Below are 115,343 nucleotides of genomic sequence, written 5' to 3'. Positions count from 1 at the left end.
TGAGTTCCGCTTCAATTTCGGCAATCTCCGATTCAAGCGCTTTTTGAATTTCTTCTTTTTCAAGACGTTTTTCAATGACGTCGTTCATCTCCCTTTTGAAAGACTCGCGCTCTTTTGAAAAACCATCATAAGAGGCTTTTTTGGAAGCCAACACATCGGACAGGCGGTCTTCGCGGCCTTTGATTTCCTCGATTTGCATTTCCTTTTTGGAAATTTCGTTTGAAATGGAATTCACCCGTTTATTGGCGGTGGAAATTTTACCGTCCAAATCGTCCAATTTGGAAATGATTTCTCCCCGCTTCTTGTGAAGATCGCGGATTTCAACGCTGAGCGTTTCCAATTTTTCCCGTTCAGTGGCCGCGAATGAAACCCGGGATTTTTGAGCGACGGAGCCGCCGACCATCGCACCGCTTTTTTCAAGCGTTTCACCCTCAAGCGTCACCATCCTATACCGGCCGATTGACTTTCGGGCGTTTTGAAGCGTATCCACGATGACAGTGTCTCTGAAAACGTACCAAAACGCGTCGTCATACTGCGGGTCAAAATCAATCAAATCAATGGCGTAACCGACGAATCCGTCAACCGACAAATCCGGAAGGTTTCGCCGCGGCTCAATTTTGTTGAGCGGCAAAAACGTGGCGCGGCCGGAGTTTCGCCGTTTCAAATAGTTAATCGCGTGTTCCGCGTCGGCGTCTGTTTCAACAACAATGGCCTGCATTTTAGGACCGGCGGCAATTTCAAGGGCGGTCGCGTAATCCTTCCCGACGCTTCCGAGATTGGCGACAACGCCGCAAACGCCGTATAATTCTTCCTTTTTGGACGCCTTGAGGATTTCTTCCACCGCGTGAGAATAAGTGCTTCCGACTTCGGTTGCCCGGACGCGCGCCTCAATGACGCCGTATTCTTTTTCAAGTGCGGACGACTTGTCTTCAAGGCGGCGCTTGTCGTCCGACAATCGCTTGTGCGCGGATTCCAAATCATCGACGTCGCGCTTCTGTTTATCGGATTCTTCCGTTAACTTGGCAATGTCGTACAGCGCTACTTTTGTGTCGCTTTCCGCGTTTTTCGCGTTGTTTTTCGCCTCTTCAATTTCGTTTTCAATATCCTTAATTTCGGAAGATTTACGCCGAAGCGCATCCGTCAAACGGTCTTCGTCCAGAATCAGTTTGTTTTTCTCATCTTTAACGGCATTTAATTCAGAGCGTTTTTGATTGGATACGGCTGCTTTTTCGGAAAATTTCTGCTCAATTCCGGCAATTTTTCCGGTCAGAATAATTTTTTCGGAACTTCGGTCCGATTTTTCCTTTTGGACGGCCGCTTCTTTTCTACGCTCGTCTTCAAGAGATTTTTCATAGGCGTCAACTTCTTTTTTGCGCGCGTCAATCTTAACGAACAAGTCCCGGCGCTTGGATTCAAAATCGCCTTCTTCCCGTTCCAAAACACCGATGCTTTCTCTGGCGCGCGAAATAAGTCCTTTGATTTCCTCAATTTCTTTTTTGATCCGGATTTGTTCGTCTTCGCCTTTCGCCCGGATTTCCTGATTGAGCGACGACAACTCGCCGTCCATTTCCGCAAGCTTTTCTTCCTGATCCTTAACTTTTTGAATGGTTTGCGATTCCAATGATTCGTATTTTTGAAGTTCTTTCTCAACATTCGCCAATTCGGTCTTAGCGTCCTTTAACTTGGACAGGATGAGATAACCTTCATACTTTTGCTTTTCTTCCCGAAGAGAGCGGTATTTGAGCGCTACTTCACGCTCCTCAGATAATTGATCCAGTCGGAGTTTGACTTCTTCGATGATAATATCAATTTTTTCAATTTGTTCTTTAACAATATCAAGTTCCGCCAAAGACTTTTGTTTTTTCTCATCAAACTCGGAAACGCCCGCGATTTCGTCAATGATTTTACGGCGTTCGTTCGGACTCATTTTAGCGGTAATTTGAGAAACATCACCTTGCATGACGACATTGTAGCCTTCGGGCGTGACGCCGGCTTTTCCGAGAAGTTCATGAACTTCGGTGAGGCTGACGGATTTTCCGTTAAAATAGAAATAGCTGTAATAACCGGTTTTGGTTTGCTTGATCTTTCGGGAAATCTCAAATGAATCCGCTTCAACCGGTGCTTTTCGATCGGTATTGTCAAAAGTAATCGTCACTTGCGCAAATTCGGGCGATTTGGACTTCGCGTCCGTGAAAATAAGATCGGTCAGCTTTTCCGCGCGCATGGTTCGGGAACTGGAAAGGCCAAGCGCAAAGAGGATTCCATCTATGATATTTGATTTTCCGCTGCCGTTGGGACCGGAAATCGTCGTAAATCCTTCAAAAAACGGAATCTTGATCCGTTTCCCGAAAGATTTGAAATTGACAAACTCAATCTCTTTAATGTGCACCGGACCGTTTCTCCTGAGGGTTAGGGGTTTCTTTCATGTCGCATCGATTTGTTTTTAAAATAAAGCTGTCGATTAAAAATCTCCAAACCTATTTATAAATCAGTCGCAGGAAATAATTTCAGAGTCGTCTTCGTCATTTGAAATGACGCGTTCCTTTCGCTCGGACGGGTCTTTTCTCGAAAACTTGGATTTCGGGCGTGGGACACTCTTTTCGGCGATGATGTACTCGCAATCTTTGTTGTAATCCACGTCGTCGTCATTCACTTTCCGCTTTACATTGCTTCCGATGATGTATTCGCCTTTCTCCGGACCACGCTCTTCGACTTGTTTTCGGGATGTCCCGACATAAACATATTGTTCGGGCGGATAACTCTGTTCGGGTGGTTTTTGTTTAATGGTTTCGACCGAAAAAAAACTTTGCGCCGGTGGATTTACCGCTGCCTGACCTGTTTTTGCCGGACTGAACGATTCAAACGGACCGGATTCCGGCGGAGTCTTTTTTAAAGAACCGACATCGACGACATCGTCCGGATTTCCGAAATAAAACGGGTCGTTTTTGGAGGGCGTTGCCCGGGCCGGTACAAACCGTTCCGAGTCAGCAACTGCTTTTTTGGCGGACGCCGGAACATATTCCTGATATTCCCAACCGTCCGGACGCCGGATCGGCGGATAAGTTTCTTCATAGCTTTTTTCGGGATAATGGGATGGCGGAACTTGAGCCGGCGGATAAGGCGGATAGGATGAAAAAGAGGAAGCCGGAACATAAGAAGCCGGATAAGAAGAGGGATAAGAAGAAGCGTTGGAATGAGAGGCAGGCGGAACGTAGCTGGGTGTATTGAAAGGATAAGGCACGGTTGGGTCTTGTGCCCGAGAATATGAATCGGAAACTGCAGCAGGAACGGATGAAACCGGTTGCGGATTTAATGTTTGCGGATTGCTTTTAAGACGCGCCAACTCTTTGGACAGGTTTGCCAGCGTCGTTTTCAAATCAACGATTTCACGCACGATTCCGTCTTGGGTGGTTGAAATTTCATGAAGTCGCTGCTCAATCAAACGGAGGCGGTCGTACGGAACGGTTTCCGGTTGAAGTTCTTCGCGGATTTCCAAGATAATAGACTCACGGGTTTGTTCGGAAAGTTCTTTGATATGTGAATCTAACTTTTCTTCAATATCATCATAAATTTTTTTCTCGATTTTCTCGGTTCCGTGGTACTTAACTTTTCCGTTCAACATATTCCTCATCATCGTTTCTTTGAATTTAGTGGCGTAGGTGTGTGATACTTTTTACTGATATGTTTTATGTTCTATATAAATCTATATATTCAATATGATGTAATATGATGAAGCTTCGCCTGAAATCTCAAATTTAGGTCCCTTTTCCAAAATATTCATATGTGTAAAAGATAACGTTTCAAGTGCACAAATCCGCGAAATAAAACATTGGAATAGACTATTGGAATAGACATCGGTTTTGTATATAAAATCTTCCGATACACATCGATTTTAAGATTAGAACTGACCGATTGACATGAGTTTCGATTAAATATTGAATGAAAAAACAGTCATAAAAATGGTTTTCCGGTTTACCGAAGAGTGTACATGAAAAAAAGCGTCGCTAAAAAGTAACGGACAAGCTTTCCTGAAAATACGAGAAGGGAAAACATTCCGAACCGGAACTTTAAAGCTCCGGAAACAAAAACAAGGGCATCTCCAAGAATCGGAACGGAAGACAAAAGAAGAGACCAAGCTCCGTATTTTTCAAAGAAATCCCCCGCCATTTTATACTTTTGCGGATCAATAATCGCAAAGCGGGTTGTGATTTTATGGATACCCCAATAACCCAGAACGTAAGTTGTGACGGAACCGAGATAACCGCCGATTGTCGCGGACAAAACAATTCCCCAAAAATTGGTCTCACCGCTGGCCACAAGCGCCGCCACCATCGCTTCCGGACCCAGCGGCAAAACTGTCGCCGCCAAAAAAGAAGTGACGAAAAGACTGATAAGTCCGTAATCATTTAAAAACGCCGTTGCCTGAGGAATAAATTCGGTGATGAACGAATATTTCGAAATGAATAAGAAAAGTTCGTCGCGCATTTTATCCCAACATAAATTAAAACAAATTATTGAAAAGGCGAGATGAAATAATATTGACTAATATATAAATAGTCCCGTTCGTTTTATGTAGCAAGAATCAATTTTTGATGCGTCATAAAAAATAAGAATAAACAATCGAAATAAAGGTCAAATTCATTCATCATCAAAAAAGGAACATAAAAATGACAACAAAAAACATTCAAGTGCCGTACGGCAGCACTCGCATCGATTTTGAGATTCCGGAATCCAACTTCATCGGATATGTCCTTCCGACGGATGAGGAAGAATCGACTGTTTCCTCCGACGAAATTGTCAAAAACGCATTGAAAAATCCGATCGGAACAAAACGCCTGTCCGAAATGGCCGAACCGTTTCAAAAAATTGCCGTGATTGTCAACGATGTCACGCGTCCGACGCCATCAAAATATTTGCTGCCGTTTGTCCTTGAAGAACTCAAAGCGGCCAATGTTCCGAATGAGAATATAACCATTTTTTTCGCACTCGGGCTTCACCGCGCGCAAACCAATGATGAAATACGGTACGCCGTCGGCGAAGAAGTTTTTCAAAATTTCAAATGCGTTCAACATGAAACCGGAACTTTTCCGGTCAAAACCCTTGGCAAGACCTCCCGCGGAACACCGATTGAAATATTTACCGACGTCTTAGACAATGATTTGATCGTCGGCATCGGCGAAATCGGATTTCACTATTATGCCGGCTACAGCGGCGGCGCCAAATCGGTTCTGCCGGGCGTCAGCTCCAAGGAATCGGTGATTGCCAACCACAAGTTAATGATTGAAAAAAATGCGGCATCCGGAAGAGTGGACAGCCCGGTGCGGCAGGATTTGGAAGAAGCCGTCAAAATTGTCGGTTTGGATTTTATCTTGAATGTGGTTTTGGACAGCCATAAAAACGTTGTCGCCGCTTTTGCGGGTGATTTTATTCAGGCTCACCGGGAAGGCGTCCAAGTGGTGGATAAAATGTACAAAATTGAAACCGAACCGGCCGACGCGGTCATTGTTTCTTGCGGCGGTTTTCCGAAGGATATTAATTTGTATCAGGCAAACAAGGCACTCGATAACGCGACGCAAGCCGTTATCGAAGGCGGCTCGATTGTTTTGGTGTCAGAATGCCGGGATGGGATCGGAAATGCCGTATATGACCGCTGGAATAAATGTTGCCCGACGCCGGACAACGCGATTTTAAAATTTAAAAACGAGTTTGAGTTTGGCGGCCACAAAGCTGCGACAACGGCTGCCGCGTCCAAAAGATTTAACCTTTATCTGGTGTCGTCCATGGCGCCGGAAAGCGTCAAAGAAGCATTTTTCACGCCCTGTAAAACCATTGGTGACGCCATTGAGATAATTCTTGAAAAAAATCCGGACGCCAAAATTCAAGTGATTCCGTACGGCGGTCAAACGCTACCGATGATGAAAAAGTGATTTTTCATTTTTTCAACCATGCTATTTTACGACTTTATTTTAACCTTCCCTTTTACTTCTTTTTTGACGGCAAGCGGCGCGCGCGTTACGGCAACATATTTTGAGCGTGTTTTTGAAAACCCGCTCTCGAAGTTATTTTTGTTCAAACAAGCCATTCTGAAAAACAGACGCATGTCGCGTCTGTTTATACCGGACACCACAGATGAGGCAACATCGGAAACAGGTAAAATGAAATCAAAATAGAAGACGGAAGATGCAAATGGAAAATAGAAAACAGAAGATGCAAACGGGAAATTAAAAAAACAAAATATAAAAAATAAAGAAGGAAAAATAGAAACCGTTTTTTTTGGAGAATAATACAAGAAACACAAGGTTGCAAATATTAGATTTATGTTCCCGGTTAATTTTGGAGAGTTATAAGGGAGAGAGTCGAAGATGAAATTATCGTTTAAACTTGATATGTTTAGATTAAGAGGTCATATAAATTCCGATTTCGGATTGGGCCGCGCATGAAGAATAAGTGATCTTACTCCTTCTGTCCTCAAACTGCTCATAGTAGCCGGCGCGTTCGACCAAGCCTTTGAAAAATTCATTGTCTTCCGAAAAGCGGATTTTTCCGCCCGTTTGTTCAATTGTTTCACAAAGGGATTTGTTTTCTTTGGTTTGGAAAGGTGTAAACACGAATTCTGTTGTTTCGATTTCTGTGGATGATTCTGTGGCGCTCATTTGAGATTTCCTCCTGTCGTCTTTCTAATCAGACAGTAAACTCAAAAAGACATTTATCCTTATTAAAAGAAAACGAAGCGGAGTGAAAGTATTAAAATAATAAAAACAAACCCGAGAGATAGACCCAAATCCCGAACAAAAACAAAAAAAGAAAGAGCAAAGGCTCTTTTTTAATTAAACCAATTTTTTAAGCATCTTCGCCGGGTTTTTAACAACGGTGATGCATTCCATTTTAGAAACTTTTTCGGCGTTTTTGACATCTATTTTCCGCATGGTCAGCGTGAATTCACGGCCATCCGGAGATTTGGTCTTTACTTTTCCGGCCTTGGCGTCAACCGCAAAAATATAAATCGGAATGTCACATTTAGCTGCCTGCGCCACGGCGTTCGTTAATAACGTGTCGGAGATACCGTGAGCGATTTTTGCCACCGTATTGGCAGTCGCCGGCGCGATGATGAGCGCATCATATTTTCGCATTTGCAAATCGCCGAGAATAAACGGAGAATTGGCCGATTTTTCGACATGCAGAGACGAAAACTCATTTTTAATGAGATCCAAATCTTTGTACCATTTGAGAACGGTTTCCCCTTCCTTGGAAACAAAAACATCCAGCGAATATCCGGCCTCTTTTAAATCCTTCATCACTTTGATGGTTTCATTTAACCGGTCGCCGGCACCTGTAATTCCCCAAGCCAACTTCATCGTTTTTCCGGATTTCATTTTAGCAGAATGATTGTTTTCAGATTTGCCCTTTGTTTGTTTTTCCAGACCGGTTTTCTCTTGACTGACTCGCCCGCTTGACATAATAGCCTCCCAGATTTGTGGATTAAAATTAATATATGAAACAAATATAAAATGAAAGTATATAAAAATAATGCTTCTTTAAGAAAGATGTTTGAACAACCCAAAACGAATCGGAAGAACGGAAGAACATAAAAACAAAAAAAACAAAAGATGGAAATAAAAAACAAATAAGATGCCAAATGCAAAAAATATGTAAAACGACCCCGGATATGTTTTTAAAAATGTAAAAAGGCGGCATGAAACGTAACTGATGAATAAGAAACGGATAACAGCTCCGCTTATTTATTAATTACTTCAAGCCCGTTTTCGACATTCAATTTTGAATTTTGCGTGACACAGTTTGCTGATACATTTTTTATATTATTTTGCGTTTATTGAAAGATAATGCTTTAAGATGCTTCTGACAAAATTTAATAAACTCCTACGAATTCTTCAAAAAATAAGAAACGGAAATTGATAACGAAATGTTTTTAATCCAAATCGTCTAAACCGTTATCCTTATCCTTAACCAGTTCTTTCAATCTTTCAACGCATTCTGTCCGCTCAGTGACCTCTTTTTTTGCATTTTTCTCAATAGTTTCGTAGATTTCCTCCTTAGAGATGAGGAGCCTGTAATACTTAATCGGCCGGCCTGCTTTTTTGGATTTGACTTCCGTAACGTTCACCCAGTTGCTCTCCTCCAAACATTTAATCGCGTTACTGACTTCCGGCTGTTTTAAACCGGTCAGCTGGCAGATCGTTGTGGAGGAAACACCCTCTTCGGTCGACAGGCATAAAAGCGTTTTTGAAACTGATTTTTTAATGTTCAGGTTTTTAAACATTTCAATTCTTTTGTCGTCCGTTTTTATTTTTTTGTATTTTTCCATTTTTTATTCATCCTATATATGATGTTAGTATTCATAAAAAACAGCATTTCAGCAAAATTCATAAAAATTGTTTTTTGAGTCCCTAATCACATTCTAACGTTTATATTATTTCCCATATTTTAAAGAGGTAATAATATAATTATAATATTAGAAAATCTCGAATATACTACTAAATCAGATAATTGTCAGACTGTGGGAAATACATTCAACAAAAATATTTTTTGCCGAATGACACCTTGAACTATTGAATAACAAAATCTGAAAAGCATAGGAGTTTTCCCGGACCGCTTTTGGATCAATTCATATTTTTGACATATTTCAAGTGGCTAAGCCATAAGCGTTTTTTAAAATAAACGCATCAAACATCAACTTTTGACTGTTTGCGGTTAAATATATTTTTCGAAATGCTGTTTAGAATACTTTTTAGTCGTTTTTAGAATACTTGTAGCCGTTTTATTGTTTTTAGTATTTGATGTTATTTAGTTTCGTTTTTGATTTGTATCAGTGCCTATTATTCATTTCTGAGTTTGGAAAGGCAATTCGCAAAATGTAACGTGAAATGTTTCATCCTATAAAAGCTCTGATTCAAAACCAAGACGGATGCCCTAAAATCAGAAAGCATATAAATCCGAAAGCGGCCGTTGAATCACAGTTTTGCATAAAATGAGAAAATTATAATTCAAAATTATAATTATTCAATTTGCGTTATAAATTCCATATTATTTAAAGATTGCTGTAAAGAAGAGATGGAAATCAGATTCCATCTCATCGTTTAAAAAATCAGTTCGAAGTTTTCGTATCTTTGATAATCGGCTTTGCCGTGGATTTGGCATTCACCGGCTTAACAGTTGATGCCGGTTTGGCAGCCGGTTTTGTTGCGGCCGGTTTGGCGGCAACTTTGGTTGCAGTCTTCGCAGCGGGTTTGGCGGCGGGCTTCGCAGCAGGTTTTACGGCGGGCTTTGCGGCCGGTTTTTTGGCGGCAACTTTGGTTGCAGTCTTCGCAGCGGGTTTTGCAGCGGGCTTTGCGGCCGGTTTTTTGGCGGCAGTTGTCTTTGCAGTTGGTTTTGCGGCAACTTTGGTCGTTGTCTTCACAGCGGGCTTTGCGGCAGATTTTGCCACCGGTTTTTTAGCGGCGGTTGTTTTTGCCGCAGTCTTTGCGGCCGGTTTTGCGGCAGTCTTGGCAACCACTTTGGTTGCGGGCTTTGCAGCCGGTTTGACAGCGGCTTTTGTTGTTGTTGTTGTTTTAGCTGTGGATTTTGCCACCGGTTTTTTGACAGCGGTTGTTTTCACGGCTGTGGTTTTAGAAGCGGTTTTGACGGCCGGTTTTTTGGCAGCTGTGGTTTTAGAAGCGGTTTTGGCGGCCGGTTTTGCGGCGGCTTTGGTTGCAGTTGTCTTAACAGCCGGTTTTTTGGCAGTGGTTGTTTTGGGAGCGGTCTTTGCAGCCGGCTTTGCTTTTGATTCATCAATCTTCTTAGAAATCGTTGTTTTGAGTCCGGTAATACCTTTTCCGGCCTTGTCGACAATTTTGCTCATTTTATCTTTGACATCTGCTTTCGCATCTTTCTTAGCTTTGCTTTTTCCATCAGTAACCATTTTAAATTTCTCCAAAAATCAGTTTTTTACAGTTTGTACCAGATTTTTTACAAATTTTATTTAGCTTCTTAACTATCCTAAAAAATGAAAGAACAATCAAATCCATTCCGCACAAAAATCTGTAAAAAAGATTTTGTTTTACAAAACCGATTCGATTGGGAAATATAATTTAATATTTGCAAACTTATTATTTATGTTAAATATATTTAAAATTTGCTTAAATTTTTGCCAATAAACGCATATTTTTCAAAAAATCTGAAAAATTAAAAAAGAAAAAACATGAAAAAAGCAAAAATCCGAAAAAACAAAAAAGAAACCCAACCCGACCGAAAAAATAGACCCGAAAAAAATAAAAAGCGAAAACAAGAGAGCAGGCAGATTCGGAAAATAAAAAAGAAATCAAAAAAGAAAACAAAAAAGGAAAATAAAAAGAAAACAAAAAAATATGACACATCAATCAGCGGATAACCGAACATCAACCAACTCGCCGTTTCTGAATCCGTTGCGGATTTTTGCGGCCAATTCGGAATCGGCCCGAAGTTTAATTTCGCCGGTGCGCCCAACCGTCGCGCTGAAAAGCATTCGCCCACCCATAAAAACATCAACATCTTCACCGGAAAGTTCCGGAACTTTTAAGATGAAATGCTTTTTCGTTTTTTCGAATATCGGAATGACATAATCATTTTCATCAACGTCATCAACATCATCCACGGTTTCATCTGTCCACTCCTCTAAAATATTGTCTTGTTTAAAACCACTCTCCGGCGAAAATCCCGATTCTTCATCAAAGGAAGAAGGACCAAATCGAGAGGAGTCATAAGGATGATAAGAAGAACTTATCGATTCGCCGAACATTGTTTTTTTAACGTTTCGCCGGTCCCGCATCGTTAATTCCCGGACATCGATTCGGATTCCAAGTTTGGATTCGATTTGATTAATCGTGTCCCCGCCCCGACCGATAACTTTTCTTTTATCGGAAAGTTTGACTTTGACCACCGCGCTTCTGTCGGAAATCATTTCCGCGTCAACGGGCCCTGAAACGTAACGGGCAATTTCAGATTTTATTTTGGATTCCATTCCATCCCACGACGGTTTTCGGACAGATTCATGATTTTGAGATGAAAGTGCCGCACCGACCGGCATCACCACAACCTGTTCGCCATAGGTGTAAATTTCATATTCAACCACTTTTGACGCCATATCGGAGACGACAATGACAGGTCTCGCCAAATCGGCCTCAAGCATGCCGCTTGGGACTTTGACGGTAAATTCAAGCGTATACACTTTGGCAATTTCACCCTTGTCAATGAAAATGACCGTGTCAACGACCTGCGGAATGATGCCGAGTTCCACCCGCCCGATCAGGCGCTGAACGGCGTCAATCGCGCGCGTCGCGTGGACAACTCCAATCATACCGACGCCGGCGAGCCTCATATCCGCAAACAACAGGAAATCTTTGGTTTTTCGGACCTCGTCGTAGATGGTGTAATCCGGACGAACCAGCAGCAACAAATCAGCCGTGTTTTCCATTTTGCCGTCTAATGGGGAATATTGAGTCACCTCGGCGGGCACCTGTAAATCGCGCGGCGATTCCATTGTTTTGACGACATTTCCGGCGGACAGCAAAAAGCGTGCGACTCCGGCTGCGAATGTGGATTTTCCCGCGCCCGGCGACCCGGCAATTAAGACGCCGCGTTGCTCCAAAATACGGTTTTTCAGTTCGTCGCTTGCCTTATATTTTTCAAAATCAACCGACGCGATCGGCCGGACAAGCGTGATTTCAGTATCGTCCGAAAACGGCGCGGATGTAATGGCAATCCGCATGTCCCGGATTTGAAGAACAAGAGCGCTCATCGGGTCATCCGACTCCATCTCAATGAAGGAATCCGAATCATGTTTGGCAAACTCAACCAATTCGGCCCGAATCTTGGAAAGTTCAGCGGCATCCGTGACCGCATCACGGATCGGAACGTATTTCATTTCACCAACGGAACCTTTTTTTGCCATCGGCAAACAATTGTTTTTCAAATGAACCGACATGGTGGTTTTATCAAAAAAGGACAAAACAGACAAATTGAAATAAGAATCGTACGAATCGTCGAATTTTTCATCTTCGCCGAGCCGCACGGCGGACGGAACAAAATCGACATAAAGACCGCGCGCAACGCCGACTGCCGCCTGTACTTTATCCGACGTCACGAAAAGGCCGCCGAATTCGATGGCGGTTTCCCGAATAAGCGCGTCCACCGCGCCGGAGGCGGCATCCGCGATACGGTGCCGTTCCGGGCGGCCTCCCGCAAACGTTAAACGAATTATCTCATCCGTATTCATTTCTTGAAGGATGACGATTTCGGAAAGCCCTAAAAAACCAATTTCTTTTCCGGAATTGGCCTGATGTTCAAGCTCCGAAAGCACCGCTTCCGGAATAACAACAGTCCGTTTTTTTTCCGAAGAATAGCGACCGGCAATGATGCCGCGCGATAAAACACCATCAATTACCGCACTGGTGTCAGCGACAATGATTTCACTCGTATATTTCTTGTGGGGGTCAAAACTCATATCAAATCCGGAAATCACATCCGATTTTGAATGAACGAGAGTTTTTGATTTCTGAGGGAATATTTTTTCGGATCTCATACCGGAAAATAAACTGTATTTCTATAATAAACCATTTGAAAGTCCATCACAACCCTTTGGAGAAAGAAAACAAAAGAAAAAGCAAAGAAAGAAAAAAGTGAAAGAAGAATAAAAATAAAGAGATGGAGGAAGTAAATCAAAAAAAATGTTTTAATAAACATCTTCGGCGTCAAAGACTTTTTGGCCGATCACTTTTCCGTCAATTTTCCGATAAAAGCAAGATTGGTAGCCGGTGTGGCAAGCCCCGCCGACTTGCTCAACCAAAAGCAAAACCGCATCTTCATCACAGTCAACCAAAACTTCTTTTACATATTGGTAATGGCCGGATGTTTCTCCCTTTTTCCAAAGAGACTTTCGGCTGCGGCTCCAATAATGAGCGATTTTTGTTTCCAGGGTCAGTTTGAGGGCTTCTTTGTTCATAAACGCAAACATGAGAACGTCGCCCGTCTTTTCATCCTGAACAATCGCCGGGATGAGCCCGTTTTCGAATTTTAAAGAATCAATCAAAGAGAGAGCAGAATCAGACATAGAAAATAAGGCTCTTGAAATAGTATATAAATATTCCGATTTTGAAAAAATCAGCAGCGTTATAAAGAAGAGAGCGTTTTTGGCTTTTGTGAAATATGACGGCAAAAGATTTCACAACCGGCATTCCCGAAATTGACCGCCTGACAGGGAGCAAAATAAAAGGCGGTTCGTTTCTGCTCTTTTACGGAAACGATGACGAAGGAATGGCATCTTTCTTGGCTCTGATTGAAAAATCGGGGAGGCAGGCTGAGAAAGAGGAAGAAAAACAAAAAAACCAAGAAAAACGAAAGAAAAATGAAAAAGGAAGCCGGCTTTTAAGAATTCACCCGTCCTCTTGGAAAGCCGGTAACCTTTTTCAGACCATTTTTGTTATTGAAAGCATCAGCGAATCGTTTTCAGAGTCAAATCCGGATGAAATTGTCCCCCAAATTCTTCGAATTTTAAATGATCTGAAACAAAATCAAAAGACAGATAAACAGGGTCAAGAGGCGGATAAACAAGATCGGAAATTTGGAAAACAAGCGCAAACCATTCAAGATCCGGACTCAATTCTAATCGGCTGCCTTTACGAGGGAGTTCTGCCGGTACCTATTGAAAACCGGCTGAAACATATTGCTGATTCATATTTCCATTTTGATATGAAAGAGAGAAGCGGCGACTTTGAGCGAACGCTTGCCGTTTACAAATACAAAACCGATGTTGAAGACGAGAAGGCGGAAGAGCCTGAGAAACTGAACGGAAAAATTTTCAGATATTTTTTAGACGGCGGCAAATTTCAAATTGAAAGCAAAAAAAGGATTTATTAATAAGATTGTTTATTCTCTCTTTTCTAAATCAAGTTTACATATTTCTCATTAAATTGATTTTTAAATTCGTTTTTAAATTCATTTTAATGTTTCTACGTTTCAATTATTTTATGATTGAGTCTCATTTTTGAATGGTTCTGAGAGCAAGATTGAGAGTAATAATTGAGAGCGAGAGTTATACAGAGAGGGAATTTTATGAGTTCATCAAAAACATTACCGCTTTTTGAGATCCGTGCCGGCGATATCCGGATTCAAAATCCGATTGCGCTGTCCGCCATGGCCGGAATCACCGACGGTGACTTTGCGAACAAAAACGCTAAAGGCGCCGGACTTGCCGTTATCGGCGCTTATAATTTGGATGATGTTTCCAACGCCGCCGCTCTTGAAGTTCAAAAACGCGGGCGTGACGAGTTTATCATTAAAACCGAGGATATTTTCCAAACGATTGAATCTGAAATTGATAAAATTAAAGCGGTTCAACCGGAAACAGCTGTTGCCGTCAGCGTTCGTTCCGCATCAATCGAACCGCTCGTAAAAGCCGCCGAACTGATGAAGAAGAAAAACGTGATCATGGAGCTTGACATTCACTGCCGTCAGCCTGAATTTACATCGCGGGGCCTTGGAGAAGGGCTTTTAAAAGACACACCGGCGCTTTTGGAAATGATTCGAAAAATAAAAGAAACCGGCGCCGTTTTGTCCGTTAAATTCCGGACAAGCTCTGTAAATCCGATATTGGCCGCAGAGTTTTTTGATGCGGCCGGCGCCGACGTCATTCATGCCGACGCCATGATTGAAGGAAAAGGCGGCGACTGCGACGCTGTCACAAAAATCAGAAACGTGACCCGAAAGCTGTTGATTGCCAACAATTCGGTGGACGATTTTGACAGCGCTTTGGATTATTTTTCGTCCGGCGCCGATATTGTGTCGGTTGCCCGCGCGGCGCGCGAAGATTCCGAATTGATCCCGCATCTGGCCAAAAGAATCGGCGAATATCAAGAAGAAGTCGGATGGTACAACACGCCCAAACATATCTGCAAACACGGCGACAATCGCGGTCTCGCCTTTTGCTGCCCGCCCGTGAAATATTGCCGCCTCTCCTCTAAAATTGAAGAAGTCGGATTTTCTCCGAAAGAGTTTACGGCATTAAAACTCGAATTTGCCCGCGGAACGCCGCTTGAGAAAGGCGATGGCACTTGTTTCGGAAGCTTGGTGTGGTGCTGCAAAGTCACAAAACCCTGCTATTTCAGAGACGGCGCCATGGAAAATATCAACCTTTCGGGCGATGAATACATGCGCCTGAAGCGGGAATTATCGGAAAAATTGCTGGACAAAATCGACGAAAAAAATACGTTGAAAGAAATGGAATAAAAACAGAAGAATCGGGGAGAGAAGATGTCTCAAGACATGGAAACTTTTTTTGAAGATATTGCCGTTTCGGCAAGCCTTGCAATGGCTCTTGAAGCGTCTTCGTACCCGAAACCGGGAAACGTTCACCGGCTGAAGGATTTTAAAAATACAAACTACGAACATTTTTTGGCGTCCGCCATCGCGACAGAATTTATTTTTAAAAAAGCGGCACAAGCGGGATCCGACCCAAAGATCGGAGAACTTCTTTGGGAAGCGGTGACCAAAAGCAAACAGCGCCAAACCGGTGGAAACACGCACTTTGGAACATTTCTCCTGATTCTGCCGCTGGCGGCAGCAGCCGGAATGACGGTGAAAAAGAATCCGACAAAAAAAAGAACGTCGGGCGATGTGGAAGAGATTTGTCAAAACGCTTTTGAGATTTGTCAAAAAACGGATGAAACCGACGCGTTCTGCTTCTACAAATCTTTTGAAAAACTAAACATTCCCGCAAAAAAAGAGATTGAAAGCGCCGATTTTGATTTATCCGACCCGACCGCCAAAAACAGAATCAAAACTCAACAAATCGGTCTTTTTGAATTAATGAAAAGCGCGGCCAAGAGGGATATGATTGCCAAAGAATGGGCAACCGGTTTTGAATTGACCAACCGGTTTTCCGACCGGCTTTTTGAAAACAACGCTTATTTTTTGAAAAACCCGGACAAACAATTTAAAAACGCATTGAACAGCGCAATCGTCCTAACCTTTTTGGAATTTATGGCGGAATTTCCGGATACATTTATCGAAACGAAATTTGATGAAAAGACCGCCGAACGCATTCAAAAAAAGGCGAAAGAAATCATTGATTCAAGTTCTAAAAGTGCACCGGAAAAAGAAATCGGAAACAAAACCGGAAACCGGATTGATTTAAACCGCCTGATTCCGAAAATAAATGAACTGGACGACGAATTGCACGCCAAAAAGATAAATCCGGGATCTTTGGCCGATATTGCGGCGGCCGGTATTTTCTTAGCGCTTTTCCGGGGGTTGACATTTTGAAAGAAACAGCAAAAAACCTGGAACTGATGAGTCAATTCGGCATCCATGAAGGAATTTCGGAAATCATTGCCGCCACCCGGAACGTCTCCGAGAAAAAAGAAGACACATGTTTGTTTAACGCGGCACCGATTGGGATTATTTGGAAAAACGACAAAATGTTTTTGCGGCTTTTTCCGGGAACGCAAACCTACGAAAATCTGATGCGGGAAGAATACTTTACGGCCAACGTCACAACGGATTCCGTTTTATATGTCAATTCCACGTTTTATGATTTGGATGACAGTGAATTTTCAACGTTGGACTTTTCCGGAACAATCGTCCCCGCACTGAAAGGCACTGACCGCTATGTGGTTTTCCGTTGCGTCAACCGGCTATTGGCTCAGGGGTCCATGATTATTGATATTGAGCCGGTCGGTTTTAAAATTCAAACAGAAAATGTCGGATTTTTGCCCAACCGCGGTTTTTACTCCGTGATTGAAATTTGCGTTCATTTGACACGCTACGAAAAAACAAAAGATCCGGCGTATATTGAATTGATAAAACACCATTGGAGTTTGGTTCAGCGTTGCGGACGCAAAAGAGACAAGGAAGCTTTGTCGATTTTGAAAAGACGATTGAGCGGATTTGATACGGATTGTTAAATAGAGATCCGGTCAATTTGCTTCTGATTTTAAATTGATTTGTTTGTTTTTGAAATGGTGGATTGCACCTACTGTTTTCAATTCAGATTGTACCTACTGTTTTCAATTCAGATTGCACCTGCCGTTTACAATTCCAATTGCACCGACCGTTTACAGTTCAGATTGCATCTGCTGGTTACTGTTCCAATTGCACCTGCCGTTTACAATTCCAATTGTACCGCCGTCTGCAGTTCAGATTGCATCTGCTACTGCTGTACCCAATTCACTTCATCGAAATCTGAAAAATCAAACGCAAAGCGTTTGATTTTTCGGGGAGGTTTGCCGGATTCAAAAAGAAAATGACCTCCTGTTTTTTCATGATGAAAAATGAAAATGTGCCGCCATAACGCGCGCATATGCCGCCGCCCAAAATGGAAAAAAGGAAAAATTATTTTTTGCAAATGCCGGTAATGCCTTCTTCTTCAAAATCAAAAACGGTGGCCGTATTTTTGCCGGCAAAAATATCAAGCGTCCGCTCTTTTTTGATTTCACCGACGACGGCCGCTTCTATTCCGCCGCTCTTGAGAATCCGAATGCATTCGCTCGCGTTTTTTGGTTGCGCCGTCAAAACAAATCCGGTTCCGGGATGCATCAAAAGCCAGCGTTCAAATGAAACGTCAACATCCGGAAGCGGGATTTTTGTTAAATCCACCGCGGCGCCGACGCGGCTTGTTTCGATAAGCATTCCGAGCGTTCCGATAACACCGGGATTGCTGATGTCTTTTCCGGCGGTCGCCAATCTTTGTTTGGCAATTTGCTGCGGCGCCTCATACATCTTCCGAATGGTTGCCGGGTCCTTAAACGATAACGATTCAAAACTGTACGGCGAATTCGGACCGGTCCGCCCGTCCATGTCCGCCGCAAAAATAACAACATCTCCGGGACTTGCCGTGTCGCTTCGAATCAATTCGTCTTTTTTGGCAATACCGATAATGGCCACCGATAAAGATGCCGTCCCTTCCGGATGTGTGTGCCCGCCGACCACCGGAACGCCGAATTTTTTAACACCTTCCGCCATTCCGCTAAAAATCTCGGCAAAATCTTCACATCTTGACGATGAGACAACATCCACCATCGCCAGCGGTTTTCCGCCCATCGCAACGATGTCGTTGACATTCGCCAGAACCGACGTAAAACCGGCCCACCAGGGGCTTTTCTCAATGAGACGACCCCAAATGCCGTCCGCGGCAAATAAAATAACATCTCCGCCGCCAATGTCAATCGCCGCCGCATCGTCGCCGAAATCAACAACGCAATCGCCGTACATGTCGGAAACGGATTCAAAAATGGCGGCAATATCAGCAATCGGCCTTTTGCGGGAAACCCCTTCAAAAGAACGAATTTTACCGGCCAACGCCTCAACATCCAAATGTCCAAAATCAACTTTATGACCCTGTTTTTCCAAAAAAGACACACTCCCTATTGTTTGGCATTTGACCGGCGAGATGAATTAAATGAATGAACAATAAACAAATATAAAAAATAAACAAATTAAACAAATGAATGAAAGAGAATTGACAACTCATTCTCTTTTATTTCTTTTGCTTCACGGCGTCTTTGGTTTTTTTGCCGCTTTCCACTTTCGGCTCCAAAGTGACATCTCCCGACAAATCAATTAACCGTGGCGAGCGCCCTTCTTTAGAAGCAGTCCGGAATTCGTCGCCGCGCACCTTACTGATTTGTGACAAATCATTTCCGATCAACCCGTAAGCATCGGAGCGGCACTGCCGGCAATGCTTCATCTGTTTGACGTACGGCAAACATTTGTTTTGAATCGCGCTTCGTTCCTCTTCCGTTGGCGGACGACGGTCTTCAAACCTCGCTTGATTGATAAGCGGCATAATATTCATAATGTAAACACCCATTTCACTCAGCCGCTTTGCCATTTTCGGAGTATGTTCATCATTGATACCCGGAATCAGAACCGTATTGATTTTAACGGCAAGGCCGGAATCAACCGCCTTTTGAATGCCTGAGAGTTGTTTTTCAATCAAAAGTTCGGCGGCCTCACGCCCATGATAGTGCTTTTTTTGATAGACGACATGGTCCACAATTTGCATTTGAATATCCGGATCCATCGCATTCATAGTGACCGTCAATGTTTCAACATTTGATTTTTGAAGGTCGTCGAACCGGTCGGCAAGCAGAAGTCCGTTTGTGCTGACGCAAAGTGTCAAATCCGGATATTTATCCCGAATCAAACGAAATGTTTCAAAAGTTTCTTCATTCGCGAGTGGGTCACCCGGCCCCGCAATTCCGATAACATGAATAAACGGATGTTCTTTTAAGATTTGGTCGGTGCGAAAGAGCGCCTCCTTTGGCGTTAAGACTTCGCTGGCCACGCCCGGACGGCTTTCATTCACGCAATCAAATTTCCGGTCGCAATAGTTGCACTGAATATTGCATTTTGGCGCCACCGCCAAATGCAAGCGCCCGAATTTATGCTGCGCTTCGCCCGAATAACACGGATGCTCCGAAATTTTTCGCCGCATCTCATTGCTGAGATCGTTTTTCTTATTTTCCACAAAGTCCACCTCGCTTTTTGAAAATAATAATGCTTAATATACGCCATGAGATTTAACATCATGGATTTGAAGCTGAAATGATCAAATAGTTATTAAAATAAACTTTACTTAATAGTAATTATTACCATTAATATTTACTGATGATAAAAATACAACAATTTGTACATTCCTGTTTGAAACAAAGATATGAATGTTTAAATACCAGTATAAATACTATATTGAACCATCAACGTGACAAATATTAATATATTCGATGACTTATATTAATTCTCTCGAATTAAAATTATCGTTTAAAATTATCAGTTCTATGTTTTCTATTTTATTCAGGTTTATTCAGGTGTTATTATTGTCCATCAGACATATGTCAAATCCGGATTTGCCGATCATTAAAGAAGGATGGAAAGGCAACCCGATGGTTAAAAATTCATTTGTTAATGAAGATAAACCGTCCGACATGAACATGATCGAATTCATGAAGTGGCGGCTTTACAAAAATCCGCAGAAACAGGAAAAAAAGGAAGATACGTTTAAAGTCGGCTTCGTCAAAAATGAATCGTTTCCCGAGTCCGAAAATGATATGATCATTTGGCTTGGACACGCGTCTTTTTTCATCCGGTTAGGCGGCGTCACATTTCTGACCGACCCGTCTTATTTCAGTTTTCCCTTCCGGACTCGGAAAGTTCCGGTTCCGTGCAGCATCGACCGATTTAAGAATGTGGATTATGTCGTTGTGTCCCATATGCATCATGACCACGCGGATATGCGCTCGCTGCGAAAAATATTCAAAGACAATGATAAGACGGAAGCATTGGTACCTTTACGCGGCGGCATGTACATGAAACATTTTACCAAAAGATATCAGGAAGCCGGATGGTATCAGCAATACAATACCAAACCGGAAGTGGAAGTTTTCTTTTTGCCCACGTTTCATTGGTCCCGCCTTCATGTTTTTGACAACAACAAAACCCTTTGGGGCAGCTTTTTAATCCGTGCCAACGGGAAAACAATTTATTTCGGCGGCGACACGGCCTTTGGCAACCATTTTTCGGAAATCGCCAAACTGTTTCCGGAAATCGATTACGCGATTATGCCGGTCGGCGGTTACAAACCCCGGTCCATTATGAAAGTCGCGCACATCGCGCCCGACGAAGCCGCGCAAGCCGCCGCGATCATGAATACGAAACATTTTATCCCGATGCATTACGGGACTTATCCGATCGGTCAAGAACCCAGCGGGGAACCGATTCGTGAAATCAAAAGAATGGAAAGCGAAGGGGAAATGATAGGCTGCGTCAACTGCCTGAGTGTCGGCGAAGAATTTCTCATTGACAGCGAAAACGGTGAGCAGATCACTTTTGCCGCTTGCGGCGAAGCGGCAAGTCCCGCAAACGGATACGATTGCGTTCGAGAATATTTGACAAAAGAAACACCGGAATTTGGAGCCGGTGTTGAAGAAGTATCCGGCGTTAGGAATCCGGAGCTGCCTGTTGACGAAATGGTTGCCAAATGAAAACAAAGAAAATCATAAAAAAATAGAAGTAAAAGAATAGAAAAGTTTAACAACAACAGTTCGTCATATTCATGAATATATTTTGTAAAAATAATTTTTGAGAGATTATTAATGGAGCAAGAAATTAATTGTGTTTTTTCAGACATGGATAATACGTTATTTGATTTTTATCACGCCAAATTGGAGGCCTGCTCAGCTGTTGTAAACAACATCGGAGCCGGTGACCCCGAAGAAATGCTTTCTTACTTTTTGCGCGGCATTTACGGGTTTGAAAATTTGGAAAATATTGAAGATTACCTGCGGGAGAAATACGTGTTTTCCGACGACCTTTTTTCGGATTGCTGTCAAATTTACGAGGAAACGAAAATCGATAACATCTTACTTTATGACGGCGTCGCCGAAACCATTGAGTCTCTCAAAAAAATGGAGTGCGCTTTTGTCGTTGTGACGGACGCAAACACGGAAAATGCAACCAAACGGCTCAGAAAAGCCGGGATTTACGATTTGGTGGACGGCATTTTCGCACACGACATGTCCGGCAAGAAAAAACCGGATTTGGGCGTCTTTGAGTACGCTCTGAATAAAACCAGCCGACAGGCCAACGAATCTATTTTCATCGGCGACAGTTTGCGCCGCGACATCGCGCCGGCCAAAAAAATCGGAATGCTGACGGCGTATGCCGCCTATGGCGACCGGAATACGCACGAGCGGGAATTTCGCTTCAATCCGGACTATCGCTTGAACAACATTTCCGAAATGGTTGACATTGTTCAGTCCAAAAAAAGCCGGAGACCAATTTAAAGCTAAAAAGAAGAAGAAAAAAAATGAAAAACAAAGAAAAGACACATTTCCGAAATTGGAAATCATCTTTTTATTTTAAAATTATTCGACACTTTCCGGTTCCGGAGCCGGTTCGTCTTCCGGCAAATCTTTCTTGTCAAACCATTGGCCGCAGCTTTGGCAGTAGAAACAGTCGGTGATTTCTTCGTTAAGCGCCAATTTCTGGCAGTTCGGGCATCTTTTCGGTAATACTTTGGGCATAATTAATCCTCTCTAGATAATGGTTTTAGTTTACGGAATGATTTGAATTTTTTAAATATATGAAATGATTGACATTTTGATGGGCTAATTTATCCTTGTTCAATCCAAGCCCGGATTTCCCGTCTCATGAACTCTTCGGCTTCCGTGACGCGGTCAAGAGGGCCGCGAAGCGCAATAACGGTTGTTTGGGCGACTTCCGGTTCATGAATGGTGATGACGCGTTCCGTGACCTCCAGCTCAAAGATTTCAACCATGTCCATAATAATCGACATCGGGGCTCCCATCGGAACCACCAAGTCGTAAAGATCTTCGAGTTCTTCGTCAACCCCTTCTTCCAACATCATTTCATGATATTTCCGATTGATTAAATCCTGAAGCGACAACACTTTTGGCATATTATTTCCTCAAATAATTGAATGAGAATGGAGAGTAAATGTATTCATCTTATTAAAAAGAGTTGTCGGATATTTCATAAAAAAGAAAAGGTAAAGTGAAAAACTCCCAACATTTATTCCAAAAAAAACCGTTCAAAAACATTTTTTTCAATACAAGCAAACCGCCCCGCGAATTCTACCGCAAAAATTCCTCGCTACGCTCGGAATTTTTCAAAGGGCGGGGGGAGTCTGTTTCCAAAAAGTTCGCTGCGCGAACGGCTCCCTTCGGTCGCTGAAAATATATGGTCAAATTATTACGAACCAAGCAAACCGCCCCGCAAATTCTACCGCAAAAATTCCTCGCTGCGCTCGGAATTTTTCAAAGGGCGGGGGGAGTCTGTTTCCAAAAAGTTCGCTGCGCGAACGGCTCCCTTCGGTCGCTGAAAATATATGGTCAAATTATTACGAACCAAGCAAACCGTCCCGCAAAATCAAACGCTTTGCGTTTGTATTTTGCGGATTACCATAAACAAATGCATTTCGGTAGGCTATTTGCAGATTCGGATTGCACTTGCTGTTGACAGTTTCAGATTGCATCTGCCGTTTAATGTTCCAATTGCACCCGCTGCTGACAGTTTCAGATTGAACCTACCGTTTACGGTTCCAATTGCACCTGCTGCTGACAGTTTCAGATTGCACCTACTGTTTACAGTTTCAGGTTGCATCTGCCGCCGCTGTACCCAATCTTTCGAATGAAATCCGATTCAATCAGACGCGAAGCGCGTCTGATTGAATCGGGATGGTTTGCTTGAAATTTAAAAAAAGTCAATGGACATTCTTTTTTTCAAAAACCGCCGGTTGTTTTTCACGGCTCAAAAAGAAAATGTGTCGCCATACCGCGCGCGCCGTCGCTCACAAATGAAAAAAAAGAAAAAGAGAAAGATTAAGAAAATAAAATCACGATTTACCGATTTTTTTGGCTAAAATCCGTCTCAAGTAATCAGATGCGCTGGCTGCTTTATCGGCAATCGTGGCCAATGATTTCGCCAAGTGGGACAAATGGTAGACGCCGGCGCCGCCGATTTCATTTTCATATTTGAAAATTTCCCGAAGAATTTTCGTTTCGCAGACATCCGTTTCATGTTCTAACTTCTCAACCGCCGGAATCAAACCGATGACTTTGAGAACTTCCGTTTTGTTGTAAGAAGTCGAATCCAACGTTTTCAAGTCGTGGATAACGCAACCGTATGCGTTAATGCAATCCACCGTCTTTAACATTAATTTTTTAAAATCCTCTTTCACTTGGTCCGGAAGATTGGCTCCCCGGCGCAGCGCCATCCAATTGGCTGCGTCTTGGGCATTGTTGGCAATCGAATCCTGAGACTTTAAAAAGTTAAGAAGCGCCGTCGTATCCAATTGAATAACCACGGAAGACGGAAGCTCTGTCCGGAATTTTTGTTTGATTTTGTCAGCTTCGTGTTCCAATTCATCAATTTGATGACACAGGCGTTCAACTTCCGCGTCATTTCCGTCCAAATAAGCGTCCATCATCTGAGAAAGCGCTTCAACGGACTCAATGCCTTTTGAGGCATGGTCAACCAACGGAACCAACGGGGAATCGACAAAAATATCCAAAACCGAACGCATGAAAGGCATATTTACCACCGATTTGTCAAACAAACTAGAATTCAAATGAAATCAAGAAATTGAATAAACATTTATCAAATTTTAATTATAAGTTAAACTCTATGATTTAAAGGACTTGTTCATATAAAAATCAAATCAATCAAAAAATCATCTTTTGCAAGATGATTTGATGCTGATGTTTGACGTGATTTCCCGCGAAATTCTTACAGGAAAAAGAGCGCCAGAATATAGAAGATGATCCCGGACGTCAAGGCCGAAACCGGAACGGTGACAATCCAAGACAGGCCGATACTTTTGAGCACTTTCAGATTGATTCCGGAAAGACCGCCCGCCAAACCGACACCGATGACAGCGCCAACCAAAATGTGCGTGGTTGAAATCGGAAGCCCGACAAAACTGTGCGCCAAAACAACGGCAGCTGTCGCGAATTGAGCGGAAAAACCACGCGTCGGCGTTAGTTCCGTAATTTTGTTGCCGACCGTATCAATCACCTTGTACCCCCATGTGGCCAACCCGACAACGATTCCAAGACCGCCGAGCAGCAAAAGCGCGTTCATTAAGTTGAAAGAATAAGGACCGTACATGTTGTAAACGGCATAAAGCGGACCAATTGCGTTGGCAACGTCATTGGATCCGTGGGAAAACGCAACGAAACAAGCCGTAACCACTTGAAGAAAAATAAATTTTTTCTCAATACCCGGAACATCCTCCGTTTTGACCAGGAATTTTTTCCGGACAACATAGAAAATAATATAGGCAATCACACCGCCGAGAAGAGGAGACAAGAGCCAGCTGGCTACAATGCCAACCATAACGCCCCAATGAATATCGGAAAATGCGATAATTCCATAAATCGCGCAGACAATTCCAAAACCTAAAACAGAACCGACAATCGAATGCGTGGTTGAAACCGGTAAATTATAAACTGTTGCCAAAGTAATCCAAAAACCGGCCGCCAAAATCGCGCCAAGCATACCCACCGCGACAATATCCGGACTGACAGCGATAATAGAATCCAAAGGCACAATGCCCTTGGCAATTGTATCCGTTACTTCTCCCCCGAATAGCAAAGCACCGGTCAATTCGAAAAAAGACGCGATAATAATAACTTGTTTAATCGTCAACGCTTTTGACCCGACGGATGTTCCCATCGCGTTTGCCAAATCATTGGCCCCGATATTCCATGCCATATAAAAGCCGGCAAGAGCGAGCGCTATACCCAATATAAGATCCATAAATTAACCCAACCAAATAAAAATAAAAGATAAATAAAATACAGACTGACCTGCTGAATTTGAAGATGTGGTAATCGTCGGGATAGGTTATATAACTTATTTACATAAAATATATACAATATATATTTTTATTATTCGAGTGGTCAGAAATAAAGAAAACAGAAAAAGAAATCATAAATAGCCAAACGAATGTAAGTGAAATTAAACAAATGAAAATAAACAAATAAAAAATGAATAAAAACAAAAACACAATGAATCAAAGGATTTAACCATGACCAAAAGCATGCCCTCTTCATCAAATATTATTTTAATCGGAATGCCGGGCGCCGGCAAAAGCACGACCGGCGTTCTTCTGGCCAAAACCTTATGCATGTCTTTTTCGGACACCGACCTTTTGATTCAAGAACAAAGGGGCGTCCCGCTTCAAGATTTGGTTGACAACTTCGGATTTGCCGGTTTTACGAAAATCGAAGAAGACGTCATTTCCGAAATATCTCCGAAAAATACGATTATTTCAACCGGCGGAAGCGTCATTTACAGCGAAAGAGCGATGAAACACCTCCAAAAATTAGGCACAATTGTGTATCTCAGCGTCCGTTTTCCTGAAATTATGTGCCGTATTCAAAATATTTCAACCCGCGGGATCGTTCTTCACGACGGGCAAACCTTGGAAGAGTTGTATGAAGAACGGCGTCCGCTTTATGAAAAATATGCCGACATAACCATATTCGGAGATAACAAAACGATCGAAGAAATGGTGACGGAAATTGCCGAAAAAATAAAAGATAAAAAATAAAACAAATTTGAAAAACGAATATAAAAATAAAAGAATTCGAAAAAAAAAGAAGCTGAAAAATAAAAAAACCTGAAAATGAGAATGGCTTTGCGGCGCAGCCGCCGTTCGCGAAGCGAATTAATATTTTTCGGACCGCGCCGCCCTTGAAAAATTCGCGCAGCGAATTTTTCAGTAGAACATCACCCAAAGCCCCAAAAGAATCGAGACGATTCCGCTCAACACACGAATTTCTTTTTTGTACTTCCGAATGAGCTTGGTCAACGCATAGCCGCCCAAAAAACCAACGATCAACAGCGGTGTGATCACGCCGAGACAGAAAATCAACAGCATGCCGAGATCGGTGACGGAAACGGCAAAACCGATTTCAGAACCTGTTTCAATGGTTTTGTCAATCAGGACCAATAAAAACGGAAACGTGCATGGAACCTTGACAAACGAAAACAAAATGCCAAGCACAAAAAGACCCGGGTATGACGCCACATATTTCCGGGAAATCTCCTTGTATTTTTCATCCCAGGAATCCGGCATCGAAAAGAGGCCGACTAAATGAAGACCGATGGCAATAACAACAATTCCGACCAGAATCGAAATGAGGTCCGCGCCGGAAACGGAATAACCAAACAGCGTGAAAATCGTGCCGGAAAGAGATTTTTCAAAAACGATGAAAATCATGCCGAGAACCAAATAGCTGAGAATGAGACCGGCCGCAAAAACCAGAACCCGAAGAATGCTTTCTTTGGCGTCCAAAAAGTCAAACGATAAGCTTTCCTCTTCATCCGCATCTTTATTTAGAACATCTGACGGTTGAGCTTTAGACGGTTGAGTTTTAGACGGTTGAGCGACATCCCTTGAATCCGTACTTGAATTTCTTTTATTTTGATCTTCCCGCGCTGATTTTCCTTCGGTGCTTGCCGTGTACACAAAAATAAAACCAAGCATCGCCATTAAGCACGTGGAAAGTCCGGCAAAAAAGCCGAGGACATACGCAAACATTCTTGGGGAACCGGCAACGACATCATTAAACCAAACGGCAGCGTCGCCGAACATGGACAAAAACGGAAAAATCGTCAGAATATCGGCCGACCCTTCCGGAACGCCGGCAGAACTTGTCGAATTCGAATAATCGGGGACAACTTCACCGTTGATGATATTGAGAATATAATTTTCAAGATAGCCGTCTTCAATTTTGTTGTTTTCAAACCGCTCGTTTCCGATATAAGCCACCGGTACATACGGATAACCCTTTTCTTTGAGAAGGTCGTAATTTTTCGGCCGGTCAACATTGTATTTCACAAGCGTCACGTTGTATTTTTCTGCCAAACTTTCAACGATCGGCGTTGTTTCTTTACACGTGCTGCAACCCGGCTGGAAGAAATATTCAATGATAATTTCCGGCCCCGATATGTCGGTTGCCGCCGATGCGGCATTTAGGGCAACAGGAGACAGAAAAACGGCAAACACCACCATCCATAAAAGCGCAAAAGTGAAAACAGAAAGCATTTTACTTTTGGTCTGAGGAGAAGAATAGAATGATGATATAAAATTAGAGCATGACATAATGGCGAACTAGGATTTGTTTTCATTTAAATCTTTGGAAAAGAGCCTGCCTCTTTCCCGAAACGGACGAAATTTGACGCCGTACGCGCAAAACTTCCGCCATGCAAAAAAGAGAAAAATAAAAGAAAGAGAAATAAAAAATGAAAAAAGAATGAGCAAATTGCTCATTTCAACGCCGGTCATTCATCATCGGCGGCGCTTTTCCGCTGTAAGTGGTCGCCATGTGTTCCGGTTTGACTTCCGGCATTTCACGCGTGTATTTGGCGCGGAGCACATCATCGATCCGAAGAATCATAACAGCCGCGTCTGTTGCGGATTTTATGGAATTGATTTTAACACGGAGCGGGTCGATAACGCCTTCGTTTTCCATGTCCACGACTTTTCCGGAAAAGACATTGACACCGGCATTTTTATCTTTAGCGTGCGCGGCTCGAAGCGCAATCGTCAGGTCAATCACGTCAAGACCGCCATTTTTAATGATCGTCTTCGGAAGCTCCTCCATCGCGTCGGCATAGGCGGAAACAACCCGCTGCTCATAACCGCCAACGGACGGTGCAAAAGCGCGAAGCGCAAGCGCAACTTCCATTTCGGACGCGCCGCCGCCGGCCACCACTTTTCCGTCTTCGATAATGGATTTGACCACCCACAAAGCGTCGTCTAAACAGGTGCTGACACTGTCAGCATGTTGAAGTGTTTCACCGCGAACGATAATGGTCGCGACTTTGGAATGTTTGGCGTCCCGAATGAATGTTTTTCCGCCGCCGTTTTTAACTTCCTGCTCCAGCAACTTGGCTTCTCCCAAATCATCGCTTGAGATCTCACGCGGATTTTTAATGATTTTGGCACCGGTCGCATAAGAAACGTGTTCAGCGTCTTTTTCTTCAATCGGGCGGGACACATAAATGCCGCGTTTGTCGAAATATTCCAAAACAATCGGTTTCACCATTTTGGTTGAGAAAATGACATTAGCACCGGTATCGGCAATTTGTTTGGCAACGTCAAGCATGTTTTTCATTTCATTTTCAATGATGCGGTTGCGCTCTTCAGGGGAACCGACAACCATTTTAGAATTGACCTTGGTTTTGTGCACCTCAATTTCGGTGTTTAAGATGGCAATCTTCGGATTTTGGATAACGCTCGGCGCATTCTTGTTCAAAGAGTTGGTGGAAAGAGCGATGCCCTCAATGACCTCGGTTTCTTCCATCCGGCGGTTGAGCTCAACGATTTCAATGATATCGCTTCGAACGTTCACAAACCCGCGGTTTTCAATAATTTCAGCCGCTTTCACACAAACTTCGGCAAAATGTTCCTTGTGCGCGTCAGGCGCCTTGCCGGTGATGGACGTCATGGCCGCCTTCTTCAAAATATCACGGCCGGACGGTGTTCCGATTTGAACAGCCGTCGCCCGGTCATTTAAAATTTCAAGCGCTTTTTCTTCAGCGATTCTGAATCCTTTGATAATAACGGTCGGGTGGAAACCCTTTTTAATCATCTTTTCCGCTTTGTCCAAAAGAGCCGCCGAAAGAATCACCGAACTTGTGGTTCCGTCGCCGGCGGTGCTTTCCAGCGTCTTTGAAACCTCGACAATCATTTTCGCGGCCGGATGCTCAATGCCGATGTCTTTTAAGATCGTTGCGCCGTCGTTGGTCATGCTGACAACACCGAGTTTGTTAATCAACATTTTATCCATGCCTTTGGGACCGAGCGTACTTTGAACAAGGCTCGCGACGGTTTTGGCCGCCGTGATGTTCATAAAAATCGCTTCCGTTCCTTTTGTTCTCTCTTTTCCGGGATCTAAAACAATAATGGGGCCTGTTTTTGCCATAAAATAATCTCCTGAATTTGATAAGCGTAAGGTAAATAACAAAAATTAACAAACGAATTGAATAAAAATCATTGAGTGAATAAAATGACTCCTCTAAAACAATTGAGAAGAACTGAAAATACAACAAATAACTGATTAAAGTTCTATAAAAAACCATCGGTTTGTTTCAGATACGGAAATAGGCAACAGCATACAAAAAAGAAAATTGAAGTTGAATTACTTTTTCAACTTCATTTTGGATTTCAAACCGGAGAATCGGCTTGTAATGCCTGAAAGCCCGGATTTTTCCGTTTCTTCATCCTCTTTGTCAATATAACTCCACCCATGTAGTTTGGAATACGTCGGAATTTTTTCACCGGCTGCGGCACGATTCTCATATTCTTCATGGAGGCGCCGAAGTTCTTTAATCTCTTTCACACGGCGGTAAACAATCTCCGCAAGGAAAATCACCAGCGCCAAAAGGAGGAGGTAGACGTTGAAACTGACCACTTCTTTGACTTTATAAGTCGTATCGTCGCTGACCGACTTGATAAAGAACGCTTTGGCTTCCTGAACCGTATAAATATTCCCGCCGGTTGACTCAATCAATTTTCGGAAGTCCGGATTGACACCGATTCCCTGATATTCAATCGGATAGTTGACCGAGATCGGATAGCCGGAAATGTTGTAAATGCCGGACTGGTTGAACAACAATTCGGCCGTGTACACATTTTCGGATTCCATCGTGAGCACCAGTTTTTTACCGTCAAGCGTCAGCGTCGGGATTCCGGGATCGTACATCGTGGCGCGAAGCGTTGTCGGTAAACCGACAGACGTATCCGGCGCGTCAATCACAATACCGCTTTCCCGATTCGGGTCGCCCATCGCCCAGTTGATGGTCGATGAAATCATTTTTGAGCCGGGAGACGCGTAAAGATCGGGGGCCCAGTAATTACCGCGGCCAACCCCGTTATCCGTGGTGACTGACGCGACGCGTCCGAGACCGTAGCGCCAAACCGTTAAAATCGGAGCGCCATCCGACGCAATCACCAATTTGTCGGAACCGGCTTTCGGCGTTACACTGTTGTAACCCGAAACCGATGTATTCGACAAGTCCAGATTTTGAACGATAAAATGTTTCGGGTTTGAAATGTACAAGCCGGATTCCGTTCGGTTTGTATTGTTGTTGCTGCCGTTCCCAAGCATATCCTTAAAGTCCGGGTCCACCGGAAGACCTTTTGAAGAGGCGATATAAACACCGTTTTTGCCATAATCGTCCGCCAAATCCTCCGCATAGGGCGTTCCACTTTTGTCTCTGAATTGATCCGGACGAATGGAACCGCCCGTGTAAATATTGATGTACAAAATCGTTGCGCCGTAATCTTTCATTTTATTTTCGGCCGCCAGCAGTTCCGAATATGTGTGACGCCCGACAATATTTCCATCGGTCATAACAATGATCAGCGGTTGCCCCGATCGGTTATCCAAAACTTCAACTGCATCTTCAAACGAGTCAACAAGATCCGTTTCCCCGTCGCCTGTTTTTAAACCCTCAATCTGTTTCTTTAATTCATCGGCCTCTTTCGGGTTTCCGATATAATAAAATTCGCCGTCAATATCGCGCGTTGGGTCACCGATCGTCAAATAAGTTATATTCGCTTCCTTGAAATAGTCATTATCAATGATATTCATAGAAGTCTTTTTGATGTTGGACAATATGGTTTCGTTATTGGAAGCGTAGGAATTTCCGCTGTCGGAAACGTCAATAAAAAGCAAAACGTCCTGGGTTCCTTCCCAATCCGACGGAATCGATACCACCGGGAGCAGTTTTTCAAAAGATGAATTCAAATAACTGTTGTTTTCCGGATAACCGTAAGAACTTGTACCGCCGACAACCACCAAGCCGCCACCATTTGAAACATAATTTTTAAGAGAATTGACTTGACTATCGGTGATGTTTCCGATGTACATGTTATCAATAACCACCGTTTTTGTGGAAGAGAGCGCCTTGTCTAAATCCGTAAACTGAGACAGCGAGGTGACCACCGTCACATTGTAAAGCGTTCCAACCACCTGCGTCAGAGACGCGTTTTGCTCGGATGTGACCACGATCACATTCGGCTTTTCGATAACATAAACGGATTTTGTATAATTGTTATTAATTTTATCTGAATCGGCCGCGGATGCCAAAGACACCCGAAGCGTGTGAGCGCCGAGCTTGGAAAAACGGGTGTTAAACGTTGTTGTTTTTTCCGTTCCGTTGACAATACCGCTGCCCCGTTCAATCAAAGAACCATCGGCATAGACTTCATAAGTGTAACTGACATTGGCATTTCCGGCCTGGCGGACGACGATTCCGAACTCATGTTCATTACCGACAATGATGGATTTATCGCCGGTAATCTCAACACTTAAATCATTTTGAATCAAATCCGGAATCACGGCGGAAACGGTCGTGTTCGTTTCTTTGGAAAAATTGATGGCGTCCGTCAAATTTGTTCCGTAGTTGCTGTTGCCGTCCGACACAATCAAAAGTTTGTTTTTGCCGTCCGCATACTGGATAATTTTTTCCCCAAGCGCCGTATAATTTCCGGTCAGCGTATCGTATTGAACGTTAATTGTTCCCGTGAAGTAATTATACAAATCCTGGCCGATTCCGCTTCTGAAATAACGCATGCTTTCCGTTGTGTCCGAAACCAAAACCAATTCCGGATGATCATTCGTTTTCGTTACGCTCATCGACACAAGCGGATTTGCAATCGCCAGAATCAAAAGAACGGCAATAATCCCACGCGTCCCGAATAATATTTTTTGCTTTCGCCCGGCTGCCTTTCTGAAAAAATAAATTGTCAAAATGACGACGGGAATCAAAAGAACCAAAGCCCAAGGGTAACTGAAGCTGACCATTTAGATGTCCCCCCGCTTCTTCAACAGGTAAAGTTCAAGCAAAATAAACAAAGCCGCCAAAACCACAAAGAGGGCAACCAACTCTTTTTTGACCTCAAACATCGTCGGAAGCTCCGACCCGGAATTGGCGCTGTCAACGCCCTGCAATTTTTCAAGAAGGGTATTGGACTCCTTATCGCTGTACATGTTCACAGCAATGCTTTTTTTGTTGACGATGTAAATGCCGGCAGTATCCAGGACCAGCTTGTTGGTCTTGATGGTTCCGTCCGGTGTCACCACCGTCGTCTCATTCGCAAATGTCAAAACGGTTCCGGCCGGAAGGTTATATTCGGAAACATCTCCCGTCCCGGCAATAAATTCCGAAAGCCGGACCCAAAAGATGGGAAACTCCGGGAAACTGGCGAAATTATTCCAGGCCTTTTCGCCGGCATGGTCATTTAATCCAAAGTAAAACACCATTCCGCTGCCGTAAGGCCCGTAAGCGATGACCGGTGATTTATCCGGCGTTGCGACTAAGTATGAGGAATTAACCGTGTCGCGCGGTTCCGCAATCAAATACGTTCGAACGAAAACGCCGGTATAATTCATGTCATCCGCCAGCTTGTTGGTCGTCAAAACATAAAGCGGATAGCCGATAGTACTGGAATTGACGCCGGTAATTTTGACCGGAAGCATTTTTGAAATGTCCGCCGACTGGTTTTTCGGGTCCAAATATTCGCCGGCGATAAACACGACATTGCCGCCGCCGTTTGCGTAGGCGTTTAAAGAAGACGCTTCCCCGGATGTTAAAACCCGGGTTCCAAGGTCCACGACGACAAAATTATAATCTTGAGAGATGGAGGCCGGAACGGCTGACGCGGTTGTTGTGGTCAGTTCCGGCTGTAAAGACAACGCAATATATCCGGGAAGATCTTGCCCGGAATCCGAATCATAAATGTAAAGCGCTCTCGCCGAGCCGGTTTCAGGAATGGAAATAAACGCACTGTTGTCGCCTAAAAGAGCGTCGCCGTTTTTAATTCGGACTTCCGTCGTTCCGCGGTCGATTCGCTCAAATTCAAAAGAGGCGACGTCATTTCCGGGAACGGTTAATGTCACGGCAGATGAATTTGTCTTTTGGCCGTTGGATTTTGTGGTGAGAACGTCCACCGATATTTCTTTGGTGGATTTTCCATAATTTCGAACCATAAAGTGGTAATCGTAGGAGCCGTTTGATTTTTCAAGATAGCCATTGACAATCGCCACATTGTTGTCGGTCGGGCTTCCGTAAGCATAATAGGAAATATTTAAGCCGCTTCCGAGCATATTTTTGGCAACCAGCGGGTTCATGCCGCTCCAAGACGTAAAGTCGGAGAAAACATAGATGGACCCGCCTTCCGTTGACAAAATATTTGCCCCGGACGCGACCGCTGAACCGATATCGGCGGTGACCGATTTGGCGTCAAGATCCCTCAAAATGTCTTTGGCGTTGGAAGCACTGACATTTTCGGCAACGATCACCGGAACGGATTCCGCTAAAATAATGGTATTGAATTGACTCAAGTGGCTTTCAGCATCTTTTTTGGCCTGGTCGAACCGGCCATTGGTTTGCATGCTGCCCGACGCGTCTAAAATAATAACGGTCCGCTCCTCACTGTACGTTTCCATCGAGAGAAGATAAGGACCGGCGGCAGCCAGCGCCAATAAGATTAAAACAAGAAGCTGCGCCAAAAAGAGCGGATCTTTCACCAACTTCGTCAGAGACGAATAGATTTTATCGCGCGACTCTTCCACCTTCATCAAAAACATGACGGAAGGAACGCTCATTTTAAACGGCTTTGGCAAAAGCATGTACAAAATAATGAGCGGAATGATGGATAAAAGCCCGATGAGCGCCCACGGGTGAATAAACGGAAGTTCAAGCGCCATTTTTATCCGCTCCTTTCAATCGTGGTTAAGAAAGATTCAAGAATCGGCATATCCGTTGTGAAGGAATAGAAATTCGCGCCCGATTTTTTGCAAATGTGATCAATGTGAGCGATATGGTCTTCCAATTCTTTGATGTAATTTTTGCGGAACGAATCGCTTAAAAATGTTTTCATTTCCGTGCCGGTTTCCATGTCGTAAAAGAGGGAATCCCCTTTAATCGGCAAGCGGCGTTCAAACGGGTCCAATACTTGAACCAACATCAAGTCGTTCCCGGAGAAACGCTTGACAGTGGATTCAATGTGATTGATGTCATCCAAAAAGTCGGAAATGATCACGACCAAAGACCTTGATTTAATGAGTTTTTCATATTTGTGGGTTACGGAATCAATATCGGTTGTTCCGGATAACGACTGATCTGAAAGCCGGGAGATAATCGAAAGCAGGTTTTTAATGCCGCGCCGCGGTTGATTGATGTCGATTTCTTCGTTAAAGGTGGAAATGGAATATTTGTCATTTTTCCGGGAGACAATATACGCAACGCCCACTGCGAACATGGCGGCATACTCGAATTTGGTAATACCGCTGTCCGGATAATCCATACTCTTGCTGGCGTCGAGCAAAATGTGCGCTGTCAGCGTCTTTTCTTCTTCAAATTGGCGCACGTAAAGCTTTTCGGTTCTGGAATAAATTTTCCAATCAATGTCTTTCATTTCGTCGCCTTTGTAATATTCCCGGTACCCGACGGTATCGATGCCTTTTCCGATCCGCGTCGAAGGCCGGTTTCCGGCGTAAACCGTAGAAACCCGTTTTCGAACGTACATGTTGTAACGGTCGAGCTGCCGGAGGAATTCGATGTCAATCTGGTGTTTTTTGTCCGCCATATTTCATGCCTGCGTCCGTCTTTTTGAGATCCGTGCCTCTTTATTCATTCTATCCTGTCTTTTCGATGTGGCGGCGCTCATTTGCTCATCGTTGAAATCAACGATTTAATCGCGTCATCCGGCGTCATGCCGGATCTTTCCGCTTCGAAAGTCAGGATAATTCTGTGTCTTAAAACCGGATAGGCCATCGCGTAAACATCTTCTTCGCTGACAAAATTTCGGCCGTGGACAAGCGCCCGGGCTTTGGCCGTTAAGATCAGAGCAATGGACGCGCGCGGAGAGGCGCCGTATTCAATCGTGCCGCCTTCGCGGGTTTTCATGACCAAATGAATCGCTCTTTGTTTCAAATCATTTGAAATCGGGACTTCACGGGTTAATTTTTGAAGACTTAAAAGAGTTTCTTTGGTAATACCGCGCTCGGTGGTCGGGTTGGAAAGAGCCGTATAGCGGTTGACGATTTCAAGTTCTTCGTTAAATTCCGGATACGGAACAAAAATTTTCAAAAGGAAACGGTCAAGTTGAGCTTCCGGCAAGGGGTAAGTTCCTTCCTGCTCAATCGGGTTTTGGGTGGCCAAAACGAAAAACGGCTTTTCGAGCGGATGCGTGACACCGGCAACCGTAACCTGTTTTTCCTGCATGGCTTCAAGAAGCGCGGATTGTGTTTTCGGCGACGCGCGGTTGATTTCATCCGCCAAGATAATGTTGGCGAAAATCGGCCCTTTTTCAAACCGGAAGACTTTGCTGCCGCCATGTTCCTCAACGACGGTGGTTCCGGTGATGTCAGCCGGCATTAAGTCCGGCGTACACTGGATACGGTTAAAAGATAAATCAATCACTTTTGAAATGGTGGAAATGGTTAAAGTTTTTCCAAGACCCGGGTTGCTTTCAAGAAGGGCGTGACCGTTACATAAAATCGCGATCATGACTTGTTCGACGGTTTCGTTTTGGCCGACGACGACCTTTCCGATTTCATCAAACAATGTTTTAAAGATTCTCTGCGCGTTTTCATACGTTTTTGCCGAAGGAGCATTCTCAATTGTGTTTTCCGCTCTTTCCATCGGCTTTTCGCGGAATTCCGCCGTATTTTGGGGTTTTTCTGTTCCAACGCTGTTTTCCATGCTCATATTTATTCCTCTTTTTATCCGTGTCAATTACTTTCATTTTCAAGTTTTAGTTGTTGAACTTTAAATCTTTCATGATTTATAAACAGAATCTATCGGCTGAACCGGATATTTAAACGGCATCCACGCCTTTTCGGATCAGCTGGTTTCCGCCAATTTTTCAAAATAATTTTTAATCAAATCCGCGTATCCTTCCGGCAACGTATCGTAAAAATGCGTTGAGCTGAGACTTTCGGGCGGATAATATTTGGACGGCTCAAATGTTTTGTTGTCGCTTTCGTTGAGCAACTCCCCCGGCCCGAATCCGGATCCGGGCGGCAACGTCACATCAATATCGATGCCGGGATCTTCTGAAATGGGCGGTGTCCCGACGGCAACGGAAGATGCGCTTTCATTAACAGTCGTGTTGTTATTCGGATCGACATCCGGGCGGTCCACCGAAAAATCGGGAAGGCGGCGCGTAATCTCGGAAGCCGGATCAATCGGCGACGTAAAACCGGTGAAAAAGATGGCTAAAAGCAGAATGCCGCTGACTGCAACGGCAATCGCGCCGGACCGGGCTTTTTTCTTATTCATGAGTTCCTTGCCGGAAATGCCTTCAATGTCTTTTGAGATCTGTTGTTTCAAATCGGCGGCGATGACATTGTTGTCCTCTAAATTGTCATAGGCGGTCCGAAGGCGGTCTTTTAATTCCGGATGAAGGCGTTCCATGATGTCAAAAGAATTTTCATCTTTCGGCGGAACTTTTCCAACCCAAATGTAAATCTTTGAGCGGTAGCGCCGGTATAAGTAAAGCGCAGCGTACGTGACGCCGGCGCAAATGAACAACAAAATGATGGTATCGTACCGGATTTGAAAGAATGGAATGTCAGGAGACAAACCGACATACGGTTCCAGGAACGGAATGAGTTTAAACAAGTCGCCGATGTTTAGCAAAACCGCCACGAGAAGTAAAAAAAGAGTGACGGATAGAAAATCCAATATTTTGTAAAGCCGCTTGTTTTGACGAACATGGGCTTCATTTTCAAGAACAAAATTTTTAATATCCAAGAAAATCACTTCTTTTCATGAATGGAGAGACAAAAGAATCAAGAGAATTAAAAGAAAACGTTGAACAGACTGTTTTTATTCTTCTTTTAAATTCTTCTTTGAAGAGCGTAAGAATTTACAATTAACGGCTATATAAGATTTATAATATTTATACACATCATTAAATAAAAATATACATCATTGAAATTTCATTTCAAAACTTTACGGATGATATACTATATAACCGTTGCTCATTTAGACCGATATTGCCGCTGTTTATCTTGCCGGCGGTCGTTGGATGATGCCTTTTCATCAAAATCTTTTTAATTTTAAACGGTTTAGTCGGTGAATTCAAAAATTTAATTTTGTAAATTCAGATACGCTGTGATTTTATGACAGAAAAGGAAATTGTGGTTTTGCGTTTGGGTCACCGGCCGGAGCGGGATAAAAGAATGACGACGCACGTCGGGCTTACGGCGCGCGCCCTTGGGGCAAACGGAATGATTTTGGCGTCGGACGACCAAAAGATTGAGGAAAATATCAACGAGATTTCTCCCCGCTGGGGCGGCTCTTTTTTCATTAAAAACAACGCAAACGCGATGGAAGAAATCAACAACTGGAAAAAAGAAGGCGGTAAAGTCTGCCACTTGTCCATGTACGGTATCAATTTGCCGGATATTGTTTCGGAACTCAAAACAGAAAAAAAGTTGATGCTGATCGTCGGCGCCGAAAAGGTGCCGGGGGAAATTTATGAGGTTTCCGACTGGAATGTCGCGGTCGGCAACCAGCCGCATTCGGAAGTGGCGGCACTTGCCATTACGCTCGACCGGATTGCAGAAACGGATCCGCTTTTAAAAACATTCGGCAACGCTGAATTGACAGTCATTCCGATGGGAAAAGGAAAAAAGATTGTTCATGACAATGAATTGATTGAAAAAAATAAGCAAAAGAAATGAAATGGAAAACATGGATTTCTTAAAAAGAAATGACAGGGCATCCATTTTATCTCTCATTTATTGCATTTGCGTTTCAAGTTCCTTTTGTTTCATGTATTCATCGTGTATTGAATAACACCGCCCGGGCAAACGTTCCTTTGAACCGTATTTTCTAAAAATATCATCGACTTCCTCCTCCGATAAACTGTCAACCCATTGAACCATTTCAATATACAATTCATTTTTTTCCAATTCTTTTTCGAGTTCATCGTCCGTTATTTTTCTTTCCGCCATTGTTATTTTTCTTTCCGCCATTGTTATTTTTCTTTCCGCTATTGTTATTTTTCTTTCCGTCATGGTAGTCCCTTCATTCTTTTAAACAGCTGCTCCTTCCGGACCATAAATTCCAAACAATAACCAATAATTTCCGGAGTTATATATAACCTTTTTCTTTTTTTGAGAATCTCTGTATTCTTAACGCAATATATTTTGTATAAATATGATTCATGAGGGAGCATTGGGGTTGATTGAGAACGATTTTTACTGAAATTATAATAATTTGTTGTCATGCCGACCATATCTATTTTATTTTTAAATGATTCTTGGTCGAAAAAAACATCATAAATTGAATAATTGTCTAACAACATAACAAGATTTCTTTTCTCATTCAGTCTTCGATAAAATTTATTGAAAACTTTTTTATTAATCGGATCATCCAAATTCAAATATTTTGCATTTTCAATTTCAACAGCAACGACACTTAATTCTCTCAAGAAACAATCATACACATCTTGACAAATTGTCAAGTCCTGCCCGGAAATATATCTCTTTAATCGTCCTTTTGGAACTTTACAAACCGGATTTCGAAGCACCCACCAAACGGCGTAAGTTTCGTCATCGTAAAAGTAAACGCCATTTCCTAAATGCAATTTTGGATTTGATGAAATTTGAAAGTTATTTTCCAAAATCTTTTGAGCATTTTCTTTTGTTGTGCCGTGATAAAGGAAGCCGGAGAACAATTGAATATTTTCGGAAAAATTTGAATAAAAGTGGTCTGTTATGGTATCGCCTCTTGTATTTGTTAAAGTCAGAAAAGTCGATACATTATTAATTTTTTCGATTTGAGTCAAATCATATATATTTTTATAGAAATGGACATCACACCTCAAAAAAATATGCAGCCCTATGGTAACTGTTTCCGAGAAAAGAGGGATGAAAGCAGTCAAGGACAGAAGGAATGAATCTGAAATAAAATTAAAAAATGGAAAAAAGAAAATTAATCTTTTTGATCCGAACCGGCCGGCATTTCAACGGTTTCAATGACGGTCACTTCTTCCATAAAATCAGCGTCAACAGCATTTTCCTTTTCCATTTGGTGAAGCCGGTGCTCTTGAGACGCCTGATTTATTTGCTGCGCCATTTGCTGTTGCTTTGCCGCCCTGTTTTTTCGTTTCATAATCCGGTTGACGTCAAACATAATTTTGAGCAAGAGCAAAATGATCAAAACAAGAATTACTTTGTCAAGCATTGTTAAATTTTCAAGAACCATATTTTTCTCTCATTTATATTTTAAAGGGAATAGAGACAAATCATATAAAAACGTGAAGTCTGAATTTATCTTTAAAAATTTATTTTTATTTCATTTATTTTTGTATTTTGACCGTTAAGGATATATTGAATTATTTCATTTGTAGGGGACAGTCAATGATTCATACTGTGGAAACGGTCATGAAAATTGTTACGGGGCTGTGGCCTAACCTGGTAGGGCGATGGGCTCCAGCGGATATTTATGATGAGCAACGGGTCACCTGAGCATATCCCGACGGGGATTTGCGATGAAGAACCGTTGGAGCGCTGAAGTTTTTGCGCGGTACAGAGTCGCCGGAAAACGGCAATTCGGAGAGACCCGTCGGTTGTGAGTTCAAATCTCACCGGCCCCACGTTTTCTTTTTTGAGATCATATTTTTATTTGGTCGTATTTTTATTTCATTTATTTTTATTTCATTTATTTTTATTTTATTGTTCACAAACTGTTGTTTTTCCGATGATTTTTATTTCATTTGTTTCCGAACGGCCGTTGCTTGCGCCATCGCAATCATGTCACCGGCACCGGTTGTGTTGGTCACGACGATTAAGTTTTTCTCGCGGGCGATTTCGGAAAGTGTCTGCAATTCACGTAAACGGATCGCCACCGGAATTTCATCATACAGCTCCGCGGCCTCTTTCATCTTCGTGGCTGAAATTTGTTCACCTTCCGCCAAAATGATTCTGGAACGCTTTTCACGCTCGGCTTCGGCTTGTTTTGCAATCGCGCGAAGCATGGAATCGGGGAGGCTGACATCCCGGATGGTTACCGACGACACACGAATTCCCCACGGGTCGGTATCCTTATCAAGCAGTTTTTGAAGCTCCTCATTGACTTTTTCCCGTTGTGTAAGAACTTCATCCAATTCCATTTGTCCCAAAATATCGCGCAGTGTCGTCTGTGCCAACATGGAGGTCGCATATTTGTAGTTCTCAACTTCCGTGATGGCCATCTGCGGGTCGATAACTTTGTAGTAAACAATCGCATCAACTGTAATGGTCACGTTGTCTTTGGTGATAATATCCTGTTTGGGAACGTCAATCGTTACCGTTCTCATATCAATCTTTTCGCAACGGTCGATTAAAGGTGCCGTGACAACAAGTCCGGGCCCGCGGATACCGTTCACCCGTCCTAACCGAAAAACAACGATTCGTTCATATTCTTTAACCATGTGCATCATATTTTTGTATCTCCTTTGAATTTCTGACTTTCATTTTTCATGACTGGTCATTGAATACAATGTTTTTTGGAAAATTTAAAAGTTTTGAAAAATTTATTGAGAAATCCTGTTTTGCAATAGTTTATATGCTAAGATTTGTTTACTCAAAAGAGAGAAATATGAGTGAAAAATGTTCCAAATGCAGAGGTGAAGGATTCCTCATTCCGGAGTCCGGTCCCTGTCCGAAATGCAACGGCACTGTTTCGGCCGGAAAAGCCAAATCCATCAATTTAATGGACCTCTCCGAGAAAAATTTAAATTCTTTTGTCAGCGGCACCTGCGAGACTTGCGGCGGTACCGGAACGTATGAAAAGAAGCAAAAATGCGACGAATGCCGCGGAAAAGGTGAAATTTACAACTGCATCCGCTGCGGACGAATGATTCCTTATTTGAACGCAAACGGCGAAGAAATCTGCAACGCTTGTTTATCGTCATCGGCTGTTCATGTTTTGGACAACTCCTGCGATTATGATGATTTGGAAAGCGGAAAACTTTACAAAGGATGTGTTGACGGCGTTGTGGCCGGACTTGGCGCGTTTATCAAATTAAACGACAGCATCAAAGGCCTCATGCATGAGAAAAATTTTGAAGCGGGGCATGCCGGCCTTCAAAAGGGCGACGAAATAATCATTCAACTTAAAAACATCAGCCGGCAGGGCCGGGACACAAAGTTGGATTTGGTTCCCAAAAAACCGGTCAACTATAAAATCATTGACGTGGAAAAAGAAATTCCAGTGACGCTTATCGGTGATTTGTCCGCCAAAGATAATGGTAAAATCATCAAAATGCTGGGGGAGGTTTTGCAAATCAAACAAACAGGCGGGCCGACGATTTTTACAATTGCGGACGAAAGCGGCCAAGTCCCATGCGCCGGTTTTTCAACCGCCGGACAACGTTCATTCGTTGAAATTATGACCGGAATGGCTGTTGTTGCCGTCGGCGAAGTCAATTTGCGCGACAACGCTCTTCAAATCGAGCTGATGAGCCTTAAAAAACTCTCGGACGATGAGACCGCGTCTCTTCTGGAACGGGTCAACACGGCCATTGATGTCCGGGCTGAGCCGCATGATATTTCGTTTTTGATAGAAAGCAAAATTTTGGAAAAACTCCGCCCCTCTATGATTCAAGCCGCGAAAGAAATCAGAAAAGCTATTCTTCGCTCCCGGCCGATTATTCTTCGGCATCACGCCGATGCGGACGGCATCACATCCGCGATTGCGATTGAAAAAGCCATTTTGCCGCTGATTCGGGGAATCGGCGGACCGGACGCCGAATACCGGGCGTACACGCGTTCACCCTCAAAGGCGCCGTTTTATGAATTATTAGATGTCGTCAAAGATGTGTCCTACGCTGTTGAAGATGAAATCAGATTCGGACAGCCGATGCCTCTTGTGGTGATGGTGGACAACGGTTCCACGGAAGAAGATATTCCGGCTTACAAACACACGCAGGTGTATGGAATGGACATCGTTGTCATTGACCACCACCATCCGGATGACGCCGCGGATGAATATTTGCTGGCGCATGTGAACCCTTACAAGGTCGGCGGCGATTTCGGACTCACGGCCGGCATGCTCTGTACGGAAGTTGCCCGGATGATTAACCCGGATGTGTCGGACCAAATTGTTCATCTGGCCGCAGTTGCCGGAACCGGCGACCGGTCGGCAGCGCCTGAGTTTGAACAATATTTGAACTTGGTTCTCGGAAAATACACGCCGGAGCACTTAAAAGAAATGGCGCTTGCCCTGGATTATGAACAATATTGGTTGAGATTCGGAAGCGGGGTTGGAATCATTGAAGACATTTTAGACATGCGCGACCATGATACTCATCTCCGTCTGGTTAAAATGCTTTGCGAGCAGGCAAACGGCATGATTCAAGACCAGTTGAACGTGTCTCTCCCGAACGTCAAAACGACGGTTCTCAAAAGCGGCGCCATTTTGAATACGATTGACGTGGAAAAGTTTGCCCACAAATTTACATTCCCGCCGCCGGGAAAAACATCCGGGGAAATCCACGATATCATGTGCAACGTGCGCCACCCGAATAAGCCGGTCATTACATTGGGACTCGGTCCCGATTTTGCCGTCATCCGTTCCAAAAAAGTATTGATGAACATTCCCCAAATTGTCCGTGAACTTCGGGAAGAATTGGCCGGAACCGGTGTGAACGGCGGCGGTCACCTGGTTGTCGGAAGCATTAAATTTGTCGAAGGCGCCGCAGATATTGTGATTTCCCGGTTGATTGAAAAACTCGGGGAAGCGGATGTGGAAACGGAATAACTTCCGATTCTATATCTTCATATTTTGGTTATAGTTTCTTATTTTTCAATTTTTGCATCTCTCTTTTTTCATTCATTGTAGCGCGCGCATTAAGACTACTTTTCAAGACAGATCAATGATCATAAGGGCGATAGCATATGAAAGAAAATATGCCGATTTTTTGAATCAAGAAAACCATCCCGCTTAAACAGACGCGCATCGCGTCTGTTTAAGCGGATTCCAATGAGAATGATTGATATAGCAACTGTGGAAAAACGGAATGGTAAGCGATAACAATATTATCGGAAACAGAAGATGCAACCTAAAACAGAAACAGAAGATGCAACCTAAAACAGAAACAGAAGATGCAACCTAAAACAGAAACAGAAGATGCAACCCAAAACAGAAACAAAAGATGTAACGCAAAACAGAAACAGAAGATGCAACGAAAAATAGAAACAGAAGATGCAACCCGGAACCGGAAAAAACGGTGGTAAAATGTTCCACCGTTAAGCCACTGATTTTGAAGAAAGAGCCCGAACCGGTTTTCCTTTGGATTTTCGTTCTTCCGATTTCATATGTCCTTTATCGATGCTTACGAAAAGCCCGTGGTCCAAATCAAAAAGGAGCGCGATGATGAGAAGAGGCGTGAGCTCAAAGTAACACGCAATCGTCAAACAAACGATGCTGATCAGAAATAAGCCCAAACAAATCCAAGTGGAAGAGATAAGCTTCGGGTTCACGGAATCAAGAGTTCCGGCCGGCGCCAATCCTTTGGGATTGAGCGGACTTGTGAGGTCCAAAAGCGTCTTTTTCAAATCGGATGAAATTTTGATGTGATACAAAAACAAAAGAGCACCGACAAGAGGCGTCAGGTAAACGAATGCTTTCGGGATAAAATGGAAATTCCATAAAATCGCATACATCAGAATAATGTAAAATCCGAGGAACGCATTAATCACTTCAAGCGCTCGGAATTTAGAACGCAAAGTCTCTCGGAATAGCGTTTTCATAACCATGGTAAAAACTCACAAGAATGATAAAAATAACTTGATTTGAACGATAAACAACAATTACAGTAACGACAGTAATGATAACGGAATAACAAATACAAATTCCCAAAAGCTGTACGGACAACATTGAGTTAACACAGATATAAACCCATAGTATAAAATAATATTGAAACGGAGTCATTGCTTCTGATTTATAAAATTGAATGAATAATACTGAAGCAATATAATAAATTATGAAGCAATATAATAAAACCTAAATTGATGGTTTGTCTTAATTATCGTTTTTTAAAAGAAAAGAAAGAAATTAATTTTCGAGAACAATCTCGATATTAATGTCTTTCGGCACCTGAATTCTCATCAACTGGCGAAGCGCGCGTTCATCGGCCGCAAGGTCAATGAGTCTTTTGTGGACACGCATTTCCCAGTGGTCCCATGTTGCTGTGCCGTCGCCGCTCGGACTTTTTCTCGTCGGAACGATGAGTTTTTTTGTCGGAAGCGGAACCGGTCCTGAAATACTGACGCCGGTTCTTTCGGCAATGGCTTTAACCTGATCGCAAACGCTGTCAAGGTCGGTCGGGCTGATGCCGGATAATCTGATTCTTGCTTTTTGCATAATGTCGTCCCCTTCAAAAATAAGAGAAGAGAAGGAATTTAATCCTTCTTCTTAACACTGAGACAGACACCGGCCGCAATGGTCATTCCCATATCACGGACAGCGAAGCGTCCGAGTTGCGGGATTTCTTTTGCGGGTTCAAGAACCATGGGTTTTGTGGGTTTGAAGGTAACAATTGCGGCGTCACCGGCTTTGATGAACGGCGGGTTTTGTTCTTTCGGCTGGCCGGTCTTCGGGTCCAATTTTTGGTCGATGGACATGAACATACAGGCCACTTGGGTGGTGTGGCTGTGGAAAACCGGAGTGTATCCGACAGTAATTGCAGACGGGTGCTGGAGAACGACAATCTGTCCGACAAATTCGTCGGCAACCGACGGCGGAGCAGATTTCGGACCGCAGACGTCACCGCGGCGAACATCGTTCTTGCCGATACCGCGAACGCTCCAGCCGATGTTGTCGCCCGGAAGTGCTTGCGGAATTTCTTCGTGGTGCATTTCGATGGATTTAACTTCTCCACCGGCGCCGCTCGGCATGAAAACGACTTGGTCGCCTTTTTTCATGATACCGGTTTCGACACGGCCGACCGGAACAGTTCCGATACCGGAGATGGTGTACGCATCTTCGACCGGAATTCTGAGCGGAAGAGCAGTCGGTTTTTCCGGCTCTTTTAAGTTGTTGAGAGCTTGAAGAACGGACGGGCCTTTGTACCACGGGGTGTTGGCGCTGGCAGTCTTGAAGTTGTCGCCTTCAAAGGCGGAGGTCGGAATAAACGGAATCTGGTCCGGCTTAAATCCGATCATTTTCAAAATGCCTGAAACTTGTTCAACGACTTCTTTGTATCTCTTTTCATCGTATTTGACAGCGTCCATCTTGTTGACGGCGACGATCAATTGGTTGATACCGAGTGTTTTGGACAAGAAAATGTGCTCTTTGGTTTGAGCCATAACTCCGTCGGGCGCGGCGACGACGAGAACAGCGGCGTCCGCTTGGGAAGCACCGGTGATCATGTTCTTAACGAAGTCTCTGTGGCCCGGACAGTCCACGACGGTGAAGTAATATTTTTCAGTGTCGAATCTCTTGTGAGCGATATCAATGGTGATACCTCTCTCTCTTTCTTCTTTTAAGGTGTCCATAACCCAGGCAAAGGCGAAGGATTCTTTTCCTTTCAATTTTGCTTCTTCCTTGAATTTCTCAATGATGTGGGGCGGAACAGCTCCGGTTTCGAACATTAACCTTCCGACGAAGGTGGACTTTCCGTGGTCAATGTGACCGATAACGGCTAAGTTCATGTGTGGTTTCTCTGCCATAATTTTATCTCCTTATTTTATTTTGGGTTTTAAGATTAATTATTGATTCACGTAAGATTCAAAATTTTACGTCATGGTCAATATTTTTGATTAATGCCATCTACAATTTATAACGACTTATATCTTGTATGCGGTGAGTGATCATTTGAAATGTGATCGGTTGCCCGATTTATTGCAGGCTTTTTAGAATCGTCAAAGATTTTGATTTCTTTGCCGGCGGACGGACGTGCTGTACTGAAATTACATTTCAGTATTAAACCGTTTCGCCAAAAAGACTCTTTCAGGGGCATTTCGAGTAAGACTAAATAACCACTCTTATATAAAAAGAATATGTTTGTTCATCAAAATAAACAAACAAATTCCTGTTTTAATGATGGTTTTGAATTGAAGTTTAATGAAATCATTTGTCAACTTATTTGTCAACTCATTTGATGAACTCATTAACTTCTGCCATTTCGCATTTACATATCCAAGAAGTCGGAAGCTCTCGGAAGTTCTTTCTTCAAGCCCTTTCTTTCTCTGATTTTTGCGACAACTTCCGGCATCAAGCTGGACGGAACGGTTTCAAAGCCGCCGAATTCGGTACTCCACATGGCGCGTCCTTCGGTTGCAGACCGGATATCTCCGGCAAATCCGAAGAGTTCGGACACCGGCGCGCGGGACTCAATGATAGTCAAGTCGCCTTCGCTTTTCATATCAATGATAATGCCGCGTCTTCCCTGAATTTCTTTGGCAGCGCCACCCATATTGTTTTGCGGAACTTGGATGAAAACTTTCTGATACGGCTCAAGGAGCGCATCGTCTGCCATCAACATCGCCGCCTGAATGGCCTGGCGGGAGGCCGGAATGACTTGTGCCGGACCTCTGTGAATGGCGTCTTCGTGCAATTTCGCATCGACGAGAGTTACTTTGACGTGGGAAACCGGTTCTCTGGCAAGCGGACCGGCTTTCATAACTTCTTCAAATCCATCCAAGATGAGTTCCATGGTTTCATTTAAGTACTGGATACCTTTCGTCATGTCGAGATAGATGTTGTTGCCGTAAATCGCGACAATGCTCTTTGCCGCGTCTTTGTCCATACCGACCGCCATCAATTTTTCTCTTCTTTCAAGTTCTTCCATTCTCATGGAGATTTCGCCATTGCGGATTAATTCGACAACAGCATCGTCTAAAGGTTCAACATTGATGTAGAAACGGTTGTGACGGTTTGGAGATTTTCCTTCAACGCCCTCGACTTTCTTTTTAATGGTTTCACGATAAACCACAATCGGCGGATTGGTAATAATTTCAACACCTTTGTCACGCTCGATTCTGTGGGCGATCACTTCCAAGTGAAGTTCTCCCATGCCGGCCATTAAGTGTTCGCCGGTTTCTTCATCTAAAGTGACTTGAAGGGTCGGGTCTTCTTTCGCGACTTGCCGAAGAACTTCGACGAGTTTCGGAAGGTCTTTGGTGTGTTTGGCTTCAACGGAAACGGTAATAACCGGTTCACTCACGTGCCGAATACTTTCAAAGGGCGTCATGCCTTCAAGAGTGGTGACGGTCGATCCGACAATCGCATCTCTTAAACCGGTGACGGCCGCAATGTTTCCGGCCGGAATTGCTTCCACTTCAAGGCGTTCCGGTCCCATGAAAATACCGACCTGTTGGATTCGGCTCTTCTTGGCGGTACCGGAGGTGTAAACTTCAAGACCGCGGGAAAGTGTTCCGCTGAAAAGACGACCGGTTGCAACTTCTCCGGCGTGCGGGTCCATTGAAATGTCCGTCACCATGAAAGCCAAATCGCCGTTCGGGTCAGCTTTGTTCATGGAAATACCAATCGGAGAATTCCGGTCGCCGTGCCAGATCGCTTTCACTCTGCTTTCCTGAGCTTTAATCGGGTTGGGCAGGTGGCTGATAACCATGTCGTTTAAGGTTTCATGAAGCGGGCATTTTTGAGCGAGCGTTTTCATGTCTCCTTTGGTACAGTAGTCATAAACGTCATTGAAAGTGATTTTTGTTTTTTGCATCATCGGAACGCTGATTGCCCAGTTGTAAAGAGCGGAACCGAACGCAACGCTGCCGTTTGCAGCATCCACACGCCATCCTTCTTTATATCTTTCCGGGTTCATGTTTTTGATGAGTTTGTTCACGTGGTCAATGAGTTTTCCGAGACGGACCTGCATTTCCTGCGGGTTCACTTGAAGTTCATTGATCAAACGGTCCACTTTGTTGATGTAAAGAACCGGGCGAACATATTCGCGAAGAGCCTGGCGGAGAACGGTTTCCGTCTGCGGCATGGTTCCTTCGACCGCGTCGACGACGACGACGGCACCGTCGACCGCGCGCATGGCACGCGTCACGTCGCCGCCGAAGTCAACGTGACCCGGGGTGTCGATTAAGTTGATCAAATATTCTTTGCCGTTGTAAGTGTGAACCATTGAAACGTTCGACGCGTCAATCGTAATACCGCGGGCTTGTTCTTCTTCGTCGGAGTCCATGAAGAGTTGTTTTCCGGCAAGTTCCGAAGAAATCATGCCGGCGCCGCTGAGCAAGTTGTCGGAAAGTGTTGTTTTTCCGTGGTCGATGTGCGCGACAATACCGATGTTTCGAATCATTTCAGGGTTTCCCATGAGCGCTGTCACGCGCTCGACCATTTTCTTTCTTTTTCCCATAATCCTGACCTGTGAGTTGGTTATTTTAATTTTATGAATTGAATGAAAAATAATATTGAATTGTTTTGAATTGTCCGTCTCAATAAAAAAATGAACTTCCGAAGATTCGGAAATTCATTATTTTGCGGATACGGATTAACGGGCAGCTTTGGCCACTCTTTCTTTGGCGTCTTTTTTGCCGACGGAGAAAGCTTTGGCGTCGCCGTTTGAAGCGGCAATTAATTCAGTTGCCAAGCATTCGGCCACCGAACGCTTGGATTTGAAGGAAGATTGCAAGGTGCCGGTCGCGATGTAGCGAAGAGCCGAGTCCACACGTCTTTGCGGAGCAGTGTCAACGGCTTTCGGAACGGAGATACCGCCGTATTTCAACCGGACAACTTCTTCACGGGGACCTGCGTTTGAAATCGCGTCCACCAACACTTGAACCGGGTTTTTCTTGGTCTTTTTGTGGATGATGTCAAAGGCTTCATCAACGGCTTTGATGGTGGTTTGTTTCTTGCCGGTGTTCTTTTCCGTTCTCATGAGGTTGTTGACCAACCGTTCAACGATTGAGATTTCGGATTTGTTGAATTGCTGGCGAGCGTGCCGTCCGCCGGAGTGGGGAACAACAACCGCTTTTAAGCAAACATATTTCTGAATACCGAGGTCGGTTACTTGAACTTCGGCCATATCCCATTTTCCAAACATTTTTGCGTCCATTGTCTCATCTCCGCGGTTTTTCCATTCTTCCGATCACCATTTGATTGAGCGGAACATTGTTGACGGCAATCACTTTGAACCGAACGCCGGGAATGTCACCCATTGCACCACCCATGCGGCCACCGATTCTTTCAACCGTCACTTCATCGTGTTCGTCAATGAAGTTGATGGCGCCGTCTCCCGGACAGAAAGCGGACACTTGTCTTCCGTTTTTGATCAACTGGATTCTGACACATTTCCGGATGGCGGAGTTGGGCTGTTTGGCTTCCACACCGATCTTTTCAAGAACAATGCCGCGGCCTTGCGGCGCGCCGCCGAGCGGGTCGGCTTTAACATTTAATCCAAGCATGCGTCTGTTGTATTCGTGGTCTTTCCATCTGGCCTTCAATCTTTGTTTTTTCAAGATTTGGCCGGCATAATTTCCGTTTGTCATATTTAAATCTCCGATTTTCTGATTTTGATCTTGAGCGATTATTTGAATTATTTTTGAATTGAATTAATTTTTGAAATTCGAACATTGAACATTAATTTAAGATTACTTTAATTTATCATTCATCATTTTCGACATCTTAAGCCGCTTATTTTAAAATAACGTCATGAATTCCATGGTGTCTCTGAACCAAAAGTTTGACTTTGGAGATGTTTTTTCCGCCTTTTCCGATGGCTAACCCCTTATCTTTGGCAGCGACTTCGACGGATGCGATTTTTTTGTCCCCGTCTTGCGTAATGGAAATATTCTTAATCACAATGACGGGCCCAAACACGTTTTTAATAAACGTGACCGGGTCGTCGGAATATTCGACAAGTTCGATGGGTTTGTCAATGGCTTTTTTGGCGCGGTTGATGTTTTCGCCGCCTTTCCCGATCGCAAGTCCCATATCTCCCTGGCGAATGACGTTAATAATCCGGTCGCTTTCGACGATGCAGTCTAAGACTTTCGCGCTCGTGATGTCTTCAAAACGGGCGATATATTGCATTTCTTCGAAAGTGATTTTAATTTCACTCATGAGATCGATCCTCTTTTTGATGATTGATGTTTTTGATAAGATTCAATGTTTGATGTTTCAGATTGATTCAATTAGCTGTCAGCCAATGACAAAATGTCAGATTCGCCGGCGTCCAAAATGGCCATGGCGGCGATGATGAACGGCTTTCCGCAGACCGGTCCGAGTTCACGGCCGGTTCCGTTATAAACATAAACCGGAACTTTTGATGCTTCGATCTTTGCTTTTGTTTCTTCGGGACAATTTTTTGCTAAGATGATCATCTGAGCACGGCCGGACTCGGAAAGTTCGATTGCTTTCTTTGAGCCCATGACGACTTTTCCCGTCTTAACGGCTTTGATTAATGCTTTATCGATATTGATATCCATTTTCTATACCTCTAATCTATGGAACTTTATCAAATTGCGCGATAGACCAGTCTGTCCAAAAAGTCACAGACCAAAGTCATAGACTACAAACCCGCCGGGTTTGATCCTCCCCGATTTTACCAATCACGCGTCACGTTCGTCGAATCGTCAGAAACAGATAATTCGTGACGCGCCCCTCAAACACAAAACGCGTTCGAAAGACGGCGCAAAACCGGTTCACAATCTATAAAGAATGGTGTTACATATTTTTTTAACATATAAATGTTTTGGGACAAAAGCGCAAAGGCTTTGCAAAATGGCAAAAAAGGAAAAACGTGAGTCTCATGGCCCGTCAAAACCCGGAAGATACTTTTCGGCGGCGTCATATAAAATGATTGCGATAACGCGCGCGAGGCGGCACGGCAACAGACAGCGGTTGCCAAACCGTAACCGGTTCAAAATCGAAAACAGAAAATATAATCTGAAATCAAACGGAAAAACACTTTTTTCCGAAAGGTAAATGAATGTTTTAAGGCATTTACGGATAAAGGAGATAAAGATGGAAAATAAAAATTTGATTATCGGCGGCTGGATTCTTTTTGCCATCGGAATTTTCGGCAGCTTCCTATGGCCGGTTTTGTTTGGCGCGGCCATTATCGGAATGATTTTTTGGCTTGCGGCGGCGCGCTCGGAAAAGAAGAAACCGAAAGAAGAGCAAATTTCCGGGAAAGGCATTTTTGACTTGAAAATGATTTACAAAATCATGTTTGTTGTGGCTGTTGCTTTATTTTTGACTTGGATAATCAAAGCCTGGACCGAAGTGAATCCGGTTGAAGCCTACAATTCTGCCGGCGGCGATTTTATTCAAAATATCGCGTATGCATTCGGTATGATGGCGGCTACCAACATCACCTATTCGCTTTACATGTTTATGTTCATCTTTTTAGATTTGATTTTTGCCGGTTACATCCGAAAATTAAGTATTGAAAATGAGCTGGCGAAAAACGAGCCGGAAACGCGAAGAAAAAAACCGGTCCCGGACCAAACGAAAATGACCCGTTCGATTTACGGCGGCGCATTGAAAAAGAATCAAAATAAGAAATGAGACTTATTTTATACTTTGAGAAATAAAATCAAAAGATATGGCAAAAATTACAGTAAAAGACACGGAAGTAACAATTCTTCAGATAAATCAAGAAGACTACCTCTGCTTGACAGATATGATTAAAGCAAAAGACGGCGACTTTTTCGTCACGGATTGGTTACGTAACCGCAATACATTGGAGTACATCGGAATATGGGAACAAGTATATAACCCGAATTTTAATTATGGCGAATTCGCCGCAATTAAAAGCCAATCGGGCCTCAACAGTTTTAAAATCAGCGTCAAAGAATTTACAGAAAGAACCAATGCCATCGGATTGCAAGCAAAAGCGGGGCGCTATGGCGGAACTTATGCACACAAAGACATTGCATTTGAGTTTGCGATGTGGATAAGTCCTGAATTTAAAATATACATCGTCAAGGAATTTCAACGGCTCAAAGAACAAGAACAATGGCAAATTGGTTGGAATGCAAAGCGGGAATTGACAAAAATCAACTACCAAATCCATACCGATGCCATCCAACAAAATCTAATCCCTGCTGAATTAACGTCGCCGCAAATCAACATGATATATGCCAGCGAAGCTGATGTCCTTAATGTTGCATTATTTGGAATGACCGCCAAACAGTGGCGTGACCAACATCCGGAATTGGTCGGCAATATACGCGACTATGCTTCAATTAATGAACTCATATGCCTATCAAATATAGAAAATCTGAATGCTGTGTTTATCAACGAAAAGCTTCCTCAAAAGGAACGGTTGATAAAATTAAATCAAATTGCGATCCAGCAAATGAAAGTGCTCCATGAAGTTAAGAATCGCAAATTACTCAAATGAACGAACCCTTGCCACTACATCCGAAAATTAAGTATTGAAAATGAGCTGGCGAAAAACGAGCCGGAAACGCGAAGAAAAAAACCGGTCCCGGACCAAACGAAAATGAACCGGTCGATTTACGGAAGTCGACTGAAACAGAACCAAGATAAGAAATAAACAAGCAAAATCAAAAGTCAGGAAAATTAATAAAAAAAGCCCGGCGAACTTGTGTTCGTCGGGCTTTTTTGTTTTAAACTCAAAATAGAAAATGAAAAGAATACAATTATTTTTTGTATTCCGTATATCCGCATTTTCCGCAGGTGCTTCTGTTTTTGTGTTCCGCGAGGAAAACACCCGGTCCGCATTTCGGACAGAATTTTCGGGTTCTGGTGACGGAGCCGCCATCAACTTTGTAGTAATCTTTTACGGACATCAGACTCACTCCTCTTTGGCTTCGCCTTCGGCCGGCATGGTGTTTCTTTTAATCATATATTCTCTTTCGACTTGTTTCATGCGGTCGGCGGATTCGTAAACTTTCGCATATCCGTGGACTTCTTGAAGACCGAAAACGGATTCCATTTTGTGAACCAAGGTCAAGTCAAGGTCGGTGTTCAAAAGAGCGGCCAATTTTTGTCTGACATCAATACGAGACGGAGTCGGACCTTCATATTTTATGACAAAATCCAGTTCTCTCCGATTTAATAATTTGTTCGGGTGATCTTTAACAATTGTAATTTCCATAATAATCCCTCTCAAAACCAAAGAATGATTTTGATGTGTTATTCGGATAAAGCGAGTTTCAAAGGCGATTATCAAATATAAACTTTTAGCATAAAAAGAAGAAAGAGAAGAAAAAAATTAAAAAATAAAAGAGGAATTGCCTGAAAAATCAGACAATTGAATTTGTTTTTCTGTTTTATGATTATGCTGCGGGCAATCCTCTTAAAACAGGACGGCCGAGAGTGGCGTTCCATTCCCAGACGGTTGTGAGGTCCCAAGCGAGGGTTGTTTGATAAAAGCTTTGATCAAGAGATGACGCAGCGATTGCTTGTCCGTCTTTTCCATCGCTCGTCCAAGGACCTGAGATTGTATCGACGGCATAATTATTCGAATAAACCGGAACATTCGAAGACAAATAATCTCCAATGCGTGAAACATTAGAAGAACCGGCAATGGCTCCATTCAACGCAATGGAATTGTTGACGCCTGTGATATAGCCGGATAAATTACGCTGAATGGCACCAAACAATCCGCCAACATATGAATTTCCGGAAACAGTTCCGGTTGCATAACAACGACTGATGGTGAAATTTCCACTGAAGGATCCGATAAGGCCGCCGGCATACTGCGAATTCGGGCTTTGTACGTTTCCTGTGGCATAGCAATCAAATACTTGATTGGCAACAGACCCAATCAAACCCCCGACATAAAACCCGCCGGAACTTTGAACATTTCCTGTGGCATAACACTGTTGAATAATAGCATTATTTTGAAGATTTATCGTAGAAGACTGGCCAACAAGACCTCCCGCAGAGATTGGGAATGTACCGGTTACAGATACATTTCCCGTAGCGTATGACTGCTGAAGCATGGAACCGGCGATATTGCCAATTAAACCACCGGTATACGAGCCGTTGTTTATAACATCAACTTTTTTGGCAGAGAGATTACTCAGGGTGCATACAATAGAGCTTGGAGGACTGGTAACAGAAATCGAAGTAGACCCCATGAATCCGCCGACTCTGGAACCGTTGCCGGAAACTGTAAAATTTTCAACATAACAATTGCTAATATTAGTAAAAGTACTGGCACCGATAAAACCGCCGACATCCCCAGTACCACTTATTTTTATACCGGCCGGACTGTCCCAAATAAAATCTGAATTATTAATCATTGCGTTATTACAATTACCAACAAGACCGCCAACTTCAATTTGGTTGCTAATCACGGCACAATTTAAAAGATGGGTGTTGTTAATCGACCCGCCATCGTTAGACCCAATTAATCCGCCGGAAGACCGTCCCATTGCATTGACGATAACATTTGTAGAGTTAATATTATTGATGGAGATGCCCGTATTGTATCCGACCATTCCCCCGGAAGATTGACTGCTCGAATTTGTTGTGTTCACCGTTATATTTGTTAAACTGACATTGCCGATTATCGCACTATTCGCGCCAAATAATCCGCCGCAAAAGTTGTTGCTTGAATTGACGGTGACATTTGTTGCACTTGTATTGTTGACGATGCCCGCACTATTTCCGGCAATTCCACCGGACTGTGCACCGCTTGTGTTGACAGATACATTGGTCAAACTCACATTGCTGATGGAACCTGTATTTGTATTACTTCCAAAAACTCCGCCGGAATAAGTATTACTTGCCTTTATGGTAATATTCACCATGCTGATGTTATTAACCGGCCCGGAATTATTTCCAACCATTCCGCCGGAACGTTGACCGGTTGTGTTGACAGATATATTTGTCAAGCTCACATTACCGATTGAACCGGTATTGTTTCCAATCATTCCGCCAAACTGTTGAGCTGTCGAATTGGATGAATTGAGGGTAACATTTGTTAAATGAACATCGTTCACTGAAGCTGTATTAACTCCAATCAAACCGCCGGAATAATTACTGCTTGCATTAACAGTGATGTTTGTTAAGCGGACATTGTTGACGGAACCCGTATTATTCCCAATCAAACCACCTGTTGTAGCTGCGGACGAAAGAATTGTCGAATTTGAAAAAGTGACATTTTCAACGGGACTTCCCGTATTTTGACCGACAAAACCACCGGAATTGTCGGACATAGTCATATTGAAATTTTCAAGTTTAATGTTTTTGAAGGATGACGCACTTGAAACACCAAACAGTCCGGTATAACTGGAGGAGCGGCTGATTGAAAAATCAGAAATCGTCAAATTCGTTCCGTTGAAATACCCTTTAAAGGCGTTACTTGTTGTGTTTCCAATCGGCTGCCATCCGAATCCGTCCGTATTGGCCCGCCTGAACGCCGTAAATTCCGCGTCCGACACATTATTCCAAGCTGCCGGAGAAGTAATATTGTCCGTCAATTCAAAATATTTACCGCTGCCGGCTGCTTCCGTATAATACCGAAGCGCGTCAAATTGAACAACATTGTTGATTTGATAAGCGTCGCCGTTTGCGCCCGTTCCGGCTTCAAACGGATAATTCACGGAATCGTTGGCGCCTTTGAAAGCCACCTTATAGGAATAAGTTGTATCCGTGATGTTTAACGGCTGCGCGCCGGCCGGAAGCTTAAACTTGACAAGATAAGACGAGGGCTTATAACCACTGTAATCAATCGGAGCACCGATATCGGCTGCCGGAATTGTTTCGCTTGTGGCGCCATTGACATCCTGATAAGTCACCATCAAATCCGAAGCTGTCGGAATGGGTGTTCCGTCCGGAACCGTCATAACCAACCGAAGTTCCTTACTTGCGTTATTATAATCGTAAAGCTCCAAACTGACCGTCATGGGCGGCGCAGGCGGTTCGGGCGGGTTTGTTCCGTTTCCACCGGGTGTGACCGGAACCGGCGGCAACGTGGTATTGTTTGTAGCATTGGAGGTATTGTTGCTGGAATTATTTCCCACCGGACCCGGGTTAGAAACGCTGCAACAAGAATAGAGTTGAGATGATTGCGATGAAGAAGCGACCCAATAGACAAGAAGCAAAAGCAAAAGAAGCAATATGATTAAAATGATAATGCGACGGGGATATTTGAGGTCATCCGGATTCATAGGGGAACCACTTGGTCAATTTTATAATATTATTAAAATATATTTCGAAGAATTTCATCGGAAAGATAATTATGAATAATATTAATAAGTATCGTTGGAAATATTATTGAGATGGGGCATTGAATTAAAAAAATGAAAGCCTTTGTTTCAAAAAACAGGCTTTAATTCTTAAAAGTTCAAGACCGGCCGGTTGATATTCGAATCAAGTAATTCAACCCATCGTTTTATTTGAATAATATATTAGATAATAACAAATATTAGAAAATATGAATGAAATAGAATAAGAGATTGAATATAAATAATTGTTCTTAATAAAAAATAGTTTTTGTATAACAATATTATTGAAACAATATTAATATAATAAATGTAAAAATGCAAAATAAGAAAGAGAATAAAGCGAAATAAAATCAAAATAAAAATAAAACAAAAATAAAATTCAGAAAAAAGAAAATTAAAACAAAATTCAGAAAAAAAGAAATTAAAATAACTCTTTCAAAAAGGAATCTACTGCTTTTTCCAATTCGTCCTCTGAAGCATGATTCGTAGAGTTTCTAACATTTTTTGCGTCCAAAATTTGGCGGAAAAAAGTTTCCATTTCCATTTTTTTAGCATCGGTCACCGTGACCGCCACCATCCCTTCATCCGGCTGTCCGTAAAGAACAACCGTTCCGGGTTTTGAAAACGCGATCACCGGAACTGTCGCCAAATCCTCTTCGCCGTCGACGCAAATCCGGATATCCGAATCGGACAAAAGCGCTTTTTGAATGGCAAAAACCATTTCATCCGAAATCGTTCCGGCCGGATTTTTGACCCGGACATCGCAGTATTTGGAATGAGAGGTGGGAGAAATCTGTTCGGAAACCGGAAGCCGCTTCGTTAAGCGGTCCACCAGGCACAATTTCGGAAAAATGCCGGCGCTGATTAAATTATAAGTCGTCACATCGCCGACGGAAATAACCGGCGTGTTTTTGCCGGCCGCCGCCGCAAGAAGCGGACGAACTTGGTCAATCACTTCCGGGCCGTTTCCCGGATAAAGTGTACCGTAAGGGTTTTTCAAAAAAGGACGAAGCTCTTTCGGCAAATCAAAATACAAGTTCAACTCATCGCACCTTCAATGCATATTTGTCTGCCAAGTCCACGTTCATGCGCTTCGCGATTTCGGAATTTCTCGGGTCAAGGATAATCACAAGCCCCATCCATTCGTCCGCAAGGTCGCTTGAACCGCACATTTCACATGTGTCGGAATTGACAATCAGCCTCATGCATTTTCTGCATACTTTTTCTGCCATAATAAATCACCTGTTATTGATAAGATTGAAATGACGATTTTAAAAATGAAAACAACAAATCAGTTGTTTTCCTTCTTTCCTTTTTTAACTTTGCCGCCTTTGTCTCCCCGCTCACGGTCGTCTTCAATCCACTGGATTTTTCCGAGAGCCGTCTGACGCATAGTCATACCGATTTTGCTTTCGCGCGGGTCGCGTTCGTTGATGCTGACCGCCACAATTCTGGCGCGCACGTGGTCACCTTCCCCTAAAGCTTTCTTGCCGACTTTGGCCACCAAGCGTCCGTTTTTCGCGTCGTAAGACATGAATTCGTCCGTGATTTGGCTGACGTGCAAAAGACCGTCCATCGGACCGATGCCGACGAAAACACCGAAGCTGACCGTTTCTAAAACTTCGCCTTCAATGACTTCTTGATTTTCCGGCATAAACATAATCGCCTTAAACGTCACATCGTAATAAACAGCGCCGTCGCCGTAAAGAATGTGACCTTCGCCGATTTCATCCACACCGCAAACCGCGACAAGGCAACCGATTTTTTTGTCAACCTTCCCTTCTAATTTTGATTTTAAAGCCTTTTTGACGTTGTCTTCCACATCTTCGCCAAGAAGGGTCGGATCAATACGGACGGTGTCAACGAGTGTCATTAATTTATACATAAATTTGTTCACCTTTTACGAAAGCGCAAAGCTGCAGATATAATTAAAGTCAAATTAAAGTCAAATTAAAGTCAAATTAAAGTCAAATAGAGTCAACAAATAATTTTTAAAATTGATGATAAATGAGCATAAATAAATGAATTGATATAAAAGAGTTTTTGATTTTGGAATGAAATGATTTTGGGAATGATACGCAACATTTTTTAGATGTTTGCGACCGATTCGGACGCTTATTTTTGATCAATAAAGTCTAATTTACTGGTTTGGCGCATGGAAATGACACGAATTCCCCGAGTCATCAACCGTTTTCGAAGAACGGCGTCGTTGGTCAGAACCGGAAGTCCGTATTGCACCGAAATTTCCAAGATGATATCGTCCACATGCTTTTTTCCCGAAATATTCGGAAAATCACAGACCGAAATGACGAAACATTCCGAACTGAAAGCCATGGAAATCGCCACACGCGCCGCCATTTTATCAGCGCCGGTGACTTTTTTTGAAATATGTTCCAGCTCAGCTGCGACAGCGTCCGGGACGATAAAGGTTGAAAAACCAAGCCTTCTGAGTTCCGAAAAAATGTCGATTCCGAATTGAATCGGAACCATGAAACCGTTTGTGTCCAAAAGAACACACGGTTTTTCCGTAACCATTTTCTCAAAATCAGTCTTCGATAATACCGACACCGATTAAACGCCACCTGGAATCAATCCGCCGGCTGATGGCCACGTGCGCGCCGGTCTCAACACATACGGGACGCTTCAATTTGACTTCGGCAACCCCTTTTCGGGCGCTTGTGACGACACCGACCGTCGTTGCCGTTCCGATATTCAGCATCAGTGGCTCGCTGGTTTTGATTTCATTGATTTCCGCTTCGTTGGTGACGCCGACAACCCGTTTCAAGAGATCCAATTTCATCAAAAATCCATCCCGTGTCGGCGGGAGAGTTCCCGGCTTTCCGACCATTTGTCCGGTCAAAGAGTCGCCTTTCGTAAGCGACGGGTCCAAAAGAGTTCCGAGAGCCAAAAGACCTCCGGGAAGCGCTTTTTTAACTTTGGATTTGCCGGCGTGAATTTCCGTCACTTTGGTAAAAATCGGCTCCCAGCGGGTGGAACCGTCGGATGTGATTTTCAATCCCGGACGAATTTCCACGTCGTCGCCTTCTTTAAACGTGCCCTGCGTGAGCGTTCCGCCGATCACGCCGCCTTTAATATCTTTGTAAGTAAAACCCGGCCGGTTGATGTCAAACGAGCGGGCGATCAGCATTTGCGTGCTTTTGTCCGCTTTGTGCTCCGGCACGGGAATACAGGTATCAAGCGCTTGAATCAAAGCGTCAATGTTGATATTTTGCTGAGCGGAAATGGGAATGATTGGCGCTTTTTCCGCAACGGTTCCTTTGACGAATTCTTTGATTTCTTTGTAGTGCTCAAGCACGCGTTCCCGGGAGACAAGATCGATTTTATTCTGAACAATCACGACATTTTTGATGCCGATGATGTTTAGCGCCATCAGATGCTCTTTCGTTTGCGGCTGCGGACATTTTTCATTGGCGGCAATAACAAGCATCGCGCCGTCCATGATCGCGGCACCCGAAAGCATGGTTGCCATCAATGTTTCGTGACCGGGCGCATCGACAAAGGACACCGTTTTGAGTTCTTCCGTTTTTCCGCCGCAATGCGGACACTTCTTTTCAACGGTATAGCACTCCGGTTCATTACAATTCGGACATTTTCGAAAGATAGTGTCGGCATAGCCGAGGCGGATTGAGATTCCGCGTTTAATTTCTTCGCTGTGCGTGTCCGTCCACACACCGGATAAAGCTTTAACAAGTGTTGTTTTTCCATGGTCGACGTGTCCGACCATGCCGATATTTAAACTGGGTTGCGCCATGGTATTTCCCTCCGGCGGAAATCTCGCCGAAATAAAAGAATTATAAGGATGATAAAAACAAAGGTGATTGATATCAAAAAAGACTCAACCGATTGAAAACATGTTTGAATTCATGTTTCAAGTTCTCATTTTCCGTATGAAACGGCAATGCAATTTCATGTTTGAGTAATATGGGGTTTTAAAATATATAATGATTCTTAAAGGTTATGGTAAGAGGTTAGATAATGGTAAGAGGTTAGATAAAATTGAATTGATTCGAAATTAAAGGATTTCATGTAATTTCCAAGCCTGTGCGTGTATAATTCCCTCCCGCTGCGGAAAAGAATAGTCATCAAGCGTCACGACAACTTTTTCATAATTATCTTTGATTTCCATAAGCGCCGAATATTCCCGTTCAATTGTTTTCTCATCCGATAACAAATAAGCGCACTGCAAATAAATCACGCGATTTCCCCGAAGCGCGACAAAATCAACTTCTTTGTCTTTATTTTTGAGATTCCCCACATAAACTTTGTAGCCGTTTCTCAAAAGCTCTAAATACACTGCATTTTCAAGCATGTAACCGGCGCCGCTGGAAAATCCGGGATAGAGATTTTGATAAGACAAATCGTTCATATAATATTTAGCGGTTCCCGAAATTGTTTCTTTCCCTTGGATCTGATAACGTTCTGCCTTATGGATGAGAAACGCATTTTCAATATAGCCGATATAACTTGAAACAGTCTCATAATTCGTTTTTCTATTTTTGGACGCGAAATAGGAAACAATATTGGAAATGGAAAGCAATTGTGATGTATTGTTGACCAGATAAGTGAAAATATCCTCCAAAAGTTTGGCATCTTTAATATTGTACCGTTGAACAATGTCCCGAAGCAGAATTGTATCTTTGACGGCCGAAATGTAATTGAATTGAATGTCTCCGCCCGGCAAATAAAACAATTCAGGAAGGCCTCCTTCGTTTAAATATTTCAAATATGTTTCTTTCGAAATCGTTTGTTTTTTTAATTCCGCGTACTCGGTAAACCCGAACGGAAGAACCAAAAATTCAACATACCGTCCGGAAAGAAGCGAAGCAAGCTCCCCGGAAAGCATTTCGGAATTGGACCCCGTCACAAAAATTTCGTACTCTGACGTAAAATCTTGAGAATAAGAATTGACAAAATGTTCCCAGCCGTCGATGTTTTGGATTTCGTCTAAAAGGAGATAGACTTTGCCGACCGGTTTTAACTCGGATTTGTAAAGAAGGAACAACTCTTCCAACGAACGGGAATCTGACAAAAAATCAAAAGCTGTAAACTCTTTGTTGATGTAAAGAATGTTTTGCGGCAAAACGCCGGATTGAATCAACCGATGAGCAATCTGGCGTAAAAGGTAACTTTTGCCAACGCGGCGCTGGCCGATTAAAACCTTCACCAATCGGTTTCCGACGTAACTGAAAACTTTATCCGTATAGGCGATTCTTTGAAAACCGAGTTCCGGAACATTTCCGTTCCAAAAATTATAATTTTCGATTCGTTTCAAGCGTTCGGACATGTGGGAATCTCCTTTATGATGAATTGATGCGGGCTTACAAATATTATTTAAAAATCATAATAGTTTTCGGACAAAATTTCAAATCTGTTTGAATTTAATGCTAAAATACACAAATTTTCAAGTCTATTTGAATTTAATTCTAAAACATATAATTTCAAGTCTGTTTGAATTTTATGTTAAAACATATAAATTTCAAGTCTGTTTGAATTTAATTCTAAAGCGCATGAATTTTCAAGTCTGTTTGAATTTAATTCTAAAACATATAAATTTCAAGTCTGTTTGAATTTTATGTTAAAACATATAAATTTCAAGTCTGTTTGAATTTAATTCTAAAACACACAAATTTTCAAGTCTGTTTGAATTTTATGTTAAAACATATAGATTTTCAAACCTATTTGAATTTTTCCCATTTTTGCATTTTTTCAAATAGACTTGAAAAAATTCAATTTTCTTGAGAATATTCGATTCTGTTTGAAAATGAAGTGGGACAAAAAATAACCCGAAATTTTAAACAAAATAAAAAAACACCGGAAAACAAAAACCGTTTCTACAAAAATGATTGCCATAACGCGCGTGCGTACCGTCGGAACAAAAAAATGGAAATGGAAATGGAAATGGAAATAGAAAAATGAAAATGAATAGAAATAAAACAAAAAACAGAAATGGAAAAGAAATTAAGTCACAATCTTTTCCAGTTTATCCGCTTCAATCGCCCGCCGGACTTCGTAAGCAATCCGCCGCCCGGTGCTCATCGGCTTCCTCCACGTCGCGTTGCCGTACGGGTGGCCGACTGACATGTGAACGTTGGTACCGCCGCCGACGCGGGGTGCCACATCGTAAATGTAGAAGTTCAAATCTTTATCCACGCATGTTTGCAGGCAGAACGGTCCGATAATGCCCGGATCATAGTGTTTTTGGCTGGCTTTCACAAACTTTTCCGCCATCTCAAACACGTTTTCAAGAAGGGATTCACGAAGTGTTGCCGAATTGTGCCCGCAAACCGTGTATTCCGGCGTGATTTGCGCGCCTTGCAGTTTCATTTGCTGCGGCGCCGGAAGTCGGGTATGCCCGTCAAGGCTGGTTTCAAAACGCCAGTCGATTCCGAGAATCTCAATCGGGCTCATTTCTTCTTCAATCGGCGAATAAAACATATCAAAGTTAAAAACCGGACCGATGATGTAGCGCTCAATTCTGGCGCCTTTGAGCGCTTCTTCCGTAATCACGCCTTGTTTGAGAAGGAGGCTTGATTTCTCCACATACTCATCATAACTGGCCGCCGTGAAAAAACCGCGCTCCAATTTTTTGACGGCATGCGGCAGTTTCACCATCACCAAGGCATCAATGTCTTCCGGGTTATCAATTTTTTCCGGGAACGGAAGGCCGGCTTTTTCCAAAATCCAATAGTAACTTTGAGATTCTGACCGCTCCTCACTTCGGAGCATGTTGCGGCTGCCCAGAATCGGAACCTTGAAATCGTCTTCAATCGCGTCAATGCTGCAATAAGACGTAAAAGACCGATTCGGCACCATGAGAACACTGTCGTTTAAGATCTTTTGCTGGTTTTCCGGCAACAAAATTTCATTGAAATTATTGTAAATGACGGCTTCATCCACAATGCCGCGGATTAAATTGCCATGGGAATCACGTTGAGACTTAAAATATTTGGAATAGGTCAAATCCCGTCCTTTTTTGCAAAAAGCGACTGTTTTGAAATTTTCCTCAGCGGCGCCGTCGCAAACATCTAAACCGGAATGGGACGCAATTGTTCCGATTTTTATCTTCTCCGGATTGTCGTAATATTTGTCAACCGTTTCTTTAATTTGATTCTTTGAAATCATGATATGACTCCCGAAATGTTTCCAATAACGAAAAAAATGAAAAATGAAATGAAAAATGAAATGAAATTTGAAAAATTATTTGCGTTTGTAAATAAAGCTGAATTATAAAAAGGAATTGTTTGAAATGATTTAATTTTATCAATCACGACTCAAACAATCTTCAAACTGTAAATAAGATATTTAGAAGCGTTCCCGTGACATAAACTTCAATGATGGCCGAAATCAGAAGAAGCGGCAGGATAAAATAAAAGAACCCCCAACCGGCTTCCGAAACTTCATGATTGAACATTTTCCAAGTCACTTTTCGGCCGATTAATTTTGAAAAAACGACAGCGCCCAGCCGAAAACCGACACCCGCCGAGAGGATAATAACCGGAAGCTCAATAATACCATGCGGCACAATACCAATCAGCAAATAAACGACACCGTTCGTCCGGATAATGTATTCGGAAACAACGCCGACCATCAAACCGTTTGCGATGATGACAAAAAGAGGAAAAAGTCCCAATAAAATGCCGAAAGCAATCGCGAAGAGGGCAATTTGAGCGTTGTTGAAAAAGATTTGAAGCAGAAGCTGAAATGAATTTTCCGTATCTGCGGCACCTAACGCGCCTGAAATCATTTCCATGAGCTGTTCCGAAAGCTCCGGATTGGAAGCGGAAACGATGTAGCCGACCGCAAAACAAATGATAAAAATAACGGCCATCCACAACGTGCAGACTTTATGAATAGAGAGGAAGGAAAACAAATTTTTTTTGTACCCGAGAGACGGTACCGCGACCGGATCTCCCCATGACGGATCCAAGACGGTTGAGGCAGGCTCTGAGTCGGACATTTGTTCATTTTTTGTATTGTGTTCATATTCAGGACCGTTTCCGCGTTCCATAATAAACCTCCCGCTTATTTTTTACTTTTGATTTTTTTGTTTTTTTGTGTTATAGACCATATCGGATTAAATTCCGAAAAACACCCGCAGCGAATTTCGAATCGCCGGTCCGAGACCGAGAATAATAATCACGAATTTGATCGCGTTTTTAATGGTTTCGATTTGATTTTTGTCCTCTCCCATTGATTCGGTTTCAAGGCCTTTGTCCAAAATCCACACCACAATCATAAAAATAACGATTTTGAGCGGGTACATGACCAAGGCCGATCCGGTTAAATCGATTAAAAAGGAAGGCAAAACGTGCTTTTCATAATAGCCGAAAACTTCGATACCGATGACAGTTGACGTGGCGTCCATTAAATGCGCCATCAGAATCGTCAGGTTAAATTTATCGGAATAAATTGTGCTGCCAAATTTTTTGGCAATCAGTCCAAAAAGGGCGGTCATCACAAAGCCGACACCGGCAACCGCAAACGGAACCCACCAGTGAACCACATCGTTCACGGCAAAGAGCGTCGCAAAGACGGCTAAGACAAAAAGGCATCCGAGACCGGCATACGGCAGGTAAAATGACTTGACCACTTTAAACTTCTGAAGGAGAAGCGACACGAAAAGACAGAGCGCCGTCACCAAAAAGGCGAAGAAATAAATATTAGGCGTAATCAGAATGTAACTGTACGGCGGTTGAATGACACCGGAATCGCCGACCACGCGCAAGGACGCACCGGCCACGACATACGGAAGAGTGGCACCGAGAGAATATTTATCGACGGCAATGTTCATTTTCCGAAGAGAATAAATAATGAAGTAAACCGCAACTCCTAAAATAACCGCCCAAGTGAGCGTGTTAAAAACATTGTAGCCGGAATCGTAAATCACCGGATTAATGTAATAAGTGTAAATAAAATCTGTTAACGTTTCCGTAAATGCCATGTTATCCCAAATTGAAAATGGTTGATTTTGATAAAATTGAAAATGAATCAAACGTACAGAAAAGAGGACGGTACTAATACTATAAAAAGTGATACAACAAAACATAAAACAAAAATATAAAAATGCAAAAACATAAATCAAAAGATGTAAACGTAAAGCAAGAAACATCAAAATCAAACAATAAAAATATCCGATAACAACATGTTTTATATTTTAATTTCCATAATGGCTTTTGTTGTTTTAAAAAGTAATTTTGAACGCAGAAACAAATCATTAAAATATCAACCCCATATAAAATAAAAACAAATAAATAAAAATAGCAACTCATTTATTCAACTGATCTGTTCAACTGATCTGTTCAACTGATCTGTTCAACGCATCTTCAATAATTATAATTCTATCAAAAATATCACCGGGAATCAAAATGAGCAAATTCAAAGGTCAAAAGGGACAGGCGTCCGGAAACGGCCATTGGCGCGAGGATGAAATTCGAGAATCGAAATGGATGCAATTCCCGCGGGAAGTCCTGATCGGAAATGATGTGTTAAAAGAGACCCCTGCCGCTCTTAAAAAATTAAAATTAACCGGCAAAACATTCATCGTCACCGGAAAAAACACGGCGGATGTCGCCGGAAACGGGGTTGCCGATATTTTGGAAAAAAACGGAAACGAATGCTTCATCTATAAATCCGAAAAAGCGTCTTTGGAAGAAGTGGAAAGGATTGTTGCGGCCGCAAAAGAATTTAAACCGAAATGCTTTTTGGGTGTTGGAAGCGGCCGGTCAATTGATTTGGCAAAACTGGCGTCCAAACGCTGCGACATTCCATTCATCAGCATTCCGACAGCGGCGTCCCATGACGGAATCGCTTCGTCGCGCGCGTCGATTCATTCGGATGAAAAATCCGAATCGTACGAAGCTCAGGCACCGATTGCCGTCATTGCCGATACCGGAATTATCTCACAGGCACCGTTCCGGCTTCTGTCAGCCGGTTGCGGCGACGTGATTTCCAACTGTACCGCCGTCTTGGATTGGGAACTGGCCAGCCGGCATCAAAACGAACCGTTCAGTGAATCGGCGGCGTTGATGTCAAAAATGAGCGCGGAAATGATCATGGGATCCGCGGATTTAATCCGCCCGGGTCTTGACAGTTCCGCTCGAATGGTCGTCAAAGCGCTTGTCTTAAGCGGCGTCGCGATGAGCATTGCCGGATCGTCCCGCCCGGCATCCGGGTCGGAACATATGTTCAGCCACGCGCTGGACCGGATCGCCAAAAAACCGGCGCTCCACGGAGAACAATGCGCCATCGGCGCGGTTATGATGATGTATCTGCACGGCGGCGATTGGGAAAAAATCCGAAACGCTTTGATTCAAATCGGTGTTCCGACATCGGCATCGGAAATGGGAATTAAAGATGAGGAAATTGTCGACGCCTTGCTTCTTGCGCATACGATTCGTCCGGAGCGGTACACGATTTTAGGAACGGGACTTACGCCTTCGGCCGCCGAAAAGGTAGCGGCGGTGACAAAAGTGATTCAATAATCCAAAAAATCCTCTATACGGGTTTTTTGTAAAGTTAACCAAAGATTCAAATCAAATAAACCGTTAAATGAGTTTGTCGTAAATCAATTCAAAAACTTAATTTAATTTGTGTTCCGATTTGTGATTTGTATTTCAATTTTGTATTTCAATTTAATTTATTTAATATTTATATCAGAGAGATTAGATTCATATCAGGTGGAGAAATGGCGGCGGCTGTTAAAATTACGGTAATCGGTTCCCGTCTGGCTAAGCCGGGCGGCGAATTTTACTTTATGCAAGAGATGGATGAATGCAAAAAATGTCAAATCCGGGGCACATGCCTCAATTTGGAGCCGGGACGAAAATATGTTATAAAATCCGTTCGAAACCAAAACCAACTTTCTTGCGCGCTTCACGACGAGGGTGTTGTCGCGGTTGTTGTTGAAAACGCGCCGGTTGAAGCATATATTGACGCTAAAAAGGCGGTAGCCGGATCTAAAATTGTTTATGAACCGGTCTTCATCCGAAAAGAAAAGGGTGACAGCGACGATGACGACATTCTTGATGATGCGTTGTTTGCGCCCAAAGGTCTTGCAAAAGGCGATAAATGCGTCGTTAAAGACGTTTTTGAAGGATTTGAAAAAGACGGGAAAACGTATAAGCGCGTTTATCTTGTGCTGGAATCATAATTTTTAAATAAATGCAAATCATTGTTTTTGAAAAAGGTGAATCAATGGCAGAACAAAAAGCACTTCCTTATTATGAATTTTATTCAAAACCCCGCTGGGACAACTGGATTTCACAGATTCAAAGCGCCGGTTTTTCTCTTCAGGATGAAGAAAAAGCTGAAAAGAGCGCGGCGATTTTTGTCAATATGGCGGACGACGTGATTTTATCCTGTTTGAAAATCGCGGCGCGGTTTGATAAAGGCGTCGTTGATGAAGAAAAGGCGCTTGAAATTTTAGACAGCATCCGAGACATCGTTCTTGCCGAAGTCCCGTCGATTTCGGAAGATGCCGACATGATGATTTTCTCCGTTCAGGATTCGCTCAGTTGTTCAATGGCCGCGTTTGAAGCGTATTTCATGGGCGATTACGATAAAAAAGCGGACTTCGAAGCGCTCATCAAAGAAGCGGGCGCTGCCGAACAAGACGAGGAACTGGAAATTGCGTTCGCGATTATGGCAACGCTTGGCGCCGCCGTTATTTCCGGGCAGCCGTTTGAAGAAGAATATTTGACGATTCTTCCGGAAGACAGTATCGTCGCCGAGTGGCTCGACGGGATTGATTCAATCGCCGCGGCCTTGATCGGAACCGACAGTTACAAGAACTTCGACGAAGTCGACGACGAAGAATAATCTGAGAAAAAAATAATTCACCTTTTTCTTTTTTTGGCGGGCTTTCGCGCGCGTTATGGCGGCACATATTTTTCGAGTCCTGAAAAATACAGGGTCACTTTTTTATTTAATATCAGGAAATCCATTTCTACAATTTCTTTTGGATCAAATAAACCATCCCGAATAAACAGATGCGTACCGCATCTGTTTATTCGGATTTCGATGAACGGGATTGGTACAGTAGTGGCAGATGCAAACGGAAAATAGAAACAGAAGATGCAAACGGAAAATAGAAACAGAAGATGCAAACGGAAAATAGAAACAGAAGATATGCAAACCGGAAAATAGAAACAGAAGATGCAAATCGGAAAATAGAAACAGTAGATGCAAACCGTCAATTAAAGATGTTTTACGATTTTTCCGCCCTCAAAACAGAAACCAATTTCCGAATATTTTCCGAAATCTGATATTCACCGGCACCCCAATGAACAATGACGCCTTTATTTCCATTGACTTCAATGATTTTCCCGGAATTTTCCGATTTGCAGCACCGCATGATAAACGGTTTGTCGGGTTTTGCCGCATCTGACCGTGTCGGGCACATTTCGATAAACTCGTACTCCGAATCCGGATACAAGGTTTCAAAAACCGTTTTTGATGTATCGCAGCCGACGAGCTTAAAGCCGTTTCCATCAATTTTATCGGAATCCAAAAAAAGACCGGACAACTCGGATGAACGGCACGGATAAACCGTATTTTCACCTTGGTAAACGGAAAGGTCAACCAACTTTTTTGAAAAACGAATTTGAAGGTCGCCGAAAATACCACTTTTATCGAGCCGATTTACACAATCCCAAAGCCAAGGCGGGTTCGGCGGAAAAACATCAACCACCTGAATTTCCGAAATTTCGGAAAGATCCGGCTCATAAACAAAAGTCACGTGGCGGTCAATTCCGGTAAAAAGAACCGTCGTTACATTTTTTTGTTCGCAAATCTCCGCCGCTTTTTCAATCAAAAGTGTCCGGTTTTTGATGTTGAGAATCTCGCCGCAAACGGCAATTTCATTTTCGTCGGCGAGAAGACGAACAGACTCAACTGTTCTTAAAAAACCGGCGCCGGTGTGTTTGACCTCGTACAAACGAAAACCGGAAGCGGTTTCTTCGAGAAGGTATTTGGATAAGAAATAGACCTGAGTCTTTTCATCCGTATTCGGACGCATTCCGGAATGACAGAACCCGATATTTTTGTATTCTTCCGGAAAAATCATAAAAATGCCTCTCTAAATTGAATAAATGAAATCATGAACCGGATTTCAATTGTTTTGGAAATATAAAAAGATGTGGACGTAAAAAGAAAAAAACGGAATTTTATCGACGTTTTAAGACCCGTCCCGAATCGTCGGGACAATTTTTTTGAGCATTTCGGCACCAAAGGCAATTCCAAATGGAATTGTAACAATCAAAATACAGAAAAGGCCCGCTAAAATCATCGTGACAAAAGTCATGATAAAATGATTCTTGGCGATTTTCACGCTTTCTTGAAGCGCGTAAATCACATTTTCTTTCGGCGTCATGACATAAATGTAAAAGGAGAAAAACAGAACCGTGTGAATAATCAAGTGAATTATAAAAGAAATGAGGCCGCCCAAAAACGGAATGAACCCAAGGAACAGGCTAATCACACTGAGAACAATGAAAAGCGCGTAAAAAATGATGAAATAAATCCAACCCCGGAAAAATGTGTTTGTGCTTTTGAATCCGTACATAATGTCCTTAACTTCTACTTTTTCACCGCGGAGTCCTTTTAAGCACATGTAATACACACCGTAAGAAACGGGCGGGAGAAAAACAACGCCGACAAGACCAATAAGAATTAAAACAGCACCAAAAGCCGTCGACACTTCAAAAGAAAGGTTGAATGACGAAACGGCCCCAACCAAAGCAACACCCGCTACAAATAATGAGGCAAGGCCGGTAACAATGATGAGAATGATTGCAGCAACAACATAAACGACAATGTGGCCAACAAAAACATGCCAGGATTTTTGGGCACTTTCTTTCATTAATTTAAAGTCAAAATCCATAGCGATAACTCTGTTTAAACGATTAAAATGATCAAAAAAAAGCTAAAAAATTAAAGAAAAGAGAAATATCCGAAAATCAGATATTTTCTTTTATTTTAAATTTAAGATTCGTCCTTGATGGCCGGTTTCAACTCTTTTAACATGTAGGCGTCAAAGGCAAAAGCCAATGGGATTGTAACCAACCAAACAATAATGAGCAACATTCCGATAACTATGAGTAGGTAGGAAATAATGGCGACGACCAAAACCATCAGGAAGTTGTCCTTTGCAATGTTAACGCTTTCTTTAATGGCATAGATGACGTTTTCGTTCGGTTTCATGATGTAGATGTAAATCGAGAACATCAAAAATACATAAAGGATGATGCTTAAGATGAGACCGATGATAGGGCCGAGGTACGGAATAATGTTCAAAAGGCTCATGACGATACCGAGAACAATGCCAATGACAATCATTATGATAAAGTAGATCCAGCTTCTGATGAAAACGCTGAGGGATTTAAAGCCGTAGAAAACATCTTTAATTTCGACTTTTTCGCCGCGGGTGGCTTTGATACACATATAGTAAAAGCCGTAGAAAAGCGGCGCGATTGTCACGATCAAGATGGAACCGATCATGGTGATCAAAAGGCCGACAATTAAAGCAACAACGTTTTCAATAAACGCAGCCCATGCTTTTTTGAGGCCTGTTGTAATTAAACCTGAATTAAAACTCATAAAGATAACTCCTTTTACAATTTACGAAATTCAAACAAATGTTACAATTGAAAGTAAACAACTAAAACAAAGCATCCTTTGTTTAGCTTCAAAAATGAAGCAAAATTTGAAGGTGCTTTAACTGTATTTATAATAAGTAAACCTATTAATATGTTTTTATGAGTTACGCAATGAACAGGCTATAAAACTCAAAAAGAACAAATCTCTTTTTTGACAATAGAATCAAAAGCTGACGCTATAGCGCACGCATCTGCCGGCAAAAAATCTAAAACCGGGAAGTAAGATATTGAAAAAATCTAAAAAAGAAAAGTCTGATTCTCATCAGACTTGAAATTAATTTAAACTTCTTCAGCCGTATCTTTAATGGTCGGACGGGTATCCTTGACCATATAGGCCAAAAAGACGACTGTAAATGGCAATGTAAGAATGAGCAAAATCAATGTCACGATGGTGACAAGCTCTTCAGGATATGCGATGTGACCATTCATAAAGTCAAGGTATCCGCAAACGATCGCCACCGGAATGATAAAGCAGATCCAATTGACGACAGTCGCGAATAAGATGGCGACAACTGTCCCGCTGGTATAGGATTTCATAATGCTGAAACTTTCTGAAAACGAATATTGAATGCCTTTTGGCGCGTCCATGACAAAAATGGCAAGCGGATAAAGCACGAACACCAAAACGAGAAGAGAAAGTCCGATAATGATGATGAAAGCCAACCAGTCCAAATGAGCCGGACTCAAGCTGAACACGTACAAAATGCCTTGAGCAATGATGAAAACGATGACGCCAAGAGTAAGCGTGATGGCGCCAAAGCCCATGCTTCGGATAAAACGGTCTTTGGAACGGAACGCAAAGAAAATATCGGATGCGGCCACTTCCGGACTTCGAGTTCCTTTAACACCCATGTACGACAGGCCGTACAAAAGGGGCGGCAGCAAGATAACGCCGATCAGAGCAATAACGGTAATGGCAAGACTCATATTAAACGACAAAATGTCCGCATAAAGAGCATATGTGTACATGGCCATGACGATCAACGAAAACAACAAAAGAATGAAAGCGCCAACGAAGAAGGAAACAAAATTCATCTTATAGGATGTGAAAGCCTTCTTGGTGCTTTGTTTGAAAATATCCATACTCATTTAAGTCTCTCCGATTTTTTTTGGGAATATTATTCCGGACAAGTGTAACGATTTGAAAACTTTGAAACGAAAATATATTGCTGAAAATGCAAAAAGCAAATTCAAAGCAATAATATATAATCCAACATTATATTTAAAAATTACTATATAAATTGAAAAATAAATGAAATGGAAATAAAAGATGAAAAGGAAATAAAAAATGAAATTGAAGTGAAAAATGAAATCTAAAAATAAAATAGGAAGAAAGGAGGGGAAGAAAAGATAAAGTGAAAAATTGAATAAAATCGAATGAAAAATAAAATGAAAAACGAATGAAAAATAAAATGAAAATCGAATGAAAAACAAAATGAAAAACAAAATGAAAAATATCAGTTTGACATTAAACCTCTTTTTCCCAAACGCCCTTGAGTTTTCCGCCAAGAGCCAGCTTTCCCAACTGATTCGAAATCACCGGATGAACGTCGCCGGGAGTTACATTTTCGTAGGGTGTTGACGGAAGCGGCGTTAAATAATGCGCCCGTACTTCACCGTTTTTGCGGCAAATCCAGCCAATCAAATCAAGCGTCTCTTCTTGGTCTTTTTCCGTTTCATTCGGGAACCCGATAATAAAATCCACAATCGGCGTAATCTTTTTTTCGATACAAATCTCAACAGCGTTGTACACATCTTCTGCCAGATGACCGCGTCCGATTTCTTTTAAAACGGTGTCGCTTCCGGACTGTGCGCCGATGCTGATCGAATCGTTGGCACAATAATCAACAACCAAATTCATCATCTCGTCCGTGACGAATTCCGGGCGGACTTCGGACGGAAAGGTTCCGAAAAAAATTCTTTTATGATCCAATTTTGAAAGCGCGGACAACAATTCTTTGACTTTTTCAGGTTTGGGACTCACGCCGTTTCCGCCATAGGCGAACGCGTTTGAAGAAATGAACCTCAAATCATCGTAATAAACAGCGTATTTTAAGATCTCGGAAACGCTTCTGTGCCGCATCTTGTGTCCGAAAATCTGCGGCGTTTGACAAAATTTGCAACGATGCGGGCAGCCGCGCGAAATTTCAAGCGGGCGCCACATATTATCCGGCGAAAAGCAGGGAAATGAATCCAGATTAACCGGCGGGCGGGGCGGTGTCAGAACCATATTCCCGATATCCGGATTTGAAAACGCGGTTCCCGAAATTTGAGACAGACCGGCTGAAAATGAGGGGGACCAACCGTTTTTGAAAAAGTCCGACGTTTGAAGATAAGAAACCAACTCGGGAAGCGTTTCTTCCCCTTCGCCGACGACGACCGCGTCAAAATACATCAACGTCTCTTTCGGAGCGCCCGATGGGTGCGGGCCACCGGCAATGAAAAAGTAAGAAGGAAGGAAACCTGATTCGGCGGATTTTTGTTTGGCAGCCGCAACTTCCGAGAAGATGTCCTCTTTTTGCTTCGTAAAAAAACTGTAAATCATAATTCCGGGCGCCGGCTCATTTAAAAAATCCGCTTCCGGAAGAACCGGCGCCAGCGCGGAAAAACTGTAACTGTTTTTCTTCAAAAAACGAAAATGAGCGGAAACTCCTTCTTTTTTGGAAAATGGGGAATCGTTTATTAAATTCAAAAATCACGCCTCATTTCGAAATTTCAATAAATCCCGCGGCGCTATTGACAACAACACAATCGCCGTCTTTTAAAAGATCATACGGGTTCTTCTCCAATTGATCAATGAGCGGAATCTCGGAAATTATGGCGCCGACAGCCACAATCGGTTCGCAGTCCAAATTAATAATCGCGGCAGGCGCAACATTATTCTTCTTAAGCTGGTAAATCACGTAAGAGCCAACCGTTGAGCCTTTTCCGGCCGGAAAAACCAAAACGGTGTCCTTGATACATCTTCCGAAAAGCTCATGCGCCGGATCGATGACATTCCCGGTCTTTGGATCAACATTGCCCAAAAATGAGATCGGATCCTTCGTTAAAAGAACCGGACCGGAAGCAATTCCTCTGGAAATCGGCCGTCCGTGAATAATCATTTTCTTTGCCATATTCTCAGTCATTTCAGGATTCCCCCAACGCTTCTTTAACACAGCGCTCAACGGTTCCGAAAACAGACTTCATGCCGCACATGCCGGGAACATAAGCGTAAGCCTTTCCCGAATTCACCATCATGCAGGAATATTTGTCACCGGCCGGCGACACCACCATGCATGTATCGCAAACAACTTTCGCGCCGCTTTTTTCAATTTGAGCCACCAGATTCGGATTTTTGTTGGCGACTTCCCGGGACGTGAAAACCCAAAACTCTTTCACAACTGATTTTCCGGCAACCAATCTCGCAATTTCGGAAAGCTCCGCAACCGAACAGTGCGGGCAGCCGACCGTGACAATGTCGGGACGGACGGAAGAGTTGGCGGATGCGTAAACCGAATCAATTTGGGACTTTTCAATTGAAACGCGTTCAATCGGACGTTCAAATGAAATATTTTTGTCAAGTGTCTCCGGCGTCACGCCGTCAATGTGGTAAAGCGCAACAGCGCCTGACGCTGCCATCGCAGCCCCAAGCATTTTCATTTCATCTTTTGCCGGCGCTTTTGTCAAGTGAAAAATCGGGATTTTGTTTCCGACCAGTTTTCCGGCAACAAACCCGAGTGCGCCAAAATCAGAGCCGGTCAAGTCAAAATCAACGGAAATATCAATATTCGGAACCCGATTTTCCGGTTTATGAAAACCAAAGTCGGCGGTTTTTCCCACCAAGGCGGCGGAGAGTGCCGACGGTCCGCCCTCCCGGTTTGTACGGGCGCCAAGAACGGAATTGGCGTAAGAAATGGCGGATGATTCGCCCCATGCCAAATGATCTTTGTATTGCACGTCAAAGCCGTCCAGATAATACGGCGTGCAGGTACACTTGGACTCAATGCCGAGATTTTTAAACGCTTGAATGATTTCAAGCTGTTTTTTCGCAAATTGATGGTCAATATTGATGCGTTCCCAATTTTGAAGGTCCATTCCGGCCGGATTGAGAACGGTCGGCACCTTGACTTTTCCGTTCAAATCGGAAATCCATTCCAGACCGGCATCGCCAATGGTTTTGTAAGAAACGCCCGACACTTGAGCGCTTTTTATCGGAATAAGCTGATCAGCGCCGTAAATGTCGCCAAGCGCGACCAAAATTTCAATCGCTTTTTGAAGCGTTTCCCCATTGTCGCCGCGCAGGGTCCGTTCTTCTTCTTTTGTCAAATACATAATCAACTCCACCCATATTCAAACGTCGACCTTTAAACATGAAAAAATTATTTTTTCAGCACGGGAAACTTCGCGCGTTCGAAATCTTCCTTATTGGCCAAGACTTTCGTGGCGTCCACGCCGACTTTTGTGGTCGTGCCGTCCGGCGCCCCGCGCGGGTCCAGCGAACTGCCGCGGACGTTGGGAACGATTAAAATGTCCATGTCTCCTTTAACGCGTGTTGCAATCGCAAATTCAATATCGTCCGGATTGAAGATATCGATATCTTCGTCCACGACCACCACATGTTTCAAGCTGGTATGTGCCGCAAAGGCCGCCATGATCGCGTTTTTGGCGTCTCCTTCTGTCTGCTTTTTGATTTGAACAACGGCATGCAAATAACAGCAGCCGCCTTCCGGCAAAACCACGTTCTTGACAGTGGTTACTTCGCTGACCGCTTTGTAAATTTTCGGCTCATACGGAACGCCCATCATCAAAAGATGTTCGGCGCCGCCCGGCAGGATGCCGTGGTAAATCGGATTTTTCCGGTGGTAAATCCGTGTGATGTAAATCACCGGTTCCGGACGGATGTGATCATAAGTTCCCGTAATATCCACGAAAGGACCTTCCGGCACGCGCTCCGCCGGATCGATGTAGCCTTCCAAAACATATTCAGCGTGCGGTACATGAACGCCGTTTTTACACTCAAAAAGCTCGACCGGCGCGCCGCGAAGAGCTGCCGCATATTCAAATTCTTTGGACGCCGCCACCCGCGTGGTACTGGCGTAAGTAATAACCGGGTCGGCGCCGATCACGATTGCCACCGGTAATTTATCACCCTTTTCAGATGCTTTTTTGTGAAGCACAAACGTATGCCGCGGCGGAACCAAACGGGCCGCCAGCCGGGTTTTGTCAATAAGCATGAGTCGGTGAATGGAAGCATTCATTTCACCGCCGTATTCGGAAACGACGACGCCGGCCGTAATATATCCGGCGCCGCCATCCTTTTCAAAATGTTTCATGATGGGCAGTTTTGTCAGATCAACATCTTTTCCTTCCAAAATCACTTCTTTGGTTGGCGAATCCTGAACCACTTTGACAGTTCCGTTCGGCGTGATATCGGATAACTTTTGAATGATTTCATCACGTGAAACACCGAGCATCGCGCCGAGTTCCTCACGGGTTCCGAGAAGATTCATAATCGCCAAAGAACCGGAAACATCATGGAAAAAAACAGGACCTTTGGTTTGATGAGCAATAACGGGCGCTTCAAAGTCTTTGGAGACTGACGTGGCGATTTCCGTGAGCCGGCCGTTTGCTTTTAAGTTGTCAATAAAATCGCGAAAACTCATAGTATCTGAGGTTAAAAAAGCAAAGGTTGAATAAATAAGTTATCAAAAATGATGAAACGATGGATAAATTTCAATCATTATTTTTCCATTTCAAGCATTACTTTTCATTTCATTTATTATTGAAAGCAAATGTTCTTGGTTTTTCAACAAAGTATCCACTTTTTCTTTTGTAGCCGCGTAATCAATTCCAAACCAAGACATGTTGTTTAATGTAATCCCAAGATGAAACATCCGGTCGGTGTCATTACCATATAAGTATTCATTATAAAGCAACTCGTCCATACCTCCGCGCTCATAAAGTAATTTCATAAATTCATCTTTTTCAGATTTGCTGGCTGCTTGAGGGTCAATATTAACCGCCCAAAAACGACCTTTTTCAATAATTTTCAAGCTCATATAATCACCTCAGTAAACAATATCATCAAACATGTTTATAAATTTTTTTATGATTTAAAAGAAATAATTTATATTTCTTAAAGAGATATAAATCAAATTAAAAATTATTTTTCATTAAAAATTAAATCAAAACTAAATTTCAAGGCTTCAAGCTCTTTTTTATATCTTTTATCTTCTTCCGACAGATTCGAAATCTGAAATTTTAACACCTGAATTTCCAATTCTGTTTTATGACCTGATTGCTGACTTTTCAACTCAGACTCATAAGACAGTTCCTGAAGCCGAAGTTCTATATGATGCAGACGCTCGCGGATTTGACGAATAAATCCAAAATAGGATGTGGCCAAAGTGATAAAGGCTCCCACAAGAGAACCGGTAAAAGTCAATAAAAAATCAATCTGTTCCATTTCCATCCCGCTTGAATCTTTGAATAAGATGAGGAAGAGTGAAGTTTGATAAAGAACTGCTGATTTTAAAAAAATGGAAAAAAAGATATAGAAGAAATCAAAGCAAAAATAAAATGTAAAGATATAAAAATGAAAGTAGAAAATGTCATCGAAATTGATTCCGATTTTACCCATGAATCAAAGCCGGCAAACATCTTGTGCAAACCCATAAACTTTCACCATTGTGTCGCATCGGAAGCAAATACGCGTTATATTCGCTTTTGCCGCACTTGTAACAAACAATAGAACTGTCTATGATTTTCGGCTGCATCCTTGCCTTTTCTTCATTAAACGGAACCGTTTCCCGTGTTTCAACCGTGAGCGCGCCGGTCGGACAAACGCCGATGCAAAATCCCATGCCGTCGCACAAGTCATCCGACATCACTTTGGCTTTGCCGTTTACAATCTGAATAGCCCCTTCGGCACAGGGCGACACGCATTTTCCGCAGCCGTTGCATTTCTTTTCATCAATCTTGATGATGCTTCTGACAACTTTCTTCGATGCCGGTTTTCCGACAACATTTAATTCCATAGTTCTCCACCTGATCTTTCATTTGTTTCTAAACGATCCTGATTTAAAATCATAAATGGATGATTTAGTATATAAAAGATACTAATTATTATAATGGATAGAGGGTATCAAAAAATAAATTTCATTTGTTTTATATTTTTAATTATATGGATCTTGCATTTGGTTTTTACCACACAATTTATAAACAACAGAAATATTGAATCTTCTTTACTGAAAAAATAACGTTTCAAATAATCTCAAAACGAACAGGTTCTGAATATGGAAATCAATTACGAAACAATCGGACGTTTTGCAATCATCGCCCTTTTGTTCATTATTATTTTTAATATCCTCGCCATCCTCATTGGCATATACAATATTCGGAGAAAAAAAATACTGTTCCCGAAATTTGTTTTATTCATCTTATACCTATTTTACGCGCCGTTGAAATACATTTTTTCGACATTTTCCATGAACGAGCAGCTGGTCGACGAGATTTTGGTGGAAATTCAAAATGCGGTCGCTTTGGACAAATTCAAAAAGAAAAACGACCGGAAGATTTTGCTTTTGCCTCAATGTTTGAGAAACAGCCGGTGCCGCGCCCGCTGCGACCCGCTTTATGGATTTGTCTGTACCGGTTGCGGACAGTGCGATATCGGACAGATTTGCGAAGAAGCCAAAGCCCGCGATTTTAAAGTATTTGTCATTCCCGGCGGCAGTTTTGTTCGGAAAATATTTACGGAATACAAACCGACCTCTTGCATCGGCGTCGCCTGCCCGGTTGAACTGAGTGAATCCCTTCAAAAAACATCCATGATTCCGGCACAAGGCGTTTACTTGGCAAACGACGGTTGTTTTGAAACGAAAGTAAATGTCGATGATATTATCCGAAAGATGGAACAAACTGTTTTGACAAGCACACAAACCATATTGCCAAACGCACAAACAGATTTGACAAACACAAAAAACATATTGTCAAGCACACAAACCATGTTGCCAACTGTTCCGGCATGGGCAAACCCCGGAGATGAGTAAATGTATACGATCATCGGAAAAATGCTGACATTTTTACTGGCATTATCTGTGGTGTCAATCTTTTTTGCGTTTTACGTCAGCCGCGGAAATTTAAAAAACCATTCATTTTCGGCAAACGTTGCCGCAAAAACACTGGATTTTTTTTATAAGCCGATGCTTGCGGCTTATATGTTCTTGTTTAAATCTCCGGACAAACTCCACGAACGGATGTCGGTCCTCAAAAACGAAGCCCACCGGGACAAATTCCAAAAGACGGAAAAACGAATCATTATCGCGCCGCACTGCATTCGCCATATGGAATGCCCCGCCCGCACCACACGCCATGGAATTCAATGTACCTCTTGCGGAAAATGCGATTATGCGGAAATCAAAAAAATTGCCGAAAAGAACGGATACATTCTTTACATCGTCACCGGCTCCTCTTTTGTCCGCCACATTTTAAGCAGCGAAGAAGCCAAAACGGCGGATGGTGTTTTGGCAATCGGTTGCTACTATGAGTTAAATAAGGGCGCTCGTGAACTCCGAAAATCAAGAACCGTCACATATGGAATCCCGCTTCTGTCAACCGGCTGCTACAATATGAAAATAGATATGATTCTGTTTGAAAAAGAGCTGCGCCGCCTCCACCCGGATGTCAGTGCCGGTTCTTATCCGGAAGATTTTTTGGCAGAAGATCCTGTACATTTATCTAATTGAGCGGCGTTTTGGCAATAGAGCGAATTTCGGAGAAATAAAATGAAGAAAACCGAAAAAATCGGCGGCCAAAATAATTGCAAATACGATTTTCATGAGCAAGAATACAATGATTCCGATGAGTCTCATCCCTATTATTTGGATGAAAAGGACGACGATGCCGACCACCGTTGCGGCTGTTCAAACCACGATGATGAAGATCATCTGAAAGACATCGAATCAAAAATCCTTGTTTCCAAAATGATTTCTTATTTAGACGAATTTGAAAAACTGTCATTTGGAGCGACATACAGCGAATTTATTAAAAACGAATCCCTTCAGACACATCTGGTTTCTCTTCTCTCAAAAACTCAAAAAAAAGCACTTTTTCTGGACCCGGATTTTATTGACCGGCACCCAAAAACGGATTGGAAAAGCCTGCAAACAATTGAAGACCAGGTTGTCCATCCGGTTTACGGGTTAAATCCGGAAACTCTTTGGGATTTAATCCGCTTGGATATTCCGTTTTTAAACAGGCGGCTGAACGTTGTCATAAACGGATGCTGCCACAATCACTGATTGATGAGACTTTTACAGAGACGGAATGGAACAATTGATGACGAAAATGAGAAGGATAAAACAAACATCAACGACCAATGAGATGAAAGAAGAAACAGAAAAACAGGAAATTCCTGAGGAAGATGGGGATTTTGAAAAAATGCTGAAAATCGCAAATGCCGATTACGGGAAATGTTACACCATAGGGAACTATATGTTGTGTCCCGAAAAAAAGATCATTCGAGTCGGGCGGATGTTCGGTACGGTCACGGCAGATTATTACGGTTATTTTCCCGATTCGACCTTGAAGTACGACCAAGCAACGTTGATTATTTTCGCGGGCCATGCGTTTTTCGACCATTCGGGCTTGAACATCGACTGGCAAACCGTCGAATTGCTTTCGTACAGCGACGACCATGCTTCATTCACCGACGGAAAAATGTTGTACCACTTCAACTATGGCGACATCTCCGCAAATGGCGAAAAATATGATAAAAACAGGCATAAACCCAATATCGAAAAAAGGCTTCCGTACAGAAAAAACAATGAATTGACGGAAAGTTTTTCCATAAAGGGAAAAACATTTTATTATAACCATATCCCCATACTGGAGCCGTTCGATGTTGCGAACCTGCGCACCGTCGTTTCAAAAAACGGATTCGAGACCAACTATATAACCGACGGCAGCCAGATGCTTTTTGGCGGCGGAAAAACAGGCTATTCCACCACTGAAAAGGACGGGAAAGAATATGTGTTGGCCGAAGGATGGATGGTTGAAGGCGTTGACCTGCCGTCGTTGCGTGTGCTCGGCCGGGGTTTGTTGGCGGATAAAAACGCTTTGTATTCCGGCACGGATGTAATTCCATTCGACCAATTGAACGGATTCAAGTTTACTATCAGGGAATTATAATAACGGAAAAACGAAATGAAAACAATTTTGAATATTTCGACGACAATGACGAAGCGGATGAATTTAGCAAAAAAATAGTTGAATACTCAAAAAAATTGAGCGCCATCAAAAAATAATTTGTTTTTTTGACATGACCACCTGATTTAAAATATATTTAACATTAAATTAATATAAACCGGATGATATTTATTTGGAAATTATAAAATTTGAATTCAAATATTGAGAATTGAATTTTCGAATATTTTAAACTCATCGGCGGCTTTGGCTGTTTTGGGGAATTTTTCAAATGATCGGCATCTTGATTGTATTAATTTTAGTGTATGCGTTTTTGAGCGGAAACTTGCAATTGTCCTTATCCTTCGGAACCGGAACCGGCAGCGAAGTCATCAGCATGCTGATTTTGATTCTGACACTGGCTGTTCTTTTGGCCGTCGGATATTCATTTTTCGAAGACAGTAAGAAAAGAAACTATATTTATCAAATATGGCTGTTTGATTATGTTTTTTGTTTGTTTTTTGTCGCTTTGGTCTTTATATCCTTCCTCTTAAGCAGTATTGTCATTCATGTGACGCTCTTTACGTTTTCTTTTGACATCGCCAACGGATATTTCGTCTTACTTGTCGCCCTGTTTTTGGGTGTTTTTTATCTCATATATTCGTTCACGCGTCTCAATTCAACACGGATCCGGCGCACGAATAAATTTGTTCAAAATCTTTTGAGGCAGCTGAGTCGAAATGATTTCGAAACTTTTGTCATGGATTTGGACGTTTATTTTGATTCCATATCGGGCGCCTATGATAAATTAGAACTCCGAGAATCGATTCTTTCCAAAAGAAATATCCCGCTTTGGAAAGCTGACCGAGATTTGATGTCTCAGATTGCCATTTTATTCAACGATATTTTCGAAAATCGGGATCTTTTGACATACATTGTCCAAAAAAACCGTCTATTGACAATGAAACTTCTTCGCGTCCGGCTTCCGAGAGATTATCCCAAAAAACAGTTGTTTAAAAATATCGCCGAAATTTCTCTTGAAAATAACGGCCGATTGTTTGCGCTTCCTCCAAAAAGCGCACACATTCAAAGTAATATGCAGAACTTTATTTTTGAGGATCAGCAGGAATTTTCAGAAATCGTTCAACAATTCCGCGAACAAAACCCGAAGGACGACTTTACCGCGGCGATGGCGGCACAAAAAAGAAACGGTGTCCCAAAAGATGTGTTTGTCGCATACACCGCCGGCGTGCTGGCCCAATCCGTTGAGGAGATGAGTCCATCGAATCAAAAGAATGAATGCCAGATTTTGTGCGGCCAAATTCTATGCGATTACCACGTCATGTTGACAACAAAATTTATTCATGAAAAGAAGGACTTGGACTTATCGGATGATTATTTCAATGCCGATAATGACTTCAGCAAAAGTTACCGCGATATATGGATGAGTTGGCCGGACCGGTTGTTAAACGACTTAATAAGTGAACAGGAAAGCAAAAATGCATACGGTTTGCTTGATAAATTTGTTGAAACACATTTAACCATTTTATCGGTTTATGTCCGAGCCGGCGATTTCTCAAGGAAATCATTTCCGAGAAACATCCTTGAGTATTCAATGATTCAGATGAATCGGATGATGAAAATGATCATGTCCGCCGAACCGAAACCAATTGAGAATAACAACGCTACTGGCACCGAATTTGAGAAATGGGTCATCTCAACTCTTGAGAACTATTTCCGATTCTATTTTGAACTTTTGAGCATTTTACAAAACGGCGAATTAAAAGATGAATTCGCAAACAGAAACTTTGAAACTTTGAAAAAAGCCATGAATTTTTCAAAGAAATATGACCGAAACAACACGGCAAAAGAAATGGTCAGTTTGAGAAATATTGCGGACGGATATTTGAAAAAGAAAGGAAAAACAGCATAATAGATTCATATAATTAATTCGAGATCCTTTCTCAAATTAATTTTTTCAGTGATTTCAATATGTTTTCCATACGTGTGATAAAAAAATAAAAGCGGGTCCGGCGAATAAGCTCCCTTCTGTTCCTGTTCTTTTCAAAACCAATCTTGTTTTGAAGTTCCCTCGTTTCAGAAGAAACGAAAGACGAACGGCGGCATTCAGCTCAGCGTGTTTGAACCTCGGGTGCGCTTTTGAATCAATCGCATTTTCCCGATAACTTGCACCTGCGGGGATTGACCGTTGCATTCGCACGTCATGAGACCTCAATTCTTCATATCATCGCATTCATGACCCGATATCGTTTCTGTGCCATTGCCCTGACTCTCGTCAAGCGCCCTTAACAAGCGCCCGCAAATTCAAAAGACGGTGGGGAGACTTTCCTCAGAAAAATTTCCGAAGCCGCCCTGCCGCTCCCGCGAAAGGAAAATGGGAATAAGAGTATTTAACTTTTGTTCATGGCCCTTGTTTGATTGTTATCTGAATTAGCTTTTTCAAATAGACTTGTCTGAATTAATTTTTGTTCAAAATTCATTTTTTCAAATCACATATCTTGCAGAGAAAAGCTTTTCAGCTCAACCGCATATTTTTTTAGATCCGGAATTCTCTGAACTTTTTCATCCAGGAGAGACAAGTTAATTTTCTCCGGATTTCGTTTGATTTCCGCAACAATCGCCGAATGGTCAAGACGATTCAACGCAATCAAATCAATTTCGGTTTCCCCTTTGTTGTCCCAATAACTTCCGATATCCGTAATTCGTTCCAATTCGGCTGTTTTTTCCCGGAAATATTTCTCCAGCAGTAACCCGCTGTACGAATCATACTGATTTTGAATGTATTCCAAAAGCAAATCATGTTTGTTGAGTTCAATCAATTGTTGATTTGAAAAAATGAAACGGAACCAAAAGCGCAAATAATTATCATGAACGCTCCACCGTATTTTCCGGCTGCCGGGCTTGGCAAACATCGAACGATTTTTGGTAATTAAAGAGTATTCCTGTTCCAAATTGGCCAGATAAGCGCCTGTATTTTTACCGATGATGGAATCAATTTCAGACTGTGTGTTTTTACCGGAAGCAATCAGCTGCATAATGGAAAAATAAGTCCCGTATTCCCGACCAAATTCGGAAACCAGCAAATCTTTCCCTTCGCCAAGAAACGGAGAGTCCGGAGATGTGACCGCTTGAAGCATTTTATCCTTGGTGACCGCGCCGGCCTCAACCAGTAAAAAGATATATTTGGCAACGCCGCCCGTCAGAATATAGAAGCAAAGAAGATCTTCGGGTGTGAAAGACGGATTGTAATCGCTTAAAATTTCTTTCATGACGCTGACGGAAAATGGCTTTAATATAATTTTAGAGGTCAGTCGGCCGAATAAAGGTTCTTTTTTATTTTCAAAAACTTTCATCATCAAAGAATAAATGGAACCGCAAACAATAAAGTTGATTTTTGCCTGACCTTTATATTTGTCCCACAGATCTTGAATTTCACTGAATATGGACGGGTTGACAAAATCAAATTCCTGAAATTCGTCGATGATGAGCGTATAGTGTTCTTTTGATGCGTAAATCAGCAATTGTTCAAAAAGGTCGCGAAACGACGTCATTGAACCGAATATTTTCAACCCCAGAGATGTTTCAACCTCTTTTTGAAATTGAGCGCAAAGCAATGGCTCTGTTTTACGGGAAACAAATAAGTAAAGAGACTTTTGTCCTTTCACGGATTCCAAAAGCAAAGATGTTTTCCCGATGCGGCGGCGACCAACAATGACCGTAAAACAGGCATTCTTTTTGGATTGTTTCCGGGTTTGACTCAGCATTTCCAACTCTTTTTGCCGGTCATAAAATTTCAGGGTATTCAATATGGATTCCTCACAAAGACAATTCAAGTCGTTCAATTTATCTTAGTTTAATTTCCATTAAATTAATGATGATTAGTTTAATTTCCATTAAATTAATAGACATTTAGTAATTAAAGATTGCGTATCAAATCAAATTGAAAAAAATAAAAAAGCAATAAGCAAAAAGAAAATAAACAAAAAACAATCGGATGCTGGAATATTAATTAAAATAATAGCCATTAGTTTAATGAACATTATTTTATTGAAATCAAAAATGTGTCACCATAATGTGCGCACTGCCATTTACTTCAAAAATCAAAAATATGAAAAGAAAAGGAAAAAAGAGATAAACAAAAAATAAAAAAGATTAAACAAAAAAACAAAAAAGATAAACGAAAAAACAAAAAAGAGAAAAACAAAAAAAGAAAAAAGATAAACAAAAAAGATAAAAAAGAAAAAAATGAAGAAGAAAGATAATCCTTCATTCAAATTTCCCAATTAGTAGGTTTGATTTTTATAACCCAATTTCATGGCTTTTTCAATAGAAGAAGAAGCTTCGTCAATTTCCTCTTTGGTCAAAACAACGGAGCCGGCCGCAAGTTTCATGTTCAATTCGCTTGCCTTTTTCGTTTTTCCGATTTCGATTGCCGGAATTCCTTTGAGCATTTCCATTACTTTTTCCGGAGATTTCGTTGTCAAAATCACACGGGCGGGGGACTCGGCAAATAAAACTTCATCCGACATGCCGGAAATTTTGGACAAATCAACATCTGCACCGATTGCTGTTACCATTTTTGCAAGAGCGATTCCAAGACCGCCTTTTGAAATGTCATGAGCTGTTGTCACGTTTCCGGAAGCGCAAACCTCAACGACTTTTTCGACAATCTTGTCATAATCGGCCGGAACAGACGGGACGATGCCGGCGGTTTCCATGCCGGAAACACGATAATATTCGCTTCCGCCCATTTCCACTTTGGTCGTTCCAACCAAAATAACGGTTTCGTCTTCATTTTTAAAGAAAGACGTCGGAATCGGTTTTTCAAAAGAAACGATACCGAGAATACCGATGGATGGCGTCGGCAAAATGGCGGTGTCAAATTCATCACTTTCATTATAAAGAGAGACATTTCCGCCGACCACCGGAATGTTTAATTTTTTGGCGGCATCCGCAAGGCCAAGAACGGATTGCTTCAAAATCCAATATTGATCCGGCTTTTTCGGGTTTCCGAAGTTCAGGTTGTCCACCAAACAAAGACCGGCAGCGCCTTTGACGGCAACGTTCATCGCGTTTTCAATCACAGTGATGACGGCACCTGCGTACGGGTCCAAAAGACCGATGGCCGGCTCACAGCCGCAAGTCATCGCCACACCTTTTTTGTCGGTCACTTTCATGATACCGGCATCTCCGCCGCTTTCACCGACAACTGTCGGAAGAGTCGTTTCTTTGTATTTTTCCCAAACACACTTGCGGGAGGCTAAGTTGTAAGAAGAAAGCATTTTTAAAACGGATTTTTTGACTTCGGCGGCCGTTTCCGGAGATTTCGGTTTTTGAGTCACCAAATCTTTGGTCCTCGGCGCCGGCGCTTTGGACGGCATTTCGACTTTCGGAACGCCTTGAATCAGGAAGCGAATCGGAAGTTTGGCTTCGACTTTTCCCTGATATTCCACAACATACTCCTGCTCCTTTGTTAAATAGCCGATGTCTGCCGCCGGAACATTGTGCTTTTTCATAATCTCCATGACTTTGGAGAGGTTTTCCGGCTTGATTTCCGCAAGCATTCTTTCCTGCGTTTCCGCAAGCATCACTTCATAAGCGGTCATTTTTTCATATTTTACCGGGACGGCATCCAGAAGAACGTGAGCACCGAAATTGCCTTTGTCGGCCAATTCGGATGCGGCACCTGCAAGTCCTGCGGCACCCAAGTCACGGCAGGATTCCACAAGTCCTTTTTCGATAATTTCAATGGTCGCGTCGATCAAACGTCTTTCAAGTTCGGCATCGCCGGCCGGAATGGCGGATTTTTCCGGAACTTCCTCATCTTCACCCATCGCGTTTGACGCAAAAGACGCCCCGCCAAGACCATCCTTTCCGGTTTTGGAACCAAAGAGGAAGATACGGTTGCCGGCCGCTTTTGAAATGGAAGTCATCACATGTTCTTTTTTGCCGAGGCCGACGCAAACAACATTGACCAGAGGGTTTCCGTTGTAACGTTCATCAAAATAAGATTCTCCGCGAATCGCGGCAACTTGAATGGTTTTGGAGTAGTCGGCCGAGCCCTGCAAAATGTTATCAAAAAGCCAACGGTTTTTTTCGGCATCCAACGGACCAACGTAAAACGGCGCAAGAACAGCAACGGCGCGCGTTCCCATGGAAATGACGTCGCGGACAATTCCGCCGACACCTGTTGCGGCACCGCTGTAAGGCTCGACATAAGACGGGTGATTGTGGCTTTCCATGGCCACCGAAAGAACATATTCGTCATCGAATTTAATGACAGCCGCATCGTCACCCGGTCCAATGATGACGTTTTTGCCATCGGTTTTGAAATTTCTCAACAGAACGCCGCTTGAGCGGTAGGAACAGTGTTCGCTCCAAAGGTTCAAAAAGCAGCCTTGTTCTAAGGTGTTGGGCTCACGGCCTAATTTCTCAACGATCAGTTTGTGATCTTCTGCAGGTAACATGGACATGGATATCAGCCTTTTAGTTTTGTGATTCGGAAATCTGCTTGATTTTAAACAATTCTTGTTTTTTTCAAAAAACAATAAAACACAAAATTAAGAAATAAGCAATAATTTAAAAGTCTTGTCATACGCAAAAAAAGGGTGCTGAATTATCATCTATTATATTGATAGAAAATGAATTAAAATCAAATGTTTGAACAAAAAGAATACAACATTTATCATGATTTGTCAAGTTTAATTTAAATTTATTTTAATTTATGAGGTCTGTTTAATTTTGGTTTTAGTTTAATTTTAATTTAATTGCAGGTTTAAATTTTAGATTTTATTTTAGGCTTAATTTTAATTTGATTAAATCCGTCCTTTGAGATAGATATAAAAGACTTCAAGGATTGATAAAAACAGAAATTTATGGATATTCGAAAAGTTTTAGAGCAATATCGGTCGGAAGAGATTGATTTGATAACGGCCGAAGAAAAGATTCGCTCAATGGGATTTTTAGCGGTTTCCGACATCGCCAAAATTGATACGTTCCGTTGCCGGCGGACAGGTGTTCCGGAAGCCGTGCTGGCCGAAGGCAAAAAAACAGCCGATTTGGTCAAAATCATAAAGGCGCAGGTTGCGGCAAATGGGCGCGTGTTGGTGACGCGTGTTTCGAAGAAAAAATTAAAGGCGCTGAAAGACGAATTTGAATTTATCATCGTTGGTAAAAGCGGCAACTCTTGTGTCATTTGGGACGGCAAAACCGAACGAAAAAAAGAGGGCGGCCTTGTTGCGTTGATTTCGGCCGGAACAGCAGATATTTCGGTTCTTGATGAAGCTAAAATGACAGCGGAAGAGATGGGGTGCCGCACGATTGAAATTTGTGATGTCGGCGTTGCCGGTTACCACCGTTTGATTTTGGAAATGAATAAATTAACAGACTTTAAACCGGACGCCGTTGTGGTGGCGGCCGGACGCGAAGGAACGCTTCCGACCGTTGTTGCCGGAATGATTGACGCCCCCGTGATCGGACTTCCGGTTTCGACCGGCTACGGCGCCGGCGCAAATGGTAAAGCGGCGCTTTTGGCCATGCTTCAATCGTGTTCCGTCGTGAGTGTCGTCAATATTGATGCCGGATTTGTGGCAGGCGCTTATGCGGCGCGGATTGCCAACAAAATGGAAAAACTGAGACAAAACGCAAGTCCAAAGGATCCCGATTTTGAAAATAGGAATATGAAGGCTGTGACCCATATCTGCAAAAAGGAGAGAGAAAACAAATGAAAGCCCTCGTTTTTGACCCGTTTTCCGGCGCTTCCGGCGATATGATTTTAGGCGCGTTGATTGATCTGGGAGCGGATACCGCCTTTATTCAAAAGGAAATCAAAAAGGTGACGAATGTTTCTTTTTCTACCGGATTTGCTTTTAAAAATGGCGTCTGTTCCGTAAAAGCCACGGTTGAAGACGTTTGCGAAAATAACGAACGAACCTATTTTGAAATCGTCAATTTGATTCAAAATTCGGATTTGACGCCGGAAATAAAAGAGAACACTCTTTCTGTTTTTGAGATTATTGCCAACGCTGAGTCCCGTATTCACCACAAAACTTTGGACCACCTTCATTTTCATGAGACCGGCCAAAATGACGCGATTGCGGATGTTGTCGGTGTTTGTGCCGGTCTTTGTGATTTGGCGCGCCGTAAAGAAACGGCATATGATTTGATATTGTGTAAAGGGATCAATGTCGGCGGCGGTTTTGTCCGGTGCGCGCACGGCGAACTTCCGGTTCCGGCACCGGCAACGCTTGAAATTCTCCGAGCCGGCCGGTTGCCGTTTTATTCGCGCGGCGAAATTGAACTCTTAACGCCGACCGGCGCCGCTCTTTTATCGCATTTTTCAAAACCGGCCGCTATCGTTTGCGGCGTGGAACTTTTAACAGGATACGGCGCCGGTTTTGCCGATACGAAACTTCCAAACGTTTTGCGCGTCTCTCTTGTTGAAACGGAAAATGAAAACGCGTCATTTGCCGTTTCGGATTCAAGCGGTTTGCCGCTTTTGTCCAAAGAACAAATTGAGATATTGGAAACAAATGTGGACGACGTGACCGGAGAAGTTATCGGCCATCTGATCGACGAACTGATGGACATGGGCGCCCGGGACGTTTCCGTGTCGCCGATATTCATGAAAAAGGGGCGCCCGGCTCATTTAATTCGAGTGATTGCAAAACCCGCCGATTCGGAAAAATTGGCGCGGAAAATGATTACAGAAACCGGTTCCCTAGGCGTTCGCGTGATTCCGTCAAAGCACAGGCTTTCGGTATTCCGGGAAATAAAAGAGATTCAGGTTGAATTCGCCGGAAAAACATTCCCGGTTCCGATTAAAATTGCCCGGCTGCCGGAAGGCGAAATTGTACATATTTCCGCCGAATATGAAAACTGTAAGCAAATCGCAAAAGAAACGGGAATTTCCCTTCAAAAAGTGATTCAAAAAACAGAATCGGAAGCTCAAAACAAATTTTGCGGCGGCAAATAACTGCAAAAATGGTAACGATGAGATGAGATTTATAAAAATTACACTCAAAAACCGACCATGTTTGTCAGAGATATCCACGTTTGACGATAACGAAATATGCAAACAACGATAAAAATATTTAAGTCTGTTTATTCTTTTCTTCTTCATTTTACCGGTTTTCCGAATGAACCGGCATGTTCATAGAACAGATAAGTTTATATACCCCTTAATGAATTAGAAGGATTCGGGTAAAGGTAAATAAAATTGTTTTACACTTCTTTTTGTCTGACGACACCAAAACCTCCGTAAAACAACCCTTAATATTATACCCGAACGGAAAATGTTGCCCCCCAACAACATTTTCCGATTATTGTTTTCAAAAATTTTACTTTTATTAAAAATGATTCTCATTTAAAAAAACCATATTTAACATCATTTTTTTAGAAAAAAGAAATGAATCGGCTTCTAAACAAAAGATATAAAGAGATAGAGCCGCTTTTTTGAAAAATCCATTTTAATTGATATTATCCTGTCTTTTTGGCAGAGGTCAATATTTTTGAAATAGATATCAAGCAGATTGTTAAAAGAAAATCGGTTTAAAATCAACGGAACCGAATCGGCGAATAACCTTCCGCATCCGACCAAACACGTTCAGCTTCAAACCCGGTCAATTCATACATGAAAACTTCCGTGACCATAAAGGCAATATTTTCTTTTCGGACACAACCGACCAAAACGCTCGCGCCTTTCCCGAGGCCGGCATGCAAATGAAGAACAGGTGCCCCATTTTCCCAAAATAAATTGCCGACGCCGACAATTTCGTGAGCGTCTTCATAACTGAACCAGAGTTTATTCGGCGGGCGGACGTTTTCTTTCGGCCCGGCGACCAAATTTCCGGCCTCAATCGCGCCCAAGAGAACAAAATTTGCCATTTTAACTTTTTCCCGAACGGCAACCGTTTTAATCGATTCCAAGATGTCTTCGCCATGGTCAATGCGAATTGTAAAAACACGACCGACTTGTCCGACGCGGTAATCCATACTTTTGACCTCCAAGAAACAACAGAACGTCGGAATAAAATCTGTCCTCCGATTTATAAGTTTATGTCCGCCTCGGCATTTTTTTGGCAATGTCCGCCATCCGCGGCAAGCAATGCTCGAAGAATTGCAGATAGGCTTCGCAATAACAATTCAAAGAAGGAACATCGTTTGTAACCGGTTCCCGATCGCGCCGGCAGCCGCCCCGGCAAATAAAACCGTAATCGCAGGTTTTGCATTTGTCGTGAATAAAACCGGACAGCTCCATAAATCGGAACGACTCCTCCGAATTGAGCATTTCATAAAAGCTGCCCTTTCGAACGTCTCCGATTTTATATTCGTCAAGCGCGTAAAAATCGCACGGATAAACGGACCCGTCGGCTTCAACCACCGGATAACTTTGACAATTTCCGGTCATAGCGCAGTTGTCGGGTGCTTCTCCCATCAACATCCGAACGTAATTGTCAAACTGGCGGATGGAATAGTAGTCGCCGATAATGAAATCTTCGTACCACAAATCAAAAATCCGGGAGAGGAATTTGCCGTATGTTTCGCCATCCAATGAATATGGATTGACGCCGTGCGGTTCGTTCAGGTTGTCCATGCAAGCGATGAATTGAATGAAATGGAAATCGTATTTCTTATAAAAATCATAAACGCTGTCCGGGTCGGCAGCAAACGGTTTGGTCACGACGCTTAAAATGTTAAAATCAGTACCGTTTCGGGTTAATACTTCCGCGGCAGAAAGACACTTGTCAAACGTTCCAAAACCGGACGCATCAAGACGGAGCGAATCATGTGTCTTTTGGTTTCCATCGATAGACAAACCGACCAAAAAACGGTTTTTTGCGAAAAATTGGGCCCATTCGTCCGTCATCAATGTTCCGTTGGTTTGGATGGAATTTTCAATGGGAATGTTGTGAACGTTATATTTTTTTTGAAGTTCAATCAATTTTTCATAAAAGGGAAGTCCCATCAGCATGGGTTCGCCACCTTGAAAACCAAAAGAACACCAACCGGTCACTTCGGACAAAACTTTTTTAACCAAAATCTCTAAAGTTTCTTCCGTCATCCGCCCGCGGTTTTTTGTTTCGCGGGATTCGGAAACATCATTATAAAAACAGTACTCGCAACGCATATTGCAGTTGCCGGACGCCGGTTTGATTAACAAAGATAAAGCTTGCACGATTTAAACTCCTTAAACTCCTGCATTCTCAATGTATTTTTTCATTAAAATATTTATCCTTAAAAAATAAATTCGCAGATTTTCAAAATCAAAAAACGTGCCATTGTAAGAGCGCAGGGCAAAAAATAAAAATCAAAAAGATTCTATCTCTGCTGTTTCCATTTTGCAGATTGCACCTGCTGTTTCCATTTTACAGATTGCACCTACGGATTGCCATTTTACAACTTGCATCTGCTGTTTCTATTTTACAACTTGCATCTGCTGTTTCTATTTTACAACTTGCATCTGCTGTTTCTATTTTACAACTTGCATCTGCTGTTTCTATTTTACAACTTGCATCTGTTTGCTACTTCACCAATCTGTCGAATTGAAATCCGAATAAACAGATGCGATACGCATCTGTTTATTCGGGGCGGTTTGCTTGAATTTTAAGAAAAGTGTATGGACAGCTTTCTTAACGTTTTCAAAAATGACTCCGTCTTTTTTATCGGCTCAAAAAGAAAATGTGACGCTGTAACGCGCGCGCCGCCGCCCCCATAAAAAACAGAAACAGATGAATAAAAAAGAAAAGAAAAAGAAAAGAAAAATTCATCCGAAAATGAATTTTTCAAACTCATTTAATCGTTTTCATGCCGAAGCCGCGCGATCCATTTTTGGAATTCCACAAAGAAAAGCATGGCGATACACAAAAACAAGACTTCGACCCACTGCTTCATATCAAGCGGCGCAAGCTCAAAAATGTCCCTCAAAAACGGCACCAAAACAACGACCAATTGAAGTGCGGCAGAACCTAAAAAGGCCAGCCATAAGTACGGGTGTTCTTTGGGTTTGATGGCAAAAATACTGTGACGTTCCGATTGGAATCCGATGGCGGCAAACAATTGCACCAACGCCAGCGTCAAAAACGCCATCGTAACACCGGTTGTATGGGAAACTTGGCTTCCAAGGTAATAAGCGGCAAGCGTTAAAACGGCTTCTACAAGGCCGACCGTAAAAATCCGGCCCCATTCCCGTTTGTTGAAAAACGGAACCGTTTGGTCCCGCGGTTTTCTGTTCATAATGTCTTTTTCGGCCGGTTCGACGCCGAGCGCCAATGCGGGGAACGTATCGGTCACAAGATTAATCCACAAAATGTGAATGGGAGACATGAGCACAAATCCCATAATGGTCGCGGTTAAAATAGCAATGACTTCACCCATGTTGGACGAAAGGAGGAAGCGAACGGTTTTGTGAATGTTATCAAAAATACTGCGCCCTTCCTCGACAGCTAAAACGATGGTTGCAAAATTATCGTCCATTAAAACCATATCGGAAGCGCTTTTTGACACATCGGTTCCGGTGATCCCCATACCGACGCCGATATCGGCCTTTTTGAGAGCCGGCGCATCGTTGACACCGTCACCGGTCATGGCGACGATCTTGCCTTTTTTCTGCCAAGCCGTCACAATCCGAACTTTGTGTTCCGGCGAAACACGGGCATAAACCCCGATTTTTGCCACATTGTCATCCAGTTCTTTTTCGCTCATGGTCTCTAAGTCGGCGCCCGTAATCGCAATCCGACCGTCATCCAAAAGACCGAGATCGTTCGCAATCGCAACAGCTGTTGTTTTGTGGTCGCCCGTAATCATGACCGGGATAATGCCGGCCTTGCGGCACGTTTTCACCGTCTCCGCCACTTCCGGGCGCGGCGGGTCAATCATGCCGACCAAGCCGCAGAAGATCAAATGGCTTTCCGTGCCGTCCACATCTTCCGAGTCAATCGAATCTTCGTCCTTATAAGCGAAAGCCAAGATGCGAAGCGCGCTTTTTGCCATTTCTTCATTGACCACCAAAACCTTGGATTTCAAATCTTCCGTCATCGGAACGACTTGTCCTTCATGGAAAGCAAAATCAGACCGGCTGACAATGGACTCCGGCGCGCCTTTCACATAAATGCGGAGTTTCCCGGACGCGGTCTTTGTGATTTCTTCTTTGAGAAGAGGTTTGGAAGATACGGAAACCGTTGTTACGCCGGCAACCTCCGCCTCCGACTCGGAAAAAACCGATTGTTCAGTCACTTGAACAGTAATCTGATCAACATCTACGGCGACCGTTGACCGTTTTCGATCCGAATCAAACGGGATTTCACCGGCACGTTTTCGGCCTTTGATTTGGCCGGTTGTCCAAAGATTGTTGACAAGCAAATAATCCAAAAGGGCTGTTTCCGTCGGATCGCCGATTAATTTTGATTTTTCATCCAAACGGGAATCGTTGCAATGGCCGAGCGCATCCAGAAGCGGCGCAATTTCAGGCGAATGAACATCTTCAATGTAATCAAAATTCCAGACTTTTTGAACAGTCATTTTATTTTGGGTGAGCGTCCCCGTTTTGTCGGAACAAATGACTTGGGTGGAGCCGAGAGTTTCCACCGCCGGAAGCCGCCGGACCAAAGCGCCGCGTTTGGCCATCCGGGACATGCCGAGCGCCAAAACAATGGTAACGACCGCCACCAATCCTTCCGGAATAGCCGCCACCGCTAAGGAAACAGCGGTTAAAAAGATATCGACAATGTCACGCCCGCCCAAATATCCGATGGCAAAAACCAAGACGGCAATTCCGATGACCAAAAAGGAAATCGCTTTTGAAATTTTATTGAGCTGCTTTTGAAGCGGAGTTGTTTCTTTCGTTGTAGATGTGAGCTGCTTTGCGATTCTTCCGATTTCTGTTTGCATGCCGATGGCCACGACAACACCGCTGCCGCGTCCGTAAGTCGCGGATGTTCCCATGAAGGCCATGTTGGTTCGGTCGCCGATACAAACATCTCCGACGACACCCGGTTTTTTGGAAACCGGTTGAGATTCCCCGGTGAGCGCCGCCTCTTCAATTTTAAGAGAAAAGGATGTCAAAAGGCGAAGGTCTGCCGGAATCGAGTCGCCGGCTTCCAAAAGAACAATATCGCCCGCAACCAAATCTGCCGCCGGAATTGTGGAAACAGTCCCGCGCCGGAGAACTCTGGCATTTGGCGCCGCCATTTTTTTAAGTGCCTCAATTGATGATTCCGCTTTCACTTCCTGAACGGTTCCAAGAATGGCATTTAAGATAACAACAATTGAAATAATGGCGCTGTCAATCGGAAACTCGTGTTCCGTATAACTGATAAAAGCAGTGATTAAAGCCGCCGCAATCAAAACCCAGATCATTAAGTTGGCAAATTGAGAGAGAAAAATAGAGAGGATGGAACGTTTTTTGCCTTCTTCCAAAATGTTCGGTCCAAGTTCTTCAAGCCTTTTTTGAGCTTCTTCATTCGAAAGACCTTGTTCGTCGGTTTTGAGTTGTTCAAGAATATTCACTTCTTCCAAAGAACACCAAGCTGTCTCCGGTTTCTTTTCAATACTTTTTTGAGCCGTATCTTTGTTATTCATTTCGGATACACCGGTAACGATTTTGAGATAAATACAGTAAGATGCTATGAATAAAGCGTAATCGAATATAAAGATGGTTGATAAAAAAGAAAAGACTGTTTCAGAAAACGTGCCCGATGTTAAAATCATGCCAATCCAAGAGAACATCAACCGTTTTTAAGAAAATAAAAACCGACAGCTGCCGGTCTTCATCTGACCAAATGCTGATTTTTAAATGGTAAAATTGAATTAAATGGTAAAATTGATTTAAATAAAAAATTGATTTAAATAAAAAATTGATTTAAATAAAAAATTGATTTAAATGGTAAAATTGAATTAAATAAAAAATGGATTTAAATGGCGGGTCCGGCAAAATTTGAAATTGCCGGGTCCAAGAATCCAATTTTTATTTTAAACTTACTTTTCTTTGGCAATTGTCGCTTGAGCCGCCACAAGCCGCGCAATCGGCACGCGGTAGGGAGAACAACTGACATAATTGAGACCGAGTTCGTTGGCAAAAATAATCGAGTTGGGTTCGCCGCCGTGTTCGCCGCAAATGCCCATCTTCAGACCGGGATGTGTCTTTCTGCCTTTTTCGATTCCGATTTTCATCAGTTCGCCGACACCTTCACGGTCAAGAACCGCAAACGGATCGTCCGCCAAAATACCGTCTTCAATGTAAAGCGGAATGAATTTGGCAACGTCGTCTCTTGAGAAACCGAATGTGGTTTGCGTGAGGTCGTTGGTTCCAAAGGAGAAGAACTCCGCTTCTTTGGCAATTTGGTCAGCCGTCATCACAGCGCGCGGAAGCTCAATCATGGTACCGACCGTGTAATCGATTTGAACATTGTATTCTTTCATCACTTCAGCGGCCGTTTCTTGAACATCCTTTTTGGTGATTTCAAGTTCGCGGACATGTCCGACCAACGGAATCATCAATTCGGGTTTGACGATGATGCCTTCTTTGGATAATTCGCAAGCGGCTTCGATAATGGCGCGCGTTTGCATGTTATAAATTTCCGGGTAAGTGATGCCGAGGCGGCAACCGCGGTGGCCGAGCATCGGATTAAGTTCATGCAAGTTAATGACACGGTTGATGACGCTCATCAATTTGTCAATTTCCTTTTGAGGCGCGCCTTCGGCTTGAAGTTCGCGGATTTTGTCTTGAATTTCATGGACTTTCGGGAGGAATTCATGAAGCGGCGGGTCCAAATAACGAATGGTGACCGGCTTTCCACGCATCACTTTAAAGATCTGCTTGAAATCTTCTTTTTGCATCGGAAGAATCTTTTTCAAATGAATTTCCCGCTCTTCTTTGGTTTCGGACATGATCATCGCGCGGACAGCGGCAATTCTGTCCTCCTCAAAGAACATGTGTTCCGTCCGGCAAAGACCGATTCCTTCAGCGCCCAGTTCCAGCGCTTTTTGAGCGTCGGCCGGATTGTCGGCGTTGGTCCGAACGCCCAGCGTTCTGATTCCGTCCGCCCATTTCAAAAGGACTTCGATTTCCGGACTGATTTCGGGTTCAATCAGAGGAACCTGGCCTAAAATAACGCAGCCGGTGCTGCCGTCAATGGTAATGAAATCCAACTCTTTAATTTCAATGTCGCCGATTTTGAAATTTTTGGCTTCGGCGGAAATGAGCAGGTCACCGCAACCGACAACGCAAGGCTTCCCCATACCGCGGCCAACGACGGCCGCGTGGGACGTCATACCGCCGCGGACGGTGAGGACGCCTTCAGACACGTGCATGCCGCCAATGTCTTCGGGAGAGGTTTCCGTTCGGACTAAAATAACGCGTTCGCCTTTTTCGACCCAGTGTTCGGCGTCTTCGGACGTGAAAACAACTTTCCCGACGGCAGCGCCCGGAGAAGCCGGAAGGCCTTTCGCGACGACTTTTTGCGGCGCTTTCGGATCAATCATCGGATGGAGAAGTTGGTCAATTTGAGACGGCGTGATTCTGGTAACAGCTGTCCTTTTATCAATTAAACCTTCGTTCACCATGTCCACCGCAATCTTTGTAGCGGCCGGTGCCGTTCGTTTTCCGTTGCGGGTTTGAAGCATGAAGAGTTGGCCTTCTTGAATGGTAAATTCAATGTCCTGCATATCTTTGAAGTGTTTTTCCAACTTTTTGCAGATATCGACCAGCTGTTTGTAGGCAACCGGAATGCATTTTTCAAGAGTGCTGATTTCAGACGGCGTCCGAATACCGGCAACAACGTCTTCGCCTTGCGCATTAATCAGGTACTCGCCAAAAAAGCGGTTTTCACCGGTCGACGGGTTTCTGGTAAACGCGACGCCGGTTCCGGAAGTTTCGCCCATATTTCCGTAAACCATCGACTGAACGTTCACGGCGGTTCCCCAATTATTTGGGATGTTGTTAATCCGGCGGTAGATCACGGCGCGTTCGGTGTTCCACGAATCAAAAACGGCATCAATCGCCATAAAGAGTTGTTTTTCCGGCTCTTGCGGGAAAGCAAAGCCTTTTTCCTTCAAAACGATTTTTTTGGATTCCTCAACAATCGCTTTTAAGTCGTCAACCGAAAGTTCGGTATCGGAAGAAATTTTTGACTTCGTTTTTTGAGCGTCCAAAATATGTTCAAATTTGTTAAACTCAATTCCTAAAACAACATCGCCAAACATTGAAATAAAACGGCGGTAACAATCATAAGCAAAACGGGAATTTCCGGTCTTTTCAGAAAGACCGATCACGGATTCATCGTTTAAACCCAAATTTAAAACAGTGTCCATCATGCCGGGCATGGAAATTCGGGCGCCTGAACGGACAGAAACCAGAAGAGGGTCTTTTTTGTCGCCCAATTTTTTTCCGGTAGCCTTTTCCAATTTTAAAACAGCGTCTTTGATTTCTTTTAAAATGGAATCCGGATACTCATTTTTTTCAAGATAAATCGTACAGACTTCGGTTGTGATTGTAAATCCCGGCGGGACCGGAATTCCAAGATTCGCCATTTCCGCCAAGTTTGCGCCTTTCCCGCCAAGAAGGTCTCTCATACTGCTTTTCCCTTCAGTTTGGCCCGCACCAAATGAGTAAACATATTTAGACAAAATATTCCTCCGATGAACCGATTATGTATTGTGTAATTTGATATCAACTTGATTATTAAGAGAAAATGACAAAAAATACCTTGAATAAAAAGAACTGGTTATTTTAATATTTGTCGATAGAACTTCCACATAAACGACCACACAACATGAATAAAAAAGCGGCATTGAATATGATTCGCCGGTCCGGACAGGAAAACCGGACAAATAAACTGATGGCAAAAAAGAATTACTCATATATTAAAATGGCGAAATTATTATTGAGCAATATATTATAAAATTTGAAAAAATTGCAAAGAAAAAACGTAAGTCCTCGGAAAGGAATACAAAATAAAAAGGTTTCCCGAAAAGATGAAACCGCTCATTAAAATCTTGACGGCGGATAAAATCTTTAAAAATGATTTAGACGAAGCCCGTTTTTAAAAAAATATAAATTCAAGCGCAACGATGGAAGACAAAATTCCCATTCATTTTTGAAAATCTATATTAATCTTTTCGATAGATTTATATATCCAATGTTAGGATATATGTCTATTTGTCTTCATCTTGAGAAAGGCGATACTTGGAAGTATAAACATAAGAACGTGTTTTAGAAAAGTCCGAATCAAGATAATGAAACGAATGGAATAACAGATAATCCCATGACATTTTAATATATATAGATTTTGAGGATTTCATGAAACGACTTGGAACAGTCACTCACCTGCATGGTCAATCTTGTTTTGTTGTAAAATATGATGTAATTGATTCAAACGCATCTCTTTACGGAATGCTGAATTCACAAGTTATTGACAAAAGCGTCCGGCCGATCGGAAAAGTTGTGACGGTATTCGGGTCTGAGAAGCAGCCTTACTTTCTCGTCCGAATTTATCGGGAACTCAAAACGGCGCAAATCAAAAATCTGGTGAAAGAAAAGGTCTATATAAAGTAATGTAAAGCCGAAAAAAGAAATATCAACCCAAAATATTGATTGAAAAAAGGGTTTGAGCGGCAATTTGAAGTTATTTTTGAATACAAATTTAGAGTGATATGGTAAATATCAGGTGTGATGAAATGGTAGAAATTGAAAGAGTTCGATATTCGGACACAATTAACAGAGACAAAATCAAAGAGATGATCCGTTCCAAGAAAGAAAAAGAGGTTTCAAAGGATACGGAAATTTACTGTTGCCCGGAATGCAGCAGCCAAAACTTGGTTCATGATTATGAGCGCGCCGAACTGGTTTGCGGCGACTGCGGTTTGGTCGTTGACGCTGATTTCGTGGACGAAGGCCCGGAATGGCGTGCGTTTGACCACGACCAACGTATGAAACGCTCACGTGTCGGCGCTCCGATGACGTACACGATTCACGACAAAGGTCTTTCCACCATGATCGACTGGCGCAACCGTGACTCTTACGGAAAATCAATTTCATCCAAAAACCGCGCGCAACTCTACCGTCTCAGAAAGTGGCAAAGACGTATCCGTGTGAGTAACGCGACGGAACGAAACCTGGCATTTGCGCTGTCGGAACTCGACAGAATGGCGTCTGCTCTTGGTCTTCCGAGAACCGTCCGTGAAACCGCATCGGTCGTTTACAGAAAGGCTGTTGACAAAAACCTGATTCGCGGAAGAAGTATCGAAGGTGTTGCCGCCGCTGCTCTTTATGCTGCCTGCCGCCAATGCAGCGTCCCGAGAACCTTGGACGAAGTTGAAGAAGTGTCAAGAGTGAGCCGAAAAGAAATCGGCAGGACTTACCGTTTCATTTCAAGAGAATTGTCCTTAAAACTCATGCCGACGTCGCCGATTGATTATGTTCCGAGATTCTGTTCCGGTTTGAATTTAAAAGGCGAAGTGCAAGCGAAAAGCGTTGAGATTCTCCGTCAGGCGTCCGAAAAAGAGTTGACAAGCGGCCGAGGCCCGACCGGTGTTGCCGCCGCCGCCATCTACATCGCCTCCATCCTTTGCGGAGAAAGAAGAACCCAAAGGGAAGTGGCCGATGTCGCCGGCGTGACCGAAGTGACGATCCGCAACCGCTATAAAGAGCTTGCAGAAGAGCTTGATATTGAAATTATTTTGTAAAAATGATTCAGGGAATCATTTTTCTTCTTTTTTTGTACTTCTTTTTTTCTCTTTTGTTGTTTTGTTTTTGGCAGCACTTGCGCGCGCGTTATGGCGACACATTTTCTTTTTGATTCAAAAAAGAACAGGGCATTCTTTTGAAAAAACACGCAAAACCCATACTGATTTTTTGAAGAATCAAGAAAATCCTCCCGAATAAACAGACGCATTTGCGGCTGTTTATTCGGATTTCGATGAAATGAGTTGAGAACAGTAGCAGCAGATGCAATCTGTACTGTAAACAGCAGATGCAACTCAAAAATGAAAAACAGTAACAGCAGATTCAAACCACACCTGTTAAACAGCAGATGTAAATCAGCAGCTGAAAACTGTAAGCTAAAAACTGCAAACTTCCGCCAGGCCGGCATCTGTTTATGAAAATCCGCAAAATACAGACGCAAAACGTCTGATTTTGCGGGGCGGTTTGCTTGGCTCTAAATTGACAGTTCTCAAAGTTTTCAGCGACCGAAGGGAGCTGTTCGCGCAGCGAACTTTTTGGAAACAGCCTCCCCCCGCCCTTTGAAAAATTCCGAGCGTAGCGAAGGAATTTTTGCGGTAAACGTTACACTGCTCTTTGAAAATCTTAAAAATAAAATCAATACGGTCTATTTTTTTAGACATCATTTAAAAATGGATGCGATAACGCGCGCGCATGCCGCTCGCCCAAAAAACAGAACACAGCAAACCAAAATTGCGACCGAAGGGAGCCGTTCGCGCAGCGAACTTTTTGGGAACAGCCTCCCCCCGCCCCTTGAAAAATTCCGAAGCGAAGCGTAGGAATTTTTAAGCGGAGCCGTTCGCGAAGCGAACTTGCGGAAACAGACTCCCCCCACCCTTTGAAAAATTCCGAAGCGAAGCGTAGGAATTTTTAAGCGGAGCCGTTCGCGAAGCGAACTTACGGAAACGGACTCCCACCGCCCTTGGAAAATTCCGAGCGAAGCGAGGAATTTTCTTTTAGTTGATTTTGTCTTTGAACTTCGTGTACGACCAAAGCTGGTAAATAATCACGATCGGGACAAAGACAAGCGCACCATAAAGCATAAGCGACAGCGTCAATTGGCTGGATGCGGCGTCAAAGATACTGATGCCGTAATCCGGATTAATCGCCGACTTTAAGATGCACGGGTAAAGTGTCACAACACCCGTGGCCGCTCCGAAGAAAATCGTTCCGAGGTTTGTCAGGAAGGGGAAAAACGGACGGTCTTTTTTCAAGAATCCAAGCGCAATTGTCGCCAACGCGAAAATGACGGCGATGAGCGGAATCAAATACAAAACCGGATAGGCATTGTAGTTGGTCGCGAAATTGTCGGTATTGAAAAGACCGAGAATGTAAATCAACGCCACAACAGCTGTTGCGATGGAGAACATTTTGCCCCACTTCTGAGCGGTTGTCGAAAGTTCGCCGGCAACTTTAAACGCCAGCCAATAAGCGCCGGACGTCAGGAAGAGCAGGATGAACAAAACGGCGCCCAGGAGAGCGTAGATGTTAAAGAGCCCGAGAAGCGTTCCCGTGTAAACGTAGTTAGCATCAATCATAAGTCCGCGGAAGAAGTTTGTGAAAGCGACGCCGAGAACTGCCGTGATGATTAAACTTCCGAGGAACCAGCCGTATTTGAGAAGCTTTTGAAGGGTTTTGTTATCGTCCGAATAAATCAATTCAATGCAAATGCCGCGCAGAATCAATCCGACCAAGAGAAGCATCATCGGCAGATACAAAAATGTAAACATCTTCGAAAAGATGAGCGGGAAAGCCGCAAATGTACCGCCGGCAGCCAAAATCAGCCAAACCTGGTTTCCGCCCCAAAACGGACCGATCGAGCGGACCATCTGTGACAACTGGTTCGCGGTTTTCGGCAGGAACGGAGACAGAAGTCCGACACCGAGCGCAAAGGAATCGACAACCAAATAAATGGCCCAAATCACACACCAGAGAACGAACCAAACATTGATGAGCAAATTGTAATCAAGCATGTTCTGTCACCCCTTCCGGACCGGCAATGATGGATTTGCGGAGCAAGTAAACGTCAAGAACGAACAAGATCAAGTAGAAGAGAACTAAAAGTCCCATCGAAAAGATGATCTGAACGGCCGGAATCGGCGAAACGGCGTCCGAGGTTCGGAACAAATCATACACAATCCAGGGCTGGCGGCCGACTTCGGCAACGACCCAACCAAGCATGATGGCAAGATACGGAAGCGGGATGCTGTAAAGCATGAGCTTGATGTAACGCTTTGCGTTTCTGGATTGCATCGTTTTGTCTTTTCGGACAAAATAAAGTCCGGCAAATGCCTCCAAAATAAAGAGCATACCAAGAATCACCATGATCCTGAAGCTGAAAAATGTCAAATCCACCGGCGGACGGTCTTCGGCCGGAACATCCTTAAGGCCGGTCACATTCCCATGCGGATCGCCCGTTAAAAGGAAACTGCCCAGATACGGAATGCCGATCAATTGAACCAGATTCTTTTCCTGTGATTCTGACGGAATTTGAAGGAGATACATCGGTTTATCGGATCCGCTTTCCCAAACAGCTTCCATGGATGCCGCTTTCACCGGCTGGACATCGCTGATGTAGTGACCGTAAACAAGTCCGAGACACGGTAAAAGAATCGCCGAGATGACAAGTGCATAGACGCCGATTTTCATGGATGTTTGGAAAACATCAACATTGGATTTCTTATTTTTAAGCAAATGGTAACCGCTGATGGCAACCACGAAAACCGCGGACAAAAGGTAAGCCGCCAAAAGTGTATGAATCAACATGTACCAAAGATATGGATTGGTGAGGACGTCAATGAAATTGGTCATCATAATCCGGCTGCCGTCGGCGGCCATTTCGTAACCGGTCGGATGCTGCATAAAAGCGTTTGCTGTAATAATCCAAAGAGCGGAAATCGTTGTCCCGAGAGCAACCATAACCATGGAAAAGGCTTTAAGTCCCGGTTTTTTGTGGCTGGTAAAAAGCCAAATTCCGAAAAAAGTCGCTTCCAAAAAGAAAGCAATGAGTGCTTCAAGCGCAAGCGGGGACGCGAAAACGTCGCCCATAAATTCGGAATACGGACCCCAGTTGGTTCCGAATTGGAATGTCATCGCAAATCCGGTAACGATACCGAATGCGAAATTAATCTTAAAAAGGTTGCCAAAAAAGGCCGCGGATTTTTTCCACTTTTCGTTGAGGGTTTTCCAAAAAGCAACTTCATAGCCCGCAACCATAAGTCCAAGTCCGATCGTCAACGGGACGAAAATGAAGTGGAAAAAAACGGTTGCCGCAAACTGAAGCCTGCTGAGCATAATAATATCCATAGATGTCACCTGTGCTGTTTAACGATAGATGTCACGTCTGTAAACAATTCTGTCAATTTTTTGCGACCGGTTATCGCATACCATCAAATTTTTCCATTTCCCAATTGGCCAATTCTTCAGCGTGAAATAACCGATGTTCATTAGAAAGATGAATATCTCAAATAATATAAATCGGAATATTATAGATTTCTAAAACATTAAATTCTTTTCATTGGTTGAAATGAATTATTTTAAAAGAAATCTATACCTATTAGGAATGATTATTAAAATATAAAAAGGTAATCGACAAAGAGAGTAAAATAAAAAGATGAAACAAGAAGACGAATAATATATTCTTTTTTTAATTAAATGTTGAATATAATATAAGGTTTTAAATGAAAAGGTCATAAACCATTGATTTTTACGTTATGATGGGCTTTGTGTAAAAAGTCATTTTATCTCGCGACTTTATACACAAGATGCCGACTTTTTACACAAGAGGCGATTGAAGAATGGAAAACCCTCCCCATTGCGTAAAAAAATCAAAAAATGTAACAGCATATCTTTTATTCAGAGATTACCGCTGTTCCTTAAATAGGCTTTGCACGAAAAATCGTATGGTATCGTTTTTTAAAAAAGAAGAGTGGTGGTTATAATTTTTAGTTGAAATAACCACAATCTCTTAACTCAATCCACTCATCCCAATCAAACGATCCTTCTTCCAATTCATATGGTGTGAGTTCAATCGGATGGCTTCTATAATCATTTTCTAAACTTTCAAAAACTTGTCCATTTCCATTCACGAAATAATACCCGTCACTACTGTTGAAACTGTTCTTAAAAAACGGATAATATATATTCGGAGATAAATTTTCACGGGTTACTGTTTTTGCATCTCCGATCGGATAAATAACTCCGTCATAGCGGACAGTTCCATATTCATCGGTATTTTCAAGACAACCGGAAATGAAAAGGCCGACAACAATAATTAACAAAAACAAAAAAACAGAAGTTGATTTCTTCATATCTTTTTCATTCCTCTGTTTCTGATTCTGTTTTTGTTAGCATTTGTGTTTTTTCATATTCCTTTCTATTGATGCGATTTACTCGCAAATAGATTTCTTTTGCAAGGTCTGAAGCTGTATAATCTACGTTTGAGAAATTAACTTCTTGTTTTAGAAATTCTTCTATTTCGGCTACGCTCTTATTTAAAAAAGAGTCCCAGCCGAAAATCTTAATTTTCTCGTTAACCGATTTTTCGAAAGGGTTTTTTGTAAAATGCCGAATGATCAAAACAACTAAAATAAAAACACAAACGAGCATTAAAGAATTATCGACAACCCACGCGGGACTTAAAAATTCGGACATATTTTTTCCTCCAAAAAATAAGAAATCCTCTAAGAGGATTTACACAAATGATAATGGATTATCATTGTATTTATAAAATACGCCATAAATATGAATTAGTAGTTATTCAACTTTTGAATGCTTAGTGGTTGTCACGAATGATAATATTTTCAAAATACATCAAATTGTTATGACTCCGCGCGGTAAAAAAAGTTCAATATCATTTACAATAAGTCAAAAAATATTGAATCAACTGAATTCAATGACCAAATCCGGAAAATTCACTTCAACATCGGACATTGTAAGCATTGCATTAGTTTTCTTAATTGCAGAACGGACCCGCCTCAATTTTGACGATTCAACAATTATAGAAAATACTCCGGAAGACAATTCTGCAAGGCCAAAAATATCAGCAGCATTAAATGAATATTTGGATTCAGAACTTGAAAATATAGCAAAAGAAACTCAAAAAAGTAAATCTTATATTGTCCGAGTAGCCTTGTTTCGATTTTTTGAATTTTACAACAACACTGAAAAAGTAAAAAGACAAGCAGAGTTGATAGCTGGTCCGGAAGAAAAATATGCTGTTTCAAAAAGGGAAATGAAGAAGATAGTTCGTGATATAGTTCCTGAAATAGTAGATGAATATCTTAATAGTAAATTTAATAATAAATGAGCATCGGCATTTTTTATATCGTCTTCACACAAAAATAGGATTCTCATGATTGTTTTGTTTAATTTGTAGATAAGCCTCAAACTCGGGTTGAACTCCCAACTCATACATTTCTTGAATCAAAACACAAATGTTGTGGCATATTACTTTAAGCAAAACCTCATTGACTTGTGCATTCCATGATTTTGCTCTAATTGAGTCTTTAAATTTCGATTTAAGCATATGAACGGTAGTTTCTGCATTGCTCCGTTTGTGGTAATGTTCAGCAAATTCTTCTTGATTGAACATAAAATAATGATACATCTTATGCCATAATCTACCTTTTCCTCTTGCTTTACTATTTGATTTAAAGGGTATGAATGGAACAGCACCATAACTTTCAATGATTTCCAAGTTGGTTTGGCCTAAATATGCCTTATCGGCAGATATTTCTGCCATCTCAAAATTGAAAGACGTCTCTTTTACAAGGTGTTCTAATTGTGGAAAATCATTATCAATTTCCGTAGTTATTCTTACGCTTGTTATGATATTTGTTTTAACACCTGTCATAAAGTGACACTTAACCCATCTTTTTGATTTGATTTCCTTTCCATATTTAAAAGAATGCCATCTCTGAAAATTGCTTGTGCCGAATCCGGTACTGTCAATTGCAAAGTCCTTTTCTATTGAATTTAATGGAAGGCTTGTTATTCTAACCAATTCTTCCAAAATCGGAGTGATGTCTTCTCTTTGCATAAAATGACCAATCGAAGAATAACAAGGAACTACGGACATGCAATTCTTTGAATATGCTATTTCTAAATCGCCCATAAATCGTCTCAAAGAGAAGGTAGAATAAACTTTCATAGCAGATGCAAAAATCATGTCGCTGATTGGCAAGGAAGGCCTTCCAATGCAATTGTGAGGTTGTTCTACCAGACTTGTCAGTTCATGTAACATCTGCATAAACAGAGGCTTTTGGTTAATTGTGGCCTTATCATAAGCAGACCATTGTTGTCTGTATGTTTCCTTCTTGGATGCTTCATTTGTTTGTTTTACTTTTTGAGTAACAAAACATTCTACCGCCCAAATGTGTTTACATTTATAGATTCCATTTTTGTAATCCGGGCATGTACAAGTAGCTCCAAAACCATCGCTTTTTACGAAATATGAACCGCCCCCGCTTTGGCTTGGCACTTTCCATCCTTTTTCAGTCTCCACTATTAATGACGTGGCAGCGATTTCATAACCTCGCTCCTTTCGTATATTAATAGGAAATTCTGGATTCATAAGTATCACTTTGGAATTAAGTAAAATATTCTAAACATCCTTTGTATATAAATATTTCATAGATTTTCTTAAGAATATATCAAATCTATTCTTACGAATTTTTCATAAAAGAAACGATTTTATATTATAATCGCAGATAGTATATTAGATATTTATGAAAAAATCTGAGATTTCAAAAAAAACAGAGGAACTTGAAGAAGTCCCAGTTGTGGATTATTCCAATCTTCCAGATGAATTTAAAAATGAATTCTTAAACGAAAAGCCGTATGTGATTGAAAAATTTTCAAAATTATCATGGGATGGGAAGCAATTCAGCATTCGTATACCAAAAGAAATAACGGATGAAATGGATATTACAAAAAGAAATCAAATCAAATTTAAAATGACAAAAGCAAGACCGGGAATGGACGAAAAAAACGTATTGGAAATTAGTTTGGTGATTGTTGATGGATCTTAAACCAGAAGAAAAGAGAATATTACAAACTCTTTATTTTGCAAATAAACCACTCACTACAAAATCAATTTCAGAAAGAACAAATATGGCTTGGCAGACTACAAAAAATTATTTGGGGCAGATGCATCAGCGAGGGCTGTTAAATAAAGGAAAAAAAGGGAGTTCTATTTATTGGTGGATTCGGATTTAATTATAAATTTAACATTTATGAGATGCGGGCTCTTTCTCAACATTGTTCAAAACCATCTGAAATTTGTAATTTTTAAGTATTCTATACTTTCACAAGGCAATCAACGATTTAATAAAAGGCAATAGTATTATACTACAGAACGAGGAATCCATAATGGAATTGGATGATAAAGAAAAATTGATTATTTACAGCATTGGTTCAAACAATCAACCGATTAAAACAAAAATAGAATATCAAAAATTGCTGTTTTTAGTATCAACCATCTTCCCGCAATTTAAAGAAGATTTAGATTTTGAACCATATAATTATGGCCCATATAGCGAAGTTGCAGATGTTTTGATTGAGGAGTTTATGGTGATGGGGTATGTTTTAACAGATACTAATCAAAAAGCACCATATTATTCTCTTGCATCTGATGGTTTAGACGAATATACAAAAATTCAGTCAGAAGATAATTTTTCAGAGATTAGGGATATTGTAGATAAGACAAAAAGATTCGTTGATGAATTGTCAGACAAAGAACTATTAGTTTACGTTTATGTAAATTACCCTGAATATATTGAAAATTCTATAATCTGGGATCGGTTAGAAAAAGAGTTGCCTAGAATATTCGATTCTTTAGTAGCAAAAAATGTAATTACTTCTGAAGATAAGGAAAAATTGATGCAAAAATATGGGTGAATTGATGGCGAATATTACAACTAAAACTGAATTTATTGATGACGATCTGTTTTACAAAGAACGCATACTGAAACTTGAAGATTATGCAATCAGAACACCGTATAATGCAAGTGATGACAAAAATTACTATTCTCCCATAAATGAAATTTATAAAAATTTTGATTTTAGTACTTTAACAGAATTATGTTCTGATTTCAGTTCAGAATTAAAACTAAATAAAGAGATAGATTCAAAAAAAATAAATGATAGACTTAACTTTCCTTTCTTTAAATATGTTGATAATCAGCCACCTCAGGAAGAACATGTAAAGTTGTTGGCAGATTTGGCTCTAAAATGTGATGTTATTACCACACCTTTATGGACGTTACCCTCTGTAAAAGATGAAAAGAAAATGAGTGCTGAAGAGAAAGCTAGGCGAGAAGCTCATTTTGTGGATTTAATTCTCAAATCAAATAAAATATTTTTCGAAAGAATATCTCAAAATAAGGAGAAAAAAACAATCATTGGAACGATTCCGTTTAAAGTTTCTCGTAAAAACATTGATGAAATATTTGATATGTATCAAAATATGGGAATCGACTCATTCGTTATTGATTGTAACGGCTCATCTTTAATTACAGCTGATACTTGGTTAACAAACGCTATGATAATTATTGATGAGCTCCAAAATGAGAAAGGGTTCACATACTCCATAAATTCCTATGAAGGTCGCTTTTTGAAAGGGAACAAAGAAACACCTGCTAAGGATTACATCAGTCATGGTGCTGGCGTAGATATACTCGGTTTGAATCATATACCTCCAAAGTTGTCACCACAAATATGGAGAGATTTAAGCCAAAGTGAAAAAACATACAAAATTTTCAATAAAGAAACATATGGATATCAGAGAATAAATAATGAAACCTTATTAAAAGAAGCTGTTAATCTGGATATTAATCCCAATTTAGAACCAAATAGAATTAGACGAATCTACAACTCTCTACAAAAAAATAATGAAAATGAAACTCTAAAAGAGATTTTAGAAGACAGAGAGCCGGTTAAAGAATATATAATATTAAAAAAGCAAATTCCTGAAAAAGATATAAAAGTGTGTGGGAAAATCAGAAATAAAGTGGTTCGTGATTAAATGCCAATAGTTGAATATTTAATTAGTGTGAGTGCAACTCGTCCACTAAAATTATTACAACACATTTTAAAAGAAATGAAAGAATCACTGGAAGAGCCACTTACAGACTCTGCAGAATTGGACTCTGATTCAGATTCGTTGGAGATACTGGATGACAATATTCATACGGTACGTGTAAAGTATTATCTTGGTTTGATTTCAGAATCGATTTCTATTGAGTTAAAACAATCCGAATGGGAATGTGCTTCTGAATCAGATTGCATAATCAATATTAAATTAACTCTTCTTGAAGAAAATAGAGAAGAAAACTTAATTAATTTTCATGAATTTATTCAAAGTTTTGAAGGTACCATCGATTTAATCAATGGAGTAGATACACTTTCAGAGCCAACAGACATAATTCAGGATATACAATATGTGCGGATAATTGATGATTTCGGCAAAAGTTTATGCTGTAAAATCTATCCCCAGCTGTTTGAACTTGAAAATAAACTTAGATAGATTATTACCTGCCATATAAATAAAAATCATCAACAACCTATTGATCATATGCCATTAAAATTAACAAATGGAAATGAAATGAAGCACCTATTTATGTATTGCACAGATTTTATCCATTTGTCGAGCTTTCTTTTCGATGAATTTCAAGGTGCAAAAATAGATTATTCAAAACAATCAACACGTGACCGAATAATCTCCATCATTGCCGATTCAGATAATATAGAGGATATAAAAAAATCTTTATTGCCCACATCCAATTGGGATCGTTTCTTTTCAGAATACATTCACCTCCCCGAAAATTTTCAAGAGGAGTGGACATATTTGTATAACATAAGATGTTAGGTTGCTCACAACCATCCGATATTACATCACGAATATAATAGAGCAATTGCGTCTAAAAAAAATATAGAACCATATCTTATAATAAGCTCAAATAAAAGTGATTTTGAAAAACTTATGTTAGAAATAGAACAAGACCTTGAATCATTTTGCAAATGTGGAGATATTACCTTAAATTTAAACCATATTGAAACGATAGGCTTGAAAAATAAAACCAGGAAGGATATAGAGAATTTGGTTTCTGTCAAAGACAGTATTTCAGATGAAGATGTTATGCATTATTTGACAATTGGAAACTTATGTAAAATGGAATTAGATGCTATTTGCAGGACACCCACAGCCACCCTTCTAGCACTTCTTGATAATTTTTGAAAACATAGTAAAAAATAAAATATGAATTAACATAAAATTTGATTAATTTATACATTCAGTTTTTGCACAGTTAGTTCTATGGGCTGACTTTATACACAAGATACCGACTTTATACACAACATGGACTTTTTACACAAAGCCGTTATGATGGAATGATTCATATATGAAAGAAAGACTTTATACAACAAATTTGTAAAAAATAATTTATAATTGATCAATTAGGACGCATATTATGCCTGTTATTACTGTTGATAAAAAAGATTTAGAAACCCTTTCGGGAATGGACGCCAAAACCATTATCGATAACGTATCCATGATCGGCGCGGAAGTGGAACGTCTGGAAGATGAATTTGTCGACATTGAATTCTTCCCAAACCGTCCCGACCTTTACAGCGTCGAAGGTGTTTCCCGCGCTATGAAAGCTTTTTTGGGCAAAAAAACCGGATTGTCGACGTATGAAGTGAGCGCGCCCCAAATAACAATTTCAGTTTCAAATGAGGTCTTAAAAGTCCGGCCCGTCCTCGGATGCGCGGTCATCCGCGGTCTTTCTTTTACATCCTCCGCCATCAAATCTTTAATGGACCTTCAAGAAGACTTGCACTGGGCACTCGGCCGCAACCGAAAAAAAGTGTCCATCGGTGTTCACGACATGTCCGGAATCGTTCCACCGTTTACATATTCTGTCGAATCTCCGAATTTCTCATTTGTGCCGCTGGACCACACCGAAAAAATGTCCATGGCCGACGTTTTGAGGTCCCATGCAAAGGGCGTCAAATTTGCGCACCTCGTTTGCGATATGGAAAAATACCCGATCATTAAAGATTCAAACGGAAATGTATTGTCATTCCCGCCGATTATCAATGGAACGCTCACATCCGTTACCGAAAAGACAAAAGATCTCTTTATCGATGTCACCGGAACCGGCAAAGAAGTTTTCGTTGCGCTCAACATTGTCGTTGCCGCCCTTTCCGAACGCGGCGGAAAAATCGAAGCCGTTACCATTGTCTCAAACGGTGAAAAGAGAAATTATCCGGACATGGCGCCAAAACCCTATATGATTATGCTTGAAGAAATTGAGTCCCACCTTGGATTTAAAATGAAGCCGGAAGAAGTGATTCAATGCCTCGAAAAGATGGGACACAACGCATCCGTTTTATCCGAAAGTCCGGTTTCGTTTGAGATTTTGGTGGCGTCCTACCGCGCCGATATTCTGCACAAATACGACATCATTGAAGATGTGGCAATCGGATACGGTTATGCAAACATCCCGTCAGATCTTCCGCAAAATTACACCATGGGACAGGCTCATCCAACGTCCCGCGTACGACAATCGTCTTCGGAAGTGATGGTCGGCCTTCAATTTAATCAAGTGATGCCGTTTACGCTCACAAGTCCGAAAATTCACTTTGAGAATATGCGCCGGCCGGTCACCGACGATGTGACTTATGTTCTCCATCCGATCAGCGAAGACCAAACCATGGTCCGGACAACATTGCTTCCGGGGCTTTTGGAAATATTATCCCTCAACCAACACCGTGAGCTTCCGCAAAGCATTTTTGAAGTCGGTGAAGCGGTTGTCGGCGGCAAAAATAAACAAAAAATCGCGGCGGTTTCCATTCATCACGCTGCAAACTTCACTGAAATTTCGGAAATTGCGGATGCTTACCTTCGAGAAATGAAAATCGATTATGAATTAAAAGAGTCCGATGATCCGGCATTTTTGAAAGGCCGTGCTGCTGATATTTACGTCGGCGGCAAAAAGATCGGCGCTTTCGGAGAACTGCATCCGGGCGTCATCTCATCTTTTGAACTGGGATATGCTGTTATCGGATTTGAAGCGGATTTAACCGACCTCTTCTAATCCGACTTTTCTCTTTTTATTTTTCGACGTTTTAGAATCAATCCGTTTTTTCATCCATTTTTATAAACCAATTTATTTTCATCCAATTTTATAACCAATTTATAACCAATCTGTTCTTCAACCGGTCATCAAAAAATGACGGCAATAACGCGCGCAAGGCGGCGGCTGAGAAAAGAACCGAATAATCAAATCAAGAAAAAGAAAGGTAAAGACGAAAAACAAAAAACAAGATAAAAACAAAATGAGAAAAGGGATTTAAAATTTTTTGATCTTAAATCATCGTTGCTTTGATAATTTTAACTTCTTGAACCGGTTTGTCACCGCGTGCTGTTTTAACATTTCCGATTTTGTCAATGACATCCATGCCTTCAATCACTTCACCGAAAACCGGGTGTTTGGAAGAAGCCGGCGGTTTGTCCCAGTCAAGGTAGGTGTTGTCCACCAAGTTGATGAAGAATTGGCTGCCGCCCGAATTCGGTCCGGCGTTGGCCATCGAGATGGTTCCGCGTTTGTTGGACGATCCTTTCACAAATTCGTCCGGGATGGAATAACCCGGACCGCCCATTCCGGTTCCGGTTGGGTCGCCGCCTTGGATCATAAAGTTCGGGATGACGCGGTGGAAAATAACGCCGTTGTAAAAGCCTTGATTGACCAGCTTTTTAAAATTTCCGGCCGTAATCGGCATGTTGTCGTACAATTTAATTTTAATGTTACCGAGCGTTGTTTCTAAAAGAACGGTGTTTGTCATAAATGGTTCTCCTGTTAATTCTTAAATCCTTCTGTTTCGTTTTATTTCACAGACTTACATGAAAACAAACATAATCATTAAAAAAGCGCGGAGAGGGAGATTTGAACTCCCGGGGTGCTGTGCACCACCGGTTTTCAAGACCGGCGCCGTGGGCCGCTTGGCTATCTCCGCATATTGAATCAAATCTATAAACAAGCCATAAATAAGTTATTTCTATATAATTATTTTGCAAAACCGAAAGCGGAAAAAGGATAAAAGAGAAAGAAGAGATTAAATATTACTCTCCAATCGCTTTTTCCATAATTTCGTCAACTTCGTTTTGTTCCTTTGTCACACGTTCGATGAATTGGATTTCCGTCATGTCCGTGTTGTCCAGGATTTCCTTGGCGAATTTGCCCTTAGCGATGAGCCATCTTTGGTTGAAAGTAATGCCGCGCGGGATGTAAATCTTCGCGACCGTATCGTCAAACTCAACTTCGATTTCTTTAAGGCCGGTATAAAGCGCGAAAAGTCCCCGAATTTTTTCTTCGCGAGTACTCAAAACGGCTTCAATTTTGTAATCGTAAACAACGGTTTTGCCGGCAAGCGGGCTGTTAAAGTCAATGGTCGCCCGTCGGCCAATGACTTTCGTCACAACACCTTGGCGGCCGTCTTGCTCGATAATCATGCCGACATTTGCGCGCCCGTCTTTGAATTTGGAAGTGGAAACGGATGTAATTAAGCCTTCATCCGGCATCCCAAACGCATTTTCCGGACCGATAACAACACTGCCCTCGCAACCAACCTCTTTTCCGACTAATTCGGCGTCAAGGCCGGCAATGGTGTGACCGCAACCGACAACAACAACATCGCCGCCGTAAACGCCTTGGGGTGTGTAAACACCTTCGGATTTGGCGACTTCTTCGTCGGTGGTGTCAAAAATGCGTCCTTCTTCAAACTTTCCGGTATAGCTGACCCGGATAAAATCTCCTTTCTTTAATGCCATATGATTCACCTGTCAATAAATGAAAATTAAATAAATCATTATAAATAAAAAAGACTTCCGACTAAAAAATTGCCGAAATATAATGATGGTACGAATGAATGACCATTAAACATGATATTCCTTTAAGAATCTTTTCCTAAAAAGAAAAAATATATTTCCCTATCAAGTTCAGCCATTAAAAAGAATGTGAGTATAAAAACGACCAAAGATAAAACATAAGATAAAAAACATAATCTAAAAAATATAAG

Annotated in this window: 104 protein-coding genes, 2 tRNA genes and 1 other RNA gene (1 of these 107 running past the window's edge); 34 read left to right on the top strand and 73 right to left on the bottom strand. The window is 42.3% G+C overall.

The window, feature by feature from the left end; all coding sequences use genetic code 11:
• From smc to MsAc7_RS00525, 3 genes are all read right to left on the bottom strand, one after another.
• A protein-coding gene (smc, locus tag MsAc7_RS00535) for a chromosome segregation protein SMC (RefSeq protein ID WP_338102664.1) crosses the window boundary here: on the bottom strand, positions 1-2,389 show its 5' portion. The gene continues 1,133 nt to the left of window position 1, outside the view; the window shows 2,389 of its 3,522 coding nt (coding positions 1-2,389); its start codon is at positions 2,387-2,389; its stop codon lies off the left edge, out of view.
• Between the two features lie 99 nt (positions 2,390-2,488).
• Positions 2,489-3,622 carry a hypothetical protein gene (locus MsAc7_RS00530; RefSeq protein WP_338102663.1) on the bottom strand — a complete coding sequence of 378 codons (1,134 nt, stop codon included), beginning with the start codon at positions 3,620-3,622 and terminating at the stop codon, positions 2,489-2,491.
• 350 nt (positions 3,623-3,972) lie between these two features.
• Positions 3,973-4,485: a YqaA family protein gene (locus tag MsAc7_RS00525; protein WP_338102662.1), complete on the bottom strand. Its 513-nt coding sequence runs from the start codon at positions 4,483-4,485 to the stop codon at positions 3,973-3,975.
• Between the two features lie 182 nt (positions 4,486-4,667).
• Here MsAc7_RS00525 and larAH6 point away from each other — a divergent pair, with 182 nt between their 5' ends.
• Complete coding sequence (larAH6, locus tag MsAc7_RS00520) at positions 4,668-5,927, top strand: nickel-dependent malate racemase, LarAH6 family (RefSeq protein WP_338102661.1); 1,260 nt, start codon at positions 4,668-4,670, stop codon at positions 5,925-5,927.
• A gap of 468 nt (positions 5,928-6,395) precedes the next feature.
• On the opposite strand, the gene MsAc7_RS00515 is transcribed toward larAH6, so the two are convergent.
• The 6 genes from MsAc7_RS00515 to hisI form a co-directional block, all read right to left on the bottom strand.
• Complete coding sequence (locus tag MsAc7_RS00515) at positions 6,396-6,653, bottom strand: hypothetical protein (RefSeq protein WP_338102660.1); 258 nt, start codon at positions 6,651-6,653, stop codon at positions 6,396-6,398.
• A 174-nt stretch (positions 6,654-6,827) separates the two neighbouring features.
• Complete coding sequence (gene afpA / locus MsAc7_RS00510; RefSeq protein WP_338102659.1) at positions 6,828-7,457, bottom strand: archaeoflavoprotein AfpA; 630 nt, start codon at positions 7,455-7,457, stop codon at positions 6,828-6,830.
• Between the two features lie 470 nt (positions 7,458-7,927).
• Positions 7,928-8,323 (bottom strand): MreA family transcriptional regulator, encoded by a 396-nt coding sequence (locus MsAc7_RS00505; RefSeq protein ID WP_338102658.1) that lies wholly within the window; start codon positions 8,321-8,323, stop codon positions 7,928-7,930.
• A gap of 780 nt (positions 8,324-9,103) precedes the next feature.
• Entirely contained in the window at positions 9,104-9,916 is an 813-nt protein-coding gene (locus MsAc7_RS00500; protein WP_338102657.1) for a hypothetical protein, read from the bottom strand.
• 453 nt (positions 9,917-10,369) lie between these two features.
• Positions 10,370-12,475 (bottom strand): PINc/VapC family ATPase, encoded by a 2,106-nt coding sequence (locus MsAc7_RS00495; protein ID WP_338102656.1) that lies wholly within the window; start codon positions 12,473-12,475, stop codon positions 10,370-10,372.
• Between the two features lie 228 nt (positions 12,476-12,703).
• Entirely contained in the window at positions 12,704-13,081 is a 378-nt protein-coding gene (hisI, locus tag MsAc7_RS00490; RefSeq protein WP_338102655.1) for a phosphoribosyl-AMP cyclohydrolase, read from the bottom strand.
• Positions 13,082-13,176: 95 nt separating this feature from the next.
• Here hisI and MsAc7_RS00485 point away from each other — a divergent pair, with 95 nt between their 5' ends.
• The 4 genes from MsAc7_RS00485 to MsAc7_RS00470 all read left to right on the top strand — a co-directional run bounded on the left by MsAc7_RS00485 (position 13,177) and on the right by MsAc7_RS00470 (position 16,931).
• Entirely contained in the window at positions 13,177-13,887 is a 711-nt protein-coding gene (locus MsAc7_RS00485; protein ID WP_338102654.1) for a hypothetical protein, read from the top strand.
• A 195-nt stretch (positions 13,888-14,082) separates the two neighbouring features.
• Positions 14,083-15,255 carry a methanogenesis marker 9 domain-containing protein gene (locus tag MsAc7_RS00480; RefSeq protein WP_338102653.1) on the top strand — a complete coding sequence of 391 codons (1,173 nt, stop codon included), beginning with the start codon at positions 14,083-14,085 and terminating at the stop codon, positions 15,253-15,255.
• 24 nt (positions 15,256-15,279) lie between these two features.
• Entirely contained in the window at positions 15,280-16,290 is a 1,011-nt protein-coding gene (locus MsAc7_RS00475; protein WP_338102652.1) for a triphosphoribosyl-dephospho-CoA synthase, read from the top strand.
• Positions 16,287-16,931: a DUF447 domain-containing protein gene (locus MsAc7_RS00470; RefSeq protein ID WP_338102651.1), complete on the top strand. Its 645-nt coding sequence runs from the start codon at positions 16,287-16,289 to the stop codon at positions 16,929-16,931. Before MsAc7_RS00475 ends, MsAc7_RS00470 begins: the two co-directional genes overlap by 4 nt.
• A gap of 427 nt (positions 16,932-17,358) precedes the next feature.
• Here MsAc7_RS00470 and MsAc7_RS00465 read toward each other — a convergent pair whose 3' ends face one another.
• Both MsAc7_RS00465 and nifB read right to left on the bottom strand, forming a co-directional pair.
• Positions 17,359-18,339 (bottom strand): methanogenesis marker 2 protein, encoded by a 981-nt coding sequence (locus MsAc7_RS00465; RefSeq protein WP_338103431.1) that lies wholly within the window; start codon positions 18,337-18,339, stop codon positions 17,359-17,361.
• A 163-nt stretch (positions 18,340-18,502) separates the two neighbouring features.
• Positions 18,503-19,462: a nitrogenase cofactor biosynthesis protein NifB gene (gene nifB / locus MsAc7_RS00460; protein ID WP_338103430.1), complete on the bottom strand. Its 960-nt coding sequence runs from the start codon at positions 19,460-19,462 to the stop codon at positions 18,503-18,505.
• A 379-nt stretch (positions 19,463-19,841) separates the two neighbouring features.
• Here nifB and MsAc7_RS00455 point away from each other — a divergent pair, with 379 nt between their 5' ends.
• Positions 19,842-21,005 (top strand): MBL fold metallo-hydrolase, encoded by a 1,164-nt coding sequence (locus tag MsAc7_RS00455; protein WP_338102650.1) that lies wholly within the window; start codon positions 19,842-19,844, stop codon positions 21,003-21,005.
• 111 nt (positions 21,006-21,116) lie between these two features.
• A complete protein-coding gene (locus MsAc7_RS00450) occupies positions 21,117-21,806 on the top strand; it encodes an HAD family hydrolase (protein ID WP_338102649.1) in 690 nt (229 codons plus the stop codon).
• A gap of 81 nt (positions 21,807-21,887) precedes the next feature.
• Here the strand turns inward: MsAc7_RS00450 and MsAc7_RS00445 are convergent, their stop codons facing one another.
• From MsAc7_RS00445 to MsAc7_RS00430, 4 genes are all read right to left on the bottom strand, one after another.
• Positions 21,888-22,046 (bottom strand): hypothetical protein, encoded by a 159-nt coding sequence (locus MsAc7_RS00445; RefSeq protein WP_338102648.1) that lies wholly within the window; start codon positions 22,044-22,046, stop codon positions 21,888-21,890.
• A gap of 89 nt (positions 22,047-22,135) precedes the next feature.
• Complete coding sequence (locus tag MsAc7_RS00440; RefSeq protein ID WP_338102647.1) at positions 22,136-22,441, bottom strand: hypothetical protein; 306 nt, start codon at positions 22,439-22,441, stop codon at positions 22,136-22,138.
• Between the two features lie 936 nt (positions 22,442-23,377).
• Complete coding sequence (locus tag MsAc7_RS00435; RefSeq protein ID WP_338102646.1) at positions 23,378-24,076, bottom strand: TIGR00153 family protein; 699 nt, start codon at positions 24,074-24,076, stop codon at positions 23,378-23,380.
• Positions 24,077-24,270: 194 nt separating this feature from the next.
• Complete coding sequence (locus tag MsAc7_RS00430; RefSeq protein WP_338102645.1) at positions 24,271-25,302, bottom strand: inorganic phosphate transporter; 1,032 nt, start codon at positions 25,300-25,302, stop codon at positions 24,271-24,273.
• 271 nt (positions 25,303-25,573) lie between these two features.
• Between MsAc7_RS00430 and MsAc7_RS00425 the strand changes: the two genes are divergently transcribed.
• Entirely contained in the window at positions 25,574-26,098 is a 525-nt protein-coding gene (locus tag MsAc7_RS00425; RefSeq protein ID WP_338102644.1) for a shikimate kinase, read from the top strand.
• 168 nt (positions 26,099-26,266) lie between these two features.
• On the opposite strand, the gene MsAc7_RS00420 is transcribed toward MsAc7_RS00425, so the two are convergent.
• The 7 genes from MsAc7_RS00420 to MsAc7_RS00390 form a co-directional block, all read right to left on the bottom strand.
• A complete protein-coding gene (locus MsAc7_RS00420) occupies positions 26,267-27,598 on the bottom strand; it encodes an urease accessory protein UreH domain-containing protein (RefSeq protein WP_338102643.1) in 1,332 nt (443 codons plus the stop codon).
• Positions 27,599-27,824: 226 nt separating this feature from the next.
• Positions 27,825-29,480 carry a thermosome subunit alpha gene (gene thsA / locus MsAc7_RS00415; protein ID WP_338102642.1) on the bottom strand — a complete coding sequence of 552 codons (1,656 nt, stop codon included), beginning with the start codon at positions 29,478-29,480 and terminating at the stop codon, positions 27,825-27,827.
• Positions 29,481-29,696: 216 nt separating this feature from the next.
• The gene (locus tag MsAc7_RS00410; RefSeq protein WP_338102641.1) at positions 29,697-32,366 is read right to left on the bottom strand and encodes a hypothetical protein; all 2,670 of its coding nucleotides are present in this window, start codon (positions 32,364-32,366) and stop codon (positions 29,697-29,699) included.
• Complete coding sequence (locus MsAc7_RS00405; RefSeq protein ID WP_338102640.1) at positions 32,367-34,271, bottom strand: DUF7408 domain-containing protein; 1,905 nt, start codon at positions 34,269-34,271, stop codon at positions 32,367-32,369.
• A 2-nt stretch (positions 34,272-34,273) separates the two neighbouring features.
• The gene (locus tag MsAc7_RS00400; protein ID WP_338102639.1) at positions 34,274-35,152 is read right to left on the bottom strand and encodes a DUF58 domain-containing protein; all 879 of its coding nucleotides are present in this window, start codon (positions 35,150-35,152) and stop codon (positions 34,274-34,276) included.
• Positions 35,153-35,229: 77 nt separating this feature from the next.
• Positions 35,230-36,210, bottom strand: a complete 981-nt coding sequence (locus MsAc7_RS00395; protein WP_338103429.1) for an AAA family ATPase — start codon at positions 36,208-36,210, stop codon at positions 35,230-35,232.
• Between the two features lie 201 nt (positions 36,211-36,411).
• Positions 36,412-37,323: a DUF7502 family protein gene (locus tag MsAc7_RS00390; protein WP_338102638.1), complete on the bottom strand. Its 912-nt coding sequence runs from the start codon at positions 37,321-37,323 to the stop codon at positions 36,412-36,414.
• Positions 37,324-37,694: 371 nt separating this feature from the next.
• Here MsAc7_RS00390 and MsAc7_RS00385 point away from each other — a divergent pair, with 371 nt between their 5' ends.
• A complete protein-coding gene (locus MsAc7_RS00385) occupies positions 37,695-38,258 on the top strand; it encodes a tRNA (cytidine(56)-2'-O)-methyltransferase (RefSeq protein WP_338102637.1) in 564 nt (187 codons plus the stop codon).
• Between the two features lie 57 nt (positions 38,259-38,315).
• Here the strand turns inward: MsAc7_RS00385 and MsAc7_RS00380 are convergent, their stop codons facing one another.
• From MsAc7_RS00380 to MsAc7_RS00370, 3 genes are all read right to left on the bottom strand, one after another.
• A complete protein-coding gene (locus tag MsAc7_RS00380; protein ID WP_338102636.1) occupies positions 38,316-38,594 on the bottom strand; it encodes a hypothetical protein in 279 nt (92 codons plus the stop codon).
• Positions 38,591-39,367, bottom strand: a complete 777-nt coding sequence (locus tag MsAc7_RS00375; protein WP_338102635.1) for a hypothetical protein — start codon at positions 39,365-39,367, stop codon at positions 38,591-38,593. The genes MsAc7_RS00380 and MsAc7_RS00375 overlap by 4 nt, the downstream gene beginning before the upstream one ends.
• Before the next feature lie 146 nt (positions 39,368-39,513).
• Positions 39,514-39,786, bottom strand: a complete 273-nt coding sequence (locus MsAc7_RS00370; protein WP_338102634.1) for a hypothetical protein — start codon at positions 39,784-39,786, stop codon at positions 39,514-39,516.
• Positions 39,787-39,979: 193 nt separating this feature from the next.
• On the opposite strand from MsAc7_RS00370, the gene MsAc7_RS00365 reads away from it, so the two are divergent.
• Positions 39,980-40,177 (top strand) — tRNA-Trp (locus MsAc7_RS00365).
• Positions 40,178-40,288: 111 nt separating this feature from the next.
• Here MsAc7_RS00365 and MsAc7_RS00360 read toward each other — a convergent pair.
• Complete coding sequence (locus MsAc7_RS00360; RefSeq protein ID WP_338102633.1) at positions 40,289-41,002, bottom strand: slipin family protein; 714 nt, start codon at positions 41,000-41,002, stop codon at positions 40,289-40,291.
• A 158-nt stretch (positions 41,003-41,160) separates the two neighbouring features.
• Between MsAc7_RS00360 and MsAc7_RS00355 the strand changes: the two genes are divergently transcribed.
• Positions 41,161-43,323: a DHH family phosphoesterase gene (locus tag MsAc7_RS00355; RefSeq protein WP_338102632.1), complete on the top strand. Its 2,163-nt coding sequence runs from the start codon at positions 41,161-41,163 to the stop codon at positions 43,321-43,323.
• 488 nt (positions 43,324-43,811) lie between these two features.
• Here the strand turns inward: MsAc7_RS00355 and MsAc7_RS00350 are convergent, their stop codons facing one another.
• The 8 genes from MsAc7_RS00350 to MsAc7_RS00315 form a co-directional block, all read right to left on the bottom strand.
• A complete protein-coding gene (locus MsAc7_RS00350) occupies positions 43,812-44,321 on the bottom strand; it encodes a hypothetical protein (protein WP_338102631.1) in 510 nt (169 codons plus the stop codon).
• A 298-nt stretch (positions 44,322-44,619) separates the two neighbouring features.
• Positions 44,620-44,928: a 30S ribosomal protein S10 gene (gene rpsJ / locus MsAc7_RS00345; RefSeq protein WP_338097263.1), complete on the bottom strand. Its 309-nt coding sequence runs from the start codon at positions 44,926-44,928 to the stop codon at positions 44,620-44,622.
• A 38-nt stretch (positions 44,929-44,966) separates the two neighbouring features.
• Complete coding sequence (gene tuf / locus MsAc7_RS00340) at positions 44,967-46,238, bottom strand: translation elongation factor EF-1 subunit alpha (protein WP_338103428.1); 1,272 nt, start codon at positions 46,236-46,238, stop codon at positions 44,967-44,969.
• A 458-nt stretch (positions 46,239-46,696) separates the two neighbouring features.
• Positions 46,697-48,889 (bottom strand): elongation factor EF-2, encoded by a 2,193-nt coding sequence (locus tag MsAc7_RS00335; protein WP_338102630.1) that lies wholly within the window; start codon positions 48,887-48,889, stop codon positions 46,697-46,699.
• Positions 48,890-49,024: 135 nt separating this feature from the next.
• Positions 49,025-49,588 (bottom strand): 30S ribosomal protein S7, encoded by a 564-nt coding sequence (locus MsAc7_RS00330; RefSeq protein ID WP_338102629.1) that lies wholly within the window; start codon positions 49,586-49,588, stop codon positions 49,025-49,027.
• A 4-nt stretch (positions 49,589-49,592) separates the two neighbouring features.
• Positions 49,593-50,021, bottom strand: coding sequence for a 30S ribosomal protein S12 (locus MsAc7_RS00325; protein ID WP_338102628.1), 429 nt, complete (start codon positions 50,019-50,021; stop codon positions 49,593-49,595).
• A 145-nt stretch (positions 50,022-50,166) separates the two neighbouring features.
• Positions 50,167-50,595, bottom strand: a complete 429-nt coding sequence (locus MsAc7_RS00320) for a NusA-like transcription termination signal-binding factor (RefSeq protein ID WP_338102627.1) — start codon at positions 50,593-50,595, stop codon at positions 50,167-50,169.
• Positions 50,596-50,666: 71 nt separating this feature from the next.
• Positions 50,667-50,960, bottom strand: coding sequence for a 50S ribosomal protein L30e (locus MsAc7_RS00315; protein ID WP_338102626.1), 294 nt, complete (start codon positions 50,958-50,960; stop codon positions 50,667-50,669).
• Between the two features lie 538 nt (positions 50,961-51,498).
• Here MsAc7_RS00315 and MsAc7_RS00310 point away from each other — a divergent pair.
• Positions 51,499-52,044 (top strand): hypothetical protein, encoded by a 546-nt coding sequence (locus MsAc7_RS00310; protein WP_338102625.1) that lies wholly within the window; start codon positions 51,499-51,501, stop codon positions 52,042-52,044.
• Positions 52,045-52,081: 37 nt separating this feature from the next.
• The gene (locus tag MsAc7_RS00305) at positions 52,082-52,882 is read left to right on the top strand and encodes a KilA-N domain-containing protein (protein WP_338102624.1); all 801 of its coding nucleotides are present in this window, start codon (positions 52,082-52,084) and stop codon (positions 52,880-52,882) included.
• 262 nt (positions 52,883-53,144) lie between these two features.
• On the opposite strand, the gene MsAc7_RS00300 is transcribed toward MsAc7_RS00305, so the two are convergent.
• The 12 genes from MsAc7_RS00300 to MsAc7_RS00245 form a co-directional block, all read right to left on the bottom strand.
• A complete protein-coding gene (locus tag MsAc7_RS00300; RefSeq protein WP_338102623.1) occupies positions 53,145-53,294 on the bottom strand; it encodes a 30S ribosomal protein S27ae in 150 nt (49 codons plus the stop codon).
• Between the two features lie 5 nt (positions 53,295-53,299).
• Positions 53,300-53,602, bottom strand: coding sequence for a 30S ribosomal protein S24e (locus MsAc7_RS00295; protein WP_338102622.1), 303 nt, complete (start codon positions 53,600-53,602; stop codon positions 53,300-53,302).
• Between the two features lie 181 nt (positions 53,603-53,783).
• Positions 53,784-56,627, bottom strand: coding sequence for a beta strand repeat-containing protein (locus tag MsAc7_RS00290; RefSeq protein ID WP_338102621.1), 2,844 nt, complete (start codon positions 56,625-56,627; stop codon positions 53,784-53,786).
• A gap of 478 nt (positions 56,628-57,105) precedes the next feature.
• Positions 57,106-57,726 carry a GTP-dependent dephospho-CoA kinase family protein gene (locus tag MsAc7_RS00285; protein ID WP_338102620.1) on the bottom strand — a complete coding sequence of 207 codons (621 nt, stop codon included), beginning with the start codon at positions 57,724-57,726 and terminating at the stop codon, positions 57,106-57,108.
• 1 nt (position 57,727) lies between these two features.
• Positions 57,728-57,916: a transcription elongation factor subunit Spt4 gene (gene spt4, locus MsAc7_RS00280; RefSeq protein WP_338102619.1), complete on the bottom strand. Its 189-nt coding sequence runs from the start codon at positions 57,914-57,916 to the stop codon at positions 57,728-57,730.
• Between the two features lie 59 nt (positions 57,917-57,975).
• Positions 57,976-58,569: a DNA-directed RNA polymerase gene (locus tag MsAc7_RS00275; protein WP_338102618.1), complete on the bottom strand. Its 594-nt coding sequence runs from the start codon at positions 58,567-58,569 to the stop codon at positions 57,976-57,978.
• 230 nt (positions 58,570-58,799) lie between these two features.
• Complete coding sequence (locus MsAc7_RS00270) at positions 58,800-59,219, bottom strand: type II toxin-antitoxin system VapC family toxin (RefSeq protein ID WP_338102617.1); 420 nt, start codon at positions 59,217-59,219, stop codon at positions 58,800-58,802.
• 10 nt (positions 59,220-59,229) lie between these two features.
• Positions 59,230-60,456 (bottom strand): translation initiation factor IF-2 subunit gamma, encoded by a 1,227-nt coding sequence (locus MsAc7_RS00265; RefSeq protein ID WP_338102616.1) that lies wholly within the window; start codon positions 60,454-60,456, stop codon positions 59,230-59,232.
• Positions 60,457-60,717: 261 nt separating this feature from the next.
• The gene (locus tag MsAc7_RS00260) at positions 60,718-61,989 is read right to left on the bottom strand and encodes an ATP-binding protein (protein ID WP_338102615.1); all 1,272 of its coding nucleotides are present in this window, start codon (positions 61,987-61,989) and stop codon (positions 60,718-60,720) included.
• Positions 61,990-62,663: 674 nt separating this feature from the next.
• Positions 62,664-63,827, bottom strand: coding sequence for a formate--phosphoribosylaminoimidazolecarboxamide ligase family protein (locus MsAc7_RS00255; RefSeq protein WP_338102614.1), 1,164 nt, complete (start codon positions 63,825-63,827; stop codon positions 62,664-62,666).
• 160 nt (positions 63,828-63,987) lie between these two features.
• Complete coding sequence (locus MsAc7_RS00250) at positions 63,988-64,713, bottom strand: stage II sporulation protein M (protein WP_338102613.1); 726 nt, start codon at positions 64,711-64,713, stop codon at positions 63,988-63,990.
• Positions 64,714-64,779: 66 nt separating this feature from the next.
• Positions 64,780-65,646 carry a DUF63 family protein gene (locus tag MsAc7_RS00245; RefSeq protein ID WP_338102612.1) on the bottom strand — a complete coding sequence of 289 codons (867 nt, stop codon included), beginning with the start codon at positions 65,644-65,646 and terminating at the stop codon, positions 64,780-64,782.
• Positions 65,647-66,070: 424 nt separating this feature from the next.
• Between MsAc7_RS00245 and MsAc7_RS00240 the strand changes: the two genes are divergently transcribed.
• The 3 genes from MsAc7_RS00240 to MsAc7_RS00230 all read left to right on the top strand — a co-directional run bounded on the left by MsAc7_RS00240 (position 66,071) and on the right by MsAc7_RS00230 (position 68,522).
• The gene (locus tag MsAc7_RS00240) at positions 66,071-67,186 is read left to right on the top strand and encodes an NAD(P)-dependent glycerol-1-phosphate dehydrogenase (protein WP_338102611.1); all 1,116 of its coding nucleotides are present in this window, start codon (positions 66,071-66,073) and stop codon (positions 67,184-67,186) included.
• Positions 67,187-67,389: 203 nt separating this feature from the next.
• Entirely contained in the window at positions 67,390-67,854 is a 465-nt protein-coding gene (locus MsAc7_RS00235; RefSeq protein ID WP_338102610.1) for a UPF0179 family protein, read from the top strand.
• A 44-nt stretch (positions 67,855-67,898) separates the two neighbouring features.
• Positions 67,899-68,522, top strand: coding sequence for a DUF2150 family protein (locus MsAc7_RS00230; RefSeq protein WP_338102609.1), 624 nt, complete (start codon positions 67,899-67,901; stop codon positions 68,520-68,522).
• 388 nt (positions 68,523-68,910) lie between these two features.
• Here MsAc7_RS00230 and MsAc7_RS00225 read toward each other — a convergent pair whose 3' ends face one another.
• The 11 genes from MsAc7_RS00225 to MsAc7_RS00175 form a co-directional block, all read right to left on the bottom strand.
• Entirely contained in the window at positions 68,911-69,768 is an 858-nt protein-coding gene (locus MsAc7_RS00225) for a DUF7714 family protein (RefSeq protein WP_338102608.1), read from the bottom strand.
• A 111-nt stretch (positions 69,769-69,879) separates the two neighbouring features.
• On the bottom strand, positions 69,880-70,584 hold the full coding sequence (locus tag MsAc7_RS00220; protein ID WP_338102607.1) for a hypothetical protein: 705 nt from the start codon (positions 70,582-70,584) through the stop codon (positions 69,880-69,882).
• A gap of 101 nt (positions 70,585-70,685) precedes the next feature.
• A complete protein-coding gene (locus tag MsAc7_RS00215; RefSeq protein ID WP_338102606.1) occupies positions 70,686-71,300 on the bottom strand; it encodes a glycerophosphodiester phosphodiesterase in 615 nt (204 codons plus the stop codon).
• A gap of 338 nt (positions 71,301-71,638) precedes the next feature.
• Positions 71,639-72,448: a hypothetical protein gene (locus MsAc7_RS00210; RefSeq protein WP_338102605.1), complete on the bottom strand. Its 810-nt coding sequence runs from the start codon at positions 72,446-72,448 to the stop codon at positions 71,639-71,641.
• Between the two features lie 379 nt (positions 72,449-72,827).
• Positions 72,828-74,051 (bottom strand): TIGR04013 family B12-binding domain/radical SAM domain-containing protein, encoded by a 1,224-nt coding sequence (locus tag MsAc7_RS00205; protein ID WP_338102604.1) that lies wholly within the window; start codon positions 74,049-74,051, stop codon positions 72,828-72,830.
• Between the two features lie 10 nt (positions 74,052-74,061).
• On the bottom strand, positions 74,062-74,487 hold the full coding sequence (locus MsAc7_RS00200; RefSeq protein ID WP_476738680.1) for a DUF126 domain-containing protein: 426 nt from the start codon (positions 74,485-74,487) through the stop codon (positions 74,062-74,064).
• A 1-nt stretch (position 74,488) separates the two neighbouring features.
• The gene (locus tag MsAc7_RS00195; RefSeq protein ID WP_338102603.1) at positions 74,489-75,673 is read right to left on the bottom strand and encodes a phosphomevalonate dehydratase large subunit; all 1,185 of its coding nucleotides are present in this window, start codon (positions 75,671-75,673) and stop codon (positions 74,489-74,491) included.
• Positions 75,674-75,720: 47 nt separating this feature from the next.
• Positions 75,721-77,004: an anhydromevalonate phosphate decarboxylase gene (locus MsAc7_RS00190; protein WP_338102602.1), complete on the bottom strand. Its 1,284-nt coding sequence runs from the start codon at positions 77,002-77,004 to the stop codon at positions 75,721-75,723.
• A gap of 90 nt (positions 77,005-77,094) precedes the next feature.
• Positions 77,095-77,400: a hypothetical protein gene (locus MsAc7_RS00185; protein ID WP_338102601.1), complete on the bottom strand. Its 306-nt coding sequence runs from the start codon at positions 77,398-77,400 to the stop codon at positions 77,095-77,097.
• Positions 77,401-77,504: 104 nt separating this feature from the next.
• On the bottom strand, positions 77,505-77,807 hold the full coding sequence (locus MsAc7_RS00180; RefSeq protein ID WP_338102600.1) for a hypothetical protein: 303 nt from the start codon (positions 77,805-77,807) through the stop codon (positions 77,505-77,507).
• A 166-nt stretch (positions 77,808-77,973) separates the two neighbouring features.
• On the bottom strand, positions 77,974-78,378 hold the full coding sequence (locus MsAc7_RS00175; protein WP_338102599.1) for an ATP-binding protein: 405 nt from the start codon (positions 78,376-78,378) through the stop codon (positions 77,974-77,976).
• A 258-nt stretch (positions 78,379-78,636) separates the two neighbouring features.
• Between MsAc7_RS00175 and MsAc7_RS00170 the strand changes: the two genes are divergently transcribed.
• From MsAc7_RS00170 to MsAc7_RS00150, 5 genes are all read left to right on the top strand, one after another.
• Positions 78,637-79,392, top strand: coding sequence for a DUF116 domain-containing protein (locus MsAc7_RS00170; RefSeq protein WP_338102598.1), 756 nt, complete (start codon positions 78,637-78,639; stop codon positions 79,390-79,392).
• Positions 79,393-80,088, top strand: coding sequence for a DUF116 domain-containing protein (locus MsAc7_RS00165; protein WP_338102597.1), 696 nt, complete (start codon positions 79,393-79,395; stop codon positions 80,086-80,088). It begins immediately after the preceding gene.
• A gap of 39 nt (positions 80,089-80,127) precedes the next feature.
• On the top strand, positions 80,128-80,643 hold the full coding sequence (locus tag MsAc7_RS00160) for a ribonuclease HepT family protein (protein WP_338102596.1): 516 nt from the start codon (positions 80,128-80,130) through the stop codon (positions 80,641-80,643).
• A gap of 25 nt (positions 80,644-80,668) precedes the next feature.
• On the top strand, positions 80,669-81,532 hold the full coding sequence (locus tag MsAc7_RS00155; protein WP_338102595.1) for a hypothetical protein: 864 nt from the start codon (positions 80,669-80,671) through the stop codon (positions 81,530-81,532).
• 286 nt (positions 81,533-81,818) lie between these two features.
• The gene (locus tag MsAc7_RS00150) at positions 81,819-83,459 is read left to right on the top strand and encodes a hypothetical protein (RefSeq protein WP_338102594.1); all 1,641 of its coding nucleotides are present in this window, start codon (positions 81,819-81,821) and stop codon (positions 83,457-83,459) included.
• 93 nt (positions 83,460-83,552) lie between these two features.
• On the opposite strand, the gene rnpB is transcribed toward MsAc7_RS00150, so the two are convergent.
• The 3 genes from rnpB to purL all read right to left on the bottom strand — a co-directional run bounded on the left by rnpB (position 83,553) and on the right by purL (position 88,020).
• Positions 83,553-83,910: RNase P RNA component (rnpB, locus tag MsAc7_RS00145), an RNA gene on the bottom strand.
• Between the two features lie 126 nt (positions 83,911-84,036).
• Positions 84,037-85,353, bottom strand: a complete 1,317-nt coding sequence (locus MsAc7_RS00140; RefSeq protein WP_338102593.1) for an ATP-binding protein — start codon at positions 85,351-85,353, stop codon at positions 84,037-84,039.
• Between the two features lie 477 nt (positions 85,354-85,830).
• The gene (purL, locus tag MsAc7_RS00135) at positions 85,831-88,020 is read right to left on the bottom strand and encodes a phosphoribosylformylglycinamidine synthase subunit PurL (protein ID WP_338102592.1); all 2,190 of its coding nucleotides are present in this window, start codon (positions 88,018-88,020) and stop codon (positions 85,831-85,833) included.
• A gap of 402 nt (positions 88,021-88,422) precedes the next feature.
• On the opposite strand from purL, the gene larB reads away from it, so the two are divergent.
• Together larB and larC are read left to right on the top strand one after the other, a co-directional pair.
• Positions 88,423-89,274 (top strand): nickel pincer cofactor biosynthesis protein LarB, encoded by an 852-nt coding sequence (gene larB, locus MsAc7_RS00130; protein ID WP_338102591.1) that lies wholly within the window; start codon positions 88,423-88,425, stop codon positions 89,272-89,274.
• Positions 89,271-90,521, top strand: coding sequence for a nickel pincer cofactor biosynthesis protein LarC (gene larC / locus MsAc7_RS00125; RefSeq protein WP_338102590.1), 1,251 nt, complete (start codon positions 89,271-89,273; stop codon positions 90,519-90,521). Before larB ends, larC begins: the two co-directional genes overlap by 4 nt.
• Positions 90,522-91,102: 581 nt before the next feature.
• Here larC and MsAc7_RS00120 read toward each other — a convergent pair.
• The 4 genes from MsAc7_RS00120 to ppdK all read right to left on the bottom strand — a co-directional run bounded on the left by MsAc7_RS00120 (position 91,103) and on the right by ppdK (position 99,169).
• Positions 91,103-91,540, bottom strand: a complete 438-nt coding sequence (locus tag MsAc7_RS00120) for a PPC domain-containing DNA-binding protein (RefSeq protein ID WP_338102589.1) — start codon at positions 91,538-91,540, stop codon at positions 91,103-91,105.
• 61 nt (positions 91,541-91,601) lie between these two features.
• The gene (locus tag MsAc7_RS00115) at positions 91,602-92,723 is read right to left on the bottom strand and encodes an anaerobic sulfatase maturase (protein WP_338102588.1); all 1,122 of its coding nucleotides are present in this window, start codon (positions 92,721-92,723) and stop codon (positions 91,602-91,604) included.
• Between the two features lie 617 nt (positions 92,724-93,340).
• Positions 93,341-96,124, bottom strand: coding sequence for a cation-translocating P-type ATPase (locus MsAc7_RS00110; RefSeq protein WP_338102587.1), 2,784 nt, complete (start codon positions 96,122-96,124; stop codon positions 93,341-93,343).
• A gap of 396 nt (positions 96,125-96,520) precedes the next feature.
• Positions 96,521-99,169 (bottom strand): pyruvate, phosphate dikinase, encoded by a 2,649-nt coding sequence (gene ppdK / locus MsAc7_RS00105; RefSeq protein WP_338102586.1) that lies wholly within the window; start codon positions 99,167-99,169, stop codon positions 96,521-96,523.
• 673 nt (positions 99,170-99,842) lie between these two features.
• Between ppdK and MsAc7_RS00100 the strand changes: the two genes are divergently transcribed.
• Positions 99,843-100,097: an H/ACA ribonucleoprotein complex subunit GAR1 gene (locus tag MsAc7_RS00100; protein WP_338102585.1), complete on the top strand. Its 255-nt coding sequence runs from the start codon at positions 99,843-99,845 to the stop codon at positions 100,095-100,097.
• A gap of 122 nt (positions 100,098-100,219) precedes the next feature.
• The gene (locus tag MsAc7_RS00095; protein ID WP_338102584.1) at positions 100,220-101,227 is read left to right on the top strand and encodes a transcription initiation factor IIB; all 1,008 of its coding nucleotides are present in this window, start codon (positions 100,220-100,222) and stop codon (positions 101,225-101,227) included.
• Here the strand turns inward: MsAc7_RS00095 and MsAc7_RS00090 are convergent.
• Positions 101,182-101,634: a hypothetical protein gene (locus tag MsAc7_RS00090; RefSeq protein WP_338102583.1), complete on the bottom strand. Its 453-nt coding sequence runs from the start codon at positions 101,632-101,634 to the stop codon at positions 101,182-101,184. The genes MsAc7_RS00095 and MsAc7_RS00090 overlap by 46 nt on opposite strands.
• A 127-nt stretch (positions 101,635-101,761) precedes the next feature.
• Between MsAc7_RS00090 and MsAc7_RS00085 the strand changes: the two genes are divergently transcribed.
• Positions 101,762-102,043: a hypothetical protein gene (locus MsAc7_RS00085; protein WP_338102582.1), complete on the top strand. Its 282-nt coding sequence runs from the start codon at positions 101,762-101,764 to the stop codon at positions 102,041-102,043.
• Positions 102,044-102,220: 177 nt separating this feature from the next.
• Here MsAc7_RS00085 and cydB read toward each other — a convergent pair whose 3' ends face one another.
• The 4 genes from cydB to MsAc7_RS00065 all read right to left on the bottom strand — a co-directional run bounded on the left by cydB (position 102,221) and on the right by MsAc7_RS00065 (position 105,917).
• The gene (gene cydB, locus MsAc7_RS00080; protein WP_338102581.1) at positions 102,221-103,237 is read right to left on the bottom strand and encodes a cytochrome d ubiquinol oxidase subunit II; all 1,017 of its coding nucleotides are present in this window, start codon (positions 103,235-103,237) and stop codon (positions 102,221-102,223) included.
• On the bottom strand, positions 103,230-104,570 hold the full coding sequence (locus MsAc7_RS00075) for a cytochrome ubiquinol oxidase subunit I (RefSeq protein WP_338102580.1): 1,341 nt from the start codon (positions 104,568-104,570) through the stop codon (positions 103,230-103,232). Before MsAc7_RS00075 ends, cydB begins: the two co-directional genes overlap by 8 nt.
• A 638-nt stretch (positions 104,571-105,208) precedes the next feature.
• The gene (locus MsAc7_RS00070; RefSeq protein ID WP_338102579.1) at positions 105,209-105,574 is read right to left on the bottom strand and encodes a hypothetical protein; all 366 of its coding nucleotides are present in this window, start codon (positions 105,572-105,574) and stop codon (positions 105,209-105,211) included.
• Between the two features lie 7 nt (positions 105,575-105,581).
• Complete coding sequence (locus MsAc7_RS00065; RefSeq protein ID WP_338102578.1) at positions 105,582-105,917, bottom strand: hypothetical protein; 336 nt, start codon at positions 105,915-105,917, stop codon at positions 105,582-105,584.
• 241 nt (positions 105,918-106,158) lie between these two features.
• On the opposite strand from MsAc7_RS00065, the gene MsAc7_RS00060 reads away from it, so the two are divergent.
• Positions 106,159-106,572: a hypothetical protein gene (locus MsAc7_RS00060; RefSeq protein ID WP_338102577.1), complete on the top strand. Its 414-nt coding sequence runs from the start codon at positions 106,159-106,161 to the stop codon at positions 106,570-106,572.
• 24 nt (positions 106,573-106,596) lie between these two features.
• Here the strand turns inward: MsAc7_RS00060 and MsAc7_RS00055 are convergent, their stop codons facing one another.
• On the bottom strand, positions 106,597-107,838 hold the full coding sequence (locus MsAc7_RS00055; protein ID WP_338102576.1) for a transposase: 1,242 nt from the start codon (positions 107,836-107,838) through the stop codon (positions 106,597-106,599).
• 154 nt (positions 107,839-107,992) lie between these two features.
• On the opposite strand from MsAc7_RS00055, the gene MsAc7_RS00050 reads away from it, so the two are divergent.
• The 7 genes from MsAc7_RS00050 (at position 107,993) to pheT (ending at position 113,362) form a co-directional block, all read left to right on the top strand.
• The gene (locus MsAc7_RS00050) at positions 107,993-108,295 is read left to right on the top strand and encodes a hypothetical protein (RefSeq protein ID WP_338102575.1); all 303 of its coding nucleotides are present in this window, start codon (positions 107,993-107,995) and stop codon (positions 108,293-108,295) included.
• Complete coding sequence (locus MsAc7_RS00045) at positions 108,285-108,482, top strand: helix-turn-helix domain-containing protein (RefSeq protein WP_338102574.1); 198 nt, start codon at positions 108,285-108,287, stop codon at positions 108,480-108,482. The genes MsAc7_RS00050 and MsAc7_RS00045 overlap by 11 nt, the downstream gene beginning before the upstream one ends.
• A gap of 153 nt (positions 108,483-108,635) precedes the next feature.
• On the top strand, positions 108,636-109,163 hold the full coding sequence (locus MsAc7_RS00040; protein ID WP_338102573.1) for a hypothetical protein: 528 nt from the start codon (positions 108,636-108,638) through the stop codon (positions 109,161-109,163).
• Positions 109,156-110,289 carry a hypothetical protein gene (locus MsAc7_RS00035; protein WP_338102572.1) on the top strand — a complete coding sequence of 378 codons (1,134 nt, stop codon included), beginning with the start codon at positions 109,156-109,158 and terminating at the stop codon, positions 110,287-110,289. Before MsAc7_RS00040 ends, MsAc7_RS00035 begins: the two co-directional genes overlap by 8 nt.
• On the top strand, positions 110,290-110,790 hold the full coding sequence (locus MsAc7_RS00030) for a hypothetical protein (RefSeq protein WP_338102571.1): 501 nt from the start codon (positions 110,290-110,292) through the stop codon (positions 110,788-110,790). It abuts the gene before it with no gap.
• Between the two features lie 456 nt (positions 110,791-111,246).
• The gene (locus MsAc7_RS00025) at positions 111,247-111,501 is read left to right on the top strand and encodes a hypothetical protein (protein WP_338102570.1); all 255 of its coding nucleotides are present in this window, start codon (positions 111,247-111,249) and stop codon (positions 111,499-111,501) included.
• A 232-nt stretch (positions 111,502-111,733) separates the two neighbouring features.
• A complete protein-coding gene (gene pheT / locus MsAc7_RS00020) occupies positions 111,734-113,362 on the top strand; it encodes a phenylalanine--tRNA ligase subunit beta (protein ID WP_338102569.1) in 1,629 nt (542 codons plus the stop codon).
• Positions 113,363-113,633: 271 nt separating this feature from the next.
• Here pheT and MsAc7_RS00015 read toward each other — a convergent pair whose 3' ends face one another.
• From MsAc7_RS00015 to MsAc7_RS00005, 3 genes are all read right to left on the bottom strand, one after another.
• Complete coding sequence (locus MsAc7_RS00015) at positions 113,634-114,110, bottom strand: peptidylprolyl isomerase (protein ID WP_338102568.1); 477 nt, start codon at positions 114,108-114,110, stop codon at positions 113,634-113,636.
• Positions 114,111-114,196: 86 nt separating this feature from the next.
• Positions 114,197-114,281 (bottom strand) — tRNA-Ser (locus MsAc7_RS00010).
• A 106-nt stretch (positions 114,282-114,387) separates the two neighbouring features.
• Positions 114,388-115,095, bottom strand: coding sequence for an FKBP-type peptidyl-prolyl cis-trans isomerase (locus tag MsAc7_RS00005; RefSeq protein WP_338102567.1), 708 nt, complete (start codon positions 115,093-115,095; stop codon positions 114,388-114,390).
• Positions 115,096-115,343 lie beyond the last annotated feature (248 nt).

The sequence above is a fragment of the Methanolapillus millepedarum genome (assembly GCF_032594115.1).
In the GTDB taxonomy this organism is placed as follows: Archaea; Halobacteriota; Methanosarcinia; order Methanosarcinales; family Methanosarcinaceae; genus Methanolapillus; species Methanolapillus millepedarum.
Note: the sequence above shows the minus strand (reverse complement) of the source record. Positions and strands in the feature narration are given on the sequence as shown.

What these genes read in the sequence shown, in the direction of transcription:
- MsAc7_RS00445 (WP_338102648.1), bottom strand. Translation starts at nt 22,046, where the DNA reads ATGCCCAAAGTATTACCGAAAAGATGCCCGAACTGCCAGAAATTGGCG.
- MsAc7_RS00185 (WP_338102601.1), bottom strand. Translation starts at nt 77,400, where the DNA reads ATGAGCTTGAAAATTATTGAAAAAGGTCGTTTTTGGGCGGTTAATATT.
- MsAc7_RS00300 (WP_338102623.1), bottom strand. Translation starts at nt 53,294, where the DNA reads ATGTCCGTAAAAGATTACTACAAAGTTGATGGCGGCTCCGTCACCAGA.
- MsAc7_RS00165 (WP_338102597.1), top strand. Translation starts at nt 79,393, where the DNA reads ATGTATACGATCATCGGAAAAATGCTGACATTTTTACTGGCATTATCT.
- MsAc7_RS00530 (WP_338102663.1), bottom strand. Translation starts at nt 3,622, where the DNA reads ATGTTGAACGGAAAAGTTAAGTACCACGGAACCGAGAAAATCGAGAAA.
- MsAc7_RS00315 (WP_338102626.1), bottom strand. Translation starts at nt 50,960, where the DNA reads ATGGATATCAATATCGATAAAGCATTAATCAAAGCCGTTAAGACGGGA.
- MsAc7_RS00170 (WP_338102598.1), top strand. Translation starts at nt 78,637, where the DNA reads ATGGAAATCAATTACGAAACAATCGGACGTTTTGCAATCATCGCCCTT.
- MsAc7_RS00180 (WP_338102600.1), bottom strand. Translation starts at nt 77,807, where the DNA reads ATGGAACAGATTGATTTTTTATTGACTTTTACCGGTTCTCTTGTGGGA.
- MsAc7_RS00240 (WP_338102611.1), top strand. Translation starts at nt 66,071, where the DNA reads ATGAGCAAATTCAAAGGTCAAAAGGGACAGGCGTCCGGAAACGGCCAT.
- MsAc7_RS00505 (WP_338102658.1), bottom strand. Translation starts at nt 8,323, where the DNA reads ATGGAAAAATACAAAAAAATAAAAACGGACGACAAAAGAATTGAAATG.
- MsAc7_RS00355 (WP_338102632.1), top strand. Translation starts at nt 41,161, where the DNA reads ATGAGTGAAAAATGTTCCAAATGCAGAGGTGAAGGATTCCTCATTCCG.
- MsAc7_RS00060 (WP_338102577.1), top strand. Translation starts at nt 106,159, where the DNA reads ATGACCAAATCCGGAAAATTCACTTCAACATCGGACATTGTAAGCATT.
- MsAc7_RS00070 (WP_338102579.1), bottom strand. Translation starts at nt 105,574, where the DNA reads ATGAAGAAATCAACTTCTGTTTTTTTGTTTTTGTTAATTATTGTTGTC.
- MsAc7_RS00110 (WP_338102587.1), bottom strand. Translation starts at nt 96,124, where the DNA reads ATGAATAACAAAGATACGGCTCAAAAAAGTATTGAAAAGAAACCGGAG.
- MsAc7_RS00305 (WP_338102624.1), top strand. Translation starts at nt 52,082, where the DNA reads ATGGCAAAAATTACAGTAAAAGACACGGAAGTAACAATTCTTCAGATA.
- spt4 (WP_338102619.1), bottom strand. Translation starts at nt 57,916, where the DNA reads ATGGCAGAAAAAGTATGCAGAAAATGCATGAGGCTGATTGTCAATTCC.
- MsAc7_RS00500 (WP_338102657.1), bottom strand. Translation starts at nt 9,916, where the DNA reads ATGGTTACTGATGGAAAAAGCAAAGCTAAGAAAGATGCGAAAGCAGAT.
- MsAc7_RS00045 (WP_338102574.1), top strand. Translation starts at nt 108,285, where the DNA reads ATGGATCTTAAACCAGAAGAAAAGAGAATATTACAAACTCTTTATTTT.
- MsAc7_RS00295 (WP_338102622.1), bottom strand. Translation starts at nt 53,602, where the DNA reads ATGGAAATTACAATTGTTAAAGATCACCCGAACAAATTATTAAATCGG.
- MsAc7_RS00330 (WP_338102629.1), bottom strand. Translation starts at nt 49,588, where the DNA reads ATGGACGCAAAAATGTTTGGAAAATGGGATATGGCCGAAGTTCAAGTA.
- MsAc7_RS00030 (WP_338102571.1), top strand. Translation starts at nt 110,290, where the DNA reads ATGCCAATAGTTGAATATTTAATTAGTGTGAGTGCAACTCGTCCACTA.
- cydB (WP_338102581.1), bottom strand. Translation starts at nt 103,237, where the DNA reads ATGCTTGATTACAATTTGCTCATCAATGTTTGGTTCGTTCTCTGGTGT.
- MsAc7_RS00195 (WP_338102603.1), bottom strand. Translation starts at nt 75,673, where the DNA reads ATGTATTTGACAAAAGAAGAAGAACGGACCCTGCGCGGCGACAATGGG.
- MsAc7_RS00410 (WP_338102641.1), bottom strand. Translation starts at nt 32,366, where the DNA reads ATGGTCAGCTTCAGTTACCCTTGGGCTTTGGTTCTTTTGATTCCCGTC.
- MsAc7_RS00255 (WP_338102614.1), bottom strand. Translation starts at nt 63,827, where the DNA reads ATGATTTCAAAGAATCAAATTAAAGAAACGGTTGACAAATATTACGAC.
- MsAc7_RS00250 (WP_338102613.1), bottom strand. Translation starts at nt 64,713, where the DNA reads ATGGAACGCGGAAACGGTCCTGAATATGAACACAATACAAAAAATGAA.
- MsAc7_RS00525 (WP_338102662.1), bottom strand. Translation starts at nt 4,485, where the DNA reads ATGCGCGACGAACTTTTCTTATTCATTTCGAAATATTCGTTCATCACC.
- MsAc7_RS00090 (WP_338102583.1), bottom strand. Translation starts at nt 101,634, where the DNA reads ATGCCGGCCTGGCGGAAGTTTGCAGTTTTTAGCTTACAGTTTTCAGCT.
- thsA (WP_338102642.1), bottom strand. Translation starts at nt 29,480, where the DNA reads ATGGCAAAAACAGGCCCCATTATTGTTTTAGATCCCGGAAAAGAGAGA.
- MsAc7_RS00040 (WP_338102573.1), top strand. Translation starts at nt 108,636, where the DNA reads ATGGAATTGGATGATAAAGAAAAATTGATTATTTACAGCATTGGTTCA.
- MsAc7_RS00025 (WP_338102570.1), top strand. Translation starts at nt 111,247, where the DNA reads ATGTTAGAAATAGAACAAGACCTTGAATCATTTTGCAAATGTGGAGAT.
- MsAc7_RS00450 (WP_338102649.1), top strand. Translation starts at nt 21,117, where the DNA reads ATGGAGCAAGAAATTAATTGTGTTTTTTCAGACATGGATAATACGTTA.
- MsAc7_RS00160 (WP_338102596.1), top strand. Translation starts at nt 80,128, where the DNA reads ATGAAGAAAACCGAAAAAATCGGCGGCCAAAATAATTGCAAATACGAT.
- MsAc7_RS00245 (WP_338102612.1), bottom strand. Translation starts at nt 65,646, where the DNA reads ATGGCATTTACGGAAACGTTAACAGATTTTATTTACACTTATTACATT.
- MsAc7_RS00480 (WP_338102653.1), top strand. Translation starts at nt 14,083, where the DNA reads ATGAGTTCATCAAAAACATTACCGCTTTTTGAGATCCGTGCCGGCGAT.
- MsAc7_RS00260 (WP_338102615.1), bottom strand. Translation starts at nt 61,989, where the DNA reads ATGTCCGAACGCTTGAAACGAATCGAAAATTATAATTTTTGGAACGGA.
- MsAc7_RS00360 (WP_338102633.1), bottom strand. Translation starts at nt 41,002, where the DNA reads ATGATGCACATGGTTAAAGAATATGAACGAATCGTTGTTTTTCGGTTA.
- MsAc7_RS00265 (WP_338102616.1), bottom strand. Translation starts at nt 60,456, where the DNA reads ATGGCGCAACCCAGTTTAAATATCGGCATGGTCGGACACGTCGACCAT.
- MsAc7_RS00320 (WP_338102627.1), bottom strand. Translation starts at nt 50,595, where the DNA reads ATGAGTGAAATTAAAATCACTTTCGAAGAAATGCAATATATCGCCCGT.
- MsAc7_RS00155 (WP_338102595.1), top strand. Translation starts at nt 80,669, where the DNA reads ATGGAACAATTGATGACGAAAATGAGAAGGATAAAACAAACATCAACG.
- MsAc7_RS00200 (WP_476738680.1), bottom strand. Translation starts at nt 74,487, where the DNA reads ATGACTGAGAATATGGCAAAGAAAATGATTATTCACGGACGGCCGATT.
- MsAc7_RS00175 (WP_338102599.1), bottom strand. Translation starts at nt 78,378, where the DNA reads ATGGAATTAAATGTTGTCGGAAAACCGGCATCGAAGAAAGTTGTCAGA.
- MsAc7_RS00220 (WP_338102607.1), bottom strand. Translation starts at nt 70,584, where the DNA reads ATGGATTTTGACTTTAAATTAATGAAAGAAAGTGCCCAAAAATCCTGG.
- MsAc7_RS00310 (WP_338102625.1), top strand. Translation starts at nt 51,499, where the DNA reads ATGGAAAATAAAAATTTGATTATCGGCGGCTGGATTCTTTTTGCCATC.
- MsAc7_RS00475 (WP_338102652.1), top strand. Translation starts at nt 15,280, where the DNA reads ATGTCTCAAGACATGGAAACTTTTTTTGAAGATATTGCCGTTTCGGCA.
- MsAc7_RS00325 (WP_338102628.1), bottom strand. Translation starts at nt 50,021, where the DNA reads ATGACAAACGGAAATTATGCCGGCCAAATCTTGAAAAAACAAAGATTG.
- MsAc7_RS00395 (WP_338103429.1), bottom strand. Translation starts at nt 36,210, where the DNA reads ATGGAAAGAGCGGAAAACACAATTGAGAATGCTCCTTCGGCAAAAACG.
- MsAc7_RS00420 (WP_338102643.1), bottom strand. Translation starts at nt 27,598, where the DNA reads ATGCTTTCTGTTTTCACTTTTGCGCTTTTATGGATGGTGGTGTTTGCC.
- purL (WP_338102592.1), bottom strand. Translation starts at nt 88,020, where the DNA reads ATGTCCATGTTACCTGCAGAAGATCACAAACTGATCGTTGAGAAATTA.
- larC (WP_338102590.1), top strand. Translation starts at nt 89,271, where the DNA reads ATGAAAGCCCTCGTTTTTGACCCGTTTTCCGGCGCTTCCGGCGATATG.
- pheT (WP_338102569.1), top strand. Translation starts at nt 111,734, where the DNA reads ATGCCTGTTATTACTGTTGATAAAAAAGATTTAGAAACCCTTTCGGGA.
- MsAc7_RS00275 (WP_338102618.1), bottom strand. Translation starts at nt 58,569, where the DNA reads ATGTATAAATTAATGACACTCGTTGACACCGTCCGTATTGATCCGACC.
- MsAc7_RS00230 (WP_338102609.1), top strand. Translation starts at nt 67,899, where the DNA reads ATGGCAGAACAAAAAGCACTTCCTTATTATGAATTTTATTCAAAACCC.
- MsAc7_RS00485 (WP_338102654.1), top strand. Translation starts at nt 13,177, where the DNA reads ATGACGGCAAAAGATTTCACAACCGGCATTCCCGAAATTGACCGCCTG.
- MsAc7_RS00425 (WP_338102644.1), top strand. Translation starts at nt 25,574, where the DNA reads ATGACCAAAAGCATGCCCTCTTCATCAAATATTATTTTAATCGGAATG.
- MsAc7_RS00035 (WP_338102572.1), top strand. Translation starts at nt 109,156, where the DNA reads ATGGGTGAATTGATGGCGAATATTACAACTAAAACTGAATTTATTGAT.
- MsAc7_RS00005 (WP_338102567.1), bottom strand. Translation starts at nt 115,095, where the DNA reads ATGGCATTAAAGAAAGGAGATTTTATCCGGGTCAGCTATACCGGAAAG.
- nifB (WP_338103430.1), bottom strand. Translation starts at nt 19,462, where the DNA reads ATGCGGCGAAAAATTTCGGAGCATCCGTGTTATTCGGGCGAAGCGCAG.
- MsAc7_RS00190 (WP_338102602.1), bottom strand. Translation starts at nt 77,004, where the DNA reads ATGAGTTTTCGCGATTTTATTGACAACTTAAAAGCAAACGGCCGGCTC.
- MsAc7_RS00515 (WP_338102660.1), bottom strand. Translation starts at nt 6,653, where the DNA reads ATGAGCGCCACAGAATCATCCACAGAAATCGAAACAACAGAATTCGTG.
- MsAc7_RS00015 (WP_338102568.1), bottom strand. Translation starts at nt 114,110, where the DNA reads ATGACAAACACCGTTCTTTTAGAAACAACGCTCGGTAACATTAAAATT.
- MsAc7_RS00495 (WP_338102656.1), bottom strand. Translation starts at nt 12,475, where the DNA reads ATGAGTTTTGACCCCCACAAGAAATATACGAGTGAAATCATTGTCGCT.
- MsAc7_RS00095 (WP_338102584.1), top strand. Translation starts at nt 100,220, where the DNA reads ATGGTAGAAATTGAAAGAGTTCGATATTCGGACACAATTAACAGAGAC.
- MsAc7_RS00370 (WP_338102634.1), bottom strand. Translation starts at nt 39,786, where the DNA reads ATGGTTCTTGAAAATTTAACAATGCTTGACAAAGTAATTCTTGTTTTG.
- MsAc7_RS00435 (WP_338102646.1), bottom strand. Translation starts at nt 24,076, where the DNA reads ATGCCTTTCATGCGTTCGGTTTTGGATATTTTTGTCGATTCCCCGTTG.
- MsAc7_RS00400 (WP_338102639.1), bottom strand. Translation starts at nt 35,152, where the DNA reads ATGGCGGACAAAAAACACCAGATTGACATCGAATTCCTCCGGCAGCTC.
- MsAc7_RS00150 (WP_338102594.1), top strand. Translation starts at nt 81,819, where the DNA reads ATGATCGGCATCTTGATTGTATTAATTTTAGTGTATGCGTTTTTGAGC.
- MsAc7_RS00215 (WP_338102606.1), bottom strand. Translation starts at nt 71,300, where the DNA reads ATGAGTTTTAATTCAGGTTTAATTACAACAGGCCTCAAAAAAGCATGG.
- rpsJ (WP_338097263.1), bottom strand. Translation starts at nt 44,928, where the DNA reads ATGCAAAAAGCAAGAATCAGATTATCCGGCATCAGCCCGACCGACCTT.
- MsAc7_RS00210 (WP_338102605.1), bottom strand. Translation starts at nt 72,448, where the DNA reads ATGAGTATGGATATTTTCAAACAAAGCACCAAGAAGGCTTTCACATCC.
- MsAc7_RS00055 (WP_338102576.1), bottom strand. Translation starts at nt 107,838, where the DNA reads ATGAATCCAGAATTTCCTATTAATATACGAAAGGAGCGAGGTTATGAA.
- larAH6 (WP_338102661.1), top strand. Translation starts at nt 4,668, where the DNA reads ATGACAACAAAAAACATTCAAGTGCCGTACGGCAGCACTCGCATCGAT.
- afpA (WP_338102659.1), bottom strand. Translation starts at nt 7,457, where the DNA reads ATGTCAAGCGGGCGAGTCAGTCAAGAGAAAACCGGTCTGGAAAAACAA.
- MsAc7_RS00225 (WP_338102608.1), bottom strand. Translation starts at nt 69,768, where the DNA reads ATGATTTTTCCGGAAGAATACAAAAATATCGGGTTCTGTCATTCCGGA.
- MsAc7_RS00050 (WP_338102575.1), top strand. Translation starts at nt 107,993, where the DNA reads ATGAAAAAATCTGAGATTTCAAAAAAAACAGAGGAACTTGAAGAAGTC.
- MsAc7_RS00235 (WP_338102610.1), top strand. Translation starts at nt 67,390, where the DNA reads ATGGCGGCGGCTGTTAAAATTACGGTAATCGGTTCCCGTCTGGCTAAG.
- MsAc7_RS00100 (WP_338102585.1), top strand. Translation starts at nt 99,843, where the DNA reads ATGAAACGACTTGGAACAGTCACTCACCTGCATGGTCAATCTTGTTTT.
- MsAc7_RS00075 (WP_338102580.1), bottom strand. Translation starts at nt 104,570, where the DNA reads ATGGATATTATTATGCTCAGCAGGCTTCAGTTTGCGGCAACCGTTTTT.
- larB (WP_338102591.1), top strand. Translation starts at nt 88,423, where the DNA reads ATGGATATTCGAAAAGTTTTAGAGCAATATCGGTCGGAAGAGATTGAT.
- MsAc7_RS00405 (WP_338102640.1), bottom strand. Translation starts at nt 34,271, where the DNA reads ATGGCGCTTGAACTTCCGTTTATTCACCCGTGGGCGCTCATCGGGCTT.
- MsAc7_RS00290 (WP_338102621.1), bottom strand. Translation starts at nt 56,627, where the DNA reads ATGAATCCGGATGACCTCAAATATCCCCGTCGCATTATCATTTTAATC.
- MsAc7_RS00430 (WP_338102645.1), bottom strand. Translation starts at nt 25,302, where the DNA reads ATGGATCTTATATTGGGTATAGCGCTCGCTCTTGCCGGCTTTTATATG.
- MsAc7_RS00385 (WP_338102637.1), top strand. Translation starts at nt 37,695, where the DNA reads ATGACAGAAAAGGAAATTGTGGTTTTGCGTTTGGGTCACCGGCCGGAG.
- MsAc7_RS00335 (WP_338102630.1), bottom strand. Translation starts at nt 48,889, where the DNA reads ATGGGAAAAAGAAAGAAAATGGTCGAGCGCGTGACAGCGCTCATGGGA.
- MsAc7_RS00120 (WP_338102589.1), bottom strand. Translation starts at nt 91,540, where the DNA reads ATGGATTACCGCGTCGGACAAGTCGGTCGTGTTTTTACAATTCGCATT.
- hisI (WP_338102655.1), bottom strand. Translation starts at nt 13,081, where the DNA reads ATGTCTGATTCTGCTCTCTCTTTGATTGATTCTTTAAAATTCGAAAAC.
- MsAc7_RS00270 (WP_338102617.1), bottom strand. Translation starts at nt 59,219, where the DNA reads ATGGTTACGGAAAAACCGTGTGTTCTTTTGGACACAAACGGTTTCATG.
- MsAc7_RS00380 (WP_338102636.1), bottom strand. Translation starts at nt 38,594, where the DNA reads ATGACGGAAAGAAAAATAACAATAGCGGAAAGAAAAATAACAATGGCG.
- MsAc7_RS00350 (WP_338102631.1), bottom strand. Translation starts at nt 44,321, where the DNA reads ATGGTTATGAAAACGCTATTCCGAGAGACTTTGCGTTCTAAATTCCGA.
- MsAc7_RS00065 (WP_338102578.1), bottom strand. Translation starts at nt 105,917, where the DNA reads ATGTCCGAATTTTTAAGTCCCGCGTGGGTTGTCGATAATTCTTTAATG.
- MsAc7_RS00440 (WP_338102647.1), bottom strand. Translation starts at nt 22,441, where the DNA reads ATGCCAAAAGTGTTGTCGCTTCAGGATTTAATCAATCGGAAATATCAT.